General features: G+C 67.9%; 109 protein-coding genes (1 of these 109 only partly in view). 55 read left to right on the top strand and 54 right to left on the bottom strand.

Annotation, left to right across the window (positions count from 1 at the left end; all coding sequences use genetic code 11):
* From lptB to PYV00_RS15535, 8 genes are all read left to right on the top strand, one after another.
* Positions 1–396: the 3' portion of an LPS export ABC transporter ATP-binding protein gene (gene lptB, locus PYV00_RS15570; RefSeq protein ID WP_275229223.1), read on the top strand. The gene continues 405 nt to the left of window position 1, outside the view; 396 of the gene's 801 nt are visible here — the last part of the coding sequence; its start codon lies beyond the left edge, outside the window; its stop codon occupies positions 394–396.
* Between the two features lie 58 nt (positions 397–454).
* On the top strand, positions 455–1,984 hold the full coding sequence (gene rpoN / locus PYV00_RS15565) for an RNA polymerase factor sigma-54 (RefSeq protein WP_275229222.1): 1,530 nt from the start codon (positions 455–457) through the stop codon (positions 1,982–1,984).
* A gap of 159 nt (positions 1,985–2,143) precedes the next feature.
* Positions 2,144–2,824 carry an energy transducer TonB gene (locus PYV00_RS15560; protein WP_275229221.1) on the top strand — a complete coding sequence of 227 codons (681 nt, stop codon included), beginning with the start codon at positions 2,144–2,146 and terminating at the stop codon, positions 2,822–2,824.
* A gap of 77 nt (positions 2,825–2,901) precedes the next feature.
* Complete coding sequence (locus PYV00_RS15555; RefSeq protein WP_275229220.1) at positions 2,902–3,096, top strand: hypothetical protein; 195 nt, start codon at positions 2,902–2,904, stop codon at positions 3,094–3,096.
* Between the two features lie 175 nt (positions 3,097–3,271).
* Complete coding sequence (locus PYV00_RS15550; RefSeq protein ID WP_275229219.1) at positions 3,272–3,982, top strand: CoxG family protein; 711 nt, start codon at positions 3,272–3,274, stop codon at positions 3,980–3,982.
* Positions 3,979–4,848: an FAD binding domain-containing protein gene (locus tag PYV00_RS15545; protein WP_275229218.1), complete on the top strand. Its 870-nt coding sequence runs from the start codon at positions 3,979–3,981 to the stop codon at positions 4,846–4,848. Before PYV00_RS15550 ends, PYV00_RS15545 begins: the two co-directional genes overlap by 4 nt.
* A complete protein-coding gene (locus tag PYV00_RS15540) occupies positions 4,845–5,342 on the top strand; it encodes a (2Fe-2S)-binding protein (protein WP_275229217.1) in 498 nt (165 codons plus the stop codon). The genes PYV00_RS15545 and PYV00_RS15540 overlap by 4 nt, the downstream gene beginning before the upstream one ends.
* Positions 5,339–8,065: a xanthine dehydrogenase family protein molybdopterin-binding subunit gene (locus tag PYV00_RS15535; protein WP_275229216.1), complete on the top strand. Its 2,727-nt coding sequence runs from the start codon at positions 5,339–5,341 to the stop codon at positions 8,063–8,065. The genes PYV00_RS15540 and PYV00_RS15535 overlap by 4 nt, the downstream gene beginning before the upstream one ends.
* 103 nt (positions 8,066–8,168) lie before the next feature.
* Here the strand turns inward: PYV00_RS15535 and PYV00_RS15530 are convergent, their stop codons facing one another.
* From PYV00_RS15530 to PYV00_RS15495, 8 genes are all read right to left on the bottom strand, one after another.
* Positions 8,169–16,127, bottom strand: coding sequence for a tandem-95 repeat protein (locus tag PYV00_RS15530; RefSeq protein WP_275229215.1), 7,959 nt, complete (start codon positions 16,125–16,127; stop codon positions 8,169–8,171).
* Between the two features lie 117 nt (positions 16,128–16,244).
* Entirely contained in the window at positions 16,245–17,234 is a 990-nt protein-coding gene (locus tag PYV00_RS15525) for a zinc-dependent alcohol dehydrogenase family protein (protein ID WP_428981646.1), read from the bottom strand.
* Between the two features lie 131 nt (positions 17,235–17,365).
* Complete coding sequence (locus tag PYV00_RS15520; RefSeq protein ID WP_275229214.1) at positions 17,366–18,175, bottom strand: TorF family putative porin; 810 nt, start codon at positions 18,173–18,175, stop codon at positions 17,366–17,368.
* Between the two features lie 455 nt (positions 18,176–18,630).
* Complete coding sequence (locus PYV00_RS15515) at positions 18,631–20,178, bottom strand: SulP family inorganic anion transporter (protein ID WP_275229213.1); 1,548 nt, start codon at positions 20,176–20,178, stop codon at positions 18,631–18,633.
* Positions 20,175–20,870, bottom strand: a complete 696-nt coding sequence (locus PYV00_RS15510; RefSeq protein ID WP_275229212.1) for a carbonic anhydrase — start codon at positions 20,868–20,870, stop codon at positions 20,175–20,177. The genes PYV00_RS15515 and PYV00_RS15510 overlap by 4 nt, the downstream gene beginning before the upstream one ends.
* Before the next feature lie 131 nt (positions 20,871–21,001).
* Complete coding sequence (locus tag PYV00_RS15505) at positions 21,002–22,312, bottom strand: ATP-binding protein (RefSeq protein WP_275229211.1); 1,311 nt, start codon at positions 22,310–22,312, stop codon at positions 21,002–21,004.
* Positions 22,309–23,049 (bottom strand): response regulator transcription factor, encoded by a 741-nt coding sequence (locus PYV00_RS15500; protein ID WP_275229269.1) that lies wholly within the window; start codon positions 23,047–23,049, stop codon positions 22,309–22,311. The genes PYV00_RS15505 and PYV00_RS15500 overlap by 4 nt, the downstream gene beginning before the upstream one ends.
* A 338-nt stretch (positions 23,050–23,387) precedes the next feature.
* Positions 23,388–23,714, bottom strand: a complete 327-nt coding sequence (locus PYV00_RS15495) for a hypothetical protein (protein WP_275229210.1) — start codon at positions 23,712–23,714, stop codon at positions 23,388–23,390.
* Positions 23,715–24,183: 469 nt separating this feature from the next.
* Here PYV00_RS15495 and PYV00_RS15490 point away from each other — a divergent pair, with 469 nt between their 5' ends.
* The 3 genes from PYV00_RS15490 to PYV00_RS15480 all read left to right on the top strand — a co-directional run bounded on the left by PYV00_RS15490 (position 24,184) and on the right by PYV00_RS15480 (position 26,131).
* Positions 24,184–24,726, top strand: coding sequence for a response regulator transcription factor (locus PYV00_RS15490; RefSeq protein WP_275229209.1), 543 nt, complete (start codon positions 24,184–24,186; stop codon positions 24,724–24,726).
* Between the two features lie 123 nt (positions 24,727–24,849).
* Complete coding sequence (locus tag PYV00_RS15485) at positions 24,850–25,647, top strand: helix-turn-helix transcriptional regulator (protein ID WP_275229208.1); 798 nt, start codon at positions 24,850–24,852, stop codon at positions 25,645–25,647.
* Positions 25,648–25,750: 103 nt separating this feature from the next.
* Positions 25,751–26,131 carry a hypothetical protein gene (locus PYV00_RS15480; RefSeq protein ID WP_275229207.1) on the top strand — a complete coding sequence of 127 codons (381 nt, stop codon included), beginning with the start codon at positions 25,751–25,753 and terminating at the stop codon, positions 26,129–26,131.
* Positions 26,132–26,251: 120 nt separating this feature from the next.
* Here PYV00_RS15480 and PYV00_RS15475 read toward each other — a convergent pair whose 3' ends face one another.
* Positions 26,252–28,651, bottom strand: coding sequence for a TonB-dependent receptor (locus tag PYV00_RS15475; RefSeq protein ID WP_275229206.1), 2,400 nt, complete (start codon positions 28,649–28,651; stop codon positions 26,252–26,254).
* Between the two features lie 179 nt (positions 28,652–28,830).
* Here PYV00_RS15475 and PYV00_RS15470 point away from each other — a divergent pair, with 179 nt between their 5' ends.
* The 3 genes from PYV00_RS15470 (at position 28,831) to PYV00_RS15460 (ending at position 32,331) form a co-directional block, all read left to right on the top strand.
* Entirely contained in the window at positions 28,831–30,366 is a 1,536-nt protein-coding gene (locus tag PYV00_RS15470; RefSeq protein WP_275229205.1) for a tetratricopeptide repeat-containing sulfotransferase family protein, read from the top strand.
* A gap of 193 nt (positions 30,367–30,559) precedes the next feature.
* The gene (locus PYV00_RS15465; protein WP_275229204.1) at positions 30,560–30,889 is read left to right on the top strand and encodes a PilZ domain-containing protein; all 330 of its coding nucleotides are present in this window, start codon (positions 30,560–30,562) and stop codon (positions 30,887–30,889) included.
* Positions 30,890–31,086: 197 nt separating this feature from the next.
* On the top strand, positions 31,087–32,331 hold the full coding sequence (locus PYV00_RS15460) for an MFS transporter (RefSeq protein WP_275229203.1): 1,245 nt from the start codon (positions 31,087–31,089) through the stop codon (positions 32,329–32,331).
* Here the strand turns inward: PYV00_RS15460 and PYV00_RS15455 are convergent.
* Positions 32,318–33,109 carry an NUDIX hydrolase gene (locus tag PYV00_RS15455; RefSeq protein ID WP_275229202.1) on the bottom strand — a complete coding sequence of 264 codons (792 nt, stop codon included), beginning with the start codon at positions 33,107–33,109 and terminating at the stop codon, positions 32,318–32,320. The two genes, PYV00_RS15460 and PYV00_RS15455, sit on opposite strands and share 14 nt — an antisense overlap.
* Before the next feature lie 289 nt (positions 33,110–33,398).
* On the bottom strand, positions 33,399–34,292 hold the full coding sequence (locus PYV00_RS15450; RefSeq protein ID WP_275229201.1) for a LysR family transcriptional regulator: 894 nt from the start codon (positions 34,290–34,292) through the stop codon (positions 33,399–33,401).
* A gap of 116 nt (positions 34,293–34,408) precedes the next feature.
* On the opposite strand from PYV00_RS15450, the gene PYV00_RS15445 reads away from it, so the two are divergent.
* Complete coding sequence (locus tag PYV00_RS15445) at positions 34,409–35,194, top strand: SDR family NAD(P)-dependent oxidoreductase (RefSeq protein ID WP_275229200.1); 786 nt, start codon at positions 34,409–34,411, stop codon at positions 35,192–35,194.
* 86 nt (positions 35,195–35,280) lie between these two features.
* Here PYV00_RS15445 and grxD read toward each other — a convergent pair whose 3' ends face one another.
* The 8 genes from grxD to PYV00_RS15405 form a co-directional block, all read right to left on the bottom strand.
* A complete protein-coding gene (grxD, locus tag PYV00_RS15440) occupies positions 35,281–35,610 on the bottom strand; it encodes a Grx4 family monothiol glutaredoxin (protein WP_275229199.1) in 330 nt (109 codons plus the stop codon).
* A 31-nt stretch (positions 35,611–35,641) separates the two neighbouring features.
* Complete coding sequence (locus PYV00_RS15435) at positions 35,642–35,875, bottom strand: BolA family protein (protein ID WP_275229198.1); 234 nt, start codon at positions 35,873–35,875, stop codon at positions 35,642–35,644.
* A gap of 18 nt (positions 35,876–35,893) precedes the next feature.
* Entirely contained in the window at positions 35,894–36,217 is a 324-nt protein-coding gene (locus PYV00_RS15430) for a DUF1476 domain-containing protein (protein WP_275229197.1), read from the bottom strand.
* An 85-nt stretch (positions 36,218–36,302) separates the two neighbouring features.
* Positions 36,303–36,905, bottom strand: coding sequence for a 3-isopropylmalate dehydratase small subunit (gene leuD / locus PYV00_RS15425; RefSeq protein WP_275229196.1), 603 nt, complete (start codon positions 36,903–36,905; stop codon positions 36,303–36,305).
* Positions 36,905–37,075: a hypothetical protein gene (locus tag PYV00_RS15420; RefSeq protein ID WP_275229195.1), complete on the bottom strand. Its 171-nt coding sequence runs from the start codon at positions 37,073–37,075 to the stop codon at positions 36,905–36,907. The genes leuD and PYV00_RS15420 overlap by 1 nt, the downstream gene beginning before the upstream one ends.
* A gap of 139 nt (positions 37,076–37,214) precedes the next feature.
* Positions 37,215–37,703: a DNA-deoxyinosine glycosylase gene (locus PYV00_RS15415; protein ID WP_275229194.1), complete on the bottom strand. Its 489-nt coding sequence runs from the start codon at positions 37,701–37,703 to the stop codon at positions 37,215–37,217.
* A gap of 13 nt (positions 37,704–37,716) precedes the next feature.
* Positions 37,717–39,150, bottom strand: coding sequence for a 3-isopropylmalate dehydratase large subunit (gene leuC, locus PYV00_RS15410; protein ID WP_275229193.1), 1,434 nt, complete (start codon positions 39,148–39,150; stop codon positions 37,717–37,719).
* Positions 39,151–39,227: 77 nt separating this feature from the next.
* Positions 39,228–39,599 carry a hypothetical protein gene (locus PYV00_RS15405; protein ID WP_275229192.1) on the bottom strand — a complete coding sequence of 124 codons (372 nt, stop codon included), beginning with the start codon at positions 39,597–39,599 and terminating at the stop codon, positions 39,228–39,230.
* Positions 39,600–39,778: 179 nt separating this feature from the next.
* Between PYV00_RS15405 and PYV00_RS15400 the strand changes: the two genes are divergently transcribed.
* On the top strand, positions 39,779–40,297 hold the full coding sequence (locus tag PYV00_RS15400; protein ID WP_275229191.1) for a sterol desaturase family protein: 519 nt from the start codon (positions 39,779–39,781) through the stop codon (positions 40,295–40,297).
* A 113-nt stretch (positions 40,298–40,410) separates the two neighbouring features.
* Entirely contained in the window at positions 40,411–40,710 is a 300-nt protein-coding gene (locus PYV00_RS15395; RefSeq protein ID WP_428981645.1) for a hypothetical protein, read from the top strand.
* A gap of 45 nt (positions 40,711–40,755) precedes the next feature.
* Here PYV00_RS15395 and PYV00_RS15390 read toward each other — a convergent pair whose 3' ends face one another.
* Together PYV00_RS15390 and PYV00_RS15385 are read right to left on the bottom strand one after the other, a co-directional pair.
* Positions 40,756–41,115 (bottom strand): YbaN family protein, encoded by a 360-nt coding sequence (locus PYV00_RS15390; protein ID WP_275229190.1) that lies wholly within the window; start codon positions 41,113–41,115, stop codon positions 40,756–40,758.
* Positions 41,102–41,512, bottom strand: coding sequence for a SufE family protein (locus PYV00_RS15385; RefSeq protein WP_275229189.1), 411 nt, complete (start codon positions 41,510–41,512; stop codon positions 41,102–41,104). The genes PYV00_RS15390 and PYV00_RS15385 overlap by 14 nt, the downstream gene beginning before the upstream one ends.
* A 140-nt stretch (positions 41,513–41,652) precedes the next feature.
* Between PYV00_RS15385 and PYV00_RS15380 the strand changes: the two genes are divergently transcribed.
* Positions 41,653–43,677 (top strand): NAD(+) synthase, encoded by a 2,025-nt coding sequence (locus PYV00_RS15380; protein WP_428981650.1) that lies wholly within the window; start codon positions 41,653–41,655, stop codon positions 43,675–43,677.
* Positions 43,678–43,757: 80 nt separating this feature from the next.
* Here the strand turns inward: PYV00_RS15380 and PYV00_RS15375 are convergent, their stop codons facing one another.
* The 7 genes from PYV00_RS15375 to PYV00_RS15345 form a co-directional block, all read right to left on the bottom strand.
* Positions 43,758–43,994, bottom strand: a complete 237-nt coding sequence (locus PYV00_RS15375) for a hypothetical protein (RefSeq protein WP_275229187.1) — start codon at positions 43,992–43,994, stop codon at positions 43,758–43,760.
* Positions 43,991–44,299 carry a hypothetical protein gene (locus PYV00_RS15370; RefSeq protein ID WP_275229186.1) on the bottom strand — a complete coding sequence of 103 codons (309 nt, stop codon included), beginning with the start codon at positions 44,297–44,299 and terminating at the stop codon, positions 43,991–43,993. The genes PYV00_RS15375 and PYV00_RS15370 overlap by 4 nt, the downstream gene beginning before the upstream one ends.
* 10 nt (positions 44,300–44,309) lie before the next feature.
* Entirely contained in the window at positions 44,310–44,648 is a 339-nt protein-coding gene (locus PYV00_RS15365; protein WP_275229185.1) for a hypothetical protein, read from the bottom strand.
* A 12-nt stretch (positions 44,649–44,660) separates the two neighbouring features.
* On the bottom strand, positions 44,661–44,957 hold the full coding sequence (locus PYV00_RS15360; RefSeq protein WP_275229184.1) for a hypothetical protein: 297 nt from the start codon (positions 44,955–44,957) through the stop codon (positions 44,661–44,663).
* Between the two features lie 31 nt (positions 44,958–44,988).
* Complete coding sequence (locus tag PYV00_RS15355; protein WP_275229183.1) at positions 44,989–45,357, bottom strand: PspC domain-containing protein; 369 nt, start codon at positions 45,355–45,357, stop codon at positions 44,989–44,991.
* 110 nt (positions 45,358–45,467) lie between these two features.
* Positions 45,468–46,349: a phage shock protein PspA gene (gene pspA / locus PYV00_RS15350; RefSeq protein WP_275229182.1), complete on the bottom strand. Its 882-nt coding sequence runs from the start codon at positions 46,347–46,349 to the stop codon at positions 45,468–45,470.
* Positions 46,346–46,525: a hypothetical protein gene (locus PYV00_RS15345; protein ID WP_275229181.1), complete on the bottom strand. Its 180-nt coding sequence runs from the start codon at positions 46,523–46,525 to the stop codon at positions 46,346–46,348. Before PYV00_RS15345 ends, pspA begins: the two co-directional genes overlap by 4 nt.
* A 190-nt stretch (positions 46,526–46,715) precedes the next feature.
* Here PYV00_RS15345 and pspF point away from each other — a divergent pair, with 190 nt between their 5' ends.
* The 10 genes from pspF to rbfA all read left to right on the top strand — a co-directional run bounded on the left by pspF (position 46,716) and on the right by rbfA (position 56,041).
* The gene (gene pspF, locus PYV00_RS15340) at positions 46,716–47,738 is read left to right on the top strand and encodes a phage shock protein operon transcriptional activator (RefSeq protein WP_275229180.1); all 1,023 of its coding nucleotides are present in this window, start codon (positions 46,716–46,718) and stop codon (positions 47,736–47,738) included.
* Between the two features lie 141 nt (positions 47,739–47,879).
* Positions 47,880–48,350 carry a VOC family protein gene (locus tag PYV00_RS15335; RefSeq protein WP_275229179.1) on the top strand — a complete coding sequence of 157 codons (471 nt, stop codon included), beginning with the start codon at positions 47,880–47,882 and terminating at the stop codon, positions 48,348–48,350.
* On the top strand, positions 48,347–48,682 hold the full coding sequence (locus tag PYV00_RS15330; protein ID WP_275229178.1) for an ArsR/SmtB family transcription factor: 336 nt from the start codon (positions 48,347–48,349) through the stop codon (positions 48,680–48,682). The genes PYV00_RS15335 and PYV00_RS15330 overlap by 4 nt, the downstream gene beginning before the upstream one ends.
* Positions 48,679–49,164 (top strand): SRPBCC domain-containing protein, encoded by a 486-nt coding sequence (locus tag PYV00_RS15325; protein ID WP_275229177.1) that lies wholly within the window; start codon positions 48,679–48,681, stop codon positions 49,162–49,164. The genes PYV00_RS15330 and PYV00_RS15325 overlap by 4 nt, the downstream gene beginning before the upstream one ends.
* A gap of 254 nt (positions 49,165–49,418) precedes the next feature.
* Positions 49,419–50,000: a ribosome maturation protein RimP gene (gene rimP, locus PYV00_RS15320; protein ID WP_275229176.1), complete on the top strand. Its 582-nt coding sequence runs from the start codon at positions 49,419–49,421 to the stop codon at positions 49,998–50,000.
* Between the two features lie 3 nt (positions 50,001–50,003).
* Positions 50,004–51,629 carry a transcription termination factor NusA gene (gene nusA / locus PYV00_RS15315; protein WP_275229175.1) on the top strand — a complete coding sequence of 542 codons (1,626 nt, stop codon included), beginning with the start codon at positions 50,004–50,006 and terminating at the stop codon, positions 51,627–51,629.
* A complete protein-coding gene (locus PYV00_RS15310; protein WP_275229174.1) occupies positions 51,610–52,326 on the top strand; it encodes a DUF448 domain-containing protein in 717 nt (238 codons plus the stop codon). Before nusA ends, PYV00_RS15310 begins: the two co-directional genes overlap by 20 nt.
* 22 nt (positions 52,327–52,348) lie before the next feature.
* On the top strand, positions 52,349–54,988 hold the full coding sequence (gene infB / locus PYV00_RS15305) for a translation initiation factor IF-2 (RefSeq protein ID WP_275229173.1): 2,640 nt from the start codon (positions 52,349–52,351) through the stop codon (positions 54,986–54,988).
* Between the two features lie 88 nt (positions 54,989–55,076).
* The gene (locus PYV00_RS15300) at positions 55,077–55,568 is read left to right on the top strand and encodes a hypothetical protein (protein ID WP_275229172.1); all 492 of its coding nucleotides are present in this window, start codon (positions 55,077–55,079) and stop codon (positions 55,566–55,568) included.
* Between the two features lie 80 nt (positions 55,569–55,648).
* Entirely contained in the window at positions 55,649–56,041 is a 393-nt protein-coding gene (gene rbfA, locus PYV00_RS15295) for a 30S ribosome-binding factor RbfA (protein WP_275229171.1), read from the top strand.
* Positions 56,042–56,048: 7 nt separating this feature from the next.
* Here the strand turns inward: rbfA and PYV00_RS15290 are convergent, their stop codons facing one another.
* Positions 56,049–56,666 (bottom strand): YceI family protein, encoded by a 618-nt coding sequence (locus tag PYV00_RS15290; protein ID WP_275229170.1) that lies wholly within the window; start codon positions 56,664–56,666, stop codon positions 56,049–56,051.
* Positions 56,667–56,753: 87 nt separating this feature from the next.
* Here PYV00_RS15290 and PYV00_RS15285 point away from each other — a divergent pair, with 87 nt between their 5' ends.
* The 10 genes from PYV00_RS15285 to PYV00_RS15240 all read left to right on the top strand — a co-directional run bounded on the left by PYV00_RS15285 (position 56,754) and on the right by PYV00_RS15240 (position 67,397).
* Positions 56,754–57,494, top strand: coding sequence for an alpha/beta fold hydrolase (locus PYV00_RS15285; protein WP_275229169.1), 741 nt, complete (start codon positions 56,754–56,756; stop codon positions 57,492–57,494).
* Positions 57,495–57,513: 19 nt separating this feature from the next.
* On the top strand, positions 57,514–58,092 hold the full coding sequence (locus PYV00_RS15280; RefSeq protein ID WP_275229168.1) for a thymidine kinase: 579 nt from the start codon (positions 57,514–57,516) through the stop codon (positions 58,090–58,092).
* 139 nt (positions 58,093–58,231) lie between these two features.
* A complete protein-coding gene (locus tag PYV00_RS15275; protein WP_275229166.1) occupies positions 58,232–59,173 on the top strand; it encodes a hypothetical protein in 942 nt (313 codons plus the stop codon).
* Positions 59,174–59,221: 48 nt separating this feature from the next.
* Entirely contained in the window at positions 59,222–59,908 is a 687-nt protein-coding gene (locus tag PYV00_RS15270; RefSeq protein ID WP_275229165.1) for a site-2 protease family protein, read from the top strand.
* A 133-nt stretch (positions 59,909–60,041) separates the two neighbouring features.
* Positions 60,042–60,431 (top strand): DUF6491 family protein, encoded by a 390-nt coding sequence (locus tag PYV00_RS15265; RefSeq protein WP_275229164.1) that lies wholly within the window; start codon positions 60,042–60,044, stop codon positions 60,429–60,431.
* A 39-nt stretch (positions 60,432–60,470) separates the two neighbouring features.
* Positions 60,471–61,523 (top strand): tRNA pseudouridine(55) synthase TruB, encoded by a 1,053-nt coding sequence (truB, locus tag PYV00_RS15260; RefSeq protein ID WP_275229163.1) that lies wholly within the window; start codon positions 60,471–60,473, stop codon positions 61,521–61,523.
* A gap of 6 nt (positions 61,524–61,529) precedes the next feature.
* The gene (rpsO, locus tag PYV00_RS15255; protein WP_275229162.1) at positions 61,530–61,799 is read left to right on the top strand and encodes a 30S ribosomal protein S15; all 270 of its coding nucleotides are present in this window, start codon (positions 61,530–61,532) and stop codon (positions 61,797–61,799) included.
* Positions 61,800–62,093: 294 nt separating this feature from the next.
* Positions 62,094–64,385, top strand: coding sequence for a polyribonucleotide nucleotidyltransferase (gene pnp, locus PYV00_RS15250; protein WP_275229161.1), 2,292 nt, complete (start codon positions 62,094–62,096; stop codon positions 64,383–64,385).
* A gap of 175 nt (positions 64,386–64,560) precedes the next feature.
* Complete coding sequence (locus tag PYV00_RS15245) at positions 64,561–66,675, top strand: hypothetical protein (protein ID WP_275229160.1); 2,115 nt, start codon at positions 64,561–64,563, stop codon at positions 66,673–66,675.
* Positions 66,669–67,397, top strand: a complete 729-nt coding sequence (locus tag PYV00_RS15240; protein ID WP_275229159.1) for a DUF3142 domain-containing protein — start codon at positions 66,669–66,671, stop codon at positions 67,395–67,397. The genes PYV00_RS15245 and PYV00_RS15240 overlap by 7 nt, the downstream gene beginning before the upstream one ends.
* 34 nt (positions 67,398–67,431) lie before the next feature.
* Here the strand turns inward: PYV00_RS15240 and PYV00_RS15235 are convergent, their stop codons facing one another.
* The 7 genes from PYV00_RS15235 to PYV00_RS15205 all read right to left on the bottom strand — a co-directional run bounded on the left by PYV00_RS15235 (position 67,432) and on the right by PYV00_RS15205 (position 73,418).
* Positions 67,432–67,962: a DUF1993 domain-containing protein gene (locus PYV00_RS15235; RefSeq protein WP_275229157.1), complete on the bottom strand. Its 531-nt coding sequence runs from the start codon at positions 67,960–67,962 to the stop codon at positions 67,432–67,434.
* A gap of 81 nt (positions 67,963–68,043) precedes the next feature.
* Positions 68,044–69,105, bottom strand: a complete 1,062-nt coding sequence (locus PYV00_RS15230; RefSeq protein WP_275229156.1) for a GGDEF domain-containing protein — start codon at positions 69,103–69,105, stop codon at positions 68,044–68,046.
* Positions 69,106–69,445: 340 nt separating this feature from the next.
* Positions 69,446–69,715: a hypothetical protein gene (locus PYV00_RS15225; protein ID WP_275229154.1), complete on the bottom strand. Its 270-nt coding sequence runs from the start codon at positions 69,713–69,715 to the stop codon at positions 69,446–69,448.
* A gap of 88 nt (positions 69,716–69,803) precedes the next feature.
* Positions 69,804–71,276, bottom strand: coding sequence for a radical SAM protein (locus PYV00_RS15220; RefSeq protein WP_275229153.1), 1,473 nt, complete (start codon positions 71,274–71,276; stop codon positions 69,804–69,806).
* A complete protein-coding gene (locus tag PYV00_RS15215) occupies positions 71,224–71,949 on the bottom strand; it encodes a prolipoprotein diacylglyceryl transferase family protein (RefSeq protein WP_275229152.1) in 726 nt (241 codons plus the stop codon). Before PYV00_RS15215 ends, PYV00_RS15220 begins: the two co-directional genes overlap by 53 nt.
* A gap of 11 nt (positions 71,950–71,960) precedes the next feature.
* A complete protein-coding gene (locus PYV00_RS15210) occupies positions 71,961–72,653 on the bottom strand; it encodes a peptidylprolyl isomerase (RefSeq protein ID WP_275229151.1) in 693 nt (230 codons plus the stop codon).
* 54 nt (positions 72,654–72,707) lie between these two features.
* Complete coding sequence (locus PYV00_RS15205) at positions 72,708–73,418, bottom strand: GcrA family cell cycle regulator (protein WP_275229150.1); 711 nt, start codon at positions 73,416–73,418, stop codon at positions 72,708–72,710.
* Between the two features lie 74 nt (positions 73,419–73,492).
* Here PYV00_RS15205 and PYV00_RS15200 point away from each other — a divergent pair, with 74 nt between their 5' ends.
* Together PYV00_RS15200 and PYV00_RS15195 are read left to right on the top strand one after the other, a co-directional pair.
* Positions 73,493–74,371: an ABC transporter permease gene (locus PYV00_RS15200; RefSeq protein WP_275229149.1), complete on the top strand. Its 879-nt coding sequence runs from the start codon at positions 73,493–73,495 to the stop codon at positions 74,369–74,371.
* Between the two features lie 97 nt (positions 74,372–74,468).
* Complete coding sequence (locus PYV00_RS15195; RefSeq protein WP_275229147.1) at positions 74,469–75,815, top strand: TldD/PmbA family protein; 1,347 nt, start codon at positions 74,469–74,471, stop codon at positions 75,813–75,815.
* A gap of 87 nt (positions 75,816–75,902) precedes the next feature.
* Here PYV00_RS15195 and ppa read toward each other — a convergent pair whose 3' ends face one another.
* The gene (ppa, locus tag PYV00_RS15190) at positions 75,903–76,442 is read right to left on the bottom strand and encodes an inorganic diphosphatase (RefSeq protein ID WP_275229146.1); all 540 of its coding nucleotides are present in this window, start codon (positions 76,440–76,442) and stop codon (positions 75,903–75,905) included.
* Between the two features lie 193 nt (positions 76,443–76,635).
* Complete coding sequence (locus PYV00_RS15185) at positions 76,636–78,576, bottom strand: M61 family metallopeptidase (RefSeq protein ID WP_275229145.1); 1,941 nt, start codon at positions 78,574–78,576, stop codon at positions 76,636–76,638.
* A 124-nt stretch (positions 78,577–78,700) separates the two neighbouring features.
* Between PYV00_RS15185 and hisS the strand changes: the two genes are divergently transcribed.
* The 8 genes from hisS (at position 78,701) to PYV00_RS15145 (ending at position 87,564) form a co-directional block, all read left to right on the top strand.
* Complete coding sequence (gene hisS / locus PYV00_RS15180; protein WP_275229144.1) at positions 78,701–79,942, top strand: histidine--tRNA ligase; 1,242 nt, start codon at positions 78,701–78,703, stop codon at positions 79,940–79,942.
* A 139-nt stretch (positions 79,943–80,081) separates the two neighbouring features.
* Positions 80,082–81,152, top strand: coding sequence for a peptide chain release factor 1 (gene prfA / locus PYV00_RS15175; RefSeq protein WP_275229143.1), 1,071 nt, complete (start codon positions 80,082–80,084; stop codon positions 81,150–81,152).
* Complete coding sequence (gene prmC, locus PYV00_RS15170) at positions 81,149–82,000, top strand: peptide chain release factor N(5)-glutamine methyltransferase (RefSeq protein ID WP_275229142.1); 852 nt, start codon at positions 81,149–81,151, stop codon at positions 81,998–82,000. The genes prfA and prmC overlap by 4 nt, the downstream gene beginning before the upstream one ends.
* A gap of 235 nt (positions 82,001–82,235) precedes the next feature.
* Positions 82,236–83,138 (top strand): DUF4167 domain-containing protein, encoded by a 903-nt coding sequence (locus tag PYV00_RS15165; protein ID WP_275229141.1) that lies wholly within the window; start codon positions 82,236–82,238, stop codon positions 83,136–83,138.
* Between the two features lie 67 nt (positions 83,139–83,205).
* Positions 83,206–84,864: an apolipoprotein N-acyltransferase gene (gene lnt, locus PYV00_RS15160; RefSeq protein ID WP_275229140.1), complete on the top strand. Its 1,659-nt coding sequence runs from the start codon at positions 83,206–83,208 to the stop codon at positions 84,862–84,864.
* A 41-nt stretch (positions 84,865–84,905) separates the two neighbouring features.
* Positions 84,906–86,123, top strand: coding sequence for a methionine adenosyltransferase (gene metK / locus PYV00_RS15155; RefSeq protein WP_275229139.1), 1,218 nt, complete (start codon positions 84,906–84,908; stop codon positions 86,121–86,123).
* Positions 86,124–86,224: 101 nt separating this feature from the next.
* The gene (locus tag PYV00_RS15150) at positions 86,225–87,088 is read left to right on the top strand and encodes a threonine/serine exporter family protein (protein WP_275229138.1); all 864 of its coding nucleotides are present in this window, start codon (positions 86,225–86,227) and stop codon (positions 87,086–87,088) included.
* Positions 87,085–87,564, top strand: a complete 480-nt coding sequence (locus PYV00_RS15145; RefSeq protein WP_275229137.1) for a threonine/serine exporter family protein — start codon at positions 87,085–87,087, stop codon at positions 87,562–87,564. The genes PYV00_RS15150 and PYV00_RS15145 overlap by 4 nt, the downstream gene beginning before the upstream one ends.
* Positions 87,565–87,590: 26 nt before the next feature.
* Here the strand turns inward: PYV00_RS15145 and PYV00_RS15140 are convergent, their stop codons facing one another.
* From PYV00_RS15140 to PYV00_RS15125, 4 genes are all read right to left on the bottom strand, one after another.
* A complete protein-coding gene (locus PYV00_RS15140; protein WP_275229136.1) occupies positions 87,591–88,139 on the bottom strand; it encodes a glutathione peroxidase in 549 nt (182 codons plus the stop codon).
* A 97-nt stretch (positions 88,140–88,236) separates the two neighbouring features.
* Positions 88,237–89,193 (bottom strand): NAD-dependent epimerase/dehydratase family protein, encoded by a 957-nt coding sequence (locus PYV00_RS15135; RefSeq protein ID WP_275229135.1) that lies wholly within the window; start codon positions 89,191–89,193, stop codon positions 88,237–88,239.
* 10 nt (positions 89,194–89,203) lie between these two features.
* On the bottom strand, positions 89,204–89,839 hold the full coding sequence (locus PYV00_RS15130) for a CoA transferase subunit B (RefSeq protein ID WP_275229134.1): 636 nt from the start codon (positions 89,837–89,839) through the stop codon (positions 89,204–89,206).
* Positions 89,839–90,546, bottom strand: a complete 708-nt coding sequence (locus tag PYV00_RS15125) for a CoA transferase subunit A (protein ID WP_275229133.1) — start codon at positions 90,544–90,546, stop codon at positions 89,839–89,841. The genes PYV00_RS15130 and PYV00_RS15125 overlap by 1 nt, the downstream gene beginning before the upstream one ends.
* 187 nt (positions 90,547–90,733) lie before the next feature.
* Here PYV00_RS15125 and PYV00_RS15120 point away from each other — a divergent pair, with 187 nt between their 5' ends.
* The 4 genes from PYV00_RS15120 (at position 90,734) to PYV00_RS15105 (ending at position 96,673) form a co-directional block, all read left to right on the top strand.
* Complete coding sequence (locus tag PYV00_RS15120; protein WP_275229132.1) at positions 90,734–91,516, top strand: universal stress protein; 783 nt, start codon at positions 90,734–90,736, stop codon at positions 91,514–91,516.
* A 548-nt stretch (positions 91,517–92,064) separates the two neighbouring features.
* Positions 92,065–94,380, top strand: coding sequence for a CDC48 family AAA ATPase (locus PYV00_RS15115; RefSeq protein ID WP_275229131.1), 2,316 nt, complete (start codon positions 92,065–92,067; stop codon positions 94,378–94,380).
* A gap of 155 nt (positions 94,381–94,535) precedes the next feature.
* Positions 94,536–96,143: an ABC-F family ATP-binding cassette domain-containing protein gene (locus PYV00_RS15110; RefSeq protein WP_275229130.1), complete on the top strand. Its 1,608-nt coding sequence runs from the start codon at positions 94,536–94,538 to the stop codon at positions 96,141–96,143.
* A gap of 32 nt (positions 96,144–96,175) precedes the next feature.
* Positions 96,176–96,673, top strand: coding sequence for a TPM domain-containing protein (locus PYV00_RS15105; protein WP_275229129.1), 498 nt, complete (start codon positions 96,176–96,178; stop codon positions 96,671–96,673).
* A gap of 6 nt (positions 96,674–96,679) precedes the next feature.
* On the opposite strand, the gene PYV00_RS15100 is transcribed toward PYV00_RS15105, so the two are convergent.
* Both PYV00_RS15100 and polA read right to left on the bottom strand, forming a co-directional pair.
* Entirely contained in the window at positions 96,680–97,792 is a 1,113-nt protein-coding gene (locus PYV00_RS15100; protein ID WP_275229128.1) for a mechanosensitive ion channel family protein, read from the bottom strand.
* Positions 97,793–98,003: 211 nt separating this feature from the next.
* Positions 98,004–100,841 (bottom strand): DNA polymerase I, encoded by a 2,838-nt coding sequence (polA, locus tag PYV00_RS15095; RefSeq protein ID WP_275229127.1) that lies wholly within the window; start codon positions 100,839–100,841, stop codon positions 98,004–98,006.
* Between the two features lie 305 nt (positions 100,842–101,146).
* Between polA and PYV00_RS15090 the strand changes: the two genes are divergently transcribed.
* Positions 101,147–101,449, top strand: coding sequence for a hypothetical protein (locus tag PYV00_RS15090; RefSeq protein WP_275229126.1), 303 nt, complete (start codon positions 101,147–101,149; stop codon positions 101,447–101,449).
* Between the two features lie 117 nt (positions 101,450–101,566).
* Here PYV00_RS15090 and PYV00_RS15085 read toward each other — a convergent pair whose 3' ends face one another.
* From PYV00_RS15085 to PYV00_RS15070, 4 genes are all read right to left on the bottom strand, one after another.
* On the bottom strand, positions 101,567–102,511 hold the full coding sequence (locus tag PYV00_RS15085; protein WP_428981649.1) for a serine hydrolase: 945 nt from the start codon (positions 102,509–102,511) through the stop codon (positions 101,567–101,569).
* Positions 102,512–103,215: 704 nt separating this feature from the next.
* On the bottom strand, positions 103,216–104,859 hold the full coding sequence (gene groL / locus PYV00_RS15080) for a chaperonin GroEL (RefSeq protein WP_275229125.1): 1,644 nt from the start codon (positions 104,857–104,859) through the stop codon (positions 103,216–103,218).
* Positions 104,860–104,903: 44 nt separating this feature from the next.
* On the bottom strand, positions 104,904–105,191 hold the full coding sequence (gene groES / locus PYV00_RS15075) for a co-chaperone GroES (RefSeq protein WP_275229124.1): 288 nt from the start codon (positions 105,189–105,191) through the stop codon (positions 104,904–104,906).
* Positions 105,192–105,319: 128 nt separating this feature from the next.
* Positions 105,320–106,726: an MATE family efflux transporter gene (locus tag PYV00_RS15070; RefSeq protein ID WP_275229123.1), complete on the bottom strand. Its 1,407-nt coding sequence runs from the start codon at positions 106,724–106,726 to the stop codon at positions 105,320–105,322.
* Positions 106,727–106,886: 160 nt separating this feature from the next.
* Here PYV00_RS15070 and PYV00_RS15065 point away from each other — a divergent pair, with 160 nt between their 5' ends.
* Both PYV00_RS15065 and PYV00_RS15060 read left to right on the top strand, forming a co-directional pair.
* Positions 106,887–107,342: a c-type cytochrome gene (locus PYV00_RS15065; protein ID WP_275229122.1), complete on the top strand. Its 456-nt coding sequence runs from the start codon at positions 106,887–106,889 to the stop codon at positions 107,340–107,342.
* A complete protein-coding gene (locus PYV00_RS15060; protein WP_275229121.1) occupies positions 107,339–107,767 on the top strand; it encodes a nuclear transport factor 2 family protein in 429 nt (142 codons plus the stop codon). Before PYV00_RS15065 ends, PYV00_RS15060 begins: the two co-directional genes overlap by 4 nt.
* 7 nt (positions 107,768–107,774) lie before the next feature.
* Here the strand turns inward: PYV00_RS15060 and PYV00_RS15055 are convergent, their stop codons facing one another.
* The 6 genes from PYV00_RS15055 to PYV00_RS15030 all read right to left on the bottom strand — a co-directional run bounded on the left by PYV00_RS15055 (position 107,775) and on the right by PYV00_RS15030 (position 112,486).
* The gene (locus tag PYV00_RS15055; RefSeq protein WP_275229120.1) at positions 107,775–108,233 is read right to left on the bottom strand and encodes a CYTH domain-containing protein; all 459 of its coding nucleotides are present in this window, start codon (positions 108,231–108,233) and stop codon (positions 107,775–107,777) included.
* Between the two features lie 3 nt (positions 108,234–108,236).
* Positions 108,237–109,154, bottom strand: a complete 918-nt coding sequence (locus PYV00_RS15050; RefSeq protein WP_275229119.1) for a CHAD domain-containing protein — start codon at positions 109,152–109,154, stop codon at positions 108,237–108,239.
* 174 nt (positions 109,155–109,328) lie between these two features.
* The gene (locus PYV00_RS15045; protein ID WP_275229118.1) at positions 109,329–109,889 is read right to left on the bottom strand and encodes a hypothetical protein; all 561 of its coding nucleotides are present in this window, start codon (positions 109,887–109,889) and stop codon (positions 109,329–109,331) included.
* Positions 109,890–110,067: 178 nt separating this feature from the next.
* Positions 110,068–110,439, bottom strand: a complete 372-nt coding sequence (gene rplL, locus PYV00_RS15040) for a 50S ribosomal protein L7/L12 (RefSeq protein WP_275229117.1) — start codon at positions 110,437–110,439, stop codon at positions 110,068–110,070.
* A gap of 85 nt (positions 110,440–110,524) precedes the next feature.
* A complete protein-coding gene (rplJ, locus tag PYV00_RS15035; protein WP_275229116.1) occupies positions 110,525–111,040 on the bottom strand; it encodes a 50S ribosomal protein L10 in 516 nt (171 codons plus the stop codon).
* A 300-nt stretch (positions 111,041–111,340) separates the two neighbouring features.
* Entirely contained in the window at positions 111,341–112,486 is a 1,146-nt protein-coding gene (locus tag PYV00_RS15030; RefSeq protein ID WP_275229115.1) for a low temperature requirement protein A, read from the bottom strand.
* Positions 112,487–112,536 lie beyond the last annotated feature (50 nt).

The raw sequence follows: 112,536 nt of genomic DNA, 5'->3' as shown, positions 1-112,536 counted from the left end.
AAGGCCGTGCGCGCGCAGGAGCTGGAGCGGCTGCTGGAGGAATTCGGCCTGCTGCGCCTGCGATCGAGCCCGGCCATGGCGCTTTCGGGCGGTGAACGGCGCCGCTGCGAGATCGCGCGGGCGCTGGCCGCCAATCCCTCGATCATGCTGCTGGACGAGCCTTTCGCCGGCATCGACCCGCTTTCCATCTCCGACATCCGCGATCTCGTGCGCGATCTCAAGACCCGCGGCATCGGCGTGCTGATCACCGATCACAACGTGCGCGAGACGCTCGACATCGTTGATCGCGCCATCATCATCTATGGTGGCCAGGTGCTGTTCGCCGGCAGCCCCGAAGCGCTCGTCGCCGACGAGAACGTCCGCCGCCTCTATCTGGGCGAGGGCTTTACGCTGTGATCGCCGGCCCGCGCGTGGCAGGATCGGGGCGGCACAAGGGCATGGCGGGCGGATAACGATGGCGCTCGGCCCTCGCCTCGATCTTCGGCAGACCCAGTCGCTGGTGATGACGCCGCAGTTGCAGCAGGCGATCAAGCTGCTGGCGCTGTCGAACCTGGAGATAGAGACTTTCATCGGCGAGACGCTGGAAGCCAATCCGCTGCTCGACCTGGGCACCGAGGCGCCCGCGCCAGCCGCCGAGACCGTGGCCATGCCCGAGGAGGCCCGGCGGACCACGCTGGAAAGTTCGCCGGTGGACCAGCTCATCGGCGAAGGACGCGGCGAGGAGGATCGCCCGCTCGACGTCGATCGTACGGCGATCGACCATGATCGCGATACCGGCGATGGCCAAGGGGGCGGCGAGACGACGGGCGGCGACCTCGATGCCTCCTGGGGCGGCGAGATCCGCATCGGCGGCGGCGAGGAAGGCCCCGGCATCGACGAGCGCGGCGCGGCCGACGAGACGCTGAGCCAGCACCTGGAAGCGCAAGTCGGCCCGGTCGCGCCCGATCCGCGCATGGCGGCGATCGCGCGCTATATCATCGGCCAGCTTGACGAGGCCGGCTATCTGCCGGTGCCCCTGCGCGATGTGGCGACCGACCTGGGCGTGCCGCTGGCCGAGGCCAAAGCCGGGCTCGCGCTGGTCCAGTCGCTGGAGCCGACCGGCGTCGGCGCGACCTCGCTGGCCGAATGCATCGCCCTTCAGGCCAGGGAAGCCGACCGCTACGATCCGTGCATGGCGCGGCTGATCGACAACCTTGAGCTGGTCGCGCGCGGTGAGTTCGCCCGGCTGAAGCGCATGTGCGGCGTGGACGACGAGGATTTCGCCGACATGCTGGGCGAGCTGCGCGGCTATGATCCCAAGCCGGGGCTGCGCTATGGCGGCGAGGCGAGCGCGGCGGTCACGCCCGATATCCTGTTGACCCCGCGCGCGGACGGCGGCTGGGACGTGCGGCTCAACCAGGCGACGCTGCCCCGGCTGGTGGTCAACCGCAGCTACTATGTCGAGATGAAGCGCAATTGCGACGACAAGGCCTCGCGCGGGTGGCTTTCGGAAAAGCTGGCCGACGCGAACTGGCTGATCAAGGCGCTGGACCAGCGGCAGAAGACGATCCTGAAAGTGGCGGCCGAACTGGTGAAGCAGCAGGACGGCTTTTTCCGCCACGGCGTTTCGCAATTGCGCCCGCTGACGCTGCGCACCGTCGCCGAGGCGATCGGGATGCACGAATCGACCGTCAGCCGCGTGACTTCGAACAAATACTTGCAGTGCCCGCGCGGGACTTTCGAGCTGAAGTATTTCTTCACTTCGGGCGTGGGCGCGTCGGGCGGCGAAGGCGCGGCTTCGGCCGAGGCGGTGAAGGCCGCGATCCGCCAGCTGATCGACGCCGAGGCGCCCAACGCGATCCTTTCGGACGACGCGCTGGTCGATCTGCTCAAGGCGCGCGGCTATGATCTGGCGCGGCGCACGGTGGCCAAATACCGCGAGGCGATCGGCCTGGGCAGTTCGGTCCAGCGGCGCCGGCAGAAGGCGCTTGCCGCAGTGCGGTAAGTAATAAGCCAGGCTATATTAAGCGTGGCCGCTTAGATACTTGTTTTGCTTAGCAAAAAACGATTTGCAAAACCCGGTAATGTGATAGCTTTTCGATGAACCGAGCCTCCATTGCGACTTGTCGCAAAGATAAGAGCGCCGGTCATGGAGAGGATGCCGATGTCTTACGCGGATCGGACTACAACCCATAGTTCAAGCCGGACGATCGTGTTCGCCACGGTCGCCGGCATCCACGCCCTGGTGCTCTACGGGCTGGTGACGGGGCTTGGCGGCGCATATATCGAGCGGGTCGCCACCGTCTTCAGGACCACGAACTATCCGGTCGATCCGCCCTCGCCGCCGCCGACGGCGGAGCCCGAGCAGAAGATGCCCAATCAGGCCGACACCGTCATCACCACGCCGCGCGCGCCGATCCCGCTGCCGGACACCGGGCAGCGTCCCTATTTCGAGCAGCCGCCTTTCGCGCTGCCGCAATCGGGCCCGGGCGATGACGAAGTCGTCGTGCTGCCCGAGCTGAAGCCCACCCCCCTGCCCAGCGGCAAGCCCACTCCGGCGCGGCCGCGCAACGCGCCGGCGAGCTGGGTGACGACGGACGATTATCCGACCCGTGAACTGCGCGATGGCGTGGAGGGCGTGGTCGGCTTTGAACTCACGATTGGAGCTGATGGCAAAGTGGAGGGATGCCGAGTGACCAACTCCAGCGGCTCACCGGGTCTCGACGCCGCGACGTGCAAATACGTCAGGCGCCAGGCCCGGTTCGAGCCCGCGACCGATGCCAACGGAACGAAAGTGCCCGGCACTTATGCCAGCCGGGTCAACTGGGTGATCCCGAAGGATTGACGCGCGCGCGGTGGTTCACCCGGCAAAGCCGGGGAACCCGCGACGTCGGCAAGACCACGAGAGAGGATGCGGAAGAAATGGCACAAGGCAGCAACCGGCCCGTCAATCCCAACGAAGCGGACCGATTTGTCGCAAGCGGGCTTTACGGGTTCGCCCTGTATGGCCTTGCCATGTGCAACTGCAACGAAGGCGTGGTGCGCTTGCTGGACGCGGCGCAAGCGCGTCCGCGGCAGGGCGGCAGCCCCCATCCCCAGGCGGGCCCTGCCGCATAGCTTGCGTTCGGGCAAAGCCCGAGCGCTCGGTTAGCCGGAGCGGTTCGTCCGCGCCTTATCAGGGCCGCTCCGGCTAGCCAGTCCTTTTCCGAGCAGTGGCGCCATGTCGGCCTTGCCCAATTCGCCGGGCAAGTTATTAGTCATGGTGGCTCACATTCCGGGAGAGGCGAAGATCATGCATATGACAGGTGAGCAGCGCGTTGCTGCTCCGCGCGAGCGTGTCTGGGAAGCGCTCAACGACCCGGACGTGCTGCGCCAGTGCATCCCCGGTTGCCAGAGCCTTGAGAAAGAGGGCGAGGATCGGTTCATCGCCGTGGCCGAAGTCAAGATCGGCCCGATCGGCGCGCGCTTTCGCGGCAATGTCCAGCTGTCCGACCTGAGCGCGCCCAACGGCTATACGATCACCGGATCGGGCAACGGCGGCATCGCCGGCAGCGCGAAAGGCGGCGCCAGGGTGCGGTTGTCGGACGATGCCGGCGGCGGCACGCTGGTATCCTATGACGTGGAGGCCGAAGTCGGCGGGCGCATGGCGCAGCTTGGCGGCCCGATCATCGATGCCACCGCGAAGAACCTGGCCGGCAAGTTCTTCAGCCGCTTCGGCGAAGTGGTGAGCGGCGGCGCGGCGGCGGAAGCCCCAACGGCCGCGCCGGCCCCGGTTTCGGCCCCAGTCCCCGCCCCGAGCCCCGCGCCGGTCCCGGCCGCACCGGGCGCGCCCGGCTTCGTCGGCCTGTGGGGCTGGGTCGCGGCGCTGGTCGTGGCGATCCTCGCGGGCTTCGTGCTGGGCAGCAATGCCATTGCCGGCAGCGTGGTCATGGTCGTGATGGTGCTCACCGTGGTCGTCGCCGCCGCCGCGTTCGAGGCCGGGCGGCGCGGAGGCGGCCAGTGAAGCCCGCCCCGTTCGACTATATCGCACCCGCCAGCATTGAAGAGGCGTGCCGCGTGCTTGACGAAGCGGGCGGCGGCGCCACCGTGATCGCCGGCGGGCAGACGCTGATGCCGCTGCTCAACTTGCGCATGAGCCAGCCCTTCATCCTTGTCGACATCAACCGGATCGCGGCGCTCAAGGGCGTGACCGAGGTCGAGGGCGGCATCCGCGTCGGCCCGGCGACACGCCAGGCCGATGCCCTGAAGGACGCGACGCTGGCCAGGCGCCTGCCCGCCTTCATCCGCGCGCTGGGCCATGTCGGCCATTACCAGACGCGCAATCGCGGCACGGTGGGCGGCTCGATCGCGCTGGGCGAGCCGGCGGCCGAAATGCCCGCGACCGCCGTGGCGCTGGGCGCGACGATCGAGATCGCCTCGGTGCGCGGCACCCGCACGGTGCCGGCCAGCGAATTCTACATCGGCCCTTACATGACCGTGCTGGAACCCGACGAGCTGGTGACGGGCATCGTCTATCCAGACTGGCCGGCCGGCCATCTGGTGCTGTTCCGCGAAGTGGCGCAGCGCGCCGGCGATTTCGCGCTGGTCGGCATGGTCGGCGCGCTGGCGCTGGATGGCGGCACGGTGGCGCGCGTCGGGCTGGGCTGGTTCGGCATGGGGCCGACGCCGATCCGGGCGCGGCAGGCCGAAGCCGCGCTGCTGGGCCAGGCATCGGGCGCGATCGACCCCGAAGCCGTGGCCACGCTGGCCGTGGCCGATACCGCGCCCTTCGACGATCACCACGCCAGCGCCGAATACCGCCGCACGGTCGGCCGGCGCATTTTCGCAAGAACGCTGCGCGAGGCTCTCGCGCTGAAGGAGGCGGCATGAGCGAGCCTGCAAGCAAACGCGACATCGAACTGACCGTCAACGGCCATCGCCACCGGGCCAGCGTGGAGGCGCGCACCAGCCTGGGCGAATTCCTGCGCGAAAGCCTGGGCTATACCGGCACGCACCTGGCCTGCGAGCATGGCGTGTGCGGCGCCTGCACCGTGCAGGTCGATGGCGCGGCGATGCGATCATGCCTGATGCTGGCGGTGCAGGCCGATGGCTGCGCGGTGACGACGGTCGAAGGGCTGGCCGCCGCCGACGGCACGCTGCATCCGGTGCAGCAGGCGCTACGCGACAACTTCGGCCTGCAATGCGGCTTCTGCACGCCCGGCGTGGCGATCACGCTGGCGACGCTGGTGGATGGCGGCGCGAAGCTTTCAGCCGAGGAGATGGAGCTGGCCATGTCCGGGCACATCTGCCGCTGCACCGGATACCAGGGCATCCGCCGGGCGATCCGCCAGCTTGTCGGCCAGAACGCGGGAGAAGCGGCATGAACGCGCAGAGCGTCGGCGCCACGCGCTATATCGGGGAGCGCACCCCGCGCAAGGAAGACGCCCGCCTGCTGACCGGGCGCGGCCAGTATACCGACGACGTGCGCCTGCCCGGCATGTTGCACGTCGCCTATGCCCGCTCGGCGGTGGCGCGCGGGACGATCGTGTCGATCGACACGGCGGCGGCGCGCGACCTGCCTGGCGTGCACGCGATCTATCTGCAGCGCGATTTCGCCCCGGTCCCGCTCTACATGATGAACTTCTTCTTCGGGCCGATCGAATCGCCAGTGACATTGCTGGCCGACGGGCGCGTCGCCTGCGTCGGCGACCCGGTGGCGATGGTCATCGCCGACAGCCGCGCCATCGCCGAGGATGCCGCCTCGCTGATCGAGATCGTGATCGACGAGGAACCGCCCGTGGTCACGCTGGCCGATGCGCGCACCGGCCCGTTGGTCCATCCCGGCATGGACAGCAACGTGGCCGCCGAAATGGGCGAGCCGGAGATCGATGAGGACTTGCAGGCCCGGATCGACGGCGCAGCCTACAAGGTAACGCGCACGATCCGCCACCAGCGCATCGCGCAATCGCCGATGGAAGCGCGCGCCTGCGTCGCCTCGCCCGACGGGGCCGAGGAATTGACCATCTATATCTCGTGCCAGAGCCCCAATCTGGTCTGCCGCTATGTCTCGGTCGCGCTCGGGCTGCCGCAGGAGGCGATCCGGGTGATCGCCAAGGACGTGGGCGGCGGCTTCGGCCTGAAGAACATGCCCTGGCGCGAGGAACTGGCGGTGATCGTCGCCGCGCGGCTGTTTGGCCGGCCGCTGAAGTGGATCGAGGACCGCTTCGAATCGCTCACCGCCTCCAGCCACGCGCGCGAGCAGGAAATCACGCTGACCGTCGGCTTCGACCATGACGGCCGGCTTGTCGCCGGGCATTGCGACTACAACTCGAACAACGGCGCATGGCCGATGGGCGAGGACTGCAACGTGGCCGTGCACATGTTCATGTGGCCCGCCCACAAGATGCCCGCCTATGGCTTCATCTCGCGCGGCTGGTATTCGAACACGATGGGCCTTGGCGGCTATCGCGGGCCCTGGGCGATCGAATCGCTGATGCGCGAGACCCTGCTGGAAGCCGCCGCGCGCGAGATCGGCATCGACACCATCGAACTGCGCCGGCGCAACCTGATCTACGCCGCCGACCAGCCGGCCACCTCGACACTGGGCATCGAAGTGACGGATATCACGCCGGGCGAATGCCTGGAAAAGCTGGTCGCGCATCTCGACGTGGCGAAATTCCGGCAGGAGCAGGCCGCGGCGCGCAAGCAGGGGCGCTATCTGGGCCTGGGCTTCGCCACTTATGTCGAGCCGACCGCATCGGCCGGCACGATGGCGCCGATGACGGGCGAGACCGCGAATATCCGCATCGACCCGACCGGCAAGGTCATCGCCAGCCTCACCACCCATTCGCAGGGGCACGGCACCGCCACCACCATGGCGCAAGTCATCGCCGACCGGCTGGGCGTGGCTTACGAGGACGTGACGGTATTCGAAGGCGATTCCGCCTGGGGCGGCTTCAGCCCCGGCGCGGCCGGCAGCCGCCAGGGCGTGATCGGCGGCGGCGCATCGTGGAAAGCGGCGGAAATGCTGGCCGACAAGGTCAAGTCCCTGGCCGCGCACCTGTTCAACGCCAATCCCGAGGCGATCACGATCGAGAACGGCACCGTGCACGTCGCCGGGGCACCGGAAATGTCGCGCTCGCTAAGGGAAATCGCCGAGGTCGCCTATGCCGAGCCCCACCGCCTGCCCGCCGGCCTTGCCACTGGCCTGGAAGCGCAGTTCCGTTACCAGCCGCCGCCGATCACGTTCACCAGCGCGGCGCACGCCTGCATGGTCGAGGTCGATGCCGAGACGGGCTTCGTCAAAATCCTGCGCTGGATCTCCTCGGAAGACTGCGGCACGGTGATCAATCCCGGCGTCGTCGAAGGGCAGATCGCCGGTGGTCTGGCACAGGCGATCGGGCAGGTTCTGCTGGAGGACATGCCGTACGACGCGCGCGGCAATCCGCTGGCCGCGACGTTCAAGGACTATCTCATGCCGGCGATCAGCGACGTGCCGGATTTCGAATATATCCACGCCAACACCCCTTCGCAGACCATTGGCGGGATGCGCGGCGTGGGTGAAGGCGGCGCGATCGTCGGCCCGCCGACGCTGGTCAACGCGATCCAGGATGCGCTGGCGCCGTTCGGCGAAGTGGAGATGAACCTGCCGCTGACCCCGGCGAAGATCCTCGACGTGATCGAGGGGCGCGACATTTCGGGCACCTCGTCGAAATATGCCGCCGAGCGGACGGCGCCCGAGGCTCCGCCCGCGCCGGCCAGCGCGGCGATGGCCGAGCCGGCCGCGCCGCAATCGGCCGCCGCCACACCGGCCACGCCCGACGGTGACTGGGCGGTGACGATGAAACCGCCAATGGGCCCGGCCCAGCAGATGACCGCCCATTTCGAGACCGCTGGCGACGCGCTTTCAGGCTATCTGAAAAGCCCCGAAGGCCAGCAGGGCTTCACCGGCACGGTCGAGGGCAATCGCCTGAAGTTCGACCTGCACGTGGAAAAGCCGATCAAGATCACCCTGAAATACGACCTGGCCATCACCGGCGACACGCTGACCGGCAAGGCCAAGATGGGCATGATGGGATCGGCCAAGGTCTCGGGCGAACGGATCTGATCCCGGCGCGCGCCGTGCCCTCACCCGGCCTGGCTCGCCGCGCCGAAGATCTCTCCGACCCCGCGAGGGGAGCGGCGCAAACCGCACCCCCTCGCGAACCGGCTCAGGCGATGGCGCCCAGTGGAGTGATGGTGGCATCGATCACCTGATCGCCGATCAGGACATGTTCGAGCACCGTATCGTAGATCACCTCGAGCGTGCCGTCGTCGAAGGCCAGGTCCATGCCCTCGGGCCCGACGGGAAGCGCGATGTCATAGCCGTTGCCGGCCAGGATGACGTTCGACCCTTCGACCACGGCGGTGAAGTCGCCGGCGTCTCCCGCGACGACCAGCGTATCGCCGCCCTGGTTGAACGAGGGATCGAGGCTGACCGAACCGAACGTCAGGTGCACCGTTTCCGCGCCGTCGGCCGTGCCGAACAGGTCGATCGCGCCGCCCGCGTGGACTTCGCCATCCTCGGCCATGCGCACGCGCGCGATCGCGGCGTCATCGGGCGAACCGGGCAGGAGCGTGCCGTCGGGATCGGCCGTGATCGGCACCAGCACGGCGCCGAAGCTCTGGTCGCCGATGGCCATGGTGCCGCTTTCGGTATCGAACACCAACGAGCGCACGCCATCGTCGAACACCACCGGCAGGCCGGTGACGCCGACCGGCAGCGTGACCACGGTATCGCCGTCCGACAGCACCGCGCTCGATCCGAAGCGGACGATGTCCCAGTCCGCCGCGTCGCCATGCAGGCGGACGATGTCGTTGCCCGCGTTGAACGAGGGATCGAAGCCGAGATGGCCGGCCACGTCCAGCACGGTGATGTCCTGGAAGCCCTCGGTGCCGAAGACCGTGCCGTTGCCGCCGATCTCGCCCGCCCAGCCATCGGTGGCGATCAGGCGGAATTCCTCGGGCGTATCCAGGCTCATGACCAGGATCGTCGCCTGATAGACCGTGCTGCCGCCCTTGCCGTCCTGCACTGTGACAACGACGGTATCGGTGCCGAGGTAGCCATCATCGGGCGTGTAGACGAAGGCGCCCGCGCCATTGGCGGTGATCGAGCCGTGCGCCGGGTTATTGGGCGCGTAAGTCAGCGGATCGCCATCGGGATCGCTGGCGTGCACCTGGATGGCGGTGGGCGTATCGGCAAAAGTGGTCTGCCCTTCCACCGCCGGTGAGACCACCGGACGATGGTTCGGCGGCTGGGTGACGAAGACGGTGACGGTCGCGGTGTCATCCGCGCCGAAAGGATCGCTCACCCGGTAGGAGAAGCTGGCGGTGCCGGTGAACCCGGCTTCGGGCGTGAACACGACCGTGCTGCCCGAAAGGCTGACCGAGCCGTGGCTGGCGCCGAAGACGGCGGCGATCGTCAGCGGATCGCCATCGAAATCCTGGTCGTTCGCCAGCAGTTGCACCGCACTGAGCGCCAGCGTAGTGTTCTGGATGGTAAGCGCGGTATCGTCGTTGGCCTGCGGCGGGCTGTTCGGCGGCGGATCGAACACCGGCGTGATGGTGAGCGTGAAGACGTCGCTGGTGCTCAGCGATCCGTCGCTGGCCACCACTTTCAGGTCGATCGTGCCGTTGAAGTCCAGCGGCGGCGTGCCGGAGAAGTTGCGGGTCGCCGGATTGAACGTCAGCCAGGAAGGCAGCGGGCTGCCGTTCGCCAGGGTGGCGCTCAGCGTCAGGGAATCGCCGTTGGGATCGCTGAACGTGCCGGCCGGCAGCGTGAAGCTCCAGAACCCGTCCTCGGGCGAGGACTGGTCGGCGATGGGCTGTGCCACGATCGGCGCGGCGTTCTCGTTCACGTCCTTGACCGTGACGGCGATCGCCTGGTCGTCATACAGCGTGCCGTCGCTGGCGCGCACGATCACGTCATAGACATTGTTTGCGCCCACATCGGTCGGGCTTTCGAAGTTCGGCGCCGAAACGAAACGCAGCGCGCCGGTGGCGGCATTGATCGTGAACTTCGCCTGGTCGTCCCCGCCGACGATCGCATAAGTCAGCGTGTCGCCATCGGGATCGGCGGCAACCACCGTGGTCACGGCCGCGACGTTCTCGTTGACGTTGATCGCTGCGGTGGCGCCGCCACCGTTGGACGTGATCGCCGGCGTATCGTTGATCGCCTCGATCTGGATCGTGGCGACGGCCGTATCAGTCATCGCGCCGCCGGGGCCGGTATTGCCCTGATCGTCCACCGTGGCGGTCAGGCTCGCGCTGGCGGGCGGATCATCGGTATGGGCCAGATAGGTGATCGTCGCGCCCAGCGTTCCGTCCAGCAGCGCCTGGATCTGGGCCAGCGTGCCGGTGAGCGTGACACTGTCGCTGCCGCTGCCCGCCAGGGTGACGCCGGTCGTCCCGGGAGCGACATTGAGCACGCCGTAATCGACGGCCAGCGTGACCTCGATCTCGCCGCCGCCCGCGTCCTGATCGCTCACCCTGATCGCGCCGGCCAGGTTCAGCAGCACCTGCTCGGTGGCGACCAGATCGCTGGTGTTGTTGCCAAGCAGGAAGGCCAGGGGGCCATCGGTGGCATCATAGGATGGATTGGTCGGGTCCTCCGCAAAAGCGTGGGGGAAATCGGGATCGGGATCATTCCCCGACGAGATCCAGAAGATCGGCGTATTATCGCCGGGCGAGAGCCAGGCGCCCTCATGGAGCATGATCCAGTAGTCACCGGCTTCCAGCGAGACGCCGCCCAGCGAGATCTTCGCGTCGAACACGTCGGTTCCGTACAGGCTCAGCAGGCCGGTATCGGCCAGCACGGGGCTGGCGTCGCTGCCCGAGAAGAGCAGGGCGCCCGGAGCCCCGGTCCCGCTGTCGGCAGCATAGATCGCCCAGCCGAACGTGCCGCTGAAGCCATCGAAGCTGTCGTTTGGCACAAGGTCGTTGTCTTCGAGCAGCGCTTCGAAAAAATCGAGCGTCGTGGCGGCCGCCAGCGTGAAATTCTCTCCCGCCACGAAGGCCGAGACCGAGTAGGAATCGGTCGTTCCGGGTTCGAGCTGATCCCACAGGATCGCCGTGGCGCCGATCGTCACCACCGGCGCGTCGTTCGCTGCGGTCACGGTTACGGCCAGCGCCTGCTCGTCGAACAGGGAGCCGTCGCTGGCGCGCACGGTCACGTCATAGACATTGTCGCCGCCGCTATCGTCCGGGTTCTCGAAGTCGGGCGTCGCGATGAAGCTGAGCGCGCCGGTCGTTCCGTCGATCGTGAACTTCGCTGCATCCGCGCCGCCGTTGATGGAATAGGTGATCCCGGAAGGATCGGCGTCCATCACCACGCCGCCCGCCTTGCCGCCGGTCGCGATCGCGGGGGACGGCGCGACAGTCAGCACCGGCGGCAAGTCGACATCGGTCGCCACCACCGTGGTGACGAACGCGGTGTTCTCCGCGACATCCACCGTCGCGGTGGCGCCACCGCCGTCGGAGGTGATGACCGGCGCATCGTTGACCGGATCGACCGTGATCGTGACGGTCGCGATATTCCCGTCGCCGGTGCCGTCGTTCACCTTGTAGGTGAAGCTGTCCTCGCCCGAGAAATCGGCGTCCGGCGCATAAGTGAAGCTGCCGTCGGCATTGAGCACGAGCGTGCCGTGCGCGACATCGGTGACGAGGATCGCGGTGAGCGGATCGGCATCGTCATCGCTGTCGTTGGCCAGCACGCCGGCGACGGGCACCGTCAGGTTGCCGTCCTCGCTCACCGAATAGTCGTCGTCCAGCGCGACCGGGAGTTCGTTGAGATCGAGCACGGTAACGGCGATCTCCTGCATGTCGAACAGCGTGCCATCGCTGGCGCGCACGATCACGTCATAGACGTTGTCGGCTCCGGCATCGCCCGGATCCTCGAAATCGGGCGCGGCCAGGAAGCTCAGCGCGCCGGTCGCCGCGTTGATGGTGAACTTCGCCGCGTCGGCGCCGCCGGCAATGCTGTAGGTCAGCGTATCGAGATCGACATCGCTCGCGGCCACGGTGGCGACGGCGGTGGCATTCTCGTCGACGTCGACCGCGGCCGTGGCGCCACCACCGCCCGAGGTGATCACCGGCGCATCGTTGATCGAGGCGACCGTGATCGTGACCGTGGCGGTATTGCCGTTCACCGTGCCGTCGTTCGCCTTATAGGTGAACGTGTCCTCTCCGTGGAAATCGGCGTTCGGCGCATAGGTGAAGCTGCCATCGGCATTGAGCGTGAGCGTGCCATGCGCGGCGCCCGACACCAGCACGGCGGTGAGCGGATCGAGATCCGCGTCGGTATCGTTGGCCAGCACGCCGCTTGCCAGCGCGACGGTGAGCGTGTTGTCCTCGTTGACCGAATAGGCATCGGCGACGGCAACCGGAGGGATATTGCCGCCGGCATCCAGCACCGTGACCGCGATCGCCTGATCGTCATGCAGCGTGCCGTCGCTGGCACGCACGATCACGTCATAGACGTTGTTCGCCCCCGCATCGGTCGGCGCGCCGAAATCGGGCGCGACCAGGAAGCCGAGCGCGCCGGTGGTGCCGTCGATGGTGAACCTGGCCTGGTCCGCGCCGCCCGCGATCGAATAAGTGATCGGGTCCGCGTCCACGTCGGCCGCGACGACGGTCGTGACCGGCGTCGCGCCTTCGCTGACATTGATCGCGGCGGTATCGCCGCTGCCGTCGGACGTGATGACCGGCGCGTCGTTCACCGCGGAAATGGTGATCACCGCCGTGTCGACATCGGTCTTTTCGCCGCCCAGGCCGGTATTGCCGCCATCGGCCGTGTCCATGCCGAAAGCGATGTCGCCGTGGAAATCGGCCGCCGGCGTGAGCGTCAGGCCGTTGGCGGCGGCAAGGGTCGCGTTGATCTGGGCGACTGTCGCGGTCACGACGATCGCGCCGGAAGCGTTGCCCACGATCTGGCCGCTGGTGACGCCGCCAGCGACATCGGTCGCGAGCGTGAGCGTGCCGCTGCCCGGATCGATCACGAAGTTGACCTCGATCGCCCCGCTGCCCGCGTCGGGATCGGCGATCGAGATGCCGGTGAGGACAAGCGGCGTGTCCTCGCTGCCGTTGAAGGTGGCCGGCAGCGTGTTGACCGGCGGCTGGTTCGGCGCGCCGAAGCCGATGTCCACGGCGAGGTTGGTGTCGGCATCGCTGTCGCCGTCACCCGTGGGTTCGGCGCCGTAGGAAAGCGTCACGCTTCCCGAAACGATCGTTCCGCCCGGCCCGGCCGCGCCATTGCTGTCGTTGTTGATGTTGTTGTCGGGATCTCCGGCGTTGGTCGTGGCGATGAGGCCGGCGAGCGCATTGCCGCCAGTGAAATTGCCCGCATCGACGCTGACGATGTAATTGCCCGGCGCCAGGTTCTGGAACAGGTAGGCGCCGCCCCCGGCCGTGGTGGTCGTGGCGATCGCCGCGCCATCGGCCGTGCCGTTGTTGTCGGCATCGGCGAAGAGCGACAGGGTCACGCCGTCGATGCCGCTGTCGCCGCCATCGAACACGCCATTGGCATTCGCGTCGCGGAAGATCAGGTTGCCCAGCGAAAGCGTATCGACCGCCTGGACCGTCAGCGTCTCGACATTGCTGGTGGCGCTGCCGCCGTCATGGTTGGCCACCGCGCTGGACGGGGCGGGATTGACGATCACCTCGTTGGCGAAGCCGACGGTCGAGCTGTAGTAGACTTCCACCGCCTTGCCGGCGGCCAGCGCGCCGATCGTCGCGGTGACGGCGGGGTTGGCATCGGTCACGACGCCGGGCGCATCGGTGCCCGGCGCCGCGTCGGGAACGCCGACGGTGATGTGGACCACCCCGTTGTAGCCCGCGACATTGGCGTGCCCGTCCTCATCGACGATGGTATATTCGAAGCTCGCCGGGCCGGAGTAGCCGATCGTAGGCGTGAACGTGACGGTCTGGGTGCCGGCATCGAACGATACCGTGCCATGCTCGGCATGGAGCACCGATGCGATCGTCAGGTTGGCCTCGGCCCCGTCGGGGTCGATGTCGTTGGCCAGCAGCTCGGCGAAAGTCAGCACGATGGGGCCACTGCCGGCCTTGGTATCGTCGATCGCGATCGGGGTGATTTCCACCGACCCCATGTCGATCGTCGCGCCGTTCATCGGATCGGACAACGTGACATTGGCCGCGTCCGCCAGCCCGTTGTTGACGATGCGCGTGACGGTATGGAGCTGTTCGCCGCTATCGACGCCCCCGTCATTATCGGCATCGATGAAGACGGTCTGGCGCGTCACCGTCAGCGAGACGCCGGCATCGTTGGCCAGCGCGTTCAGCGCGGCCGTCGCCTGGATCAGCCCCGCGCCGGTCGTCAGGTCGAAACCCGCGCCAGTGAGCGTGCCGCCCCAGGTGCTCAGGATATCGAGCGCCGAATCCCTGAGCGCCTGCTCGATCCGCGCGCCCGAGGCACCGGGCACATAGTCCATCATCAGCGCCGCCAGCGCCGCCGCGTTGGGCGCCGCCGCCGAAGTGCCGTAGAAATTGGGGAAGGTATCGGCGTCATAGTCGACGTCGGTGCCGAAGAAGGTGGTGTTGCTGCCATCGGGCGCGGTGAAATCGACCCCGCGCTGCTGCGGCGAGATATAGCGGTTGCCGTCGGTATCGAACAGGATCGGCACGCCGCCTTTCGACGTGAAGTTCTCCGCGAAAGGCGGCGTCTGGCCATAGGCCGGAGTATCGTACCAGTCCGCCGCCGCGACGGCATTGGCCCCGGCCGTGTTGGAATGGCCGAAGCTGGTGCCGCTGGCGGTATTGAATTCGCTGAAAGTCTGGCTGCCGCCGAGGGTCACGTACTTGATCAGGTGCGGCTCGACATTGCCCGGCAGCCCGGTCCTGAAGCCGATCGAGACGTCGAGCGCGCCGCTGCCGCTGAGCTGTTCGAATTCGATCGGATCATCGCCCAGCGTGCTGCTGTCGATCACCGAAATGATGCCGCCGCCCGTATCCCGGAAAATGAAGACCATGTCCGATCGCGCGCCGGTGCCGCCGGATACCGAGAAGAACGGATCGTCCCACTGCAGGATATAGCTGACCGCGCCCGACTGGGTGATGCGCTGCGCGGTGTCGACCCCGACGCCCGGATCGAAATCGTGCAGTGCGTAAGTCACGCCGCCGGAAGTGAAGGTCGTGCCCGAATTGCGGAATTCGCTTTCGTAGGACCGCGCGGCGTAGTTGCCGGCCGAGGAAAAATACATCGCGCCATCGGCGACGACGGTATCGACGGCCTGGGCGATCACGCCATCCTGGAACATCGGCTCGAAGAAATAGCGCACATCGTCGACGATGATGTCGGAGCCCGCGTTGCGCAGGTCGATGATGCCTTGCGCGAAGTCCGCCTCGCCGGCGAAGGCGGTGTGGAAGGCCATCTCGACGCCCGGCGCGATGTCATAGATGAGCTGGGCCATGCCGCGGCCCTCGTCGGTTCCGTTGGCATAGTCGGACAGCACGTTGATGCCGGCGGGCAGATCGCCCGATGCCACGTCCTCCGCATAATGGATCGAAGTGGTGGTGCGCGTGTCGAAGCTGTCCGAAAGGACGCCGACCGTGATGCCCGTGCCATCGACGCCGAACGTCGATCGCGCGGCGGGCGCGTCGATCGCCAGATCGTCCTGCCCGGCCACCGCGCCGGTATCGAGCACCGCATAGGACGGGCGCGCGAACTTGATCGTGGCCAGCGCGGCCAGATCGTCGATCGCGTCGAGCGGCAGCAGGCCGCTGGCGAGCGCGCCGAAGGCAGAGCCCTTGACCAGACCGATCGCCATAAGATCGTCAAGGATCGTGCTGCCATCGCCGTTCGCCGCCGCGACATCGATCGTCACATAGCCGTTGCGGACCGGCGCGATGCTGTTGGCGCTGACGAAATCGGCCAGCGCGCCGGCACGCGCCTGCCCATCGAGCCCCGCGACCGCGATCTGCGATTCCAGGAAGATCCCGGCCAGGCCGAACTGCAGCTTGCCGTTGCTCACCGCGTCGATCACATCGGCGGTCAGCCCCTTCGTGGCCACGCCCGAAGAGACAATCGCCGAAGTGGTCGTGGTCAGCGAAGAAATCGTGCCGTTTTCCGTAGTCGGTTCGAGACCCGACGAAAACTGATTCAGCCGAATGATCATGATGTTCCCCCAGTGCGCGACAGAGCTGCCCATCTCTTGATCGCGCCGGGTAGATCGAACCTGTTTTGCCCCGGAGTCAACGCTGTTTTGATCCCATTCGCACGGGTATCCGGGACTCTACGGAACCAGCACGATCGCGCCTTCCACCTCGCCGCCGCGCAGCCGGTCCAGCGCGGCGTTGGCGCTGGCCAGCGGCATCGGCGTGACATGCGTGCGCACCGGCACTTGCGCCGCCAGTTCCAGGAACTCGGTGCCATCGGCCCGCGTCAGGTTCGCGACCGAAAGGATCGCGCGCTCTTCCCACAAGTCGGCATAGGGGAAGCCGGGGATGTCCGACATGTGGATGCCCGCGCAGACCACGCGCCCGCCCTTCTTCACCGCTTTCAGCGCCAGCGGCACCAGCGCGCCCACCGGCGCGAACAGGATCGCCGCGTCCATCGGCTCGGGCGGCATTGCGGACGAGGCGCCCGCCCAGGCACAGCCCAGGTCACGCGCGAAAGCCTGCCCGGCGCTGTCGCCCTCGCGCGTGAAAGCGAAGACCTTGCGCCCCTGCCACACCGCGATCTGCGCCAGGATATGCGCCGCCGCGCCGAAGCCATAGAGCCCCAGCACCGGCGCATCGCCAGCCATGCGGTAGGACCGATAGCCGATCAGCCCGGCGCACAGCAGCGGCGCGGCGTGGACATCGTCGAACACATCGGGGATCGCGAAGCAATAACGGGCATCGGCCAGGCAATGCGTGGCAAAGCCGCCATCGCGGGTGAAGCCGGTGAACAGCGGCGCGTCGCACAGGTTCTCGCGCCCGCTGGTGCAATAGGCGCAGTGGCCGCAAGTGTGACCCAGCCACGGCACGCCCACGCGCTGGCCCACCCCGAAGCCCGAGACATTGGCGCCGGCCGCCTCGATCCGGCCGACGATCTCGTGCCCCGGCACGATCGGCAACTGGCCGTGGATATCACCATCGGCGACATGCAGGTCGGTGCGGCACAGCCCGCAAGCGGCGATCGCGATGCGCACCTGGTCCGGCCCCGGTACGGGCAGCGGCCGTTCCACCAGGTGCAGCGGCGTACCCGGCGCATCGAGCTGCATGGCGTGCATGGTATCCATCGCGATGGTCCTTTCCGGTCCGAGCCATCGCGCGCGCCATGCCGGCGCGGCGCGATTCGCCGTGCAGCATAGCGCATCGCCCCGCCCGGCGACGATGCCGCCGGGCGGGGAACTTCACAGGGTTCCGGCCGTCAGAACGCGGCGGTCAGCGAGAAGACCACGGTCGATCCGGCGATCGACGAACCGTTCTTGGTCGAGGAGAAGTTCGGCTGGAGATAGGCCGCTTCGGACTTGGTGATGTTGGTATCGACATAGGCGACCCCCAGCGTCACCGGGCCCAGCGCGTAATCGGCGCCCAGCAGCCAGTCGAGGTATTCGCCGGTCGGTGCGACGCTGGTGCCGTTGGGGCCCAGGCCGGGGTTGCCGTTCGAATAGCCGAAGTGCGCCTTCACCGTCAGCGGCGTTTCGGGGATGCCCATGTTGACATCGCCCCACAGGTAGAGGTTGTCCTGCTTCTGACCGCGGCTGCTGGGCGTGTTCGAATAGTTGCCCAGCGCGTCCTGCTTGGGCGCATAGGCGACGCCGGCCAGCACGTTGACCGGGCCCAGCGTGCTGGAAAGCTTGGCATAGCCTTCGGCGAAATCGGTCGTGTCCGCGCCGCCCGGATACATGTACCAGGTCAGGCCCACGTCCAGCGTCGCGCCGCCGATGTCCATGGCATAGCCGCCGAAGATATCCAGCTCGGTGTTGGAGCCGCCGAACGTGCCCCAGCCCGAAAGGTTGGAGGCCCAGGTGCCGACATAGAGTCCGCTTTCGTGCGAAACCGTGACGCCGCCCTGCACGGCCAGTTCCTTGTCGCTCTGCGAGACGCCGCGGAAGCGGTAGTCCGATACGAGCGCGACGCTGCCCGAAACGGAGATCGGCCCGGATTCCTCTTCCTGCGCCAATGCGGGAGTCGAGACGGCCAGGCCCAAAAGGCCCGCGATCAGTAGAGTTCTCATATGCAGTAACGCCCTCATGTTTGATGGTTGTTGTTCGCGTTCCTGCCTGCGGCCGGCGCATCGGGCTGCGCTGCATGGCGAGCCCGTGTTGCCCCGGCACCCAAAGAGCTATCGGGCGCGCCTGTCGCCCCCGTTGCCCGATCGTGACAAAATGTTGCGAGCGCGGGCGCGCAGAACCATTCCCGCCGGCTGTGGCCGGTGTGCACCAGTGTGCTGGCGGCGGCGGCCGGCGGTAGCAGCAAGCGCGACAAAAAGGATGATTGTGCGGATGACCGAATGCACGGCTGGAACCCGATCCGCCCGGCAGAGGGAGGATCTGCCAGTCCGCGCGGGTGGGTCCGCGAACGATACGATCAGCATAAAAAGGCCGGGCGGATCGGGATTGGACGATCCGCCCGGCAGAGGGAGCGGGAAGCGACGTGAGGGTGTCACTTCCCGCATTGCAGCTCGAAAGATCAGGTGCCGATGGGCAGCGGGCGCAGGATCGGCTCCGGCCCGGTCACGGTATCGCTGTGGCCACGCTGGCGGCGGCGTTTGAGCCATTCGCCGATGGTCTCGGCGGTGGTGTGGTCCATCACCCGCAGCTTGCCGAGATCGAGGTGCACCGGCCGGTCCGCCGGCTGCCTTTCCAGGATCGCGTTGATGCGGGTAAGGCCCAGGAACGTGGCCGCGCCGTGCAACTCCACCCGGTTGGCGTGGCCGGCATCGTGCTCATGCACATGCAGCCGCAAGTCGCGCAGGTGCGGCGCCAGTTCGAGCAGCGAAAGCACCAGGCCGACCAGCACGCCGGTCAGCAGGTCGGTCGTCACCACCAGGATGAACGTCACCGCCCAGATCGCCGCGGGCAGCGGGCCGTGGACATTGAACAGGTGCTTGGCATGGGCCACGCTGACCAGGCGCCAGCCGGTGACGACGAGCACGCCGCCCAGCGCCGCCATCGGCACCTCGCGCAGCAGCCAGGGCAGCAGCGCGACGAAGCCCAGGATCCACGCACCGTGCATCACCGTGGAAAGCCGGGTCCGGGCGCCGGCCTGGACGTTGGCCGAGCTGCGCACGATCACGCCGGTCATCGGCAAAGCGCCGAACACGCCGCACAGCAGGTTGCCCACGCCCTGCGCGCGCAGTTCCTTGTTGAATTCGGTGCGCACGCCATCGTGCATCCGATCGACCGCGGCGGCCGACAGCAGCGATTCCGCGCTGGCGATGAAAGCGATGGCAAAGGCGGTGACGATCAGCGCCGGGCTGGCCAGCGGGCTGAACCACGCGGCGCTGGTGGGCAAGGCGAAGGCCGCGCCGATCGAGGCCGGCACGTCGATCCGTGCGACATCGAGGCCAAGGCCCCAGGCGACGATAGTGGCCGCCATCACGCCCAGCAGCGCGCCCGGAACGAGCGCGAGCCTGGCCGGGCGCAGCTTTTCCCACCCCAGCATCACCGCCATGGTCAGGACGCCCAGCATCACCGCCAGCTCGGTGGCGGCCAGGTTGAAAGGCGAAAGGCCAAGGATGCGCGCGGGCATCATGGCGATGTTCTCCAGCCCGCTCGACATAGGCTTTTCGTCGAACAGGATGTGGAACTGGCCAATGACGATCAGCGCGCCGATGCCGGCGAGCATCCCGTGGACCACCGCCGGGCTGATCGAACGGAACAGCCCGCCAAGCCGGAGCGCGCCGGCGACAAGCTGGATCGCGCCGGCCAGCAGCAGCACCGGGCCCAGCGCTTCGAGCCCGTGCTCGCGCACGAATTCGAAGACGATCACGGCCAGGCCCGCCGCCGGGCCGCTCACCTGCAAGGGCGATCCCGCCAGCAGGCCGACGACGACGCCGCCGATGATGCCGGTGACAAGGCCCTTCTCGGGCGGGACGCCCGATGCGATGGCAATGCCCATGCACAGCGGCATCGCCACCAGGAAGACGACGATCGAGGCGGTGAAGTCCCGCGCGAAGAAGCGGAACGGGCCGCCGCCTTCCTCGGCGGCGGCGGCAGTGGCGGGGGCAGTGCTCATTCGGCCGCCTCGGCGTATTCCGCCTCGCGCGCCACGCGCGCGCGCGCCGGCAGCGCGACGGGCAGCGGACAATCCTCGCGCAGCGGCACGAACTGGTCGATCTCGCCGTCAAGGCCCAGCACTTGTCCGGCATGGATATCGACGAACCAGCCATGCAGCGCCATTTCCCCGCGCGCGATCGCGGCCGCGACCGAGGGATGCGTGCGCAAGTGGCTGAGCTGGACGATCACGTTCTCCAGGCTGATCGCGCGCACCCGCTCGCGCTCGGCGAATTCGGGGTGGCAGGTGCTCACCACATGTTCGGCCGCCGCGCCGTGGCGCAGCCAGGCGGCCACGTTCGGCATGGCTTCCAGCCCGGTGGGATCGCTCAGCGCCTTCATCGCGCCGCAGTCCGAATGGCCGCACACGATGATGTCGCGCACGCCCAGCGCGACCACGGCATATTCGACCGTGGAGGAGACGCCGCCGTTCATCGTCCCGAAGGTCGGCACGATGTTGCCCGCGTTGCGGCAGACGAACAGCTCGCCCGGCTCGGCCTGCATGATCTGCTCGGGCACGATGCGCGAATCCGCGCAGGAGATCATCAGCGCCTTGGGCGCCTGGCCATGCGTGGCCAGCTTGCCGAAAAGCTCGCTGCTGTTGGGGAAGATAGTCTTCTCGAAATGGAAGACGCGTCCGATCAGCTCGTTCACGCTAGTCACCTTTCCTTGGACTCATGCTGCACCGCGGCGCGGAGCCGCGAGCCATGATGCCAAGTTAGGTCATGCGATTGTCCCTGGTTCGTCGCGTTCGTGACGAAGTTTTGCTGCGTTGCGGCAAGTGATCAGCCGGGCGCCAGCGGCAGCCGGATCGTCGCGCGCAGGCCGCCGCCCGGCCGGTTGCGCAGATCGAGCGTGCCGCCTTCCATCCGCACCGCCTTCTGCACGATCGGCAGGCCCAGCCCCATGCCGGCGGTATCGCGCGCCCGCGCGCTGTCGAGCCGGACGAAGGGCTGGAGCGCGCTGCCGATGGAATCCTCGGGAATGCCGGGCCCATCGTCTTCCACCACGATTTCCGCGCCCTGCCCATCGCGCCGCACCGAAACCCGCGCGTTGCCGCCATAATGCAGCGCGTTCTCGATCAGGTTGGCCAGCGCCCGGCGGATCGAGATGGGCCGGGCGATGATCTCCAGGCTGCGTTCGCCCGAATAAGTGGCATCCGCGCCGTAATCGGCGGCGGTATCGACCAGGGTTTCGGCCATGACCGCAAGGTCGATGCGCTCGGCCGGGATATCGGCGCCGCCGGTATCGACATAGGCCTGGATCGATTCGAGCAGCAGGCGCATCTCTTCGATGTCATGCTTGATGCCGTCGCGCACGCCCGGCGCGACATCGCCATCGTCAAGCCGCAGGCGCATCCGCGCGAGCGGGGTCTTCAGGTCATGCCCGATCGCCAGGATGGTCTGCGTGCGATCGACCATCGACTGGTGGATGCGCTCCTGCATGTCGTTGAGCGCGCGGATCAGCTCGCGCAGCTCGTCCGGCCCGCGCTCGGGCACCGGGCGCGGCGGCCCCGCGCCGAGATGCCGGGTCGCGCGGATCAGCGCGCGCAGCGGGTTGAGCGTCGCGCGCAGCAGGACCCAGGTGAGCGTGATCAGCAGCAGCGTGGGCAGGACGAAGCTGATGATGTGCCCCGCCGTCAGCTTCCAGGCCGCGCGCACGTGCGAGCGGAAATCGAGCACGCTGCCATCGTCCAGCCGGATCGACCCGCCGACATTGCCGCGCGCCGGCAACCCTTCGAGATGCAGTTCCAGGTCGGCGTGCGCCAGCTCGGGCTCGAACTCGACGACTTGCGTGCGCAAGTTGGCCAGCCCCACCGATCCGCGCTGGCGCTGCGAGGCGGGCGACCATTCGAGCGCGAAGCGGCTGGTGCTGAGCGCGGCAGCCACCGCCGGCCGATCGGCGATCGGGCTGCGCTCCACCGCGCGGCTGGCCAGCACCAGGCTCTCGGCGATGCGTTCGGCATCGTCGCGGCCCAGCTCGAACGAGTTGGCCCGTTCGAACAGCAGCGTGTTGGCGGCGAAATCGACGACGACGACGAGCAGCAGGACCGCCAGGAGCCGTTCCGGCAGGCCGAAGCGCCGGAACAGCCTCAAGCGCGCGTCACTTCCGCCTTGAACATATAGCCTACGCCGCGAACCGTGATGATCGGCGATTCGCCGCCCGCCGCCTGCAGCTTGCGCCGCAGCCGGCTGACCAGCACGTCGACGCTGCGATCGGAACTGTCGCCCAGCCGCGACCGCGACAGCTCGATCAGCCGCTCACGCCCGAGCACGCGCTGTGGATAGCCCAGGAACGTGGCCAGCAGATCGAATTCGGCTCCGGTCAGGTCCACCATCGCCCCGGAGGGCGAGCGCAATTCGCGCCGCGCCATGGACACGGTCCAGCCATCGAACGCGATGGTATCGACCGGGCGGCCGCCGGCATAGGCATCGGTCGCGGGATCGACGCCGCTGGCCGCGGCGCCACCGCCCCGGCGCAGCACGGCGCTGACCCGGGCGGCCAGCTCGCGCGTGCTGAACGGCTTGGCCAGGTAATCGTCGGCCCCCAGCTCGAGGCCGAGTACCCGGTCCTCCTCGCTGCCGCGCGCGCTGATGAAGATGATCGGCACCTCGCTTTCGCGGCGCAGGCGGCGGAACAGCTCGAACCCGTTGGTGCCGGGCAGCATGATGTCGAGCACCACCAGGCTGACCGGGCCTTCCTGCAGCGTCACCCACATTTCCGCGCCGGTCGCGGCGGTCACGACATTGAAGCCGCTTTGCCGCAGGGCGCGCGCGGTCAGGGTGCGCAAGGGGCCGTCATCCTCGACAAGCAGGATCGTGGGCGTTGGCATCATGCTTTCGCGGGGGAGGCGGGAATTGGTGGCGATCGTCATGGTCTCGGGCATGTAGCTGAAAATCTAGGAAGTTCGATGCCGCTTGGCAAACCGGCATCGCTTCACGCAACGCAATCCGGCCGGGCCGGTGGCACGCCGCCGCCCGGCAAGGCCCGCTTTCGCGAATAGCGCGGCAGCCTCGCTCCGAAAATACGGGCGAGGCTGCTCTGGCCGGTCAGGCGAAAACGGGCATGGCGGACATCGCCGCGAGCGGATCGCCACCAGGGGCGATCCGCCTTGCGAACCGGGCCGGCCTCACGCCGGCGAGGCGGATATCGGCGCCGGCCGCGCCGCGATCATCGCGCCCGGTCTTGCAGCGCCAGCGCCGTGCCGTCTTGCGCGCCGCTTTCCAGCTGCAGGTTGTGGTGGCGGCAGGCGCGGCCCTTGCCCGGATCGGGATGGCAGGTGGCCGCTTCGGCACGGGCGACCTTGCGCGCCTGATCGCGATGACCGGCGACCGCGCCCTTGCCTTGCGCGACGATCATCGGCGAGGCGCCGCAAGCCGGCGCCTGCTGCCCGGCGACCACGCGACAGCCATAGGCCGCGACAGCCTGCGTCGGGGCCGCCGCCGGAGCGAGCGGCGTCACGGCAAACGACAGGGCGAGAAGCGAGAGGGAGATCATGCAAGGCTCCAAAATGATTTGTTGCGACAGCGACAATCTTGGACGCCCTACGTGTCCCGGTTCGTGCGACGGTGTGACGAATTGTTTCTGCCGCGATCGGGCGGATTCGGCCGGCCCGGCGGGCCCATGGCGCGGCTTGCGGGCAGGGCGAGGCGGGTGATTCGCGGCCCGCCTGTCATCCAGCGCCTGACAAGCCGGGGGCCGCGCACGGTTGCCGCCGTACGAACGCAAAGGCCCGCGCGCCGGAAACGGCCGATCGCCATGCCTAGGATTGCGTCCACTCTCCTTACGGACGTTTCCCTAGAGAACCAGTGTGCATCCATCAGTTTTTGCCGCTTAAGTATTCACCCATCGAAACAAGTAGAAAAGCGTCATCATAACAGACGCTTGGAGAGCCGGAATGTCGCAGGGTCTGCATCTTTTCATTATTGACGGGAATTCCTCGCGCCGGGCGCAATTGTGCCGGGCAATGGCTGAACATCGGGTCTATTCGGTTCCCTTCGAGACGCGGGCGGAGCTGCTCGATCACTGGCCGCGGGAAGGCGTGCTGCTGGTGGAGGACCGCGAGGACAACATCGCCGGCCTGATCGCCGAAATGGTGCGGCGCGGGGACTGGCTGCCGATCATCGCCTTCAGCGACCAGGCCGGGGCGCGGCGCGTGGTGCAGGCGATTTCCGAAGGCGCGATCGACTATCTGGAATTTCCCGCCAGCGCGCTGGAGATCATCGAGGCGGCGCTGCAGGTCGAAGGCGATTCGGGCGTGCGCAGCGCCCGGCTGCGCGAAGCGCAGGCGCGCAGCCGCATGAACCGGCTGACCCCGCGCGAGAAGGACGTGCTGCTCGGCGTGGTCGATGGCCAGACCAACCGCCTGATCGGCGAGCGGCTGGCGATCAGCCCGCGCACGGTCGAGATCCACCGCGCGAACATGCTGCGCAAGCTGGATGCCAGCCATTCGGGCGAAGCGATCCGCATCGCCATCGAAGCCTCGATGAACTGCCCGGCGGTGCACTGACCGCCGCGCGCCGCAAGTCCCGCTCTCGCGGGACACAGGTTGTCGCCATCACCGCATTCCGATAGGTTTCCCCCTTCGCCTCGCTTGCGAGCGGGCGCGAGGGGAGAAAGCCGTGCGCGCGTCATGAACGTCCACGTGGAACTGGCGGCGATCGCGGCCTCCCGGGGCGTGGTGGCGCTGCGCGACCACACGATGGCCGCTTATGCCGCCATCGGCTTTGGCGGTGCCTATTTCCTCACGCCGGTCACGACCGACCGGCGCTTCGGGCGGATCATCGCGGGCATCGGCATACCCGAAGGCTGGATCGCCGAATACCAGCAGGGCCTGCGCGAAAGCGATCCGATGCCGGACCTGGCGCTGCGGATCGGCCGCCCTTTCCGCTGGAGCGAGGCGGCGGCGCTGACCGCGCTGACGCGGACGGAACAGGCCTTCATGGCGCGCGCGGCGGCCTTCGGGATGCATGACGGGATCGCCTGCGTCACCCATGGCCCGTCCGGGCGGATCGGCTTTGTCGGCATCACCTTTCCGGCCGGCGACGCCGCCTTCGCACGGGAGACCGTCGCGCTGGGCCACGCCATCTCGGAAATGTCGTTCCTGCGCTATTGCGAGCTGCTCAACCAGCCGCTGGTGGCCGACGTGCGCCTGTCAGGGCGCGAGCGCGATGTCCTGCGGTGGATGGCCCGGGGCAAGAGCAATTCGGTGATCGCCGATATCCTGGGCATCTCGGCCGAGACGGTGGACAGCTATGTCCGGCGCGTCTTCGCCAAGCTCGACGTCGCCGATCGCACCTCGGCGGTGCTGCGCGCGGTGCTGGGCGGGCACCTGTTCATCGGCGACTATCGCGAAAGCGCGGAAGCCGACGGCAAGGCTCATGCGGACGGCAAGGCTCAAGCGGACGACGAGGCCGAGCGCGGCGAATAGCGCGTGTCCCCCAAACGCGGGACTTATTCGCGCGGCCAGGCGCTCTATGAGGCCGCACGCAAGCGTGCCCCCCGCACCAGCCCCGATTCAGAAAGTTTCGTCCATGGATACCCGCTCCGCCACTGGCGATGCGCAGATCGACTGGCTGGCCCGTCGCTTCGCGCGTGACCGGCGCGCCCGTTACGCTTTCTTCCGCGAAAGCGACATCTTCGGCGAGCCGATGTGGGACATGCTGCTCGAACTGTTCATCGCCGCGCGCGATGGCCGCGAAGTGAGCGTGACTTCCGCCTGCATCGCCACGCGCCGGCCACATGCCGAGGCGCTGGCCTGCCTCGACCGGCTGATCGGCCACGCGCTGGTGCGGCGCGATACCGACATCGCCAATCCCGCGCACGACGTGGTCGCGCTGACCGGGCGCGGCGTTTCGACCATGGCCGACTATTTCGGATCGCTGCTGCCGGACTATCCGCGCCGCGCCGCCTGACCTTGCCCTTCCGGGTCGCACCAGCAAGGGTCCGATGGGGCCGGCACGCCTTCGGGCACGCCGGCCCCATCGGTTAGAACCCGGATCGGATGGGCGGAAACGGCGCCGGCCCGCGCCCCCTCAGAACGACAGGGTCGAGCGCAGGCCGATCACGCGCGGCGCGATCGGATAAGTGCCGTAGCTGCGCACATAGACCGGATCGCCGTTTTCATTGAACACCACTTGTGCGGAATCGGGCGTGCCACGAACGCCGACCTCCGCGAACTTGTCGAAGATGTTGTCGACATAGCCCTGCACGCTCAGGCCCTTGTAGTTCAGCGTGATCGCCGCGCCGTGGATGCTGAAGCCCGGCAACGTGACGCCGCCGCCGCGTCCGCCCGTGCGCGTGAGCACGTTCGACTGGGCCGACAGCTTGTAGGAAAAGCCCAGCTCGGTATCCGGGGCGACTTCGCGCTTGTAATCGATGAACAGGCTGCCCGAATGCCGGGGGCTGCCGGGCAGGCGATCGCCCTTCAGGCCATCTTCGTACAGGCTGGGAAAGCCGGGGCCGACCGAATAGCGGATGAGGTTGGGCGTATCGGCGGTCAGCTTGGGATCGGTGTAGGAATAATTGCCGCGGATGCTGAACGCGCGCGTCGCCTGGAACGCGAAGGACAGCTCGAAACCTTTCGATTCCGCGCCGCCGCCATTGATGATGATCGGCAGGTTGCCCGCCTGCGTGGCGGAGGAAAGCTGCGGGTTGGACCAATCGATGTAATAGGCCGCGCCGTTGATCGTCAGCCGGCGGTTGAGCCACTGCGTCTTGAAGCCGATCTCGTAATTGGTCGTCTCGTCCGGCCCGTACTGGAACTCGTGCGGCAGCGCGCAGAGCGTCTGGCCATTGCTGGGATCGGTGGGATCGAAATCGGGCGGGCAGGCGGCGATGCCGTTGGAATTGCCGATGCGGTAGCCCTTGCTGACCGTGGCATAGACCATCGCGTCGGGCGTGACATCGTATGACGTGTTGAGCTTCCACAGGAAGCCCTTGTCCTTCTGCCCGCCCTTCTCGAAATCGAGCACGTAAGTGCCCGGCTCGCGGCCATTGAAGGCGACTTCGAACAGCGGCAGGTCGAAAGCGGATTCGGTGACGAAATCATACCAGTAATAGCGCCCGCCGGCGGTGACTTGCCATTGCGGCGTGATCTTGTAGCTCAGCTCGCCATAGACAGCCTTTTCCTCAAGCTTGCCCTTGCTCACCTGATAGTATTCGAGGTTCTCCGGGTAGACCGTGCCGTAATAGGTATCGAGGAAGGGCGTGAATTCCTTCGAGAAGCTGTTGGACTTCTGGTGGTTGTAAAAGCCGCCCAGAATCCAGCTCAGCGGCCCCGGCGTCTTGCTGACCAGGCGCAGCTCCTGCGTGAAGGTCTCTTCCTTGCCCTGCTCCAGCGTGCGCGAAGTGAAGTTGGGGAAGGCTTCATAGCTGTATTCCAGCGTGATCAGCAGGTCGGTCTGGTCGCGGTTGCCCTTGTCGTCGAAGCGCGAATAGCCGGTTGCCGACGTGAGGTCGGCGAAATCGAGATCGGCCACCATTTCCAGCGCGACAAGCTGGTTCTTGCGCTGGTTGGGCTCCAGCACGCGCAGCGGGCTGTCGTACTTGCCGATCGGCACCGGGAACGACTGGTAATCGCCATTGCTGTCCAGCAGCGGCGTCTGGCCCAGCCGGTAGCCCGAGATCTGGCGCCCGCCCGTGCGCTGGTCCTGATAATAGTACGTCAGGTTGACATCGAGCGCGTCGATCGGCTTCCAGCGCAGCGCCGCGCGGCCCGAGACGGTATCGACCCAGTTGACGTCCTTGAAGCGCTTGAGATTGCCCGAGCCGGCAAAGTCGTTGGGATTGACCTGGCCGATCGCGGTGACGACGAAGGGATAATCGATGAAGCCCTGATCGTTGAGGTAATCGAGCGAGGCCCGGAAGGCGAGATTGCTGGCGATCGGGAAATTGATCGTCATGCCGGTGTCGGTGCTGATCCCGTCGCCGTGGTTGTAGGCATAAAGATCGGTGCGCACTTCGCCGCTGACCGCATCGAACTGCGGCCGCTTGGGAATATAGCGGATCGCGCCGCCCAGCGTGCCCGCGCCATACAGCGTGCCTTGCGGGCCGATCAGGAATTCGACGCGTTCCAGGTCGTTGGCGCGCAGATCGACATAGAGCGGGATTTCGCCAAGGTAGATGGCCACCGTGCCGCCGCCCGAATTGTCACCATCGTTGGAACCCAGCGGATCGGCGTTGAGGCCGCGAAACACGATGTTGTTGCCTTGCCGCTGGCCGGCATCGACGATGTAGACGCCCGGCACTGTTCGCGCGATCTCGCCCAGGTCCTGCGTGCGCTGCTCCTCAAGCTGGCTGGCCGTCACCGCGCTGATATTGATCGGGACATCCTGCACCGTGCTGGCTCGCCGCGTTGCGGTGACGACGATGGCCTCGTCATCATAGCCGGCGTCGGCGGCATCTTGCGCATGGGCCATCACTGGTGCCAGCATGGAGCCGGCAAGCAAGGAAACGCGCAGCATTCGCGGAAAGTGCATGGATAGAACCCCTGTGCTGTTAGTGTGGTCCCAATCGAAGAAGTGCCGTTGTGCGGCGCAACATGCCATATCGGATCGGCTTTGAAAGGCGCACCCATGCGGGATTTGCTGAATTGACCGCCGCTGTCGCAATTTTGCAACTTTTCGCCGGCCATTACCGCGAGGCTTTCGCCAGCGCGCAAGCGGGGCTGCGCGCCGCGCGCCAGCCCGATGCGCGATTGCTGCTGGTCCTGGCCGCCATCGCGCTGGAGCATGACAATCTGGTCAGGGCGCGCGAGCTGGCCGATCTGGCCGGGCAAGTCGGCGGCGCCGAGGGCTGGCGGCAGGTCATCGCCGGCCGGCTCGCGCTCAAGGCCAGCGACACGGCGGCGGCGCGAAGCGCGGCGCGCGCGGCCGCGCTGGCCGGCGTCGATCACCCGGCGATCGCGGGGGAGCTGGGCGTCCTGTTCGCGCGCACCGGCCTTCATGCCGAGGCGGTGCCGTTCTTCGAGCGCGCTGCCGCCGCCGCGCCGGATGACGCGCAGACCTGCTACAACCTGGCCATCGCGCGCCAGTTCTCCGGCGATCTGGCCGCCGCGCGCGCGGGCTTCGCCGCGCTTGTCGCCGCGCATCCCGATCACGCGCAGGGCTGGCTGGCGCTGGTCCAGCTTGACCGGCAGGGGGACGACGCGCTCCTGCCCGGCCTGGCGGAACGCTTCGAACGGGCGATGCAGCCCGAGGCGCGGCTCGCCTTCGGCCACGCCATTGCCAAGCTGCTGGAGGACCTGGGCCGCTGGGACGAAGCGCTGGACTGGCTCGAACGGGCCAAAGCCGCGCGGCGCGGGGCCGTGCATTATGATCGCGCGCAGAGCGATCGCCTGTTCCGCACGGCCGAGGCCAGCTTGCGCGCGCCCATCCCGGCGGCCGATGGCGATCCCGCGCCGCTGTTCATCGTCGGCCTGCCGCGCACCGGCACCACGCTGGTCGAACGCATCCTCTCGGCCCATCCGGCCGTGCGTTCGGCGGGCGAGCTTTCGGACTTCGCCGTGCTGCTCAAGCGCCGGCTGGGCACGCCGGGGCCTTATGTGCTCGATCCCGCGACGATCGCCGCCGGCGCGGCGGCGGCCGATCTGACGGGGATCGAGGGCGAATACCTCGCCCGTGCCCGCTCGATCGCCGGGGAGGACTGCGCCCGCGTGATCGACAAGATGCCGTTCAACCTGTTCTTCGCGCCGCTGATCCTGCGCGCGCTGCCCGGCGCGAAAGTGATCTGCCTGCGCCGCTCGCCATTCGACGCGCTGTTCAGCAATTTCCGCCAGCTCTTCGCCACCGGCTTCAGCTATTACGGCTATGCCTGCGATTTCGAGGATTGCGCCCACTTCGTCGCGGGGTTCGAGCGGCTGGCCGATGCCTGCGCGCGCACGCTTCCGGCCGATCGCTTCCGCTGCCAGCGCTATGAGGATATCGTCGCCGACCTGGAAGGCGAGGCGCGCGCGCTGGTCGCTTTCGCCGGGCTGGAGTGGGACGCGGCCTGCCTCGATTTCCACCGCAACGCCGCGCCCGTGGCCACGGCCAGCTCGGTGCAGGTGCGGCGCCCGATCTATGCCAGTTCGATCGGCCGCTGGCGGCGCTACGAAGCCGGCGCGCGACGCGCGATCGCCGCGCTGGCCGCCTATGGCATCGCGCCCTGACGCCGCCAGCGAGTTTGCTGGGAAATGCGCGGAAGAGCGCATTTCCTGGCGGCACCAGCCCGCTCCCCCACCCGGCCTCCCAGAGCGTATCATTCCGATGGGAGGCCGGGTGGGGGAGCGGGCTGGTGCCGCAACGCACCGATAGGCGCGTTTCAAAAACAACAAATTAACTGTTTTTGGCGATACTCCCGCCATGTCTCGCGAAATCCGTCCCCGCCGCGCGGAGCGCAAGCCGGTCGTCCTGGCCGCGCAATGCCGCACCCAGAGCGGGCTGCGCGATTCGGGCGAGATATCCGACATCTCGCGCGAAGGCTGCTGCATCGCGACCCGCGCGCTGCTGCTGCGGGTCGGCGCGCGGGTGGTGATCCGCCCCACCGGGCTTGAGGGGCTGACCGGCGTGGTGCGCTGGATCTCGGGCGACCGGGCCGGCATCGAGTTCGACCAGCCGCTTTACGAGCCCATCGTCGATCACATCGCCCTGCGCCATTCGGCGGGGGAGCCGGTGGACATCGCCCGGCGCTGACCGAAAAACAAGCCTGTCTCGTTTCCGGGCCGGCCCGCGCGGCGCGGTGATCCTGCGGCCAGGGAAACGGCGGCGGTTCCCGCCCGCCGGCAACCGGTCGCATCGCGCAAAAAAGTGCTGGCCAAGTCCCGGCCGGTGAGTATCACTCACCGGGCAATGTATACGGCCGCCTGAACGGTCGAGGGAGAGAGAAAGCCTTGGCAGCACCAATCGCAAGTTCCGCGGGCGACGCCCCCAACCACCCGCTTTCGGTGCGGATGGGCGTCATCGCCTTCCTGGCCCACAACGTGATCGTCGGCTCCATCTTCGGCACCACCGGCGTCCTGCTGAAGCCGATGATGGAACGGCTCAACGTCAGCCTGGAACTGGCCTCGATCGGCGCGCCGATGGTGATCGTCGGCTCGGCCGTGCTGGCTTCGGTCGCGGGTGTGCTGGCCGCGCGCTATTCGCTCAAGGTGCTGCTGCTCGGCGCGGCGATCGCGCTGGCCGCCGGCTGGCTGATCATGGGCCTCACCGCGAGCTTTCCGCTCTACCTGATCGCCTATGGCCTGTTCCTCGGCCCGTCGATGGCGATCGGCGGCTCGGTGCTGCCGCCCACGCTGATCACGCGCTGGTTCAACCGCAATCGCGGCCTTGTCATCGGCATCGCGCACATGTCGGTGGTGATCGCGATCATGCCGGTCGCGGCCAACTGGCTGATCGAGCACTACGGCCTGCAGATGACCTTCTTCGCGCTGGCTGCCTTCGCCGCGATCATCCTGATCCCGGCGGCGCTGCTGATCGTGGAATACCCGCCGAACTACGTGGACCAGCCCGCCGCCGAGGACCAGCCCAAGGTGCCGGTCGGCGGCATGAGCGTGGGCCAGCTGGTCATGAGCAGCCGGTTCTGGATGCTTGCGCTGGCGGTGGCCGCGCCGAACACCAGCTCGGTTCTGCTGGGCGTGCACCTGGTCTCGATGGCCGAAAGCTGGGGCTTCAGCCGGGGCGACGGCGCCTTGCTGGCATCGATCATGTCCTTCGTCGGCATCGCCGGCTTCGTCCTGTTCGGCTGGGTTTCCGACCGGATCGGCGGCGTGCTGACGATCGCGCTGATCGCGTTCGATGGCGCCGTGCTCTGGGCCATGTTCCTGCTGGGGCTGCCTTATCCGGGCCTTGTCGTGCTGATCGGGCTGATCGGCCTGCACGGTGCCGGCACGGTTCCCGCGCTGAGCAAGGCCGTGGCCGATTGCTTCGGCCAGGCCAGCTTCAGCCGCGCGTTCGGCCTGGCCGCCACCGCCTCGCTGCCGGTGATGATCGTCGGCGTGATCGGCACCGGCACGGCGGTGCGCCTGCATGGCGACTATGTCGTGCCGATCCTCGCCATGATCTCGTTCCTGGGCCTTGCGGTCGTGCTCGCGCTGCTTGCCGCCCGGCGGACGCCGGAAGTGCTCAGCCCCGCCTGACCGTGCGCATCGGCTGCCCGAGCACCGGGTAGCCGTGCCCATCGGGGATCATCAGCCAGTCCTCGCCATCACGGGGCTCGGGATTGGCGTGGATGCGCCGCACCGGATGGCGGGCGATCTGCGCCAGCGCCTCGTCGAAGCTGCCGAACAGCGCCAGCCGGTCGAGATTGCGGCGCGTCGGGAAGATCACGCTGATCTCGCCCGCGTCCGCCAGTTCGAGCGCGCGCGCGGCACTGGCCCAGAACAGCCGCGTGTTTTCCGTGGCATCGATCGTGACGTCGACCGCGCCGGTGCCCAGGTCCGTGACGAAGAAGCGCGTGTCGAACGCCTTGTCGTGCGGCGGGCACCAATGCGCGAACAGTACCAGCCGCCGGGGATCGAGATCCCAGCCGAAGCGATCCAGCACCGGGGCCAGCGCGCCCACTTCCAGCAGCATGGCTCGCGCCGCCGCCGCGTCTTGCGCGGAAACCGGCGCGGACGTGGCGATCATCAGCCCGGTTTCCTCAAGCGTCTCGCGAATCCCGGCAATGCGCGCGGCGGCCACTTCGGGGTCTTCATCGGGCAGTATCCGCGCCGCCAGTTCACGGTCGGCCGGATCGACCCGGCCGCCGGGAAACACCGCCGCGCCGCCGGCAAAGCGCATTTCCTCGGCGCGCTGCACCATCAGCAGTTCGGGCGGCCCGCCATCACGGCTCCGGCGGAAGATGACGACAGTCGCGGCCGGAACCACTTTCGGCCCATCGGCGGGCATCGGGCCGTGGGGGGGATAATCGCTCATGCGGCTGTGTCGCGCGCGGCCTGGCCGCAGGCAAGGGAAAAACCATAGGCATGATCCGTCGGAGGATGTCGGTGCGCTTTACACCGGGGCGGCCAGAGCACGGACGGCGGAGATGGAAATCCACGTAATTCAGAGGCTTTGTTGCATATGGCACGGGACATGCTTATCTCTGGTCGTACCCCCAAGTAGTCTCGACAGAGGCGGGGCCGAACCAGTCTCCCGGCCCCGCCTCCCCGAGAATCTCCCCCCAAAATCGCCGGTGCGAAGCAGGCGGGCGGCCCAGCCGCCTTCACGGCAGGTGCAGATTGCCGTCGAGAAAATCGAGGAAGGCGCGCACGCGCGCGGCCAGCCGGTCCTGCGGCGAATAGAGCGCGTGGATGTTCTCGCCATCGCCAGGATTGCAATCGGCCAGGATCTCGACCAGCGCGCCGGCCGCGAGATCGGCGGCGACATGGATGCGCGCCAGCCGCGCGATGCCGCCGCCCGCCAGCGCCATAAGGCGCACCACTTCGCCCGAATTGCCCAGGAACGGCCCCGCGACCGGGCGATGAACAATCGCGGCGCCTTCGCGGAACGGCCAGTTGTCGATCGCCCGGCGGAAGCTGAAGCGCAGGCAATCGTGCCGGTCCAGTTCGGCGGGAAGGCGCGGCGTGCCCCGCGCGGCCAGATAGGCCGGGCTGGCCACCACGACCATGGCGCTGTGCCCCAGCTTCTTGGCCCGCAAGCGCGTGTCGCGCAGCGGGCCGATGCGGATGGCGATATCGGCCCGTTCCTCGATCACGTCGATCACCGTGTCGGACAAGGTCAATTCCAGCGTCACGTCGGGATAACGGGCCGTGAAGCGCGGCAGGATCGGCAGCAGGAAATGCGTTCCGAACGGGACCGAGGCATTGATCCGCAACCGCCCGCGCGGCCCTTCGCGGTCGGCGCCCAGCCCCGCCTCGACGTCCTCGACATCGGCCAGCAGCGCCGACATGCGCTCACGATAGACCTCGCCCTCGGCGGTCAGCGCCAGCGCGCGCGTCGTGCGGCGCAGCAGCACCACGCCCAGCCGGCGTTCCAGCCGCCCGATGGCGCGGCTGACCGCCGAGGGCGTGAGCCGCAACGCCTTGGCGGCGGCGGCGAAGCTGCCCGCGCGCGCGACCGACAGGAAAATCTCGATATCGCCGAAGCGGTTGTCCATGCCCGCCTATCCATGATTTTCATGCACTTCTGAAATTCAGACACGCATTCTAATCAACAATGCCGCATCCGCCTATCTGCGCAATCATCGTTTTCGCATTGGAAGGAAGCATTCGCATGGACCTGAAGCTTGCAGGAAAGACCGCGCTCGTCACCGGATCGACCGCCGGGATCGGCCTGGCCATCGCCCGGACGCTGGCGCGCGAAGGCGTCGATGTCGCCATCGCCGGGCGCAGCCGGGACAAGCTGGACGCCGCCGCCGCCGAAGTCGCCTTGCTGGGCACGGTGCGCCCGGTGCTGGCCGATCCCGCCACGGCCGAAGGCGCCGACGCGCTGATCGCCGCCGTTCCCCAGGTCGATATCCTGGTCAACAACCTGGGCATCTATGAAGCCAAGCCCTTCGCCGAGATCACTGATGCCGACTGGCTGCGCTTTTTCGAAGTGAACGTGCTCAGCGGCATTCGCCTGTCGCGCCACTATTTCCCGCAGATGCTGGCGCGCGACTGGGGCCGGGTAATCTTCATCTCCAGCGAGAGCGGCCTGCTGACGCCAGGCGAGATGGTGCATTACGGCATGACCAAGACGGCACAGCTCGCCGTGGCGCGCGGCATGGCGGACCAGACGCGCGGCACCGGGGTCACGGTCAATTCGGTGCTGCCGGGGCCGACGCGTTCCGAAGGGATCGTCGATTTCATCCGATCGGTGGTGGACAACAAGGACGCGCCCGAGGCCGAGCGCGAGCGCGAATTCTTCACCAGGATGCGCCCGCTCTCGCTGATCCGCCGGCTGATCGAGGCGGACGAGATCGCGACGATGGTGGCTTATCTGGCCAGCCCGCTGGCCGCCGTGACCAATGGCGCCGCGATCCGCGCCGAAGGCGGCATCCTGCCGACGATCGCCTGAACCGATCGCCCGAATGCAGGCGACCCGGGCAGGTGAGCCTGCCCGGGTCGCGTAATTGCCCAGTCCCGAAGGGTAGCCTTCGCGGCTCAGCTCGCCCTGGCGACGCCGGCCTCGGCCATGAGCTGGGCCAGCTCGCCAGCCTCGAACATCTCCATCATGATGTCGCTGCCGCCCACGAACTCACCCTTGACGTAGAGCTGCGGGATCGTCGGCCATTCGGAAAAAGCCTTGATGCCTTGCCGGATCTCCATGTCCTGCAGCACGTCTACGCTTTCGTAGGCGACGCCCAGATGATCCAGGATCGCGACCGCGCGGCTGGAAAAGCCGCATTGCGGGAACAACGGCGTGCCCTTCATGAACAGGACGATGTCGTTGGAATTTACAATCTCGCCGATGCGGTGGCTGACGTCGGACATGGCGCGGAAAACCTCTTGAACGTTCAGTGGCTCAGTTGGGAACCGCGGTGGTCAGTTGCAAGGCGTGAAGCTCTCCGCCCATGCGGCCGCCCAGCGCCTCATAAACCAGCTTGTGCTGCGCGACGCGGCTTTTCCCCCGGAATTCCGCCGAAATCACGTGCGCGGCATAATGATCACCGTCGCCGGCAAGATCGGTGATCGTCACGGCCGCATCGGGCAGCGCGGCGCGGATGAGCGTCTCGATCTCGGCGGCGGGCATGGCCATGGCGCGTTCCCCCGCCGCTCAGACTTCGCCGAGCAGCGCGCGGCGGGCTTCGATCTGCTTGGCGTCCAGCGCGCCGCGCACTTCGGCCTCGTCGATATCCACGCCGGCCGAGATAAGATCGCCCAGCAGCTTGCGGATCACGTCCTCGTCGCCAGCTTCCTCGAAATCGGCCTGGACCACCGCCTTGGCATAGGCTTCGGCTTCGGCCGGGGAGAGCGCCATGCGCCGCGCCGCCCATTCGCCCAGCAGACGGTTGCGGCGGGCCTGGATGCGGAACTGCATCTCGGCGTCAAATGCGAACTTGGCCTCTTCGGCCCGCTCGCGGTCTTCGAAACTGGTCATCGGTCTCCCCCGAGGTGGACATCAGCGCACCGCGATAGGGCGATGGGACCGCGCGTACAACACCGTATTTGGCGATTTTTCGCGCTCAATCGACAGTCGCGGGCGTTCGGGCCAGAAACGGCAATTCGCTGCGTGCCCTCGCCTCGTGCGCGCCGATCGCGTCGGCCTGCGCCAGCGTCAGCCCGACTTCGTCGAGCCCGTTGAGCAGGCAGTGCTTGCGGAACGGGTCGATCTCGAAAGCGAAACGGTCCTGGAACGGCGTCGTCACCATCTGGGTATCAAGGTCGATATCGATGGGATCGGTCCTGGCCACGTCCAGCAGCCGGTCGACCTGCTCCTGCGGCAGCGCGACGGTGAGGATGCCGTTCTTGAACGCATTGCCCGAGAAGATATCGGAAAAGCTGGGCGCGATCACGCACGTCACGCCCATGTCGAGCAAGGCCCAGGCCGCGTGCTCGCGACTGGAACCGCAGCCGAAATTGTCTCCGGCGATAAGGATCGGCGCCCCGGCGTATTGCGGATCGGCAAAGACGTTGCCCGGCTCCTGCTTCACCGCCTCGAACGCGCCGCGCCCCAGTCCTTCGCGCGTCACCGTCTTCAGCCAGTGCGCGGGAATGACGACATCGGTATCGACATTCTTGCGGCCGAACGGAATGGCGCGGCCGGCGACATGGCTGATCGGCACCATCAATCGGTCTCGGGCGCGTCTTGCGGATGCGGCGGCGGCGCGTCGGGCGTCTTGTCCCGGCGGCGCTTCACCCAGAGCACCGCGGCGGCGATTGCGGCAGAGCCGATCGCGGCACCAGCGGCCATGGCGACCTTTCCGGCGATGCCGGAGTTTTCGGATTCGTCTGACATGCGATTCCTATGTCCATGGAGCGGCGGGGTTGCAAGAGGCACACAGTGGAATAGCCCCCGGCAAAGGCAGTCTTCGCGGCCTGGGTTGGAGAAGAATGCATTCGTCACGATCGGGCAATATTGGCCCGGTGCACGCCGGTCAGTTCAGGAAATCCCTGATCCTGAGCCATTGCTCCAGCTTTTGCGCGAAGCTGACGGCGCAATAGGCGGCGCTGCTTGACGGAAGATCGAGCAGAAAGAGTGCATCGCCGTGGGCAAGCTGGCGACGGCCGATCGCCGCCGCCTTGGCGCCGTTGAACGCCAGCGCCCGCAAGCTGTCCAGTCCGGCCGCGAAGGACTGGAGATCGCGCGCGGTGTGATCGCGAATGGCGCTGTCGCTGCTGCCGGTTCGCCGGGCCGTGCCGATCACGTCCCACAAGCCGATGCCCGCCGCGCGCAAGGCGGCCAGCCGGCGCTCGTAATCGAGCGCCACCAGATCGCGTTCGATCACGCCGCCGATCAGGCGCCAGAACTGGTTGGTGGGCCTGGCGTAATATTGCTGGCGCGCCAGCGACGCTTCTCCGGGCAGGCTGCCGAGGATGACGATCCGGGTGCGGCCGTCGACGATCGCATCGAACGACGCCTTCAACCCGGAGTCCACGCTATCCCACCAGTTCGCGCACGTCCGTGAGCCGGCCGGTCACGGCGGCGGCGGCCGCCATCGCCGGGGACATCAGGTGGGTGCGGCTTCCGGGGCCCTGCCGTCCGGTGAAATTGCGGTTGCTGGTCGAGGCGCAGCGCTCGCCCGCCGGAACCTTGTCGGGGTTCATGGCGAGGCAGGCCGAGCAACCCGGCTCGCGCCATTCGAGCCCGGCATCGACGATGATCCGGTCCAGCCCCTCGGCCTCGGCCTGCTGCTTGACCAGACCCGATCCGGGCACGACGATCGCCCACTTGACGTTGTCCGCCTTCCTGCGGCCCTTCAGCACCTCGGCGGCGGCGCGGATATCCTCGATCCGGCTGTTGGTGCACGATCCGATGAAGACGTTCTGCACTTCCACGTCGGTCAGCCGGGTGCCCGGCGTGAGGCCCATGTAATCGAGGCTGACTTTCACCGCGTCGCGCTTGGACGCGTCGGCGAAATCCTCGGGCGCGGGGACCACGCCGCCAATCGCCGAGGTATCCTCGGGGCTGGTGCCCCAGGTCACGGTCGGCTGGATATCCTCGGCGCGGATCGCGACCGACTTGTCGAACGTGGCGCCGGGATCGGTCGCCAGGCTCTTCCACCAGGCGACGGCCTTGTCCCAGTCCTCGCCGGTGGGGGTGTAGGGCCGGCCCTTGAGGTAGGCGAAAGTCTTCTCGTCCGCCGCGACCAGGCCGGCGCGCGCGCCGCCTTCGATCGACATGTTGCAGACGGTCAGGCGCCCTTCGACCGACATCTCCTCGAACACGTTGCCGCGATATTCGATGACGTGGCCAGTGCCGCCGGCCGTGCCGATCACGCCGATCACATGGAGGATCACGTCCTTGGCCGTCACGCCCGCGCCGAGCTTGCCCTCGACCCGCACTTCCATCGTCTTCGATTGCTTGAGCAGTAGCGTCTGCGTCGCCAGCACATGCTCGACCTCGGTGGTGCCGATGCCGAAGGCCAGCGCGCCCACGCCACCATGGCAGGCGGTGTGGCTATCGCCGCACACGATCGTCGCGCCGGGCAGCGAGAAGCCCTGCTCGGGCCCGACGACATGGACGATGCCCTGCTCGGCATCGGTCGCGTCGATATAGCGGATGCCGAAGGCGGGCGCGTTGGCCTTGAGCGTGGCGAGCTGGTTGGCGCTTTCCGGGTCGGCGATGGGCAGCGGATGGCCCTGGGCATCGCGGCGCGCGGTGGTGGGCAGGTTGTGATCGGGCACGGCCAGCGTCAGATCGGGCCGGCGCACCTTGCGGCCGGCGGCGCGCAGCCCCTCGAACGCCTGCGGGCTGGTCACTTCGTGGACGAGGTGACGGTCGATATAGACAAGGCAGGTTCCATCGTCGCGCCTGTCGACAACATGGGCATCCCAGATCTTCTGGTAGAGCGTGCGCGCGGTCGTGGTCATGCAGGCGCGATTAGGCGCGCGGGCGCCGCATTTCAAGCGGCACCCGCGCGCCCGTGGGCGGGATCACGCCAGCGCGATCAGCCGCGGTGGCCGTCACGATCCCGGCGTTCGGCGCGCAGCGCGATGTGGATGCGATCCACCCGGGCCTGCAACGTGCGGGTTTCGGCGACGGTCAGGCCATTGCGCGAATACTGGCCATAGAGGTAGCGCACCTGGCTGGCGTCGCGCTTCAGGCTGGCGGCCTCGCGGGCGGAAATCGTGCGGCGCGCGGCAGCCCGGTCGATATCGCGGTTGAGGTCGTTGATGTCGGTGCGGATCGCGGCGTTGCGCACCGGCGTGTGACGGTCGGCGGCGAAAGCGGTGGCGGGCATGGCCGCGCCAAGGCCCAGCGCGGCGACAAGCGCGGGAGCGACGATCCGGGTGAGCGATTTCACGGTGAACTGGGGCATTGGGGGGTATCCTTGGTTCTGATCGCGGGGGTCTGTCCGCGCCCCCAGAACTAGGCCTGCGCAGATGAACGCCCGAAAAATGAGGCGTCGCACGATCGTGTGCAATTGTAAGAGAGTGTCGCGGGATCGCCCGCGCCATGGCCGCTGACATTTCGCTTCGGGGGGAGTAGACAGGCGCCATGTCCGCGCTTTCCGCCACGCTGATCGTGCTCGCCACCGTTGCCGCGATGGAATTCGTCGCCTGGAGCAGCCACAAGTACGTGATGCACGGCTTCGGCTGGGGCTGGCACCGCGATCATCACGAGCCGCACGACAAGCTGCTGGAGAAGAACGACCGCTATGCGCTGGTCGGCGCGGCGATGAGCATCGCGATGTTCGCGCTTGGATCGCCGCTGGTGATGGGCGCGCGGGCGTGGGAGCCGGGCACGTGGATCGGGCTGGGCGTGCTGGTCTATGGCGTGATCTATACGCTGATCCACGATGGCCTGGTGCACCAGCGCTATTTCTGCTGGGTGCCCCGGCGCGGCTATGCCCGGCGGCTGGTGCAGGCGCACAAGCTGCACCATGCGACGATCGGCAAGGAAGGGGGCGTCAGCTTCGGCTTCGTGATCGCGCGCGACCCGGCCGTGCTGAAGCGCGAGCTGCGCCGACAGCGCAAGACCGGCATCGCGGTGCTGCGCGAGGCGGTGGAGGACTGAACCGCCGCCGCTTCCGGCAAACTGCGGATAGGGCCACGCGGCGGAGTCTTTACCGGACCGGCGGCACAAGCCGTCCCACCCCGCAAGGAGACCACCGCCCATGCGCCTGTCTCATGACGATGCCGCGAAAGGGCGCGACGCTGTTCGCGCTGGCGCTGGCAGTGCTGGCGGCACTTTACCTGCTGACCCGCGTGAACCGCGTGTTCCTGTTCTGGAGCGCGTTCATCCTCACGCGGCCGCTGGGCGCGACCGTGGGTGACTTCCTCGACAAGCCGCTGGCCGATGGCGGCCTTTCGCTCAGCCGGCCGCTGGCGTCGGCCGCGCTTCTGGCCGCGATCGGGCTGCTGATGCTGTTCCTGCCCCAGCGCGCGGAAGGGGAAGCGGAAGGGGCCCGCATCCGCTCGCTGCATTGAGCTTGGCCGGTTGCCGGCGGCGAGCCGCCGCCTGACGGGCGCGGATCACTCCGCGCGCGTCCAGATCCAGGGGCCGAGGATCGCCAGCACGCCGATCGGGATCAGCACCCAGGGCCAGCCCAGGGTCAGCCCGGTGAACGGGACGCTGGCGCTCATCGCCAGCACGGCCGAGACCTTGCCCTTGCGGCTGATCGCCCGCCGATCGCGCCAGGCGACAAGGTGCGGGCCATAGCGCGGATGCGCGTGCAGCCGGTCGGCCCATTCGGGATGGCTGCGCGAAAAGCACCAGGCGGCGATCAGGTAGAACACCACGGTGGGCATCACCGGCAGGAAGATGCCGATAGTGCCCAGGGCGAAGGCCAGGATGCCCGCGCCAAGCCAGACCGGGCGGCTAATCCGCCGCATAGCGCGCGGCCGTTTCCCGTATCAGCGCGATCATGTTGGGCACGCCTTGCGTGCGGTTCGAGGAGAGCTGGTTCTTCAGGTCGAACGGGGCGAGCGCGGCAGCGATATCGGTGGCGGCCACTTCGCCGGCCGGCCTGTCCTGCACCGCCGCCAGCACCAGCGCGACGATGCCCTTGGTGATCGCCGCGTTGCTGTCGGCCAGGAAATGCAGCGTGCCATCGTCCGCCGTGGTGGGATAGACCCAGACGCTGGCCGAGCAGCCGCGCACTTTGGTGGCGTCGGTCTTGAGCGCGTCGGGCATGGGATCAAGCTCACGCCCCAGCTCGATCAGCAGGCGATAGCGTTCATCGCCATCGAGGAATTCGTACTCTTCACGGATATCGTCGAGGTCTCGCATGAGGTGGCATTTAGGGGCGGGGCGACGGAAACGGAAGATCACCGTAGATTGTCTCCGCGCCGCGTTCCTGTAGGGGCGGCGCAACAGCGGCAAAGGAACCCACTGCGTTGAGCGACAACCCGGCCCATCCCTTCCATGCCATGCATGGCCACGGCTTCGTGCGCGTCGCCACCTCGACGCCCAAGGTCCGCACCGCCGATGTCGCGTTCAATCGCGACGCGGTGCTGGAAGAAGCGCGGCGCGCGCATGAGCGGCACGTCGATCTGCTGGTCTATCCCGAGCTGTGCCTGTCCTCCTATGCGATCGACGACCTGCACCTGCAAGGCGCGATGATCGCGGCGGTGGAAGCGGCGGTGGCGGATATCGTCACGGCCAGCGCCGGTCTTTCGCCGGTGCTGCTGGTCGGCGCGGCGCTGCGCCGCAAGGGGCGGCTCTATAACTGCGCGCTGGCGATCGCGGGCGGCAAGCTGCTGGGCGTCGTGCCCAAGAGCTACTTGCCCAATTACCGCGAGTTCTACGAAAAGCGCTGGTTCGCGCCGGGCAAGAACCTGCGCGGCCTGACGATCCGGGTGAACGGCCAGGACGTGCCGTTCGGCACCGATCTGGTCTTCGCGTCGGACAGGCTGGAGCACTTCCGCTTCTTCGTCGAGCTGTGCGAGGATTTCTGGGCCGCGACACCGCCTTCCTCGCTGGGCGCCCTCGCCGGGGCGACGATCCTGTGCAACCTTTCGGCCTCCAACATCGTCATCGGCAAGTCGGACGAGCGGCACATGCTGTGCCGGGCGCAATCGGCGCGGGCGGCGGCGGCCTATGTCTATTCGGCCGCCGGCCACGGCGAAAGCACCACCGACCTTGCCTGGGACGGGCAGGGCGTGATCTACGAACTGGGCGACCTGCTTGCCGAATCGGAGCGGTTCTCGCTCCACCCCGAGCTGTGCATCGCCGACATCGATTGCGAGCGGATCGTCGCCGAACGGATGCGCCTGCCCACCTTCGCCGACGCGGCCGAAGCCGCCGACCGTCCCGAGGATAGCTTCCGCACCATCGCCTTCGTCCACGATCCGGCGCCGGGCGACATCGGCCTGATCCGCCCGGTCGGCCGCTTCCCCTTCGTGCCCGATCGCGCCTGGAAGCTCGATGCCGATTGCTACGAGGCGTTCAACATCCAGGTCGACGGGCTGATGCGCCGGCTTGAATCGACCGGCGCCCGGTGCATGGTGATCGGCGTGTCGGGCGGCCTCGATTCGACGCACGCGCTGATCGTCGCGGCCAAGTGCTGCGACCGGCTCGGCCTGCCGCGATCGACCATCCGCGGCTATACCATGCCCGGCTTCGGCACCAGCGAGGGCACCAGGTCGAACGCCTGGAAGCTGATGCGGGCGCTGGGCATCACCGCCGGCGAGATCGACATCCGCCCCGCCTCCACCCGGATGCTGGAGGATATCGGCCATCCCTTCGCCGGGGGCGAGCCGGTCTATGACACCACGTTCGAGAATGTGCAGGCGGGATTGCGCACCGATTACCTGTTCCGCCTCGCCAGCCAGCACGGCGGCTTCGTGATCGGCACGGGCGACTTGTCCGAGCTGGCGCTGGGCTGGTGCACCTATGGCGTGGGCGACCAGATGAGCCACTACGCGGTCAATTCGGGCGTGCCCAAGACGCTGATCCAGTACCTGATCCGCTGGTGCACCACGACCGACCAGTTCGACGCGCATACCGACGACGTGCTGCTGGCGATCCTCGATACCGAGATCTCGCCCGAGCTGGTGCCGGCGGGCGCGGACGGCGAGATCCAGAGCACCGAAAGCAAGATCGGCCCTTACGAGCTGAACGACTTCTTCCTGCACCATGTGATGCGCTTCGGACAGAAGCCTTCGAAAGTGGCCTTCCTCGCGCTTCATGCCTGGGGCGATGCGGCGCGCGGGGCATGGCCCGCCGGCTTTCCCGAAGCGCGCAAGAACGCCTATGACCTGCCGGTCATCGCATCCTGGCTGGAGAAGTTCCTGCAGCGCTTCTTCGCCTTCAGCCAGTTCAAGCGCTCGGCCATCCCCAACGGGCCCAAGGTTTCGACCGGCGGCGCGCTCAGCCCGCGGGGCGACTGGCGCGCGCCGTCCGATGCCTCGGCGGCGGTGTGGCTGGACGAGCTGCGCTCAAGGCTGCCCTGAACCGGCCAGACCGCCCTTGCGGGCGGCGGGAATGGGGGGTTCCCGCCGCCCGGCCGGAAGCAGCGCGGCGCGTCCCTGGATCAGTCGCGCAGGGCCTCGATCTGGCGGGCCAGATCGGCTTCCTTCTTCTCGTCGGTGGCGATGCGTTCCAGCACCGCGACGCGCTTGCGCAGTTCCTGCACCTCGCGTTCCAGCTCCGCGTCGCCCGACAGGAACGCGGGTTCGATTCGATCGCCCTTGGCGCGATACTTCTGAGCGCGCAGCCAGGTGATGCTGCCGATCAGGAAAAGAAGGACGACTGCGCTCCAGAAACTCATTGCCTGATAACCTCGTTGCGGGGCTCGCGCAGCGCTTCGATCTGGTGGGCGACGTCGAAACCCCTGTCGGTGATGATCGCCTCCAGCGTGGCAGCGCGGCTTTCCAGCGCGGCCAGCCGCTGCTTCAGCAGATCGCTTTCGCGGCGCAGCTCGGCCGTGGCGGCCACGTCGGCCCGCTCGGTCTTGCCGCCCCACTCGTCTTCCAGCGCATAGCCGTGCCGCGCCCTGATCCAGTTGTTGATCAGCCAGCCGGCCGTGCAGGTGACGATGATGGCGATGATGAACGCCGGCCCGCCCCAATCCATGCGCTGCTCCTCAGTTTGTCTTGCCGTCGCGCCCCGAGACGCGCAGCGCCTCGATCTGGCGGGCGACATCAAAGCCCTGGTCGGTCACGATCCGCTCCACCACGGCAAGGCGATCCTTGACCGAGCCCATCTCGGCGCGAAGCTGCGCGTTCTCCTGGGTCAGAAGCTGGATGCGGCCCTGCGCCTCGTCATCGCGCTTGGGATAGATCGCCTTGCCCCACGAATTCTCCAGCGGATAGCCGTGGCGCATCCGCATCCAGTTGTTGAGAATCCATCCGCAGACGCCGATCGCCGACACCATGACGATGACCGGGGCGAGCAGATCCACGGTGGTGTAATCCAGTGACATCGCCCGTCTTCCTCAGTTGACCGCCGCGTCGCGCGCGGCGGCGCGCTCGCTCGCGCGCTGCGCCTCGACCTGGCGCGCGTCGCGCAGCGCCTCGATCTGCAGCGCGGTGTCGAAGCCGCCATCGGTGATGATCCGTTCCAGCACGCGCAGGCGCTCTTCCAGCTCGGCGTTGCTGGTGGCGTATTGCGCCGCCTTTTCCGCCGTCACCTTGAGCTGGATCTCCGCCATGCTGCGCTGGTGGCGCGTCCAGATCACCAGGATCGGGATCGACAGCGCGAGGATCGGGATGAGCAAGGCAAAATCGAACATCGGTCTGTCCCCTAGAAGTGCCGCCCGTCGCTCAGCGCAGGCTGTCGATCTCCGCCGCGAGGCGCGAGTTGCTGGTCGAATAGTGCCGTTCGATATCGGCGATCCGCCGGTCGATGTCGGACAGGTCCGAATGGACCCGGCCCGAGCGCGCGGCGCGCCGGCGCATCTTGCGCAGCAGGCGTTCTTCCTCGGCATCGCTGTAGAGGTAGGTGGGCTTGCTGTCGGCGATGATGGCGGTGGCGATGTAGATCGGGATCGTGATGAACGAGACGAACAGCGTCAGGAGCACGGCCGTGACTCTGACCCAGATCGCATCGACGCCGGTATAGTCGGCGATTCCCGAGCAGACCCCGAACATCTTGGCATTGGCCTTGTCGAGATAGAATTGTCCGCGTGACACTGGTTTTCCCTTCCCTTGGTTCGCGTGGGGGCGTGTTCTGTCCCGGCTTATACCGCATTTCGCGGGCCGGCGCACCGGGACGGTGACGCCGGCATCGCGGGCGGGATCGCCTAGTCGGCGGCGCCTTCACCGTCGCCGGCTTTCGCGGCGGGCTGCTGGCCGGACATCGCCTGCTTCATGCGGGCAAGCTCGGCTTCGATCTTGTCGCCATCGGCCAGCGCGGCGATCTCTTCCGACAGTGTCGGCTGGCGGCGATCGTCGCCCAGGCTCAGCGCGTCGGCACGGCCCTCGGCGTAATCGACCCGGCGTTCGAGCTGGTCGAAGCGCACCATCGCCTCGTCCACCCGCTCGCTGGACAGCAGCGTGCGCAGCTTGACGCGGTTCTCGGCGCTTTGCAGGCGCGCGGCGATCGACGACTGGCGGGCGCGGGCTTCGCGCAGGCGGCTCTGCAGCTTCTCGATATCCTGCTCGTAAGCGCGCAGCGCATCGTCGAGCACGGCGATCTCGGCGGAAAGCTGCCCGGCCATGTCGGCCGCCTTCTTCTTTTCCACCAGCGCGGCGCGGGCCAGATCCTCGCGGTCCTTGCTGAGCGCGAGTTGGGCCTTTTCGCCCCAGTCGGCCTGCAGCTTGTCGAGCTTGGCGACATGGCGGCGCATTTCCTTCTGGTCGGCGATCGTGCGCGCGCTGCTGGTGCGCACTTCGACCAGCGTCTCTTCCATTTCCAGGATGATGAGCCGGATCATCTTGGCCGGGTCTTCGGCCTTGTCGAGCATATCGTTGAAATTGGCGGCGATGATGTCGCGCGTCCGTGAAAAGATACCCATCCTGCTGGTTCCTTTTATGTAGGCGGGGGCAATGAGGCGGGGGCTGACGTGGGCGGGGCCGGCATAGTTCGAACGCGCGCGGGAAGTCGTCCGGGCCGGGCCTTCGCCCGCGAAAGCGGGGGCGGGATCATGCTGAAGGATTTCGATCTCCGCGTCGAGCCTGCTCATGCCAGCTTCACCCCGCAGGCCGGCGCGGCGGCATGGGCCTTGGTCGCGCCAAGCTGGTCGGTCATGACCAGAAGGTTCAGCGTCCCCATCGCCAGAACGCTGGCGAGGATCGCGCAATCCAGCTTGCTGCGGACGAACTTGCTGCGAACGGTGCTGCGGATGTCGCGGGTAGGCATGTCATCGGTTCCCTTGCGTGGTCTGCTTCAATCGAATGGCTGCGTTCAGCGTTCGTGGTTGCGTTCATCGTACAGCAAGCGGCGTGCCAAACCGCGCGAGTGGCGGAACTACGATGTTTCGCAAGGTAGCGGATTATCCCAGGTGCAATTTCGATTGCCAATAATCGGGCAATTTCGCTAATTCTTGGGAATGGATCGGGATGTGCAATTCGTCGGCCAGTCGATGGCCTTCCTCGACGCGGTCGAGCGGGCCAGCCGCGCCGCGCCGATGCGCCGCCCGGTGCTGGTGATCGGTGAGCGCGGCACCGGCAAGGAACTGATCGCCCAGCGCCTGCACCACCTGTCGCCGCGCTGGGGCGAGCCGCTGGTCACGCTCAATTGCGCGGCCCTGCCCGAAACGCTGATCGAGGCCGAGCTGTTCGGGCATGAGGCCGGCGCCTTCACCGGCGCGACCCGCGCGCGGGCCGGGCGGTTCGAGGAAGCCGATCGCGGCACGCTGTTCCTCGATGAGCTAGGCACGCTGTCGATGGCGGCGCAGGAGCGGCTGCTGCGCGCGGTCGAATATGGCGAGGTCACGCGGATCGGCGCCTCGCGCCCGGTGACTGTGGACGTGCGCATCGTCGCGGCGACCAACGCCGATCTGCCGCGCCTGGCCGCAGAAGGCAGGTTCCGCGCCGACCTGCTCGATCGGCTGAGCTTCGAAGTCATCACCCTGCCGCCGCTGCGCGCGCGCGAAGGCGATGTGTTCGAACTGGCCGACTACTACGGCCGGCGCATGTCCAGCGAGATCGGCTGGGATACCTGGCCCGGCTTCGCGCGCGAGGCGATCGACGCGCTGGAGACTTACCCCTGGCCCGGCAACGTGCGCGAACTGCGCAATGTCGTGGAGCGCGCGGTCTATCGCTGGGACTATCCCGAAAAGCCCATCGCGCGGATCGTGTTCGATCCGTTCGAAAGCCCGTGGAAGCCGGCCGGTGAACCGGCCCCGGCACCCCCGCCGGCAACCGCCCTCCCGCGCCCCGCCGCGCCGCCGGCGCCAGAGACCGTGGTCGATTTGCGCGCGCTGGTCGACGCACATGAGCGGTCGCTCATCGCCGATGCGCTGGAGCGGCATCGCTGGAACCAGCGCCGCGCCGCGCTCGCGCTGGGGCTGACTTACGACCAGTTGCGCCATTGCCTGAAGAAGCACGGGCTGAGGGAGCACGCCGGGTGAAGGAGCGGGCTGGCGCGGCCTCGAAATGCGCTCTTCCGCGCGTTCCCCGACAAACCCTCGATATTATTTTCATAAATTGACAAATATTTTCGAATGCGTGAACATTCTCCTCGCGAGTCGTCATTCGTACAGGAGAATGCCATGTCCGAAACCAGCCGCCCCAAAGGGCTGTCGAGCGCCGTCTGTTACCGCGATGCCAAGGCCGCGTTCCGCTGGCTTGAACGCGCTTTCGGCTTCGAGCCGATCTTCGTGCTGCTCGATGCCGACGGCAATCTGGGCCATTCGGAAATGGGCCATGGCGATTCGGTGGTCATGATCGGCAACGAATGGAGCGAGGATCACAAGAGCCCGCTGTCGATCGGCGGCAAGAACACGCAGACCGTCCATGTCCAGCTCGCGCCGGGCGAGGATATCGACGCCCATTGCGAACGGGCGCGGCAGGCCGGCGCGGTGATCGTCATGGCGCCCGAGACGCAGTTCTATGGCGACCGGACCTATCGCGCCAAAGACCCCGAAGGGCACATCTGGACCTTTGGCGTGACCGTGGAGGCCAAGACCGCCGCCGAATGGGATGCCGAAGGCGGCTTCACCACCGTGTCGCGGCTCGATTGAGCGCCGCGCGCGACATCGACCTGACGCTGGCCGCGCTGGCCGATCCGCACCGGCGCCGCGCGATCGAATTGCTGGGCGAGCGGCCGCGCCGCGCGGGTGAGCTGGCCGAAGCGCTGGGCCTGGCCGCGCCGGCGATGAGCCGGCACTTGCGCGTCCTGAAGCAAGGCGGGCTGGTCGCCGAAAGCCACCCGGCCAGCGACGCGCGCGTCAGGGTCTATGCCTTGCGGCACGAGGCGATGGACGAGCTGAAGCGCTGGCTGGAAGCCGCCGAGGCGATGTGGAGCGCGCAGCTTGCCGCCTTCAAGGCGCATGTCGAGCGCGATCCCGAATGACCTCGGCCGTCATCATCTCGATCCGCGTGCGCGCGACGCCGCATCGCGCGTTCGAGGCGTTCACGCGCGATATCGGCGCATGGTGGCGCGCCAATCCGCTGTTCCCCCTGACCGCGCGCGGCGACGGATGCCTGCGATTCGAGCCGGGCGAAGGCGGCCGGCTGGTGACGCGGCTGGCCGACGGCGCGGACATCGAGATCGGCCGCGTCACCATCTGGCAGCCGGGCGAGCGGCTGGCGCTGAGCTGGCGGCAGGCCGCTTTCGGCCCGGACGAGGCCACCGAGGTCGATGTCCGGTTCGAGGCCCTGGGCGACGAGACGCGGATCACCGTCGCGCATCGCGGCTGGGATCGCTTTGCGCCCAGCCACGCGGCCCGGCACGGCATGGCGCTCATGCTGTTCCAGCACCGGCTGGCCGCGCACTGGCGCGCGCGGCTCGGCGCGCTGCGATCGCGCCTTTCGCCGGGCGAGGCGGCAGGATGACGGCCACCGCCGGAGCCCACGGGTCGCGCTGGACGATCGCTTTCCGCCCGGCCGCGCGTGGCCGCCCGGGAAATTCGCCGAAAAATTCGCATAATGGCACAATCGCGCCATGCGCCGGTCGCTTTTGCTTGCGTTTTTCACTGGACAGACATATCTAGCGCTCCATCCCGACATTGTCGCAACAAGGTCTGGTGCTGGCGCCCGGTGGGGCCGGCCCGAAACCGCGTTGCCGCATGGTCGTTTCTGGAGCCCGCATGGTCGATATCGCGCGCATTATCGAGGTCGTCGAGCCCGAGGTCAAAGCCCTCGGCTTCGCACTCGTGCGCGTGAAGCTGCTGGGCCGCAGCGAAGTGGGCGACGATGAGCTGGCGCTGCAGATCATGGCCGAACGGCCCGAGACCGGGCAGCTCCTGCTCGACGATTGCGTCGCGCTGTCGCACCGCGTGTCCGACCGGATCGACGCGCTGGAGGAACAGGGCGAAGTGCTGATCGCCGATGCCTATCGCCTGGAGGTCAGCTCGCCGGGGATCGACCGCCCGCTGACCCGTCCTGGCGATTTCGCGCAGTGGGCCGGGCACGAGGCCAAGATCAACCTGATCAATCCCGTCGACGGCAACCGCAAGGCGCTGCATGGCGATCTTGCCGGGCTCGAAGGTGAGACGGTACTGTTCGATGATCGCAAGTCGGGCCGGGTCACGTTCCCGCTCGACGATATCCATTCCGCCAGGCTGGTCCTGACCGACCGCCTGATCGCCGCCACCCGCCCGCTCGACGCTTCCGGCGCAGACGAAGTGGTCGACGGCGCGGACGACATTCTTGAGGAACAGGAAGACTAAGCCATGGCCAGTGCGATTTCCGCCAACCGTGCAGAACTGCTCGCGATCGCGAACTCCGTCGCGACGGAGAAGATGATCGACAAGTCGATCGTCATCGAGGCGATGGAAGAGGCGATCCAGAAGTCGGCCCGCAACCGCTACGGCGCGGAGAACGACATTCGCGCCAAGCTCGATCCGCGCACCGGCGACTTGCGCCTGTGGCGCGTGGTCGAAGTGGTGGAAGAGGTCGAGGACTACTTCAAGCAGGTCGATCTCAAGCAGGCCGAAAAGCTGCAGCCGGGCGCCAAGATCGGCGACTTCATCGTCGATCCGCTGCCGCCGGTCGATCTCGGCCGCATCGACGCGCAGTCGGCCAAGCAAGTGATCTTCCAGAAGGTCCGCGATGCCGAGCGTGAGCGCCAGTACGAGGAATTCAAGGACCGCGCCGGCGAAGTGATCACCGGCGTGATCAAGTCGGTCGAGTTCGGCCACGTCATCGTCAACCTCGGCCGTGCCGAGGGCGTGATCCGCCGCGACCAGCAGATCCCGCGCGAGGCCGCCCGCGTGGGCGAGCGTATCCGCGCGATCATCCTGAAGGTGGAGCGGCAGAATCGCGGCCCGCAGATCTTCCTCAGCCGCGCGCACCCCGAGTTCATGAAGAAGCTGTTCGCGCAGGAAGTGCCTGAGATCTACGACGGCATCATCGAGATCAAGGCCGCCGCGCGCGATCCGGGCAGCCGCGCCAAGATCGGCGTGATCAGCCACGACCATTCGATCGACCCGGTCGGCGCCTGCGTCGGCATGAAGGGCAGCCGCGTCCAGGCGGTGGTGCAGGAACTGCAGGGCGAGAAGATCGACATCATCCCCTGGAGCGAGGACACCGCGACGTTCGTGGTCAACGCGCTCCAGCCCGCGACCGTCAGCCGCGTCGTCATCGACGAGGAAGAGAGCCGCATCGAAGTGGTCGTGCCCGACGACCAGCTTTCGCTCGCCATCGGCCGGCGCGGCCAGAACGTGCGTCTCGCCAGCCAGCTCACCGGCTCGCAGATCGACATCATGACCGAGCAGGAATCCTCGGAGAAGCGCCAGCGCGAATTCACCGAGCGTTCGAAGATGTTCGAGGAAGAGCTGGACGTCGACGAGACGCTGTCGCAGCTGCTTGTCGCCGAGGGCTTCAGCGAGCTGGAGGAAGTCGCCTATATCGAGCTGGGCGAACTCGCCGCGATCGAGGGCTTCGACGAGGAACTGGCCGAGGAACTCCAGAGCCGCGCCCACGAAGCGCTGGAACGGCGCGAGGAAGCGAGCCGGCAGGAACGCCGCGCGCTGGGCGTCGAGGACGATCTGGCCGAGCTGCCGCACCTGACCGAAGCCATGCTGGTCACGCTCGGCAAGGCGGGGATCAAGACGCTCGACGATCTGGCCGACCTTGCCACCGACGAGCTGATCGCCAAGAAGCGCACCGAGCAGCGCCGCCGCGACGGCACGGTCAATCGCCGCGCCCGCGACGAGGACAAGGGCGGCGTGCTGGGCGAATACGGCCTGAGCGAAGAGCAGGGCAACGAGATCATCATGGCCGCGCGCGCGCACTGGTTCGACGATGAACCGGCGGCCGAACCTGAGGAGGCCGCCGATGCGGAATCCTCGCAATGACCAAGTAGGCTCCGACAGTTCCGGGTCCGAACCGGAAAGGACTTGCGTCCTTTCCGGGGAAGCCGCCGCGCGGGACAGCCTCGTGCGCCTGGCGATCTCGCCGGATGGCGAGGTGCTGCCCGACGTCCACGCGCGTGCCCCGGGGCGCGGCGCGTGGATCGGCGTTTCGCGCGACACTCTTGAAAAAGCGCTGGCGAAGGGCAAACTGAAGGGTGCGCTGGCGCGCGCGTTCAAGGGTGCGCCGCTGGCCATCCCCGATGACCTTGCCGACCGCATCGAACGCGCGCTTGTCCGCGCCCTGACCGACCGGCTGGGCCTTGAGCTGAAGGCCGGGTTCCTGCTGCTGGGTTCGGACCGGATCGCCGAACATGCCCGTTCGGGCCGTGTCACCTGGCTGGCCCATGCCGCCGATGCCGGCGAAGACGGAGCAAGGAAGCTGGATCAGGCCTGGCGCGTGGGCGAGGAAGCCGAAGGCACCGGCCTTCGCGGCCTTGCCTTGCCACTGGACCGGGCGACGCTGTCTGTGGCATTGGGCCGCGACAACGTCGTTCACCTCGCGCTGACCGATCGCGGGGCGGCCCAAAGGATTGCCGCGCCGCTCCAGCGCCTGCTGCGATTCCAGGGGCGGGCCGAAGCGGCCGGTTTGGAAATTGATAACGGGCCGGCGCCAGCCGCCGCGCCCGCGACGACGAATTGAGATTGAAGGGCGTAACGAGAATATGAGCGAGACCGACAACAAACCGACGCTGGGCCGCAAGCCGCTTGGGCTGAAGCGCTCCGTCGAAGCGGGAGAGGTCAAGCAGACCTTCAGCCACGGCCGCACCAACAAGGTCGTGGTCGAGGTGAAGCGGCGCAAGCTGATCGGCAAGCCCGGCGCGGGCGAGGTGGTCGAAACCGCCAAGCCCGCCGCCGAGGAAGCCCGGCCCGCGCCGGCGCCCGCCCCCGCTGCCGCCGCGCCGAAGCAGGCCGCGCCGCCGCCGCGCAAGGCCCCGGTCATCCCCGCCGGCGAAACCCGCCAGGAAATGCAGACCCGCCTGCTGCGCGAGGCCGAGGAAGCGCGTCTGACCGCGCTTGAGGAAGCCAATCGCCGCGAGCAGGAAGAAAAGCTCAAGGCGATGGAGGACGAAAAGCGCCGCGCCGAAGAGAACCGCCGGGCCGAGCTGGAAGCCCAGGCCCAGGCAGCGGCGGCCGAAGCCGGCACGGCCGCGCCGGCCGAAGCGCCCGCCCCCGCCGCGCCCGAGATGGCCGCCCCTGCCCCCCAGCCGGCCGCGCAGCCCGAGGAAGCGCCCGCCGCTGCCGGGGAAGCGCCCACGCCTGCCCCGGCCGCGCGCCGCTTCACGCCTGTCGAACGCCCCGACGCGGCGGCGAAGAAGCCCGAGACCTCGGCCGCGCCCGCCGCCAAGAAGCCCGATGCCAAGAAGGCCGCGCCCTCCACGCGCGATCGCAAGGGTACCGATCGCCGCCAGTCGGGCAAGCTGACGGTCGCGCGCGCGCTCAACGATGACGAGGGCGCGCGCGCGCGCAGCCTCGCCGCGCTCAAGCGCGCGCGCGAGAAGGAACGCCGCGCGCAGTTCGGCGGCATGTCGCAGCCGCGCGAGAAGCAGGTGCGCGATGTCCAGGTGCCCGAGGCGATCACCGTGCAGGAACTGGCCAACCGCATGGCCGAAAAGGGCGCGGACCTGGTGAAGGCGCTGTTCAACATGGGCATGATGGTCACCGTCAACCAGACGATCGACCAGGACACGGCCGAGCTGCTGGTCAACGATTTCGGCCACAACGTGAAGCGCGTGTCCGAAAGCGACGTCGACCTCGATACTTCGGGCGATATCGACGCGGAAGAAACCATGGTGCCGCGTCCGCCGGTCGTGACCATCATGGGCCACGTCGATCACGGCAAGACCAGCCTGCTCGACGCGCTGCGCGGTACCGACGTGGTGCGCGGCGAAGCGGGCGGCATCACCCAGCACATGGGCGCCTACCAGATCAGGACCAAGGGCGGCGATCTCATCACCTTCCTCGATACGCCGGGCCACGCCGCCTTCACCCAGATGCGGATGCGCGGCGCCAACGTGACCGACATCGTCGTGCTGGTGGTGGCCGCCGATGACGGCATCATGCCCCAGACGATCGAGGCGATCAATCACACCAAGGCCGCCGGCGTGCCGATGATCGTGGCGATCAACAAGTGCGACAAGCCCGAGGCCAACCCCAAGAAGGTGCGTGAGCGCCTGCTGGAACACGAGATCGTGGTCGAGGAAATGTCGGGCGACGTGCAGGACGTGGAAGTCTCGGCCAAGACCGGCAAGGGGCTGGACGAACTGATCGAGAAGATCCTGCTCCAGGCCGAGCTGCTGGAACTCAAGGCCAATCCCGAACGCGACGCCGAGGCGACCGTGATCGAGGCGAAGCTGGACAAGGGCAAGGGCCCGCTCGCGACCGTGCTGGTCAATCGCGGCACGCTGCGGCGCGGCGATATCTTCGTCGTCGGCACCGAAAGCGGCCGCGTGCGCGCGATGATCGACGACAAGGGCCGCCAGGTGAACGAGGCGGGGCCGGCCATGCCGGTCGAAGTGCTGGGCCTGGGCGGCGTGCCGATGGCCGGCGATACGCTGACCGTGGTGGAAAGCGAGCAGCGCGCCCGCGAAGTCTCGGCCTATCGCCAGGAACAGGCGACCGCCAAGCGCACCGCGATGGCGCCCGCCAGCCTCGATACGATGTTCTCCGCGCTGCAGGCCAAGCAGAACGTCATCGAGTTCCCGATCGTCATCAAGGCCGACGTGCAGGGTTCGGTGGAAGCGATCAACAACGCGCTCCACAACCTGTCGAACGACGAGATCAAGGTGCGCATCCTGCATTCGGGCGTGGGTGCGATCACCGAGACCGACGTGACGCTGGCCAGCGCCAGCGGCGCGCCGATCGTCGGCTTCAACGTGCGTCCCAACGCCAAGGCGCGCGAGCAGATCGAGCAGACCAAGACGCCGATGATGTATTACGACGTCATCTACGAGCTGACCGCCGAGATCGCCAAGCAGATGGCCGGCCAGTGGGGCCCCGAACGGATCGAGACGGTCGTCGGCCGCGCCGAGGTCAAGCAGGTCTTCCCGGCGGGCAAGAAGGACAAGGCGGCGGGTCTGCTGGTGCTCGAAGGCATCATCCGCAAGGGCCTTCATGCGCGTCTCACGCGGCACGACGTCATCGTTTCGGCCACCACGATCGCTTCGCTGCGGCGCTTCAAGGACGACGTGGACGAAGTCCGCGCCGGCCTGGAATGCGGCGTGGTGCTGGCCGATACCAACGACATCAAGCCGGGCGACAACCTGGAAGTGTTCGAGGTGACGGAGCGCGAACGCACGCTCTGACGCGCGATGGCCATGCCTTTCCCGACCGGCACCGGCGCGCTGCGGCTTGCCGTGGCCGGCCGGGCGGTGGCATGATCGCGAACCTTGTATGCAGAGCCTGCGCACCACGCCCGCCCTTGTCGCCGTCGGCCTGTTCGTCGTCTTGCTGGCGGCGGGGATCGTCTGGTGGTCGCAGGCCTGGACGCGCAAGGCCGCGGCCGACAGCGCCGTGCATGCCTGTCTGGCCGACCTCGCCCGGCGCGATCCGCAGCGCGACGCGCGCGCCGACCTCACGCGCGGCGAGGATCGGTTTTATTTCGTGACGCACGACGGCGTGGCGCTGCGGATGACGGCCGACGGCGTCATCGCCGCGACGGGCGAATGCCGCGAAGGCGGCGATTTCGCCGATACCCGGCCCTATCCGTTCGACCCGCGGCCGGCGGGCGGCGATCCCGCGCCGGCCTGTTGCAACCGCGATCCCGCGCCCGATGCCTGCGGCAAGGCGCAAGCCGCCTATATCCGCGCCTACAACGCCGAGATCGCGCGCCGCAACCCGCGCTCGATCGCCAAGTACTGCAAGTCGTCGCAAGCGCGCCCGTAACGCGCCATGGTGGGCCGGACAGGTCCATGGGCACAGCCGGCCATTGCAAATTCACGCCGTTTCGCCACATGAAGGTCGCCATGGCACGCCAGCAATTCACCCCCGAACAGCACTCGGTCCGCCTGCTCAAGGTGGGGGAGCGGGTGCGCCATGTGCTTTCCGAAGTGCTCACGCGCCAACAAGTGCACGACGACACGCTGAGCGCGCATTCGGTTTCGGTCACCGAAGTGCGCATGACGCCGGACTTGCGGCAGGCAACGGTCTTCGTGAAGCCGCTGCTGGGCGCGAACGAGGACGAAGTGTTGACCGCGCTGCGGCAGAACACCGCCTATCTCCAGCGCGAGGTTGCCAGCCGGCTGGGCCTCAAGTTCGCGGCCAAGCTCCGCTTCCGCGCCGATGACAGCTTCGAGGAGGCGGACCGCATCGAACGGCTGCTGTCCGACCCGCGCGTCAAGCGCGACCTTGACGACTGAAGGCTGATCAGCCGGGCACGAGCCGGGCAGTGATGGTGATCGCCGCCGTCTTGCCCACGATCAGCGGCAGCGCGGTCATGCCATAGGCGCGGCGGTCTATCTGCATCCGGCCGGCCAGGCCCAGCGGCGCGCGCCCGTCGATCCCCGACAAGTCGCGATCGAAAGTGACATGGAGCACTTCGGCGTGCGTGACGCCGCGAATGGTCAGGTCGCCAGTGATGTCGCCGGTGCGCGGCCCGGTCACGCGCATGGCGCGCCCGGTAAAGGCGATCGCGGGATAGCGCGAGACATCCAGGAAATCCGCGCCTTTCAGCCTCGCCAACATGCTCTTGTCGTCCGAGGCCAGCGATCGCGCGTCAAGCCGGACGTCCAGCCGCGTTGCCGTGGCCGGCTCGGGCGCGAGCGCGATCCGGCCCGAAATCGTGCCGAACCGCGCCGTCCTGGAGGCGAGCCCGAGCACGCCGACCTTGATTTCCACGCGGCTGGCCGGGCCATCGAGCTGGAACGCCTGCGGCATCCCGGCGCCCGCCGACGTCGCCGCCAGCCCGGCGAGCACCGGCAGGACGGCGCGGCGCCATCGCACGACGGCGCGGCGCGGCGACAGGGACGGTTCTTCACCAGGCATGGCGGTACGATAGCCCAGGGTGGATGAACTTGGCCTGTCAAGATGCGGGCCAAATCCCTAGACTGCAGCAAAACCGGGAGAGCCATGATGACGAATCCAATCGTGTTCCTGCACGGCGGGGGACAAGGCGGCTGGGTGTGGGATGAGGCCATCGCCGCCATCGGCCGGCAATCGCATGGCCAGGCGCGCTGCCTGGCGCTCGACGTGCCGGGCTGCGGCGCCAAGCGCGGCCGCAAGACCGACGGCATCGCTTTCGAGGATATCGCCCGCGAACTCATCGCCGATATCGAGGCGGCCGGGCTGGGCGATGTCGTGCTGGTCGGCCACTCGCAGGCCGGCACCGTCCTGCCCGTGATCGCGGCGCTGCGGCCGGACCTGCTGCGCAAGCTCGTCTTCGTCACTTGCATCGCGCCCGATCCGGGGCTGACCATCATCGAAATGACCACGGCGCGAATGCGCGAGCACGACCAGACCGCCGCCACGCGCGCGCTGACCGACACCACCCTGCCCGAACGCGAGCGCTATCGCATCATGTTCTGCAACGACATGGCACAGACCGAAGCCGACGCCTTCCTCGACAAGCTGGGCGGCGACCGCTGGCCGCGTAGCGCCTATGAAGCGGCCGACTGGGCTTACGACCATCTTGCCGCGATCCCGGTCAGCTATGTCCTGTGCCTGCGCGACGCGATCCTGCCGCTGGCCTGGCAGGAACACTTCGCCACGCGGATGCGCGCCCGGGCCACGCCGCGCATCGATGCCGGCCACCAGGTGATGAACACCCGCCCGCAAGAACTGGCCCAAGTGCTGCTTGCCGAAGCGGCAAGCTGACGGCACAAGCGCGGCCGCCATGGCCAAGCTCTATTTCTACTACGCCAGCATGAACGCGGGCAAATCGACCACGCTGCTGCAGGCCGATTTCAATTACCGCGAGCGCGGCATGACGACCATGCTGTGGACCGCCGCGATCGACGGGCGCGGCGCGGGCCATGCGATCGAAAGCCGCATCGGCCTGGGCGCCGCCGCCGCGCGCTTCGATGGTTCCACCGACCTGTGGGCGCGCGTCATGGACCGGCACGCGGCCGGGCCGCTCGCCTGCGTGCTGATCGACGAGGCGCAGTTCCTCACGCCCGATCAGGTGTGGCAATGCGCGCGGCTGGCGGACGAGGCGAACATCCCGGTGCTCTGCTATGGCCTGCGCACCGATTTCCAGGGGGCGCTGTTTCCCGGATCGGCCGTCCTGCTGGGCATCGCCGATGCGCTGGTCGAGCTGAAGGCGGTGTGCCATTGCGGTCGCAAGGCGACGATGAACCTGCGCGTCGATGCAACGGGAACGGCCGTGCGCGAAGGCGCGCAGACCGAGATTGGCGGCAACGAGCGCTACCTCGCGCTGTGCCGCAAGCACTTTCGCGAGGCACTCGCCTCATAAACCGCTCCGGCTGTCGAATGTTACAATTCTTCGATTGTCGCCCGAAGCGGTTTCGATCAGTCCAGATGCCGGGAGTGTCCAGCAACCCTCGCGGCGTATCGAACGATCTGAACGCCGCGCTCGTGGAGACCAGCGGCCTATGCAAGTCGAGCGTCCGAACCGCCCGGCGGCAATCGTCCATATCGGCTATCACAAGACCGCGACGACCTGGCTGCAGGACGAGGTCTTCCCCAAGGCGGCAAGCCATCGTTTCGTGCCGCGCAAGACGGTGCAGCAGGCGTTCCTGCACCCTTGCGGCCTGCATTTCGAAACCGATCGGGCACGGGCCGTGCTCGGCCTGGACGAAGACGACACGCCCCTGCTGCTGAGCGAGGAGAACCTTTCGGGCTATCTGCACAACGGCGGCCTGCACGGCTTCCTCGCGCCGGAGATCGCGCGCCGCATCCAGGCGGTGCTGCCCGATGCGCGGATCGTGATCTTCATCCGCAACCAGTTCGAGATCTGCCGGGCCAGCTATGCGCAATATGTCTCGGGCGGGGGCACCTGGTCGCCACGCCGCTATTTCGAAACCTCGCGCTATGTGCGCGGCGCGCTGACCCGGCCGTGGAAGGCCCCGGCCTTCGAGTTCGAGCATTTCGAGTTCGACCGGCTCATCGCGCATTACGACCGGCTGCTGGGGGCCGAGCGCGTGCACGTCTATGCCTATGAATGGCTCGCGCGGCCCGATGCCCTGCTCGACCGGATGGAGCGCGATCTGGGCCTGCGGCTGGAGACGCGGCCCGCCGCCGGCGCGCGCGCGAACCCCTCGCTGGGGGCGATGGGGCAAAGGACGCTGCGCTTCGTCAATCTCTTCACGCGCCAGTCGGTGGTCAACAAGCGCTGCATCGTCGATGTCCCGGGCGGGCAGGGCCTGCGCCACGCGGCCAAGTTCGCGGCGCGCAGGCTGCCGCGCTTCGTCGAGCGGACGGCCGGGCTGCCCGTGCCCGTGCGCGAGCGCATCGCCAGCCATTTCCCGGAAAGCAACCGCCGGCTGATGGCGATGCGCGACCTGCCGCTGGAGGAACTGGGCTATCCCCTGTAGTTGCGGGGCGCGGTTGCGGTCCCTGGCCCGGCACCCCAGATAGCGGCGATGAACCAGACCCTGCTGCAAGTCGCGGCGCTCATCATTCCCCTCGTCACCGCCATCGTCTTCCACGAAGTCGCGCATGGCTGGGTGGCGCGCCTGCTGGGCGATCCCACGGCGCACGAGCGGCGGCGGCTCAGCCTCAACCCGCTGCGCCATGTCGATCCGATCGGCACGGTGGTGTTGCCCGGCTTCCTCGCGCTGGTGCACGCGCCGGTGTTCGGCTGGGCCAAGCCGGTGCCGGTCAACAAGTACCGTCTCAACAACCCGCGCTACGGCATGATGGCGGTGGCGGCGGCGGGCCCGGCGACCAACCTGGTGCTGGCGGGGCTGGGCGCGGTGCTGCTTGGCCTGCTGGCGCGCACGCTGGGGGACAGCGACAGCGCGCTCACGGGGTTCGTGGCGATGAACCTCGACAATTTCATCCTCATCAACGTGTTCCTCGCGCTGTTCAACCTGCTGCCGATCCCCCCGTTCGACGGTTCGCACATCGTCGAGGGGCTGCTGCCGCCAAGCGCGGCGCGCGGTTACGCGAAGCTGCGGCCCTATGGCCTGGGCCTGCTGTTCCTGCTGCTGCTGGTGATCCCCTCGATCTGGCCCGATCTCGGCATCGTCCAGCGCTTCGTGCTGCCGCCGGTCGAATGGGCGGGCGGCCATTACTATGCGCTGGCCCGGCTGGTCGCCGGGGTGTGAAGGGCGGCGGCGGTTTGTAATTGGCGGTTTGTAATTGAGTGTCGCGATGGCTTGAAATGCGCGCGCTGAGGCATGACCTCGCAATCAGCGGGGCGGGCAGCGGGGCGGGTTCCGATGTGAAAGGACACGAGCCATGAAACTTGCAGCGATCCTCCTGCCGCTGGCCGCGATGGGGCTGGCCGCGTCTCCGGCGCTGGCCGCCGACAGCCAGCCGGGCGCGCGGGCGGCGATCCCCTTCGTCAATCATGACGGCGTGCGCGACTGGCGCGCCGAGAACGACCGGACGGTCTATTTCGAGGACAGCCACCGGCAATGGTACAAGGCGCAACTGGTCGCGCCGGCTTTCGATCTGCCCTATGCCGAGCACATCGCCATCGATTCCGGCCCGAACGGCACGCTCGACCAATGGGGCGCGATCCTGGTGCACGGCCAGCGCTATCCCTTCCTCTCGTTCGAGAAAGTCGCCGGCCCGCCGCCGAGCCGGCACGCGAAGGCGGCCAAGCCCGCCAAGGCCGCATCGTGAAACCCTGACAGGCGGGCAAGGCGCGGCTATGGCCGGGCGATGACGCACGTAACGCCCGGCCTGCATGGCTGGATCATTCTCGACAAGCCCGTCGGGCTCGGCTCGACCCAGGCGGTGGCAGCGGTCAAGCGCAACTTGCGCGAGGCTGGCATTCTCGGTGGAAGGGGGGGCAAGAAAGCGAAAGTCGGCCACGGCGGCACGCTCGACCCGTTGGCGAGCGGCGTGCTGCCGATCGCGCTGGGCGAGGCGACCAAGCTGACCGGACGGATGCTGGATGCCAGCAAGACTTACGAATTCGCCGTGCGCTTCGGCGCGGAGACCGACACGCTCGATGCCGAAGGCCAGGTGATCGCGACGAGCGAGGTTCGCCCGACGCTCGCGCAGGCCCAGGCCGTGCTGGCGCGCTTCACCGGCCCGATCGCGCAAGTGCCGCCGGCCTACTCGGCGCTCAAGATCGACGGCCAGCGCGCCTATGACCTGGCCCGCGCGGGCCAGGCGGTGGACATGAAATCCCGCGCCGTGACCATCCACGACCTCCAGATCCTCCCCGGCACGGGGAGGAGGGCCAACCGCAAGCTGATGGAGGGGGCCAGCGACGCGGAGCGGAGCTTGGGGGAAACCCCCTCCACCATCGCCTGCGGCGACGATCCCCCTCCCCGTGCCGGGGAGGATCTGGCGGAACTCACGCTGCTCGCAAATGTGTCCAAGGGTACCTATATCCGCAGCCTGGCGCGCGACATCGCGCAGGCGCTGGGTACTTGTGGCACCGTCACCATGCTGCGCCGGGTGAAGGCCGGTCCGTTCGGTTTGTCCCAGGCGATTTCGCTGGACAAATTGAACGAAATCGGTAAGGGCGCGCCGATTGAACTGATACTCTTGCCGCTGGAGGCGGGGCTGGACGACATCCCGGCCCTCGATCTCGATCCGGAGCAGGCAAGGGCGGCCCGCCAGGGCCGCGTTCTCACCGGGCTGGCCTTTCAGGACGGGCTTTACTGCGCAAGGCACGGATCGGTTCCGGTCGCGCTGGTGGAGCTTTCGGGCGGTGACGCCCGTGTCGTCAGGGGCTTCAACCTCAACGATGTCGCGGAGTGAACGAACATGTCGGTGACTGCCGAAAAGAAGCAGGAAATCATCCAGGACAACGCCCGTGTCTCGGGCGATACGGGTTCGCCCGAAGTGCAGGTCGCGATCCTGACCGAACGGATCAACAACCTGACCCAGCACTTCAAGGCGCACCACAAGGACAATCACTCGCGCCGCGGCCTGCTGGCCATGGTCAACAAGCGCCGCAGCCTGCTCGACTACCTCAAGAAAAAGGATGTCGAGCGTTACAATTCGCTGATCCAGAAACTGGGTCTGCGCAAGTGACGTGAAGCTTCGGCCCGCCCCTGGCGGGCCGTTTGCGTTTTGCGTCATCATCGCGTCCCTTGATCCGTTCAGGAACGCGCGATCACGGGCAGCCCGTTCCCCCTTGGGAGCAGCGCCCACCACCAGCCCCCGCCCCGGCGGGGGCGACAACACGTTACAAGGGCCAGGGAACTGCAATTCGGCATTCCCGGCTCTGGGGCCAGAGAAAACGGCCCCGCACCGGACCGGGACGGCATACCCGGCAGTAAACCCCGCCCGTGCAATAGGGCCTGGCGGGTCTGAGGAAAAATCCCAATGTTCGACGTGAAAACCGTATCGCTGGAGTGGGGCGGAAAAACCCTCACTCTGGAAACCGGCCGTATTGCCCGTCAAGCCGACGGCGCGGTGCTGGCCACTTATGGCGAAACCGTGGTGCTCTGCGCCGTGACCGCCGCCAAATCCGTGAAGGAAGGGCAGGATTTCTTCCCGCTCACCGTTCACTACCAGGAAAAGTTCTCCGCCGCCGGCCGTATCCCGGGTGGCTTCTTCAAGCGCGAACGCGGCGCGACCGAGAAGGAAACGCTGACCAGCCGTCTGATCGACCGGCCGGTGCGCCCGCTGTTCCCCGAGGGCTTCTACAACGAGATCAACGTCATCGCCCAGGTGCTGAGCTATGACGGCGAGACCGAGCCCGATATCGTCGCGCTGATCGCCGCCTCGGCCGCGCTCACCATTTCGGGCGTGCCCTTCATGGGCCCGATCGGCGCCGCGCGCGTCGGCTTCAAGGATGGCGAGTACCAGCTCAATCCCAGCCTTTCCGAATGCAAGGAAGGCCGCCTCGACCTCGTCGTCGCCGCCACCGACACCGCCGTGATGATGGTGGAATCCGAAGCCAAGGAACTGACCGAGGACGAGATGCTCGGCGCGGTCATGTTCGCCCATGAGGAAAGCCGCAAGGTTGTCGCCGCGATCATCCAGCTGGCCGAAAAGGCCGCCAAGGACCCGTGGGAAATCGACCTGTCGGACAATACCGCCGACATCAAGGCGAAGCTCAAGAGCATCGTCGGCGCCGATATCGCCGCCGCCTACAAGCTGACGGACAAGTCGGAACGCTCGAACGCGCTCAACGCCGCGCGGGCCAAGGCGAAGGAAGCCTTCGCCGACGAGACGCCGCAGACCCAGATGGTCGCGATCAAGACGATGAAGAAGGTCGAGGCGGACATCGTGCGCGGCGCCATCATCAAGGACGGTTCGCGCATCGACGGGCGCAAGCTCGATCAGGTCCGCCCGATCGAGGCGATCGTCGGCTTCCTGCCGCGCACGCACGGTTCCTCGCTGTTCACCCGCGGTGAGACGCAGACGATCTGCACCACCACGCTGGGCACCAAGGACGCCGAGCAGATGATCGACGGGCTTGAGGGCCTGTCGTACCAGCGCTTCATGCTGCACTACAACTTCCCGCCCTATTCGGTCGGCGAAGTGGGCCGCTTCGGCGCGCCGGGCCGCCGCGAAGTGGGCCACGGCAAGCTGGCGTGGCGCGCGCTGCACCCGGTGCTGCCGAGCCATGACGAGTTTCCCTATACCATCCGCGTGCTTTCGGACGTGACCGAATCGAACGGTTCGTCCTCGATGGCGACCGTCTGCGGCGGCTGCCTTTCGATGATGGACGCGGGCGTGCCGATCGAACGGCCGGTTTCGGGCATCGCCATGGGCCTGATCCTGGAAGGCGACGAGTTCGCCGTCCTGTCGGACATCCTGGGCGACGAGGATCACCTCGGCGACATGGACTTCAAGGTCGCGGGCACCGAGGCGGGCATCACCTCGCTGCAGATGGACATCAAGATCGCGGGCATCACCCGTGAGATCATGGCCCAGGCGCTCAAGCAGGCCAGCGCCGGCCGCGCGCACATCCTGAGCGAGATGACCAAGGCCCTGGGCTCGGCCCGCAGCGAGCTTTCGGCCCATGCGCCGCGCATCGAGACGATCCAGATCGACAAGTCGAAGATCCGCGACGTCATCGGCACCGGCGGCAAGGTGATCCGCGAGATCGTTGCCGAGACCGGCGCCAAGGTCGACATCGACGACGAGGGCGTGATCAAGATCTCGTCTTCGGACATCGCGCAGATCGAGGCGGCGAAGAACTGGATCCTGGGCATCGTCGAGGAGCCGGAAGTCGGCAAGGTCTATGCCGGCAAGGTCGTCAACATCGTCGATTTCGGCGCCTTCGTGAACTTCATGGGCGGCAAGGACGGCCTCGTCCACGTCTCCGAGATGCGCAACGAGCGCGTCGAGAAGCCGACCGACGTCGTGTCGGAAGGCCAGGAAGTGAAGGTCAAGGTCCTCGAGATCGACAATCGCGGCAAGGTCCGCCTGTCGATGCGCGTGGTCGATCAGGAAACCGGCGAAGAGCTGGAAGACACCCGTCCGGCCCGCGAACCGCGCGAACCGCGCGGTGACCGGGGTGATCGCGGCGACCGTGGCGGCGATCGCCGTGGCCCGCGTCGCGGTCCCGGCGGTGGCGGCGGCGGTCGCGAACGCGGCCCGCGTCGGGAGCGTTCCGAAGGCGGTGACCCGGATCACATGCCGGCCTTCCTCAAGGAAGACTGATCGGTCCGGCCATCGGCCAACGATAAAAGCGGCCGCGCGAGGGATGCCTCGCGCGGCCGTTTGCCTGTGGCGCGCGCGGGGGCAATCGGCCCCCGCCACCCTTTCCGCTTGTTTCCGCCGGCGCGCTGTAGAATCCTTGCCGCCATGGCCCACGGGCAAGGCGAAGGGGATGGATATGAAGCGGATGGTCGGTGCGGCGGCGCTGGCGGTGGCCTTGTTCGCCGCGCCCGAGGCGGTGCGCGCCAGCGGGGACTTCGGCTGCTATCCGCAATGGCGTCTCGCCAACCCGGACTATGCCTGCTCCAATCGCGCGGTGCTTTCGCCGGGCAACGACACGCGCGTCAACCTGCTTTACCTGCTGCGCGACCGGGCCGGTCTCGCCACCGGGCCGGGCCGCTATCCGGCGGCGGGCTATGACGCGGCAGGCTTCGGCCACGTCTTCCTCGACTGGGACCAGCTCAAGAGCGCCTATTACCGCCAGCCGGACGAGGCGGAGGATGCCGGATCGGGCGGCAGCCGGTGCGATTCGCGCGGAGGCGGCGGCGATGCCTTCGGCGCGGCGCTGGCGGCGAACCGCGCGGTGCCCGAAAGCGAGCGTGCCCGCCTGACGGCGGCACGCGCCTTGACCGGGCAAGCCTGCGCGGGTGGCGACAGCGCCGCGCCCGCCTGGCCCGAAGGGATCGCCAGCACGGCGGGCCGCGATTTCCTGACCTACCTCAAGGCCGCCGACGCGTTCTATGCCGGCCGCTTCGACGAGGCGCGCGCAAGCTTCGGTGCGCTGCGCAAGGCGCAAGACCCGTGGCTTGCCGAAACCTCGGCCTACATGGTGGCGCGCAACGAACTGGTCGCGGCGCAGGCCCCCGCCTTTGATGAATGGGGCGACTATGCCGGCGCGGGCAAGGTGGACAAGGCGGCGGTGAAGCGCGGACAGGATGCGCTGGCCGCCTATCTCAAGGCCTGGCCCAGCGGCCGCTATGCCGATTCGGCGCGCGGGCTGGTGCGCCGGGCCTATTGGCTGGCGGGTGATGCCGCCGGGCTTTCGCGCGCCTACGCGGCGATGCTCGACGCGCTCGATCCGGCCGGCGCGGCGGCGCCCGATCTGGTGCAGGAAATCGACAACAAGCTGCTGTTCGCGCGCGGGCTGGAAGGCGGCTTCGACGCGCCGCTGCTGCTGGCCACCTGGGATCTGATGCGGATGCGCATCGAGGAAGTGCCCGAAGGCGAGCAGTCCTATGGCGATCCGCCGCTGTCCGCGCAGGAACTGGCCGCACAGCAGCCGATGTTCGCCGGGCGGCCCGATCTCTATGGCTTCGTCCAGGCAAGCCATGCCTATTACGTCGCGCGCGACTACCGCCGCGTGATCGCGCTGATCCCCGATGACGCGCGCCAGCCGGGCTACGCGCCGCTGGCCTTCAGCCGGCAAGTGCTGCGCGGCATGGCGCTGGAAGCGGTGAACGATCGCAACGCCGCCGGGTTCTGGCAGGACCTTCTGGGCGGAGCGAAGGATCTTTACCAGCGGCCGATCGTCGAGATGGCGCTGGCGCTGAACTGGGAACGGCACGGCAAGCTGGCCGATGTCTTCGCCAGGGGATCGCCGATCGGCGAGGCGCCGGTGCGCGAGATCCTGTTGCAGCAGTCGGCCGGGCCTGAGCTGCTGCGCGCCGTCGCCGCGCGCGCGGACTTGCCCGTGCATGAGCGCGATGTCGCCACTTATGCCCTGCTCTACAAGCAGTTGAGCCGGGGCCGCTATGCCGAGTTCAACCGCGATCTGGCGCTGGTGCGCAAGAACGCGGGCAAGGATGGCGGCACGTACGACTGGAGCCTGCAGGATCTGGAAACCGTGCCGGTGGGCCTGTTCACGCGCGGCGGCTGGTCGGACGGCTATGCCTGCCCGGCGCTGGCCAGGACCACCGCGACGCTGGCGGCCGAGCCGGGCAACGTGAAGGCGAACTTGTGCCTGGGCGAATTCTATCGCCTCAATGGCTTCGACGATCTGGCGAGCAACGGCGATCGCCCGGCCGCCGACGAACTGGGCGGGGCGGTGAACGGCTTTCCCCAGCCGCAAAGGATGCGCGCGGCGATCTATGACGCGGTGATCGCCGATCCCGCCGCCACGCCGGACGACAAGGCCTATGCGCTCTATCGCGCGGTCTGGTGCTATGGCCCCAGCGGCAACAACAGTTGCGGCGGCGCGGACGCGCCCGAGGCGCGGCGCAAGGCGTGGTTCCAGCAGCTCAAGCGCGATTACCCCGGCAGCCGCTGGGCCAGGGAGCTGAAATACTATTGGTAACGCGCCGCGCGCTGCTGGCGGGCCTGCTGGGCACGGCCGCGCTGGCCGCGTGCCGGCGGCGCCAGCCCGCGGCGCGGGCCACGCGCGTCGATCCGCGCGATCACGCGGCGTTCTTCCTCTGGGCAGGCGTGCGCGCGCCGGACTGGCTGGGCGCTGCCCGCACGGTCTATCTGCTGGCGGGCGAAGTGCCGCACCGCGATCCGCCGCGCTTCGTGCCGCTGCGCGCGGTGCCGCGGGTGCGCGGGCCGCAGGTGTGGCTGACGGTGCGGGTGGAGCGGCTGGACTGGCCCGAAGCCGTGACGCAGACCGTGCTGCAGGCGCTGGCCCGCTGGGAAATGGCGGGCAATCGTCTGGTCGGCCTGCAAGTGGATTTCGACGCGGCGACGCGCGGACTGGCGGGCTATGCCGCTTTCCTTGCCCGCCTGCGCGCGCGGCTGCCCCAACGCTGGCGGCTTTCGATCACCGGGCTGCTCGACTGGAGCGCGGGTGGCGATCCGGCCGCGCTGGCCCGGCTGGCCGGCGTGGTCGACGAGATCGTCGTCCAGACCTATCAGGGCCGGCGGACCATCCCCGGCTATGAAGCCTATTTGCGCGGCTTGCGCACCCTGCCGATCCCGTTTCGCGTCGCGCTGGTGGAAGGCGGGGCGTGGCGCGAGCCGCCCGGCCTTGCCGCCCAGCCGAATTTTCGCGGCTATGTGGTGTTCCTGCTGCCGCCGCGCTGAAACGCACGGGGGGTGGGAGAGGGGCGCGCCGGCATCACACCCGCGCCGTCACCGTCCGCGTCTTGCCCAGGTAATCGCGCTTGCCCAGCGCAAGCCCCCGGGCGCGCAGGATCGCGTAAGCCGTGGTCGCGTGGAAATAGAAGTTCGGCAGCGAAAAGCTCAGCAGGAAATCGGCGACCGTGTATTCCTGCCGGAAATCGCGGAAACGGAACAGCATCTCACGCCCCGCGATGGCGTCCAGCTCGTCAGGCGCGACGGCCGAGACGATGCGCAGCGCCTCCGCGACCTCACCACGCAGCGCGGCGAAATCGGACGGGACGGGATCAAGCTCGGGATTGAATTCGCCGGCGCGCACGCCCGCGATGGCGCGCGCCGAATGGTGGCCGCATTCGAACACCTGCTTGGCGAACGGCCACATGTCCTCAGCCAGCCGCGCCTCGGTGAGCGTGGTGGCATCAAGGCCGTGCTCGGTGCAATGCGCTTCGGCCTTGTCAACCAGATGGCCGACGCGTTCCAGACCCTGCAAATAGCCTTTCACGACCGCGTCGTGCAGCGAAACCGCCATTGCCTCCCCCCTTTTTGGCTTGTCTGCTGGCAGGCTAGTGCCGCCGCGCGGGCGATGCAATCACGGCGAGACGGGGCCGGCTCAAATATCGTCGGGCGGCAGGTCGCGCGCCTTGAGCACGCAGTTGCGCCCGGCGTTCTTGGCGGCATAGAGCGCATCGTCGGCCGCCTTGAGCGCCTCGCGCGGGTTGTCATAGGCATGGACATCGGCAATGCCGGCCGAGAAGGTGATGCGGCCAAAGGGAATGTCGGTCGCGCGGTTGACCAGCTTGCGCGCGGCCATCGCCTCGCGCGCGTCGTCCAGCACGTTCCAGGTCTCCTCCACGTCGCGCCCGCGCAGCAGCACGACGAATTCCTCGCCGCCGTGGCGCGCCACATGGCACTTGTCGCCCGAGATCTTGGCCAGCGCCTTGGCCACGGTGCGCAGCACCCGGTCGCCCGCCTCATGCCCATGCGTGTCGTTGATCCGCTTGAAATGGTCGATGTCGCAGAAGGCGACGCAAAGCGGCTCGCCGCTTTCCCGCGTGGAGGCGAATTCGGCCTCGTAGGTCGATTCGAAGGCGCGGCGGTTGGGCAGGCCGGTAAGGTGATCCATCTCGGCCTCGCGCCGCGCTTCGGCGAGCGACTTTTGCAGCGTGCGGGTTTCTTCCTCGCTGCGCGTCAGCTCGATCTCGATCTCGCGAGTGCGCGACAGCATGTCGCGCGCGATCACGGCCAGCTCGTTGATCATCGCGCCCGCTTCGGTGACCTGGCGCAGATCGCCGACATGCGCTTCCAGCGCGGTGCTGTATTCGCTGGTCGCGGTGCGCGCGGCCGTGGCGGTCTGAGCGAATTCGGCGATGGTCGTTTCGAGCTGGCCCATCATCGTGGTCAGCGCCGCGGCGCCATCGTTGCGGCCGCTGTTGCGCGCGGCTTCCTCCAGCCATTCCAGCGTGATCGGCATCCGCGCCTCCACGCGCCGCTCGATCAGCCAGGCCAGCTTCGGGTTGCAGCCGGTCATCACGTCATGCGCGATGGTGAGGGTATAGCCGCTCAATTCCAGCCGGTGCGTCAGCAGGAAGCTGGAAATGTCGCTGAGCAACTGCCGGCGGCGGCGCTCGCGCAAGTCTTCGGGCGGCGGCGGCGCGGGCGCATCCTCGACCATGGACAGGCTCTGGGCCGGGGGCGCTTCAAAGCCGCTCCCCAGGCCGAGCCAACGCAGGATACCTCCCCCACGGGGCAAACTGGTGTCGTAAGCTGTCATGCCCATGGTTAACGGTCGGCGAGCCAAAGAATTAAGGCCACCCTCGCCCTTTTTTCTCGACAATCGCTCGCAGGCGCGCGTTTCCGCCGATCGCGCGGCGTCCCGCGGGTTAAGCCAGGCCCCTGCAATTCCCCGTGAAGATAGGGGAATCCGCTGCGTGGAACGACCGTGCCGATCGCCGCGCCGCGCGGCGCGGCGATCGGCGCCAGACAGCGCGCATCGTGCTTAACGCCGCGCCGGTTCAGTCGAACACATCGGCCTCGGGCTCTTTCACCGCCGCCTTGTCGGCGCTGCGGATCAGGCTGCGGCCCAGGAAGAACATGCCGAGCCCGATCAGGAAGGGCACCCCGCCGATCAGCAGCACCGCCGGCAGGAGGCTGAAGAACTCGCGCGCATCGGCCGTGCTCCGGTCGATCAGCGATCCGCCCGCGATCAGCAGGGTGCACAGCCCCGACAGCGCGGCGATCAGCAACCCGCAGCCCAGCAGGGCCGCGCCGAAGAAACTGCGCATCAGCAAGCCTCCCGATCATTGCGGAGCAAGGGGCGGAGCAAGGGACGGAGCAAGGGGCGGCGCCAGGGGATGAAGCGGTGGCCGATCCTCATGCCCGGCGCCCCGCCGCCAGCGCGCGATGGCGCGCGACCACGCCGGCCCCCTCGGCGTCTTCGCGGTAAAAGGTGTTGTAGGTATCGAAGGGAATGATCTGGCCATCGCCCGTGACGAAGTGGACGCAGCTTCGCTTCACCGTGGCGAGATCGAAATTGTAGCGATCGAGGAATTGCAGGATCACCACGCGGAACGAATTGGCATAAGTCAGTTCGGCCGGCACCATCGCCTGCGGCAGGCAGCACAGCACGCCGGCCAGCTTTTCCCCGGTGTTGCACTGGGTGGTGGCAAGCGAGAGCAGGTCCAGGATCGCGCCGCGCAATTGCGGATGCGCTTCATAGCTGATCGTGTTGGGCCCTTGCAGCACCATCTCGCGCGGCAGCAGCGACGTGATCGGCGTCACCGCGCGGCCCTGGCGCAGGCCATAGCCGATGCAGATCTGGTCCGGGTTGCAGGGCAGGGGAATCATGTCTTCCAGCGTGAAGACGCCGGCCCTGGCCACTTCGCGGCGAATCTCGGTCAGCACGACGCGATTGGCATCGCCATCGAAGCCTTCGTTGCGCCCCGCGTCCTGCACCGGCTGGAAGGTGACGCCGCGCACGCAGGCCCATTCCAGCGCATGGCGGACGATCGCGGCAACCTCGCGATCGTTCACGCCGCGCTTGATCACGGCGACCAGCGTGGTGGAAAGCCCCACCCGCTCCAGTTCCTCCAGCGCTTGCCGGCGGATGCGCGAAAGCCGCGCGCCGCGCAGATCCATCAGCGCATCGTCATCCAGGCTGTCGAACTGGAGATAGACTTCCAGCCTGGGCGCATAGCTTGCCAGGCGTTCGACGAAAGCGCGGTCCTGCGCGATGCGCACGCCGTTGGTGTTGATCATGACATGGCGGATCGGCCGCGCCTTCACCGCGTCGAGAATGGCGAAGAATTCGGGATGAATGGTGGGCTCGCCGCCCGAAAGCTGCACCAGATCGGGCTCACCCTCGCTGGCGACCAGCGCATCGAGCATCGCCTCGATCTCGGCCAGCGGGCGATGGCTGCCGTGGATGTCGGCGGCACTGGCGAAGCAGACCGGACAGGCAAGGTTGCACGCCTGGTTGACCTCGACAATCGCCAGGCACGAATGCTGCTCATGATCGGGGCACAGGCCGCAATCGAACGGACAGCCCGCCTCGGTGCGGGTCTGCGCCCGCAAGGGGCGGTCGCCCGGCTTGATCCACAGCTTCTGCTGGCGCCAGTAATCGAGATCGTCGGAAATCAGGGTTTTCTGCACGCCATGGTCAAGGCAGCGCTTGAGGTAGAAGACCTTGCCGTCCTCGATGATGATCTTGGCGGCGACCGGCTCAAGGCAGGTTTCGCACAGGGATGTCGTCTGGCCATGGAAGATATAGGGCGCGGCCTTGCGCGCGGGCGCTTCAGCCGCCAGGCGCGCGCTTTCCAGAACCGCGCCGCCACCAGATGATTCCATATGCAGCCAGCCCCAGCATGAGCAGGTGGAAGAGGTTCAGCGGCCCCGCCACCGGCGGGTAAGGCTTCACGAACTCCCACGCGAAACGCTGCGCAGCATATACAAGCACGAAAGCATGGAAAGCGTGTTCGTGCGCCCACCTCGCGCCCGCCAGCCGCGCGCGGATCAGCACCAGGGCGAACAGCGCCATCGCCAGGCTCTCGTAAAGCTGCACCGGGTGCCGGCCCGTCCCGTCGCCCAGATCGACGGCCCAGGGGACAGCGGCGGGCGCGCCATACGTGAAATCGGCAAGGCCCGAAAAGAAGCAGCCCAGCCGCCCCACCGCGATCCCCACCGCCAGCGGCAGCGCGAAGGCGACTCCGGTGGATCGGCGCACGCCGTGGCGCCATTTCCATACTTCCACCGCCGCGATTCCGCCCGCCAGCGCGCCAGCGATGCTGTGCGACGGCGCCGCGACGATCGCCCGCAGCGAATTGGCCGATCCCAGCAGCCAGGCCCCCGCCACCGCGCCAAGCGCCAGGCTGACGAAATAGGAAGGCCCGGCGATCCCGGCCAGCGTGCGCGCCTCGTCCGGCCAGCGCCGGTATTGCCAGCGCGCGGCCAGCGTGGCGCTGACCCAGGCGGCTAGATCGAAGACATAGTGCGCCCACCAGGCGGTCGGCGGGTGGAGCATGGGCGGCCAGCCTAGCGCGACGTGGCGGCGGGCGAAGGAGTGGCCGAGGGTTCGGGCGCGGGTGTGGCGACGGGCGCGGGCACCCGGCGCACCGAGAGGATCTTGACCGGCGCCTCGATCATCTGGCCTTTCATCACGCCTTCGCCCTTGGTGGGCGATCGCGGCGCGTCCCAGATCGCGCGGACCACGTCCATGCCCGAGACGACGTGGCCGAACGCGGCGAAGCCGGCTTTCGCCTCGGGATCGGGCGAATCGGGATTGGCATCGAGCCCGGGCATGTCGGACAGCAGGATCGAGAAATCCGCCGTCGCCGTGCCCGGCGCATAGCGCGCCATCGAGATCGCGCCGGCCTTGTGCAGCACGCCGGTCTGGCTGGTCGGCTCATGCGCCACGGGCTTGAGCGCCAGCGCCGGATTGGCGCCGATCCCGCCTTGCACCAGCCCATTGGGCTGATCGCCCCAGTCAAGGTGCATCGAACGGTAGAAAGCGGTGTTGTCGAGCCGCCTCTGATCGACATAGCGCAGGAAATTCGCCGTCGTCAGCGGCGCGTGCGCGGCATCGAGATCGAGCGTGATCGTGCCCATGCTGGTGCGCACCGCGACATAGGCGTCGGCCGCCGGGGCAGGCGCGGGTGCGGGCGCCGGGGCGGCCCCGGTCAGGATCATAAGCAGCGGCGCGGCGAAAAGGGCGAATCGGCTGGTCATGGCGCGACCATGGCCCAAGTCACCCGCTTCGCGCCATATCCGGCTTGCCTGGCTTCAGCGCACGCGCGGGCCGCCGAACGGCAGCGGCGGAGGGGGCCGGCGCGCGCCGCGCGGCAGCTGCGCCTGATAGGCGCGGCCGCAATGCTCGACGCAATAGGGGAAGCCGGGGTTCACCTTCTCGCCGCAGAAATGGAAGTCCGGCTCGCCCGGATGGCCCATCGGCCAGCGGCAGATGCGATCGTTAAGGTCAAGCAGGCTGGTCTTGCCAGCCACTTCGGGGCTGGGCTTGGCCGGCACCAGCCGGCGCGGCGGCGCGGGCGGGATCGGCTGCTGCTGATCACCGGGGCCCTGGCGCAGGAAGCCGCCGGGGCCGACCGAGACGATGCGCGGCTGATCGACCGGCGGCGCGGCGGGCGGCGGCACGGGCTCGGCCGAAGGCGCGGCGCGGACCGGGGTGGGATCGTCGAACGATTCCTCCTCCTCGATCCGCGGCTCTTCCGGCTCGGGATCGGGCGCGGCCGGGCGCGCCTCGACCACGGGCTTGGGCTTCTTCGGCGTCGGCGCGGCGGCGGCAGCGGCGGGCCGCACGGCGGGCTTCTCGTTCGCTTTCACTGGCGAGGGGCGCGCCTTCAGGCCCAAGCGATGCGCCTTGCCGATCACCGCGTTGCGGCTGACGCCGCCAAGCTCGTCCGCGATCTGGCTGGCGGTCGCGCCGCCTTCCCACATCTTGGTCAGCTTCTCGATCCGCTCGTCAGTCCAGCTCATTCGCAATCCAATCCTTCAACACAAGACCCGCTGGAAGCTTGCCTCCGAAGCGGGCAGCCGATAGTCGGCGCACCATGGCCGATCAACCGAATTCGAGCGCGACGCTCGCCTCCAGTGCCGCCCCTCACCTCCGCAGGTTTCCGGCCAAGGGAGAGCCCGTGATCCACCAGGTGAACTGGGTGGGGCTCAAAACCCTGTATATGAAGGAGGTGCGCCGGTTCTTCAAGGTTCAGACCCAGACGATCTGGGCCCCCGCGATCACCACCCTGCTGTTCCTGGTGATCTTCACCGTCGCGTTGGGGCGCGGCGGGCGCGAAGTGCTCGGCGTCAACTTCGCCACCTTCGTCGCGCCCGGTCTCATCGTCATGGGCATGATGCAGAACGCTTTCGCCAATGCCAGCTTCTCATTCCTCTCGGGCAAGATCCAGGGGACGATCATCGATTTCCTGATGCCCCCGCTGACCGAGGGCGAGCTGATGCTGGCGATGATCGCCGCGGCGGTGACTCGCGCCATCCTGGTCGGTCTCGCGCTCGTCGCGGCGATGCTGCTGTGGCCGGGCGTCAGCCTGGCGGTGGCGCATCCCTGGGCCGTCGCGTGGTTCGGGCTGATGGGCTCGATCTTTCTGTCATTGCTGGGGCTGCTCTCCTCGATCTGGGCGGAGAAGTTCGATCACAACGCGGCGATCACCAATTTCGTCATCGCGCCGCTCTCGCTGCTTTCGGGCACGTTTTATGTGATCGACAACCTGGCCCCGGCGTTCCAGACGATCAGCCGCCTCAATCCCTTCTTCTACGTCATCTCCGGCTTCCGCTTCGGCTTCCTGGGGCAGAGCGACATCGGCGATACCAACATGGCGGTGCTGCACAGCGCGATCGGGCTGGGCCTGCTCAACGTGGCGCTGGCGGGCGTGACGTACGCGGTGCTGCGTTCGGGCTGGAAGCTGAAGAGCTGAGGGTGGGGCAAGGCATCCGGCGCGTGACAGCTTCGCGTTTGCCCCCTAGGGCTGCCCGGCCCGCGCCACCCCACGCGCCAAGGAGAGACGATCCGCAATGCTGAGCCCCGAAGCCGCCAAGGACCGCGCCGAGGATCTCATCGCCCGCGCGCGCCGCGCCGGGGCCGAGGCCGCCGACGCCGTCTACATCGCCAATGCCTCGGAAAGCGTGCAGGTGCGGCTCGGCAAGCTTGAGGATGTCGAGCGTTCGGAAGGCGAGCACATGCTGCTGCGCGTCTTCGTCGGGCGGGGTTCGGCCTCGATCGGCTCGTCCGACCTCGCATCGGCCGCGCTCGACGAGCTGGCCGGTCGCGCCGTCGCCATGGCGCGCGCCGCGCCCGACGATGCCTTCGCCGGGCTGGCCCCGGCCGAGCTGCTGACGCACCCGCCATTCCCCGAACTCGATCTTGACGATCCGGCCGAGCCCAGCCCGCAATCGCTGCGCGCCGATGCCGAGGCGGCCGAGGATGCCGCGCGCGCCGTGCCCGGCGTGACCAATTCCGAAGGCGCGGGGGCGAGCGCGGGCCTGTCCAGCTTCGCGCTCGTCACCAGCCACGGCTTTGCCGGCGCCTATCGCTCGACCAGCCGCAGCCTCAGCGCCACCGTGCTTGGCGGCGAAGGCGCCGGCAAGCAGCGCGACCATGCCTGGCGGCAGGCGCGCCACGGCGCGGATCTGCCCAGCCCGGAAACGATCGGCGATCTGGCCGGCCGGCGCGTCGTCGCGCGCCTCGATCCGGGCCGGCTGAAAAGCGGGACGATGCCCGTGGTGTTCGATCCGCGCATCGGCGGCACGATCATCAGCCATCTGATCAACGCCATGGCCGGCAGCGCGATTGCCCGCCGGTCCAGCTTCCTGCTCGATCATGGCGAGGCGCAGCTGTTCGATCCCGCGATCGTCATCGCCGAAGACCCGCACCGCCCGCGCGGCCTGCGCTCGCGCCCCTTCGATGGCGAGGGGCTGGCGACCGCGGCGCGCGATCTGGTTTCGGGCGGGCGCATCACCGGCTGGCTGCTGGAAAGCGCCTCTGCCCGCCAGCTCGGCCTGACTCCGACCGGCCATGCCTCGCGCGGGGGCGGCGGAGCGCCGGGCGTCGCGGTGGGCAACCTGCACCTGGCGCCGGGCGCGCTTTCGCCGGCCGAGCTGATGGCCGACATCGCCGAGGGTGTCTATATCACCGAGCTGTTCGGCCAGGGGGTGAACGGTGTCACCGGCGACTACAGCCGGGGCGCCTCGGGCTTTCGCATCATCGATGGCGAGATCGCCGGGCCCGTGGCCGAATTCACCATCGCCAGCAACCTGCTGAAGATGTTCGCCGCGCTGACGCCGGCGAACGACCTGGAATGGTTCCGGCCGATCAACGTGCCGACATTCCGCATCGACGGCCTGACCATCGCCGGCGACTGATCGCGAGGCGCCGGCGATCCACCCGGCTTCCCGACAGCATGGCTGCGGGAGGCCGGGCGCGGACTGGTGCCGCGAGGAAGGCGAAGCTCAGGCGGTCTTGTGCGCCTTGGCCCGCTCGATGGCTTCCAGCGTGATGGCGCGCGCGGCGGCCGAATCGCCCCAGGTGCCGACGCGGACCCACTTTTCGGTTTCCAGATCCTTGTAGTGGGTGAAGAAGTGCTCGATCTGCTGGAACACGATGTCCGGCAGGTCTTCCTTCTCGCTCACGTCCGAATAGTACGGGAACGTCTTGTCGTCGGGCACGCAAAGCAGCTTCTCGTCGCCGCCATGCTCGTCTTCCAGGTTCAGCACCGCGATCGGCCGGGCGCGCACCACGCAGCCGGGCACGAAGGGCGAGCGGGCGACGACCAGCGCGTCCAGCGGATCGCCATCGGGCGAAAGCGTGTGCGGCACGAAGCCGTAATTGGCGGGATAGCGCATTGGCGTGTGCAGGATCCGGTCGATGAAGAGCGCGCCCGAAGCCTTGTCGAACTCATACTTCACGGGCTCGCCACCCAGCGGAACCTCGATGACGACATTGAGGCTTTCGGGCGGGTTGTCGCCGGTGGGAATCATATCGATGCGCATGGTCAGCCTTTGGTTTAGGGGACAACGGGAGGTCGGCGTCGGGCGATGTGCGACCGCGCGCCGCTTAGCGCCGCGCATGGTGCGCCGCAACACCGGATTGGCGTGAAAAGGCGTTAAGGATCTGGCGGAACAGGCGTTCAGCGCGTTTCCGGTGCGGCCGGCCAGCCCCACTTTCCAGCCCCTGACCCGCCCCCTAACCCCGGCGCGGCGCCAGCAGCCGGTCCAGCGGCGCTTCGGGGCCGGGCGCGGCGCGTTGCAGCCAGGGCCAGCGCAAGCCGCCGTGATAATCGATCGGCACGGGCAGGAAGCGATCGCCGCGCCGGACCAGCAGTTCCAGCGGCGCCTTGCGGCTCTTCGCATCGGTGATCATCCGCCGCATCGTCTCGGCATCGTAAGCCAGGGAATCGACCGCGACGATCCGCGCGCCCGAAACGATCCCGGCGCGAAACGCCGGGCCATCCCAGCGCACATCGGCGACGGTGCCGTCCTGCTCGATCTCCATGCCCAGCGAATGCCACAGTTCCAGCCGGCGCGAATCGTCCATCCGCGCCTTGTCGAAGGCATTGGGCTCCTCGCGCCAGACCAGCCGATAGCCCGCCTTCTCGATCCCCGCGAGCGGCGCGGGCAGCCCGGCCTGATCGATCCGGCTCTGGAGAAAGGCCGCCCAGTCATAGGGATAGACCGCATCGAGCGCCGCCACGACATCACCGAAGCCGTAGCGTGAGACGCGGCCCGTCCCCTCGGCATGGGAGAAGAAGCCCGCCGCGAAATCGTCAAGCCCCTTGCGCCCGCCGGTCCCTTCGCGAATCACCTGGTCGGCCTCCAGCCAGACCAGCGCGCCTTCCCAGTAATAGTCCTCGCCGCGCGAGAGCGAGGCATAAGGCTTGGGCTTGCGCCCGGCGAAGACCGGATCGAAAGTGGTGTCCTCGACCGAGCGCCAGCCGCGCCCCGGCGCCTCGGCCAGCGATCCGGCCGCGCGGGCCATCGCGCCCAGCACCACGTCCTTGCCCTGCACGCCCGATCGCGCCGCCAGCACCAGCCCCCAGAACTGCGTCTGCCCTTCATAGACCCACAGCAGGTTGTCGCGCATCGGCGTGCGGTAATCGGGCGTCCACAGTTGGTCGGGGCGGCGATACTTGCCGTTCCAGCTATGCGCGAATTCGTGCGGCAGCACGTTGCGGTCCCAGTCGAAGCTGTCCCACGCCGCGAAATTGCGCGGTTCGAGCTGGTCCTCGCTGGATCGCAGGTGTTCCAGCCCGATGCCACCGATCCGGTTGCTCAGCGCCACGAGGAACTCGTAATGGTCGAACGCCGGCTTGCCGAACACCAGCAGCGTCTCGTCCACCATGGCGGTCAGCTTGGCGAGGTCGGCGGGGCGCAGCGTCAGCAGTTCGGGCGCGTCGGCCACCGCGCTCAGCCGCACCGCATGGCCCAGGTCCCAGCTGCGGAAATAGGCCCCGGCGAAGATCGGCGAGTCGACCAGCGTCTCGTAATCGGTCTCGTCCCAGGCGAACCGGCTGCCGCTGCGCGTCATGCCGTCGAGCGCGGCGGCCGGCGTCCAGTCCGCCGGCAAGGTCACGCTCGGCCGCACGCGGATGCGGCTGACGTAGTGCCCGGCGGGATAGAGGCTCATCTTCTCCCATTGCAGGTTGAGCATTTCCTGCGTCATGGTGATGCGCCCTTCGTCCCTTTGCAGCGGCGAGGTGTGGATGAACCGGGCCGTGACTTCGCGCGTGCCGGCGGGCAGATCGAGCCGGAAAGCATAGACGTCCACCGGATCGCGCTTCCACGCGATCGGCTTGCCATCGGCGAAGAACCGCAAGTCGACCAGCTCGGCCAGCGGCCCGCGCGGCGCGTGGTTGCCCGGCAGCCATTGCGGGAAAAGCAGCGTCAGATCGCGCGTGCCGGGCGCCACCGGGATCGTCTCGACCACGCGGAAGAGGCCGCGCCGCGTGTCGCTGGCATCGATGTCCAGCCGGATCGCGCCGCCGGGCCAGGGGCTGTCCACCGCATCGGGCACGGGCGGCGATGGCGCCGCGGCGGCGGGTGGTTCGCCCTGGCTCAAAGCGGGGGCGGCGGATACGGCAAGGCAAACGGCGGCGCAGATGCCGGCAGCGGCGAGGGCGGATCTCATGCCGGCCCTCATGGCGCCGGCGCGCCGATCCCGCAACCGTGCGCCTTACGTACCACGCCGGGACGACGCTCTTGCGACAGGCCGGACTTTTCCCGGCGCGCCAATGCGGCTAAGCGCGCAACCCATGGAAACACCGCAGGCCATCAGGGGCACTCAGGACATCTTCGGCGCCGATGCCGAGGCTTTCGCGCATGTCGTCGAAACCTTCGAGCGGGTGCGCAAGCTCTACCGCTTCCGCCGGGTCGAGATGCCGGTCTTCGAGAAGACCACCGTGTTCTCGCGCTCGCTGGGCGAAACCACTGACGTCGTCTCCAAGGAGATGTATTCGTTCGACGATCGCGGCGGCGAATCGCTGACGCTGCGCCCCGAATTCACCGCCGGCATCGCGCGCGCCTATCTGACCAACGGCTGGCAGCAGTACGCCCCGCTGAAAGTGGCGACGCACGGGCCGCTGTTCCGCTACGAGCGGCCGCAGAAGGGCCGCTATCGCCAGTTTCACCAGCTCGACGCCGAAATCCTGGGCGCCGCCGAGCCGCAGGCCGATGTCGAACTGCTGGTCATGGCCGACCAGTTGCTCAAGGAACTGGGCATCGCGGACGGGGTGACGCTGCAACTGAACACGCTGGGCGATGCCCCCAGCCGCGAAGCGTGGCGCGCCGCGCTGGTCGCATACTTCCGCGATCACCGCGCCATCCTGTCGGAAGATTCGCAGGACCGGCTGGAGCGCAACCCCTTGCGCATCCTCGATTCCAAGGACCCGCGCGACAAGCCCTTCACCGCCGATGCGCCGCGGATCGACGATTTCCTGTCCGACGAGGCGCGCGGCTTCTTCGGCAAGGTCACGGGCGGCCTCGACGCGGCGGGCGTCGCCTGGACGCGCGCGCCTTCGCTGGTGCGCGGGCTCGATTACTATCGCCACACCGCGTTCGAATTCGTCACCGACCGGCTGGGCGCGCAAGGCACCGTGCTGGGCGGCGGCCGCTATGACGGCCTGCTCGAAGCGCTGGGCGGCCCGCACACTCCGGCGGTCGGCTGGGCGGCGGGGATCGAGCGGCTGGCGATGCTGGTGGCGGATGCCGGGGGAATCGCCGAGGATGCGCTCACCGCGATCCTCGCGGTCGAGCACGACGAGGCGCTGGCCTATGCGCAAAAGGCGATCGCCGCCTTGCGCCGTGGCGGGATCGATGCGGAAATGATCGCCACCGGATCGCCGCGCAAGCGCTTCGACAAGGCGGTGAAAGCCGGCGCCGGGGTGCTCGTCTCGTTCACCATGCGCGACGGGGCGCCGGTCGCCAACATGCGCGCGGCGGAACGCACCCAAGCTTATATCGCGGTCGAAAGCGTGATCCAGTCGCTCCGGTCATGAAAACTCCCGACGCTTCCACGCTCCGTCACCCTGAACTTGTTTCAGGGTCCATTTCGCCGGCCGGACCGTCGGCCGCGATCGCGCGATGGGTACCACACCAAACACGGCATGACGGCCCGGGCGGGAGCGCGAGACGCTGATGTCCGTCTCCGACGCCCGCCTTGCCCAGATCGCCAACCGCTTCGCCGAGCTGGAAGCGCGGCTCGCCTCGGGCACGCTCGAAGGCGACGAATTCGTGTCCGCCAGCCGCGACTATGCCGAGCTGGAACCCGTGGCGCGAGTCGCCTCCGAAGTCGTGACCATGCGCGGCGAGCTGGCCAGCCTGTCGCGGCTCGACGATCCCGATCCCGACATGCGCGCGCTCGCCGAGGAGGAGATCGCGCGGATCAAGGCCGAGCTGCCCGAGGCCGAGCATCGCCTCGCCTTGTCGATGCTGCCGCGCGATTCCGCCGATCAGCGCCCGGCGATGCTCGAAATCCGCGCCGGCACCGGCGGCGACGAAGCCGCCCTGTTCGCCGCCGACCTCTATCGCATGTACGAGCGCTATGCCGCCGAGCAGGGCTGGCGGGTCGAGATGATCTCGGCCAACGCCAGCGACATCGGCGGCTTCAAGGAAGTGGTGGCCAACATCACCGGCCAGGGCGTTTTCGCCAAGCTGAAGTTCGAAAGCGGCGTCCACCGGGTGCAGCGCGTGCCCGTGACCGAAAGCGGCGGGCGCATCCACACGTCGGCGGCGACGGTGGCGGTGCTGCCCGAGCCGAGCGAAGTCGATGTGCAGATCGAGGACAAGGATCTCAAGATCGACATCTACCGCGCGTCCGGCGCGGGCGGGCAGCACGTCAACACCACCGATTCGGCCGTGCGCATCACCCACTTGCCCTCAGGCATCGTCGTCATCCAGCAGGACGAGCGCAGCCAGCACAAGAACAAGGCCAAGGCGATGCAGGTGCTGCGCGCCCGCCTCTATGAGAAGATGCGCGAGGAAGCCCACGGCGTCGAGGCCGAGGCGCGCAAGGCGATGGTGGGATCGGGCGACCGTTCCGAACGCATCCGCACCTACAACTTCCCGCAAGGGCGCGTGACCGACCACCGCATCAACCTGACGCTGCACCGCCTGCCGGAAATCCTGGAAGGGCCCGGCCTTGGCGAGCTGATCGACGCGCTGATCGCCGAGGACGAGGCCAAGCGGCTGGCGGCGATGGATACATGAGCGTGGCGACGGTCGCCGCGCGGTTGCGCGCGGCGACCGTGGCGCTGGGCGAGGCGCCGGAAGGCGCGGCCGCGCGGCTCGATGCCGAGCTGCTGATGGCCTTCGCGCTGGGCGTCGACCGTTCGGACCTGCTGCTGCGGCACATGGGCGATCCCGCGCCCGATGCGTTCGAAGCGCTGCTGCGCCGCCGGCTGGCGCACGAGCCGGTGGCCTATATCCTGGGCACCGCGTCGTTCCACGGCCTGGACCTGGCGGTGACGCCCGATGTCCTGATCCCGCGCGGCGATTCCGAAACTCTGATCGAGGCCGCGCGCCAGGCGCTGGCCGCTCGCCCGCCCGCCCGCGTGCTCGATTGCGGCACGGGCTCGGGCGCGCTGCTGCTGGCCGCGCTGGCGATCTTCCCGCAGGCGCAAGGCCTGGGCATCGACCGTTCGCCGGCCGCGCTGGCGGTGGCGAAAGGCAACGCGGCGCGCACCGGCCTGGCCGATCGCGCGCGCTGGCTGGAACGCGATTGGGACGTGGCGGGCTGGCACGCCGATCTCGGCCGTTTCGACCTCATCCTGGCCAATCCGCCTTATGTCGAGGACGAGGCCGTACTGGACGCCTCGGTGCGCGATCATGAACCGCATGGCGCGCTGTTCGCCGGGCCGGAAGGGCTGGATGCCTATCGCGCGCTGGTTCCCCAATTGCCCGCCCTGCTGGCCCCGCAAGGCATCGCGCTGGTCGAGATCGGCTTTCGGCAGGCCGGGGCGGTCAGCGCGATCGCCGGGGAAACGGGGCTGGCGGCCATTCTTCATCGAGATCTTGCCGGCCGGCCGCGCGCTATCGAATTATCGGTGATTAAGTAAGTTTTCGCTTGGAATTGGCCAGCACAGAGCCTAAGTAGCAGTCCGAACCGGCCGATGGACGAAAGCTTCCCATGCACGGTTCAACTCCAGCATTTGCATCCGGTCGTGGCAGGAGAGCCTCACCAAGGCAAGTGAAGGGATCACGGCTCTCGCGATGCGATCCGTGATGGCGCGACAGGCAGCATACCGGCCCGGACGACGGGTGGATGCCAGGGGCTTTTGAGGAACTTTATCCTTGAACAATAATCGTGGTAACAACAACCGCAGGCGTGGCCGCGGTAACAATCGCCAGCAAGGCAACCAGCAAACCAACCGGATCGACAGCAGGGCCCGCGGCAACGCGCCCCAGTTGCTCGAAAAGTACCGCAAGCTGGCCCATGACGCGCATCTTAACGGTGATCGGGTAACAGAGGAATATTACCTCCAGTTCGCCGACCATTACTTTCGCGTGATGGCCGATCAGCGCCAGCGCCTGGACGAAACGCGCCCGCCGCGCCGTGATGATCGCATGTCGGACTATGGCGACGATTACGGCAACGACGACGACGAGATGGAGCGTTCCGCCGACCGTGGTGGCCCGGCCGCCAGCCGGGACAATGGCCCCTATGGCGAAAGCAGCCGGGGCGAAGGCAATCGCAGCGAAAATGGCCGCAGCGAAAACGGGCGCGGCGAAAATGGCCGCAGCGAGAATAGCCGTGGCGAAAACAGCCGGGGTGACAGCCGTGGCGAGGGCGACCGCATCGAGGCATCCGACGAACGCGCGGCCGGCAACGATGGCGTGCCCGCCGGCGAGGGCGAGCGTTCGGTCTACGAGCCGACGGAAAATCCCTTCGTGCGCGACAGCCGCGCCGCGCGTGGCACCGCCAAGCCGCGCAAGCCGCGTCGCCCGGCCCAGAACGCCGAGGCCCAGAATACCGGGGAAAACCGGACCGAAGACCAGCAGGCCGATACCGGCGAACGCCCGAACGTGACTGCCGGCCTCGATCCCGCCACTTTGCCGCCGTCGATCTCGGCGCAAGGCGAAAAGGCCGCCACCAAGGACGAAGGTGAGGAAAAGCCCGCCAAGCCGCGCCGCCGCACCCGCCGCACGGCCCCTCCGTCCGACGACGCGGGCGAGGCGCTCGAAGCCGTGAACTGAGCCACTGGTCGCGCAGGCGGCGCAAGCGCGCTTGCCTCGCGGCCGGGCCCGTTCCATGGCGGCGCGCATGGATTCGATCCGAGACGCGCTTTCAGCCTGCCTGCGCTTTGAGCGCACGGGCGCGCTGTTCGCAGGGGCGCTGGCCGCCTGCGGGTTCCAACCCCTGTCGCTCTGGCCGCTGACGATCGTCGCGCTCGCCTGGCTGATCGAACTGCTGGCGCGGGCGCGCAGCGCGCGCGGTGCTTTCCTGATCGGCTGGTGCTTCGGGCTGGGCCACTTCACGGTCGGCGACAACTGGATCGCGACCGCCTTTACCTATCAGGCGCAGATGCCGACCTGGCTGGGCGCGATCGCGGTGGTACTGCTTTCGCTTTACCTGGCGATCTTCCCCGCGCTGGCGATACTGGCAAGCTGGCTGTTCGTGCGACGCCTGAGCGCGCAGCGCGATTCCGCCCCGGACGGGCCGCCACCGCCGCCGGAGCGCCTGCGCTTCGTCGGCCTCGTCTTGCCGGCCTGCTGGATCATCACCGAATGGATGCGCGCCTGGGTGTTCACCGGCTTTGCCTGGAACCCGCTCGGCGTCGCGCTGCTGGGGCAGTACGAGACGCAAGGGCTGGCCCTGCTCACGCCCTGGATCGGCACATACGGGCTGTCCGGCCTGCTGGTGGGTATCGCCGCGCTGGTGCGCCTGCTGCTGTGCCGGGCCGCGCGCGCGGCGGGCGGGCCGCGGATCGGCTGGGCCGCCGGGTTGGCGGCGCTCAGCGTCGCGCTCGGCACGGTGATGATCGCCCCGGCGGCTTATCTCGCGCGCGAGGAAGGCGCGATCCACTACACCCTGATCCAGCCCGACTTGCGGCAGGAGACGCTGGGCGATCCGCGCCTGTTCGAAGCCCATTTCCTCAAGATGGCGCGCCTCACCCTGCCGCGATCGCGCGGCGAGCGGCGCGTGGTGTTCTGGCCCGAATCCGGCCTCGCCGACTATCTGCGCGACGGCTATCCGCCCTGGCTCTACCGGCAGATGACCTATGCCGCCGATCCCGATCTGGCGCGCGACCGGATCGGCACGGTCATCGGCCCTTATGGCCTGCTGCTGACCGGCGCGGTCGATCTGGTGATAGAGGATGGCGATGAAGTCGCCGCGCGCAATTCGGTGACGGCGATCGACGGCGGCGGCCACATCCTGGCCGGCTATTCCAAGGCCCATCTGGTGCCGTTCGGTGAATATCTCGCGCTGCGCTGGCTGCTCGAACCGCTGGGCGCGACGCGGCTGGTGGCCGGCACGCTGGACTTCTGGCCGGGGCCGGGCCCGCGCAGCTTCGATTTCGGCGACTGGGGCAAGGCGGGCGTGCAGATCTGCTATGAGATCGTCTTTTCCGGCGAAGTGGTCGATCGCGCCGACCGGCCGGACTATATCTTCAACCCGTCCAATGATGGCTGGTTCGGCAGTTGGGGCCCGCCCCAGCATCTCGCGCAGGCGCGGTTGCGCGCGATCGAGGAAGGGCTGCCGGTGCTGCGTTCCACCACCACCGGGATCAGCGCGGTGATCGACGCGGACGGGATCGTGCGCGGCCATATCCGCCGCCACACCGCCGGGCGGCTGGACGGCGCGATTCCCCCCGCGCACGAACCCACGCCGTTCGCCCGGTTCGGCAACGCGCTGCCGCTGGCCTATGCCATTCTCCTGCTGGGCGTTTCTGTGGTTGCCTTGCGCCGTTCGAGGGAATAGAGATCATCGGACATAAAGAATTCTTTATATCACGGTGAGCAATGCGCAGCGACTACGTCTTCACCTCCGAAAGCGTCTCGGAAGGCCACCCCGACAAGGTTTCCGACCAGATTTCCGATGCGATCGTCGATCTGTTCCTGTCGAAAGACCCCGAAGCCCGCGTCGCTTGCGAGACCCTGACGACGACGCAGCTCGTGGTGCTGGCCGGCGAAGTGCGCGGCAAGGGCATGATCGACACCGAGGGCAACTGGGAAGACGGCGCACAGGAAGAGATCCAGCACGTCGTGCGCGAGACGGTGCGGCGCATCGGCTATGAGCAGAAGGGCTTCCACTGGCAGAACCTGACGTTCGAGAACCACCTGCACCCGCAAAGCGCCGACATCGCCCAGGGCGTCGATTCGAGCGGCAACAAGGACGAGGGCGCGGGCGACCAGGGCATCATGTTCGGCTATGCCTGCGACGAGACGCCCGACCTGATGCCGGCGACGCTCTATTACAGCCACCGCATCCTTCACCGCATGGCTGCCGACCGCAAGTCCGGCGCCGCGCCGTTCCTCGAACCCGATGCCAAGAGCCAGGTCACGCTGCGCTTCCAGAACGGCAAGCCGGTCGCCGCCACCGCCATCGTCGTCTCCACCCAGCACAGCCCCGGCTATCACGAGGGTGAGCAGGACGCGCGGCTCAAGGCCTATGTGAAGCAGGTCGTGGCCGATATCCTGCCGGCCGAACTGCTTTCGGACGAGACCGTCTATCACATCAATCCCACCGGCAAGTTCGAGATCGGCGGGCCGGATGGCGACGCGGGGCTGACCGGCCGCAAGATCATCGTCGATACCTATGGCGGCGCCAGCCCGCACGGCGGCGGCGCGTTCTCGGGCAAGGACCCGACCAAGGTCGATCGCTCGGCCGCCTATGTCACGCGCTATCTGGCCAAGAACGTGGTCGCGGCCGGGCTGGCCAAGCGCTGCACCATCCAGGTTTCCTATGCGATCGGCGTGTCCGAGCCGCTGTCGCTCTATGTCGATACCCACGGCACCGGCACGGCCGATGACGAGCGGCTGGAAGCGGCGATCGCGGCGGTGGCGAAAGAGCGGCTGGGCGGGCTGACGCCGCGCGGCATCCGCGTCGGCCTCGGCCTCAACAAGCCGATCTACCAGCCGACGGCGGCTTACGGCCATTTTGGTCGCGATGCTGATGGCGACTTCTTCCCGTGGGAACGCACCGACCTGACCGAAGCGCTCAAGGCCGCGCTGGCCTGAGGCTGCGCCGGCACGGCGCACGGGAGCGCTGCCCGGCTGCCGGTTGCGGCGGTTGCGAAAAGGCTTGATACGCCGGCCCCCCGGGATAGATTCGCGGCCGAATGTCAGGGGAATCGATCAGGGGAAGCGAACAGGACGATCCGGCGGGCGCCGCCGGGCCGGTTGCCGTCGTCACGCCCTTTCCCGGCGCCTCCGAAGACCTCTATCACGATCTTGAGAAGATCACCGACACCGCCATCGCCTTCGGCCGGGTGCTGATGGAAAGCGGCGCCAGCGTGAAAGTGATCGAGGAAGGCGCCACGCTGGTCGCGCGCGGGCTGGGCGCCCGCCCGATCGGGCTGCGCACCGGCTATGCCTCGCTCACCTTCACGGTTTCGGGCGGCGGCCACCGCGTCACGCGGATGCGCCCGGTGGGCCGGCATGTCGTCAACCACCGGCTTGATCGCGCGGTGCGCCAGCTCGCGCTCGAAGTCGCCGAGCAGGGCGGCGATCATGCCAGCGTGCGCGCCCGGCTGGACAAGCTGGTGGAGCAGACCCCGCGCTATTCGCCCTGGCTGGTGGCCGTGGGCACCGGCGCGGCCTGCGCCGCCTTTGGCCAGTTGCTCGGCATGGACTGGCTGGCGATCGCGCCGGTGCTCGCCGGCGGCACGATCGGGCAATATGCCCGCCACCAGCTCCTGCATCGCGGCATCAACGTCTATGTCATGGCCGCGATCGTCGCGTTCCTTTCGGCGACGCTGGGCGGGTTGGGCGCGCTGGCGGTCGGCTCGTCCACGGTCACGCTGGCGACTGTCGCCTCGACCCTGCTGCTGGTCCCCGGCGTGCCGGCAACCAACGCGCAGACCGATATCATGGACGGCTTTCCCACGGTGGGCAGCGCCCGCGCGGTGGGCGTGGCCATGCTGATGGTGTTCACCGCCTGCGGCATCTGGTTCGCCGAGACGCTGATACGGAGCCTGTCGTGATCGCCGGGCTGATCGCGGCCGCGCCCCACGTGGCGCATCAGGCCCTGTTCGGCGCGATCGCGGCGGTGGGCTTCGGCGTGCTGTTCAACATCGGGCCGGGCAACCTGGTGCGCTGCGCGCTGCTGGGCGCGGTGGCGCTGAGCGTGCGGACCATGGGCCAGAACGCGGGCTGGAGCCTGGAGGCCGCCACGTTCGTGGCCGCGCTGACCACGGCCTGCGCGGTCTATCTGGGCGGGCCGCAGCGCGGGCAGGCGCCCAACGCGCTGTCGATCGCCGGCTGCATCGCCATGGTGCCGGGCGCCTTCTTCATCAACGCGCTGCTCGGCTTCCTGTCGCTCACTTCGCTGCCGCCCGAGGAAGCGAGCCTGACCATCGCGACATCGCTGACCGCGCTGCTGCGCGTGATCTTCACGCTGGGCGCGATGGGCGCCGGCCTGACCATCCCGGCCCAACTGGCGCGCCATCGCGGCTTCTGAGGTGGGGCTTCAAAGGCCGGACTGGCCTATTTCGCCAGCTCGGCCTCGATCGCGCCGATCAGCTCGGGCGCGCCCGGTTCCATGGCGGGGGCGAAGCGCGCCGCGACCGTGCCATCGCGGGCGATGAGGAACTTCTCGAAGTTCCACAGCACTTCGGGATCGTCGTTGGGCGTCATGCCATAGCCGCGGAAGCGTTCCTTCATGCCTTCGACATCGCCCTGCTTGGTCGGCACCGCCCCGGTCAGCGCGGCATAGAGCGGCTGCTTGGCCTCGCCCGTCACATCGGCCTTGGCGAAAAGCGGGAAGGAGACGCCGTAGTTGACCGAGCAGAACTCGACGATCTCCTCGTGCGTGCCCGGCTCCTGCGCGCCGAAGTCGTTGGCCGGAAAGCCCAGCACTTCGAAGCCCTTGTCCTGGTAGTCGCGGTAAAGCTTTTCCAGCCCTTCGTACTGCGGCGTCAGGCCGCATTTCGAGGCGACGTTCACCACCAGCAGCACCTTGCCCGCGTGATTGGCGAGGCTATCGGTGCTGCCGTCGATGCGGGTGAGCGGAATCGCGGCGATATCGGTGCTCATTGTGACTTCTCCCATGGGCTAACTTCGCCGCTGCTTATGCGGCGCGCCGATGCCCCCCGCAAGGCCGGGCGTGCCGGCCCGGCGGATGGGAGGCGGATCAGGGCGCGCCAAGCGTGACGGGCGAGATCCAGTCGGGATCGTGCGCAAAGGGCAGTTCCGCGTTCTCGCGCAAGGCGGCCAGCACCGCCGCGAAATCGGTGTGCGCTCGCCAGCCGAGCAGGCGCTCGGCCTTGGCCGGATCGTAGACCCGCTCGATCGTTTCGGGCAGCACCCAGCCCCGGCTCTGGTAAAGCGCGGCCGCATCGGGAAAATGCCGGGCGATGACGGCGCGCGCATCCGTGGCCAGTTGGCACGCCTCCTCGCGCGCGAACGGCGGCGGGGCGGAGATCACGAACGTCTCGCACCCTTCGATCCGCGCCAGCGCGGCCAGATGCGCGCGCGCCGCATCGGTCGCGGTGAGGCGCCGGTTGAGGAATTCGTTGGCTTTCAGGTTGGGCCCGGACGGGACCGCCAGGGTATCGTCATCCTCGGGAAAGAACCGGCCGGTGCGCAGGATCGCCACGGCCATGCAGCTATCGCCCGCGACCACGCGGCACAAGTGCTCGGCCGCAAGCTTGCTGACGCCATAGATGTTGCGCGGGGCGAGCGGGCCGAAACCCTCGTCCATCCACCACGCGCCCGCCGTGCCCGCGCCTTGGCGCACATCGGCGCGGACCATCAGCGAGGTGGTGGAAGTGAAGACGAAGCGGCGATGCCCGGCCCCGGCCGCCGCTTCCAGCAGGTTGAGCGTGCCGGTGACGTTGGTGTCGATAAAAGCCTGCCGGGGATAGCGCGCGATATCGGGCTTGTGCAGCGCGCCGGCGTGCACGATCGCCTCGATCCCGTGGCGCCGCACCGTAGCGAACACCAGATCGCGGTCCGCCACCGAACCCATGATCGTGGTGGCCACGCCCGGCGCCACGTCCAGCCCGGTCACGCCGTGCCCCTCGGCCGCGAGCAGCGGCGCGAGGTGCCGGCCGAGCCAGCCCGACGAGCCGGTCAGCAGAACGCGCATGGCGCCGGTCTCAGCTCTGGTAATGCCCCGTGGTCTTGGCGGCCACTTCCTCGGCGGTGACGCCCGGCGCCAGTTCGACCAGCCGGAACGGAGAGGAATGGTCCGGCCGCTGGAACACGGCGAGGTCGGTGACGATCATGTCGACCACGTTCCTGCCGGTGAGCGGCAAGGTGCAGACCGGGATGAACTTGGGATCGCCGTTCTTGCTGGTATGCTCCATCACCACGATGATCTTCTTCACGCCGGCGACCAGGTCCATCGCCCCGCCCATGCCCTTGATCATCTTGCCGGGGATCATCCAGTTGGCGATGTCGCCATTCTCGGCCACTTCCATCGCGCCCAGCACGGCAAGATCGATATGTCCGCCCCGGATCATGGCAAAGCTGGTCGCGCTGTCGAAATAGGCCGAATGCGGCAATTCGCTGACGGTCTGCTTGCCCGCGTTGATCAGGTCGGGATCGACTTCGTCGGGATAGGGGAACGGGCCGATGCCCAGCATTCCGTTTTCCGACTGGAGCGTCACGGTCATGCCCTCGGGCACGTGGTTCGCCACCAGCGTGGGGATGCCGATACCCAGATTGACATAGAACCCGTCGCGCAGCTCGCGCGCGGCGCGGGCGGCCATTTCATCGCGTGTCCAGGGCATCAGGCGGCCTCCCTTTCGCGGGTCGTGACGAATTCGATCTTCTTGTCGTAAGGCGCGCCCACGATCAGGCGCTGGACGAAAACGCCCGGCAAGTGGATGCAATCGGCATCCAGGCTGCCGGTGGGGACGATCTCCTCCACTTCCACCACGCAGACCTTGCCGCAAGTGGCGGCCGGCACGTTGAAATTGCGCGCGGTCTTGCGGAACACGACATTGCCCGTCTCGTCCGCCTTCCACGCCTTGACCAGCGAGAGATCGGCGAAGATGCCGCGTTCGAGGATGAATTCCTCGCCATCGAAGACTTTCACTTCCTTGCCCTCGGCCACTTGCGTGCCCACGCCGGTGCGGGTGTAGAAGCCGGGAATGCCCGCACCACCCGCGCGCATCCGCTCCGCCAGCGTGCCTTGCGGGCAGAATTCCACTTCCAGCTCGCCCGAAAGGTATTGCCGCTCGAACTCCTTGTTCTCGCCGACATAGGAGGAGATCATCTTTTTGACCTGCCGCGTGCGCAGCAGCTTGCCGATGCCCTCGTTATCGATGCCGGCGTTGTTCGAGGCGAAAGTCAGGTTCTTGACCCCGCTGTCGCGCACCGCGTCAAGCAGGCGCTCGGGAATGCCGCACAGGCCGAAGCCACCGGCCGCGATCAGCAGGCCGTCCCGCAGCAGGCCGTCGAGCGCCGCGGCGGCATCGGGATATAATTTGTTCATTGACGGGTCCTTCGTTCGGGTTGCCGGGGCAGGCTCGGTTCCCATTGCACTGCAACGACAGGCGGAGCGATAGCCCAAGGCAGGCCTTGTGGTCCAGTTGGGTTACTCATTTGCGAATTGATCGCGATCATGGCAGGCCCGCCCGAAGAGAATACGGTACCCCCCAACGCTGAAGAGGAGGCTGAAGATGCGCTCGATACTGGTCAATGCCGACAACCACCCGGAACTGGACACGCGGATCGATACCGCGCTGGCACTGGCACGGAGCGTCGGCGGGCATGTCACCGTGCTGATCGACACGCCGATCTCGCGCTATATCGCCATGGACCCGATGGGCGGCAGCTATGTCGTGTCCGAGGCGCTGGAGCAGGCCTGCGCCGAGGATGACGCGCGCGCCGCCGAAGTCGAAGCGCGGCTGGCGCGCGACGACGTGCCGTTCGACGTGATTCGCAGCGAGGCCGAGCCGGTCGAGGCGCTGGCCCGCGCGGCGCGGCTGGCCGATCTGGTCGTGATCTCGCGGTCGAGCGGGATCGCCGGCGAACTGGCGCTGTCCACCCGCACCCCGGTGCTGGCGCTGACCGACGGCAAGCCGCTTGCGGTTCCGCCGCGCAGTGTCTGCATCGGCTGGGACGGCGGCGACGAATCCGCCCTGGCACTGCGCAGCGCGGTGCCGTTGCTGGCCAGCGCCAGTGCGGTGCGGCTGCTGACCGTGGCGGAAAAGGCCGGCGGCTTCCCGGCGACCGAGGCGTTGCGCTATCTCTCGCGCCACGGCATCCATGCCGAGCTGGAAGAGCTGCAACGGCGCGGATCGACCGAGGAAACCTTGGCCGTCGCCGTCACCAGGCACGATGCCGACCTGTTGGTGATGGGCGCTTACGGCAAGAGCCGCGTGCGCGAATTCCTGTTCGGCGGCGTCACCGCCTATTTCACCGCCGAAAAGGGCGGGCCGGCACTGCTGCTGGCACACTGATTCGACGCGCGGACCCATCCCGGACCGGCAAAATGCCGCCCGCCGGGACGGGTCCGCGCCGATCGGCCTCCGCGCCGCGCGGGCCTTATCCCAAACCGTTGAGGCCACTGGCATTTGTCGCAACGCAGCAAGGCTGCGCCGCGATGATTGCGCATTTCGGCAATCGGCCGGCTCGTGATTTTCGCCGGGGCGATGTTACAGAAGATTTCACATTATTTTCAATGCGATAAACCTGAACGCATATTCAATTGCATAGTTTGCAACCGTAAATAGTCATTTCGCACTTGCACAAAACCGGGATCAGGGTCATACAGAAACTGCCTTTCAGGCATCCTCTCCCAAAACTTCCAGGGCCCGGTCGTTCGCGATCGGGCCTTTTTTCTTGGTTTTCCGGGAACATCGTTCCCGTCGCCGGAACGCGCCCTGGCCCCGTGCCATGCCCGGCGCATGATTCGAAACCGCCCGGTTTGAAAACCACCGTCCCAGTCCCTAGCTCTCCCATGCACCAACGGAACTCGCGATGGGGCCGTAAGACGGGAAGGACGCGCATGGCGGACGCTGCAATCGAAGTGGAAGACCGGACAATCAAGCTGCAGGTCGCGGCCGCCCGGCAGGAAGAAAGCGGCCACGGCATCGCGCGCCTTGCCAGGGCCTCGCTCTCGGCGATCGGGGCGATGGAAGGCGATGTGCTGGAAATCACCGGCAAGCGCCCGACCGTGGCCCGCGCCATGCTGGCTTACCCGGAAGACGAGGAGTTGCAGGTGATCCGGCTGGATGGCCTGCAGCGCGGCAACGCCGAGACCGGATCGGGCGAGCATGTGAAGGTGCGCAAGGCCGAATCGCGCCCCGCGCAGCGCGTGGTCTTCGCCCCGGCGCATCGCGAGATGCGCCTGCAAGGCCCGGCGATCGCGCTGAAGCGCAACTTCTTCGGCCGGCCGATGGTGCAGGGCGATCTCGTCGCCACCACCGGCCAGCAGCAGGTCGCGGACTTGCCGCCGCAGCTGCGGCGCATGTTCAACGCGCCGGCCTATGCGCTCACCCAGATCCGGCTCAACGTGGTCTCGACCACGCCCAAGGGCATCGTCCATATCGACGAGCATACCGAGATCGAACTGCGCGAGGTCTTCGAGGAAGCGCACGCGACGCGCGGCGACGTCAACTATGACGATGTCGGCGGCATGGGCGATACCATCCGCCAATTGCGCGAGATGGTCGAACTGCCGCTGCGCTATCCCGAGCTGTTCACCCGCCTGGGCGTCGATCCCCCCAAGGGCGTGCTGCTGCACGGCCCGCCGGGCACCGGCAAGACGCGGCTGGCGCAAGCGGTCGCCACCGAAAGCGACGCCAACTTCTTCACCATCAATGGCCCCGAGATCATGGGATCGGGCTATGGCGATAGCGAGAAGGCACTGCGCGAGGTGTTCGACGAGGCGGCCAAGGCCGCGCCTTCGATCATCTTCATCGACGAGATCGATTCGATCGCGCCCAAGCGCACGCAAGTCCACGGCGAGGCGGAAAAGCGCCTTGTCGCCCAGTTGCTGACGCTGATGGACGGGCTGAACGCGCGCGCCAACGTCGTCGTCATCGCCGCCACCAATCGCCCCGACGCGATCGACGAGGCGCTGCGCCGCCCCGGCCGCTTCGACCGCGAGATCGTGATCGGCGTGCCCGACGAGACGGGCCGGCGCGAGATCCTGGCGATCCACACGCGCGGAATGCCGCTGGCCGAAGGCGTCGACCTGAAGGAACTCGCCCGCACCACGCATGGCTTCGTCGGCGCCGACATTGCCGCGCTGACGCGCGAGGCGGCGATCGAGGCAGTGCGCCGGATCATGCCCAGGCTCGATCTGGAAGCGCGCACTATCCCGGTCGAAGTGCTTGAGACGCTCTCGGTCGAACGTGAGGACTTCGTCGCCGCGCTCAAGCGCGTGCAGCCTTCGGCGATGCGCGAAGTCATGGTGCAGGTGCCGAACATCGGCTGGGACGACATCGGCGGGCTCGACGATGCCGCACTCAAGCTCAAGGAAGGCATCGAGCTGCCGCTGAAGAACCCGGAGAGCTTCCACCGGCTCGGCATCCGGCCGGCCAAGGGCTTCCTGCTCTACGGTCCGCCGGGCACCGGCAAGACGCTGCTGGCCAAGGCGGTGGCCAAGGAGGCGGAGGCGAACTTCATCTCGATCAAGTCGTCCGACCTGCTGTCGAAATGGTACGGCGAGAGCGAGCAGCAGATCGCCCGGCTCTTCGCCCGCGCCCGTCAGGTCGCGCCATGCGTGATCTTCATCGACGAGATCGACAGCCTGGTGCCCGCGCGCGGCACTGGCGGATCGGTGGGCGAACCGCAAGTGACGGCACGCGTGGTCAACACCATCCTGGCCGAGATGGACGGCATGGAGGAACTGCAATCGGTGGTGCTGATCGGCGCGACCAATCGCCCCGCGCTGGTCGATCCCGCGCTGCTGCGCCCCGGCCGCTTCGACGAGCTGGTCTATGTCGGCACGCCCGATCAGACCGGCCGCGAGCACATCCTGGGCATCCACACCGCGAAAATGCCGCTGGCCGAGGACGTCTCGCTTGCCGATATCGCCGCGCGCACCGAGCGCTTCACCGGCGCCGATCTGGAAGACGTGGTCCGCCGCGCCGGCCTGATCGCGATCCGCAAGCAAGGTGCCGGAGTCGATGTGGTCCGCCGCGAGGACTTCGAGGATGCGCTGGAGGATTCGCGCGCGACCGTGACCGAGGAAATGGAGACCGAATACGCCAAGATGAAAGGCGAGCTGAAAAAGCGCGCCATGGAAGTGGCGCCGATCGGCTTCATCGTCCCCGGCATGTTGGAACCCACGCGCGAACGCAAGCACGGGGAATAGCCGGCCAGCCCTTCGGCGTTCCGACCCGAAAATCGCCGCCCCCTTGCCAGCCGAGGGGGCGGCGCCTACGTTACGGCTTCCCGAGCGAAGGACTGGAACCGTGAACATCTAAGCACATAGCACAGTTTCGTTTCCGCTATCTGCCCGGTGTTCCCATGACATTCCTGACGCTTGACGGCGTGGCCTGCGCGGCCCCCGATGGTTCTCCGCTTTTTTCCGGCCTCACCTTTTCGCTGGGCCGCGAGGCCGTCGGCCTGGTCGGCCGCAACGGCGCGGGCAAATCGACGCTGCTGCGCGCCATCGCCGGCGAAGTGCCGGTATCCGCCGGCACGATCGCGCGCACCGGCTCGGTCGGTATGCTGGCCCAGCTTCCGCCCGGCGAGCAGGCCACCATCGCTGACGCGCTGGCGATTGCCGAACCGCTCGCGCGGCTTGATCGCATCACCGCCGGAAACGCGGGTGAGGAGGACTTCGCCCTCGCCGACTGGTCGCTGCCCGCCCGGCTGGAACAGGCGGCGGCGGGCGCGGGGCTATCGCTGGCCGATCCCGGCCGCCCCATCGCCTCGCTCAGCGGCGGCGAGCGCACCCGGCTGATGCTGGCCGCGCTGCTGCTGGGCGAACCCGATGTCCTGCTGCTGGACGAGCCGACCAACAATCTGGACCGCGCGGGCCGCGAGGCGGTGGCCCAATTGCTGGCCGGCTGGAACGGCGGCGCGATCGTCGCCAGCCATGACCGCGCGCTGCTTGGCGGAATGGACGCGATCATCGAGCTGACCGGTGCCGGCGTCCACATGGTCGGCGGCGGGTGGGATCTGTTCGAGCGGCACCGCGCGGCCGAACGCGCGCGGGCGCACGAAGCGCTGGCGCGCGGCGAAACCGCGCTGCGGCAAGCCAGGCGCGAACGCCAGCACGAGGCGGAAAAGCAGGCGCGGCGCGACAGCCGGGGCCGCAGGCAGGCCGCGGGCGGCAGCGAGCCGCGCATCGTCCTGGGCGCGCGCGAACGGCGCGCGCAGGAAACCGCCGCGCGCCTCGCCAAGACCGGCGGCGAACGGATCGAGCAGGCCAATGAGGCGTTCGAAGCGGCGCGACGGCACGTCGAAGTGCTGGCACCGATCCGCATCGCGCTGCCTTCGTGCGGCCTGCCTTCGGGCCATGGGCTGGTGGAGGCTACCGGGCTTGTCGCCGAGGCAGGGGGAAAGCGCCTGTTCGGCCCGCTGGACCTGACGATCCGGGGCCCGCGCCGCATCGCGCTGACCGGCCCCAACGGTTCGGGCAAGACCAGCCTGATCCGCATCCTGACGGGCGAGCGCGAACCCGCCCGGGGCACGATCCGGCGCGATGCCGCGCGGATCGCCCTGCTCGACCAGGAGAGCGCGCTGATCGGCCGCACGGGCACGCTGATCGAGGCGATGCGCCGGCTCAATCCGGGAATGGCCGAGCAGGCGGCCCATGCCGCGCTGGCCGCCTTCGGCTTTCGCAACGCGTGGGCCGCGCGCGAAGTGGCGACGCTATCGGGCGGCGAGCGCGTGCGGCTGGCGCTGGCCTGCCTGTTCAGCCGCGCGCAACCGCCGCAACTGCTGATCCTGGACGAGCCGACCAACCACCTCGACATCGCCTCGGTGGAAATGCTGGAAACCGCGCTGCGATCCTATGACGGCGCCCTGCTCTGCGTCAGCCACGACGCCGCGTTTCGCGAGGCGCTGGGCCTGACGAGCACGATCCGGCTGGGCGATCCGCCGGGCAAGGCAGCCGGCGGGGATTGACGGGGGCCGCACCTCGGCCCAGCCTTCACGCCATGAAGCGATCGGCGGCCATCCTCGCCCTTGGCCTGCTGGCCTGCGTGCCAGCGCTGGGCGGCTGCAAGCAGGCGCGCGAGGAGCCTCGACCCGCTATCGCGCTGGCGGGCCGCGTGACCGACGCGGCCGATCTCCTCACGCCGACGCAGGAAAGCCAGCTATCGCAAACTCTCGCCGCGTTCGAGGAGCGGACCCGGCACCAGATGGTCGTCGTGACGGTCAGGAGCCTGGGTGGACAGGACATTGCGGTGTTCACCCGCGATCTCGCCAATGCCTGGGGCATCGGCCGTCGCGATGACGATGACGGAATCGTCGTGCTGGTCGCCCCCGGCGAGCGCAAGGCGCGGATCGCGGTCGGCTATGGGCTGGAACAGGCCCTGCCCCATGCGTCGTGCCAGCAGATCCTGGATAACGACATGATCCCCCGCTTCCGCCAGCAGGACTATTTCGGCGGGATCGAGGCGGGAACGCACGCGTTGATCGCACGCTTTCCATGAACCCGGTCAGCCGGGACCCACGGCACTTGGGTTCACGCCCCCAGCCGCTTCCACCGGCGTGATCGCCTGGGTGCGACGACGCGTCAGCGCCTCGGGCTGGTTGCGCCTGATCCAGTCGAGCATCGATTCGCGAATCTCGCAGCGCAAGTCGAACAGCGTCGGGCCATCCTTGGCGCTCATCAGCAGGCGCACCTCGATCGAATCGTCGCTCGTATCGGTCACTTGCAGCGTCTGCGCGCGCTGGTCCCAGAGCCGGTGAGCCGTGATCTGGCGGGTATATTCGGCGCGGATCGGCGCGATGTCGGTGGCATGGTCGAGATAAAGCATCACCGTGCCGAGCAGTTGCGAGGTGGTCTTGGTCCAGTTCTGGAAGGTGTCCTCCAGAAAGCGATTGGACGGCACCACCAGCCGGCGTTCATCCCACAGGCGCACCACCACGTAGGTCGTGCGGATATCCTCGATCCGGCCCCACTCGCCATCGAGGATCACCACGTCGTCGATCGAGATCGGCTCGGTCAGCGCCATCTGGAAGCCGGCGATCAGCGCCTTGAGCGCGGGCTGCGCCGCCGCGCCGACCGCCAGCGCGGCAAGGCCGGCCGATGCCATCAGCGTCACGCCGATCTCGCGCACGCCGGGGATCGAGAACAGCATCAGCGCGATCGTCAGGAAAACGATCACGAAGGTGCCGATCCGGCTGAAGATCGCCAGCCGCGTGCGCCGCCGCCGCGCGTTGCGGTTGTCGGCCACGGTAATGTCGTTCTTCAGCACCATCGCCTCGACGAAGGCGTGCAGCACCGCGATCGCGATCCAGCCGGCCAGCAGCGGCATGACGAAGCCCGCGACGCGCTCCCACGCCAGCGCCAGCGCCGGGGTCTCGCGCGCGGCCAGCACCACGCCGAGCGCGACGAAGGCATAGCGCGAAGGCCGGACCAGCCGCTTGACAATGATGTCGTCGGTCTCGCTCCGGCTCGACCGGGCGATGCGCTGGAGCACGCGGAACAGCACGGCGTGGACGGCAAGAGCCAGCACCATGCCGACGCCCGCGGCGATCAGCGCGACGAGGAGTTGCCCGGCCCAGAACGGAAGATCGGCAGTCAGCGGCTCGATAAGGTCGATCATCGGTTCAAGGTATGCTGCGGCGCGGCAGAATCAACCGCGCGGATACCGCGTTCGTCCCGGCAAGTGCCCGGACGCCCACTTTCGCGGGATTGTGGCACCGGGCCACGCCTCCACCCGGCCTTCCGGGCAGTATGCTTGATGGGAGGTCGGGTGGGGGCGTGGGCCGGTGCCGCAACAAAATGCGCTCTTTCGCGCATTTCGCGACCAGCTCTCAGTGCGCCGCGCCCCAGCTCAGGCCCGAGCCGATCTCGACGCCGAGGGGCACGTCGAGCCGGACCGCCGGCAGCGCCGCTTCGGCCATGATGCGCTCGATCACCGGGGACGCGGCGGCGACATCGCCTTCGGGCAGTTCGAACACCAGTTCGTCGTGCACTTGCAGCAGCATCCGCACATGGCCGAGCCCGGCCTCGGCCAGCGCCGGGTCCATGCGCGCCATCGCCCGCTTGATGATATCGGCGCTGGTGCCCTGGATCGGCGCGTTGATCGCGGCGCGTTCGGAGCCCTGCCGTTCGTGCTGGGTCTTCGAATGGATGCGCGGAAACCACGTCTTGCGGCCGAACAGCGTTTCGGAATAGCCGCGCTCACGCACGGTTTCGAGCGTCGAGACGATATAGCGCTGGATGCCGGGGAAGCGATCGAAATAGCGGTCGATCATCGCCTGCGCCTCGTCTGCTTCCACCCCCAGCCGGCCCGCCAGGCCCCAGCGCGAAATGCCGTAGAGGATGGCGAAGTTGATCGTCTTGGCCCGCCCGCGCGTGTCGCGATCGACATGACCGAACATCTCCATCGCGGTGCGCGCGTGGATATCCTCGCCATTGGCGAAAGCCTGCTTCAGCGGGGGGACGTCGGCCATGTGCGCGGCCAGCCGCAGCTCGATCTGGCTATAGTCGGCCGAAAGCAGGACATGGCCCGGCTCGGCGACGAAGCAGTCGCGGATCTGGCGGCCGATCTCGGTGCGGATCGGGATGTTCTGCAGGTTGGGATCGGTGGAGGACAAGCGCCCGGTCTGCGCGCCGACCAGCGAATAGCTGGTGTGGACACGCCCGGTCAGCGGGTTGATCGCGGCCTGCAACGCCTCGGTATAGGTGGAGCGCAGCTTGGTGAGCTGGCGCCATTCGAGCACTTTGGTGGCGACTTCGGCGCCTTGCGCGGCCAGTCCTTCGAGGATGGCCTGATCGGTCGAATACTGGCCGCTCTTGCCCTTGCGTCCGCCCTTGTAGCCCAGCTTGTCGAACAGAATGTCGCCCAGCTGCTTGGGGCTGCCGATGGTGAATTCCTGCCCGGCCATGGCGTGGATCTCGCTTTCCAGCGCGGCCATCGCCTCGGCGAACTGACCGGAAAGATGCGCCAGCCGATCGCGATCGACCTTGATGCCGTTGCGCTCCATCCGCGCGACCACCGGGATCAGCGGCCGGTCGACCCTTTCATAGATGCGCGTGCCGCCTTCGTCCGGCAGGCGCGGGCGCAGCAGCGCGTGGAGCCGCCAGGTGACGTCCGCATCCTCGGCGGCATAGCGCGTCGCGCGGTCGAGCGGGACTTCGCCGAAGGGAATCGCCTTCTTGCCAGTGCCGCAGATATCCTTGAACGCCAGCGGCTTGTGCTCAAGGTGACGCTCCGACAGTTCGTCCATGCCATGGCCGCCGCCAATCCCGTCGACCGAGCGGCCGGCATCGAGGCAGAACGAGACGATCATCGTGTCGTCGACCGGCGCCACCGCGATGCCGTGGCGCGCGAGCACGTTGATGTCATACTTGATGTTCTGCCCCACCTTGAGCACGGCATCGCTTTCCAGCAGCGGCTTCAGCCGCGCCAGCGCATCGGCCAGCGGCACCTGCTCGGGCTTTTCGGCGAACATGTCCGATCCGCCGTGGCCCAGCGGGATATAGCAGGCCTGGTTGGGGCCCAACGCCAGGCTCACCCCGCACAGGTCCGCCCGCATCGCGTCGAGCGCCGAAGTCTCGGTATCGACCGCGACCAGCCGCGCGGTGAAAGCGCGCTCGATCCAGCGATCGAGCGCGTCGAGAGTCTGCACGCATTCGTACGCCTCGTAATCGAGCGCGGGCATTTCGGGCAGCGGCTGGCGAGCGGCCCCTTCGGCGGGGCCGGCACCGGCCGTCACCGGCCTGGCCGGATGCAGCCGGGTCGCCGCCGCCGGGCTGCCCGCGCCGATATCGAGGCGCTTGAGCAGGCTGGTGAAGCCGTGCCGGGCCAGGAACGCGGCCAGCGGATCGGGCGGGATCGCGCCCAGCCTGAAATCGTCGATCGGGATCGGCAGCGCGCAATCTTCCTTGAGCGTGACCAGCACTTTCGACAGCCGCGCCATGTCGGCCTGCTCGATCAGCCGTTCCTGCAGCTTGGATTTCTTCATTTCCGGCGCGGCCGCCAGCGCCGATTCGAGATCGCCATAGTCCTGGATCAGCTTCGATGCGGTCTTGGGCCCGACGCCAAACACGCCCGGCACATTGTCCACCGAATCGCCCATCAGCGCGAGCACGTCGCCCACCTTTTCGGGCGGCACGCCGAATTTCTCGATCACGTCGGGAACATGGAGGCGCTGGTTCTTCATCGTATCCAGCATGTCGATCTCGCCCTCGCCGGGGGTCTGGCCGACAAGCTGCATCAGATCCTTGTCCGACGAGACGATCGTCACGTCCCAGCCGCGCGCGGCGGCGGCGCGGGCATAGGATGCGATCAGGTCATCCGCCTCGAACCCCTCCTCCTCGATACAGGGGAGCGAGAAGGCGCGGGTGGCATCGCGAATCAGCGGGAATTGCGGCACCAGGTCTTCGGGCGGCGGCGGGCGATTGGCCTTGTAGTGCTCGTAGATCGCGTTGCGGAACGAGATCGCGCCCTTGTCGAGAATCACCGCCAGATGGGTGGGCCCGTCGGCCTTGTTGAGATCCTCGGCCAGTTTCCACAGCATCGTCGTATAGCCATAGACCGCGCCGACCGGCGTGCCTTCCGGGTCGGTCAGCGGCGGCAGGCGATGATAGGCGCGGAAGATATAGGCCGAACCATCGACCAGGTAGAGATGCTGCTTGGGCTCCATATGCCTGCCGTAGCAGTGCCCGCGCGGGCCGTCAGCCCGCAAGTGAGGCGCGCGCGGTGCGCCTCGCGGCGGCGCACAGAAGGAAAAATGTCATCGATGGCGGGGTCGGACATATCTTTGCCACAGTTTGGCTCTAATTGCTTCCCAGAAGCCCGGATTTTGGCTTTATTGGCCTTGCAGTGCGACAAGCGCTTGCATCAATGCGACAAGGCGACTATTTCCTGCGGCGAAGTCTATCCAGGAGGTAGGCTTTTGGTCCGGCTTGTGCCGTACCTGGTTAAACGCTGTTCAAGGATTGCCAAAACATGCGCAAGATCGTTCTCGCCGCCGCCGTCGCCGTTGGTGCACTGTCGCTCGGCGCTTGCTCGAAGGCCGACGATTCGGCCGAAATCACCGACGCTGCCTCGGACGCGGTTGACGCCGCCACCGACGCCGCCGCCGATGCTTCGGAAGCCGCTGGCGATGCCGCCGATGCCGCCAAGGCCGCCGGCGCGGAAGCCGCCGACGCCGCTGCCGGCGCCGCGAGCGATGCCGCCGACGCTGCTGGCGACGCTGCCGACGCCGCCAAGAGCGCCGCGAAGGAAGCCGAAGCTGCCCTCAAGCAGTAATTCGCAGCTTCAGCACAAGAATTCAGAAAGGGCGCGTCCGGGCAACCGGCGCGCCCTTTTCGTTGGGCGGGCCGGGTTTCGCGCCGCCCGAACCGATGGGCGACGGCAAACAGCGCCTCAGCGCGAGGCGGTGCGGCGCAGGCTCGATCCCTCGACCTGATAGCCATCGTAGATGGCGCGGGCGATGCTGGCGATGCGCGCTTCGCGATTGACCCGCGTGCCTTGCCCGGTGACGTAGATCGCCACGGCATAGGCATGGCCATCGGGCGTCTCGATGATGCCGACATCGCTGGAGGTGTTGTAGAGCGAGCCCGTCTTGTGCGCGACTTGCGCGGTTTCGGGCAGCATCGCCGGGATGCGGCGCTTGCCGGTGACGCAGCGGCTCATCGCCCCCATCAGCACCGAACGGCTCTGCGGGCTCAGCCACTTGCCCTGGTAGATGCCGGTGAGCAGCTGGACCATGGCGTAAGGCGTCGCGCTGTCGCGCGTATCGACCACCGAAGCGGGATCAATCGCGCCGTCATCGCGCACCAGGGTGGCGATGTCGCGGTCGATCTGCCAATCGGAAATGCCGGCGCGGCGCACCCATTCGTTCACCGCGCGCGGCCCGCCGACCACCTTGAGCAAGGCATCGGTGGCGTAGTTGTTGCTGCGCGTCAGCATCAGTTCGATCAGGTCGGTCGCGCTCAGGTACTGGCCTTCACGCACCGGGGCGACCGCCGTCGAGAACGGGGCGGACTTGACCGGGATCATCAGCGGGAATTCGCTGGTCAGGCTCCAGCGGCCCTTGTCGACGCCTTCGAGGAATGTCGCGGCGATGGCGATCTTGCTGGTGCTGGCCATGGGGAAACGCTGGTCGCCCAGCACGTCGATCGAGCGGCCGCTGGCCAGATCGACCGCGGCCACGCCGATGCGTCCTTTCGAGGCTTCCGCCAGGCTCGCCAGCCGCGCCTCGAACGGCGAGGCATAGACTCGCGGTCCGCGCGTATCGGTGCCGAACGTCTGGTCGAACGCGCTTTCGAAATTGGCCGCGCTATCCGCGAGGGCGGGCGCCATCGGCATGAGCGTGGCCGCGCCGGCCGCCGCGAGGCCGAAGATACGATTCCAGACGTGCCATTTGCCTGCGAGTGCCATGCAGGTACCACCCTAATTTAATCCACCTTGAGCAATGCTTAACCGCGCCGCGCGTCCTGACCAGTCCCGGCTCGACGAAACGGCGCTGAATTGCGGCGATTGCCACAGGCGGGACACAATTTCATCCAGGGAAATATCCTACGGGGCACTCCTTAACCAAACCATAGCGGACGAGGCGGCGCGCCCGGCCTTCCGTGAGCCGCGTGGGGCGCGAAACAGGCGATCCTGTCGGAAGCGCGATCGAGCGAGCGCGCGCGGTTCGCGCGGCGCCATGGATGCTGAAACAGGTTCGGCATGATGAGGTGGAACGACGGCCAGGCGGCTCATCGGGAGGTTTTGCTTACTACGCTCACCAACCATACGGGTGCCGATGGGAAGAGCGCGGTATCGCTTGCAAGCAAAATGGCGAGTGCAGACGGGAGCCAGATCCTCCCCTGGTAGGGGAGGTGGCAGCGCGTATGTTCCCGCTGGCGTTGATACCCCTCCACCACCGCTGCGCGGCGGTTCCCCGCCCCCTGCCGGGGGAGGATACTGCGGCCCGCGTGGCCGGGCTAGCCAGCGACAGATCGCCAAAGGAAAAGGGCCGGAGGAATGCTCCCCCGGCCCCTGATTTTCCCTGCGTGGACGAGGACTTAGAAGCCCATGTCGCCCATGCCACCCATCCCGCCGGGCATGGCCGGCATGGCGGGCTTGTCGTCGGGCTTCTCGCTGATCGCCGCTTCGGTGGTGATCAGCAGGCCGGCGACCGAAGCCGCGTCCTGCAGCGCCGTGCGCACAACCTTGGTCGGGTCGATGACACCGGCCGCGACGAGGTTCTCGTACACGTCGGTGGCGGCGTTGAAGCCCATCGTCTCGTCGTTCTCGCGCAGCAGGTTGCCCGAGACCACCGCGCCGTCATGGCCCGCGTTCTGAGCGATCTGGCGCACCGGGGCCTGGATCGCCTTGCGGACGATGTCGATGCCACGGGTCTGGTCGTCGTTGGCACCCTTGAAGCCTTCCAGCACCTTGGTGGCATAGAGCAGCGCGGTGCCGCCGCCGGGGACGATGCCTTCCTCGACCGCGGCGCGAGTCGCATGCAGCGCGTCGTCGACGCGATCCTTGCGCTCCTTGACTTCGACTTCCGAAGCGCCGCCGACCTTGATGACCGCAACGCCGCCAGCCAGCTTGGCCAAACGTTCCTGCAGCTTCTCGCGGTCATAGTCCGAAGTGGTGACTTCGATCTGCGAACGGATCTGCTCGACCCGCGCCTTGATATCCTCGGCCGAACCCGCGCCATCGACGATGGTGGTGTTGTCCTTGTCGATGGTGACGCGCTTGGCCTGGCCGAGCATCCCGATGGTGACGTTCTCGAGCTTGATGCCGAGGTCTTCCGAGATCATCTCGCCAGCGGTCAGCGTGGCGATGTCGCCCAGCATGGCCTTGCGGCGATCGCCGAAGCCCGGCGCCTTGACGGCCGCGACCTTCAGGCCGCCGCGCAGCTTGTTGACGACGAGCGTGGCCAGAGCCTCACCCTCGATATCCTCGGCGATGATGAGGAGCGGACGGCCCGACTGCACCACGGCCTCAAGGATCGGCAGCATCGACTGCAGGTTCGAGAGCTTCTTTTCGTGGATCAGGATGTAGGGGCTGTCGAGCTCGACCGTCATCTTGTCAGGATTGGTGACGAAGTAGGGCGAGAGATAACCGCGATCGAACTGCATGCCCTCGACCACGTCGAGTTCGAATTCGAGGCCCTTGGCCTCCTCGACGGTGATGACGCCTTCCTTGCCGACCTTTTCCATGGCCTCGGCGATCTTCTCGCCGACTTCACGGTCACCATTGGCCGAGATGATGCCGACCTGGGCGATTTCCTGCGAACCCGAAACCGGCTTCGAGCGCGCCTTGAGATCCTCGACCACCTTGGTCACGGCCAGATCGATGCCGCGCTTCAGGTCCATCGGGTTCATGCCGGCGGCGACCGAGGTCATGCCTTCGCGCACGATGGCCTGGGCCAGCACGGTGGCGGTGGTGGTGCCGTCACCGGCCAGGTCGTTGGTCTTCGAGGCCACTTCGCGCAGCATCTGCGCACCCATGTTCTCGAACTTGTCCTTGAGCTCGATCTCCTTGGCGACGGTGACGCCGTCCTTGGTGATGCGCGGGGCGCCGAAGCTCTTGTCGATCACGACGTTGCGGCCCTTGGGGCCGAGCGTGACCTTCACCGCGTTGGCCAGCGTATCGACACCGGCGAGAATGCGCTCACGCGCGTCGCGCGAAAAGCGTACGTCCTTGGCTGCCATTGGTAATTCCTCTCAGATAACGGGGTTGGTGAAAACGACCAGGCTCAGGCGATGACGCCGAGGATGTCGCTTTCCTTCATAATGAGCAGGTCTTCGCCATCGACCTTGACTTCAGTGCCGGACCACTTGCCGAACAGCACGCGATCACCCACCTTCACGTCGAGCGGCGTCACCTTGCCGTCGTCGGCGCGGGCGCCATTGCCGGCAGCGACGATTTCACCCTCGGCGGGCTTTTCCTTGGCGCTGTCGGGGATAATGATGCCGCCGGCCGTCTTCTCTTCGGCTTCGACGCGGCGCACGAGAACACGATCGTGCAGCGGACGGAAACTCATGGGATACTCCCTCATCCAATGAACATAACTGCTTTGGCACTCCCTGCATGAGAGTGCCAGCGAGCCGCCATATGGTTCGCCCTTGAGGGGTCGTCAAGCGCTGTTAAGGGAAAAAACCGCCAGCCGGCTCAGGATCGGGACGCTCCGAAACGGACCTGCGGGGCCGGCAGCAGACCGAACCGCTCCCGCCAGTGCCAGCGCAGCAGCAGCAGCACCGCCGCGACCGAAAGCCCCACGGCCAGCCCGATCCACACGCCCACGCCCGCCAGCGGCGTGACAAGGCCGAGCGCGGCGGCGGTGGCGAAACCCGCCAGCCAGTAGCTGACCACGGCGATGACCATCGGCACGCGCGTATCCTGCACGCCGCGCAGCACGCCGGCGGCCACCGCCTGCGTGCCGTCCACCAGCTGGAACGCGGCGGCCACCGCCAGGTACTGGAGCGCGAAGCCCATCATCACCGCGTTGGTCGCCGCGTGCACATCGACATAGGCGGACAGGATCAGCCGGGGCCACAGCACCATGGCGCTGGCCGAAACGCAGGCGAAGGCGAAGCCGAAAACCAGCGCGGCCCAGCCGGCCCGGCCGATCGCGCCGCCATCGCCCGCGCCATAGTGATAGCCCACGCGGATCGTCGCGGCCTGGCCGATGCCGAACGGCACCTGGAAGAACAGCGCGGCCACCTGCAACGCGATAGTATGCGCGGCAAGCTGCGCCTCGCCGATCAGGCCCATGAGGAACGCGGCGCCGCTGAACAGCCCACCCTCGGCGATCAGCGTCAGCGCTATCGGCAGGCCGATGCCCAGGATCTGGCGCAGGCGCGACCATTCGGGCCGCCACCAGCGCCCGAAGATGCGGTAGCGCCGCAAGCGCCGGTCGGCCCCGATCGCCAGCACATAGGCCGCGACCATCGAGCAGGTGGTGATCAGGCTAGAAATCGCCGATCCGGCAAGGCCCAGCGCCGGCGCGCCGAGATTGCCGAAGACGAAGGCGTAATTGCCCGTGGCATTGACCAGGATCGCCATGGCGGTGATCGCGGTGGCGAAGACCGGCCGGCCCAGCGCAGACACGAACGTGCGCAGGACATTGGCGACGATCATCGGAATCAGGCTGAGCGAAAGCACCGCCAGGAAGCCCCCGGCCAGCCGGGCAAGATCCGCCTCCTGCCCGGTCGCCAGCATGATCGGCTCGCCGAACAGGCACAGGCCGATGCCCGCGCCGCCCAGCAGCACCGCCAGCCACAGCGCCATGCGCACCGACCGGCGCACCTCGCGCACCGCATTCCACCGCCGCCCCACTTCGGCCGCGATCAGCGGGGCGACCGCGCCGGTGATGCCGTTGCAGCCCATGATCAGCAGCGCGAACAGCGCGACCGCCAGGCTGGCGGCGGCCAGCGCGTGCTGCCCCAGCCGCGCGACGAACATCACGTCCACCGCGAAGACCGCCATCTGCAGGATATTGGCAAGCGCCAGCGGCGCCGCCAGCCGGGCGGTCTCGCCGAGTTCGGCGCGGAAGGTCAGGGTCGGACGATGGGCCATGTCGCCGGCGGCGGTATGCGCTCGCCGCGCGGAGCGAAAGCCCTTTTGATTCCGCCCGCTTCCGCCGTCCCGGCGATTTGCCGCCGTCACGCGCCCGGCACATGCCGGCTTGACCCGCGCCGCGCGTTGCATATCGCTGGCGCCGATCAAGGAGAGCTTCATGACCGTCAGCCGATTCCTCGCCGCCGCCACCCCGCTTGCCTTGCTGTGCGCCTGCAGCGGCAATGCCGGCGAGAGCCCGGCGGCGGCCGCCAGCGAAAGCGCCGATCCCGTCCCCGGCCCCGCGCCCGCGGCCGGCGAAGCGACGGCGGCACCGTCGCAAGCCGCCGGCCCGCCGGCCGCGTTCTTCCAGTGCGCCTCGTGCCACTCGGTCGAGCCCGGCCGCAACGGCATCGGCCCGACGCTGTTCGGCATCGTCGGCAGCAAGGCGGGCGAAGTGCCCGGCTATGCCTTCAGCGAACCGCTCGCCAGGTCCGGCATCGTCTGGGACCGCGCGACGCTCGACCAGTGGCTGCAAGGGCCGATGAAGATGGTGCCCGGCACCAAGATGGTGATCTCGGTGCCCAATCCCGAAGCGCGCAAGGCGGTGATCGACTATCTTGAGACGCTGAAATGACCGATGCCCAGGTTCGCGCGCTCGCCGTGATCGAGCAGCGCCTGGCCGCCTGCACGCAGGCCGGCGACGCGCGCAAGGCCGATGCCTATGCCGAATGCTTCACCGAAGACGGCGTGCTCCAGCTCGACGCGGCGATCGCCGGGCGCGAGGCGATCCGCGCCTGGATGCGGGGGCCATCGGTGATCCCCCAGCCGGGCGGCGGCGTGCCCGGCTTCATCAGCCATCACCTTACCACCTGCCGCGTCGAATTCACGGGCGAGGACAGCGCGAGCGCGCGCACCTACTGGCTGGTGACAAGCGCGGCCGGGCTCGATCACAACGGCTATTACGTCGATGCCCTGCGCCGGGTGGGCGATGCATGGCTGATCGCGCATCGCCGCCCCCGAACCTTGTGGATCAGCACGGCAAGCGTGCTCCGCCGCTGAAGCGCGGCTATGCCGTGCGCGCGAGCGTGGCGTTGTAATAGCGCGGATCGCCCGTCACTTCCGCGCCCAGCCAATCGGGCATGGCGAATGCCTGGTCCGGGCTGGCCAGCTCGATCTCGGCCAGGCACAGGCCCTGGTGCGTGCCTGCGAACACGTCGATCTCCCAGCGCAGGCCCGCGTCCGCCGGGATGGTGAAGCGCCGCTTTTCCAGGCAGCCGCCCGTGCGCAGGGCGATCAGTTCCTCCGCGTCGGCCAGCGGGATGGGATATTCGAATTCGGCGCGCGAAAGGCCCGGCGCGGCGGACTTGATCGTTAGCACCGCCCGCGCGCCATCGCAGATGCGCACGCGGATCTCGGCGGGGCCGCCGCTGGCGAGATAGGCCTGGCGGATGCGCTGGCCTTCGCCCGCCGCGCGCCGCCATGCATCCCCGGCGACGAGAAACTTGCGCTCGATCTCGCGGGCCATGGCTCAGGCCGCCTCGGCGGGGGCCCTGGCGGCGGACCGCCAGACCTTCCACAGCGCGCCGAAATGATCGCCAAGCTGCTCGGGCGACTGGGCGAGCAGGCGGCCGGCCAGAGGCCACGCCTTCGCCTCAAGCTCGGCTTGCCGCCGGCGCGCCAGGCCGATCGCGGCCACAACATCGCCGGGGCGGCCATAAGCCAGCGGGTCCGTGTCCAGCCTGTGCGCGAACACCGACAAGTCGTGGTGATCGCCCAGCAGTTCCGAAAGCGATAGCGCCGCATCCTGGCGCACCACCAGCATCGGCCGCCACAGCCCTTCCAGCAGCAGGCAGTGGCTCCAGTGGTATTTCACATGCTTGCGCAATTCGTGAAACGCCTCGTCATGCGGGTTCGCGCGCGCGGCGGCGGCGGCCTTGCGGGCCTGGCGATAGGTCTTTTCCAGCCCGCCCGACACCGCCGCCCAGCCATCATCGTCCAGCCGCCAGGCCGCCGCCCGCTCACGCGCCTCCAGCAGCCGCGCCCGCACTTGCGGCAAGGCCCGCTCCGAGCCATCATCCGCCAGCTCGCCCTTGCGTTGCAAGGTGAACCGGCGCCGGATCGAGCCGAGCGCCCGGCGATCGACCTCCGCGTGGAAATGCTCCACCAGCGCGTCATAGGTATCCTGCATCACCCTGGCGTCGCGCGCGGCCGAAATCAGCCCGGCGATATCGCGGAAAGCCGCGTTTTCGCGAGCGTAGCCGGGAAAGGAGGGGCGCACCAGACGCACCAGCCCCCGCAACTTCTTGCAGCGCTTGCGCACATCGTGAACCACATCGCCATCATCCTGCCCGTCGACCGCCGCCAGCGCCGCATCGATCTGCTCGCACGCGATGCGGCGCACGGCCGATTGCACGGTGCCGTCCTTGCCCTTGACCCGAAATGCCATGCGCCGGTCCTAGCTGCCCCAACGGCCGTGGCCAGCATCATGGCACGGATGTCATTAAAGTGTAATATTTGTCGGAGGAGGATACCGCAGCCCGCGTGACCGGGCTTGCAATCGCCACGAAAAAGGGGCGGCCCCAACGTGGGACCGCCCCCTCATTCTGCGCGGGGATGCGCGTCAGGTCTTCTGGCCAGACATGGCCCGTACCGAGCCAGAAGCTTCAACTTTGGCGGGGATCGCGGCCCCGCCGGGATTTGCCGCGTCGCAACCGTCCGATGCCGCCTGGGTCATCTTCGGCGCCGCGCCCGAGCCATCGGAATTGTAGGACACGGTGCGCGTGCAGCCGCTAGCGTCGGTAGTGGTCGAAACGTAGCTGAAATGCGCGCCCTGGGGCAAGTTGCCGGCCATGACGAGGCCCGGCGCGGCGGCACCGCCAGCCGCGGCCTGCTGGAGCATCGCCTGCGCCTGCTGGTCCATCATCGCGGCAAACTGCTGCATCCGGGCGAAAGCGGCGGGCATCGGCATGAACAGCGGATCGAAATCGGCCAGCGTCATCGCGTCGGCCGGCAGCACCGCGACTTTCGGGGCGATATCGCCGGTGTAACGGACTTGCGCCACCGCGCCGTCGGGCAAGGCGACCTGCGTGGTGTGGCAGCCGGCGGTGGCTGCCTGGGCAACGCCAGCGCCGAGCAGCGCCACGCCAGCGGCGGCCAGCAGATACCTGGAGGAATTTCGCATTGGGGTAACTCCCGTGACTCGGCCCTTTGCAAGTCGAAGGTTACTCCCCGAAGCTGAACCGGAGATTACAGGACGGGGAAAGTTGCCCCTCGCGGCCGTCTCCACCCGGAACGAAAAAAGGGCGGCCCCGCAGGACCGCCCCTTTCCCGTGTTCGTCCGGCAAGAACCGGAAAGAAGATTACTTGAGCTCGACGGTGCCGCCGGCTTCCTCGATCTTCTTCTTGATCTCTTCGGCTTCCGCCTTGTTGATGCCTTCCTTGACGGCCTTCGGGGCACCTTCGACGAGAGCCTTGGCTTCGGCGAGGCCCAGGCCGGTGATGGCGCGGACTTCCTTGATGACCTGGATCTTCTTGCCGCCGTCACCCGTCAGGATGACGTCGAATTCGGTCTTCTCTTCCACCGCGGCGGCGGCTTCGGCCGGGGCGGCGGCCACGGCGACGGCAGCGGCGGCGGAAACGCCCCACGCTTCTTCCAGCGCCTTGGCAAGGTCGGCCGCCTCAAGGACGGTCAGCTGCGACAGTTCTTCAACAAGCTTGGCGATATCGGCCATGATACTTCACTCCTGATCTGTGGTCCCCGCGTCCGCGAACCGGATCGCCGGGGATAAATCGTTTCGAAACGTCTTGGGCTTGCGCTTACGCGGCATCCTTTTCGGCATAGGCGGCAAAGACGCGCGCCAGCTTGGCCGCCGGAGCGGTCGAAAGCTGGGCGATCTTGGTCGCCGGAGCCTGGACGAGGCCGATGAGCTTGGCGCGCAGTTCGTCAAGCGAGGGCATCGAGGCGAGCGCCTTGACACCTTCCGCGTTCAGCACCTGCGTGCCCATCGCGCCGCCGACGATCTCGATCTTGTCGGTCGTCTTGGCGAAGTCGACGACAGCCTTGGCAGCGGCGACGGGGTCGACCGAAGTCGCGATGGCCGTCGGGCCGGTCAGGAAGTCGCCGATACCGGCATAGTCGGTATCCACGATGGCAAGCTTGGCAAGACGGTTCTTCGCAACCTTGTAGGTCGCGCCCGCATCCCGCATCTTCGTGCGCAGGACGGTGGACTGGGCCACCGACATGCCGAGGTTGCGGGTGATGACCACCGCGCCCGCCTCGTTGAAAGTTGCGTTGAGCTGGGCGACCGATTCGGCTTTCTGCGAACGATCCATGCCTTACTCCTTCACATGTGACCGCCGGAGTGCCCAAGGCGCCCCGGACGGCCGGCTACGTTGTCCCATGCCGCGATCACGGCACGGGGCGAGTCCGTCGAAGGGGAAGGAGCCGCGTTCAAGAAACGCGAAAAAGGCACCGCGCAGTTGGGAATGCGTGGGCCGTTGGAATTCCTGTTCCCCGTCTAGGCCGGAAATTAAGCCCCGGCAGATCCCTGGGCACCGACTGTCTCGGACGGATGATCGGCAAGGCGAGCCCTGCCGGTCGGGGCGGGCCAATGGCCGAAACCGGCCGAAGAGTCAAGCGCTCTGGCAGCGTACGTGGCCGCGCACCGGCACCGCCAGCGCGCAGAGCAGGGCCATGGCCGGCAGCGCCGCCTGGCCCAGCCAGGTTCCGGCCGCGAGCACGGCGACCGCGAAAGGCAGCAGCACGTGGCGCCCCGTCCCGATCAGCACCGCGCGATCGCGCACCAGCCAGATCCCGCCGAGATAGGCGGCCAGCGGCACCGCCACCGCCAGATTGCCCAGTTGCTGGCTTGCCGCCGCATGGCCGCGCAGGACATCGACCAGCACGAGGAAGCCCGCACCCACCGCCGCGCCGGCGGCATAGATCACCGAATGCAGGTAGCCCCAGCGGATGGCGCTGCCCAGATCGTCGCTTTCCAACGGCCCTTCCTGCGAGAAATAGAGCCACCACATCGCGAAAGTGATGGTCAGCGCCGAAACCGCCAGCAGCACCAGCCGGGGGAGATCGCCATGCCCCTCGCCGCCCAGCTCGAACGCGGTCGCGCCCGAAAGCAGCACTTCGCCCAGCACGATGATGATGAACAGGCCGTGGCGCTCGATCATGTGCTCGCGGTGCCAGGGGGTGATGCCCTGGCGCTCGGCCACGGCGGGGACCGAAAGCTCCAGCGCCACGCCGATCAGGAACAGCGCGACGACCGCGCCCTGCCCCTCCGGGCGCAGCAGCAGCAAGGCCACGGTCCAGTAGACCTGCGCCAGCGCGATGCCAGCCGCATAGGCCATCGCGGTCTTGCGGTGGGGCGGATCGCTCCTGGCGGTGATCAGCCAGAAGGCCACCATGCCGATGCGCATGACGATATAGCCGATGATCACCAGCGACAGGTCGATCCCTTCGAACATCGCCGGGATGCCGGCGGCCAGCACCAGCGCGCCGCCCATGATCCAGCAGGTGATCAGGCGATAGACCGGCCCGTCGTTGTCATAGGCCGAGGCGAACCAGGTGAAGTTCACCCAGGCCCACCAGGTGGCGAAGAAGGCCAGCGCGAACGTCAGGACGCCCTGGCCCGCGTGGTTGCCGGCAACGGCATGGTGCAGCCCGGCGGCGGCCGAGGCGATGGCGATGACGATGACCAGATCGAACAGCAGCTCCAGCGGGGTGGAGGCGCGGTGCTCCTCATGCGGATCGCGCGTGCGCGGCGACAACTACGATGGCCGGTTGAGCGGCGACTATGATGGCCGGTAGGATCGGTTGT

This window comes from Novosphingobium album (ex Liu et al. 2023) (assembly GCF_029076845.1).
Classification (GTDB): Bacteria; Pseudomonadota; Alphaproteobacteria; order Sphingomonadales; family Sphingomonadaceae; genus Novosphingobium.
The sequence above is the reverse complement of the archived record's forward strand: the minus strand, read 5'-3'. Positions and strand labels throughout refer to the sequence as shown.

Bases quoted from the DNA above. Each gene is read 5' to 3' on its own strand.
- rpoN (WP_275229222.1), top strand. From the start codon at position 455: ATGGCGCTCGGCCCTCGCCTCGATCTTCGGCAGACCCAGTCGCTGGTG.
- PYV00_RS15560 (WP_275229221.1), top strand. From the start codon at position 2,144: ATGTCTTACGCGGATCGGACTACAACCCATAGTTCAAGCCGGACGATC.
- PYV00_RS15555 (WP_275229220.1), top strand. From the start codon at position 2,902: ATGGCACAAGGCAGCAACCGGCCCGTCAATCCCAACGAAGCGGACCGA.
- PYV00_RS15550 (WP_275229219.1), top strand. From the start codon at position 3,272: ATGCATATGACAGGTGAGCAGCGCGTTGCTGCTCCGCGCGAGCGTGTC.
- PYV00_RS15540 (WP_275229217.1), top strand. From the start codon at position 4,845: ATGAGCGAGCCTGCAAGCAAACGCGACATCGAACTGACCGTCAACGGC.
- PYV00_RS15535 (WP_275229216.1), top strand. From the start codon at position 5,339: ATGAACGCGCAGAGCGTCGGCGCCACGCGCTATATCGGGGAGCGCACC.
- PYV00_RS15530 (WP_275229215.1), bottom strand. From the start codon at position 16,127: ATGATCATTCGGCTGAATCAGTTTTCGTCGGGTCTCGAACCGACTACG.
- PYV00_RS15525 (WP_428981646.1), bottom strand. From the start codon at position 17,234: ATGGATACCATGCACGCCATGCAGCTCGATGCGCCGGGTACGCCGCTG.
- PYV00_RS15520 (WP_275229214.1), bottom strand. From the start codon at position 18,175: ATGAGAACTCTACTGATCGCGGGCCTTTTGGGCCTGGCCGTCTCGACT.
- PYV00_RS15515 (WP_275229213.1), bottom strand. From the start codon at position 20,178: ATGAGCACTGCCCCCGCCACTGCCGCCGCCGCCGAGGAAGGCGGCGGC.
- PYV00_RS15500 (WP_275229269.1), bottom strand. From the start codon at position 23,049: ATGCCAACGCCCACGATCCTGCTTGTCGAGGATGACGGCCCCTTGCGC.
- PYV00_RS15495 (WP_275229210.1), bottom strand. From the start codon at position 23,714: ATGATCTCCCTCTCGCTTCTCGCCCTGTCGTTTGCCGTGACGCCGCTC.
- PYV00_RS15490 (WP_275229209.1), top strand. From the start codon at position 24,184: ATGGCTGAACATCGGGTCTATTCGGTTCCCTTCGAGACGCGGGCGGAG.
- PYV00_RS15485 (WP_275229208.1), top strand. From the start codon at position 24,850: ATGAACGTCCACGTGGAACTGGCGGCGATCGCGGCCTCCCGGGGCGTG.
- PYV00_RS15480 (WP_275229207.1), top strand. From the start codon at position 25,751: ATGGATACCCGCTCCGCCACTGGCGATGCGCAGATCGACTGGCTGGCC.
- PYV00_RS15475 (WP_275229206.1), bottom strand. From the start codon at position 28,651: ATGCTGGCACCAGTGATGGCCCATGCGCAAGATGCCGCCGACGCCGGC.
- PYV00_RS15465 (WP_275229204.1), top strand. From the start codon at position 30,560: ATGTCTCGCGAAATCCGTCCCCGCCGCGCGGAGCGCAAGCCGGTCGTC.
- PYV00_RS15455 (WP_275229202.1), bottom strand. From the start codon at position 33,109: ATGAGCGATTATCCCCCCCACGGCCCGATGCCCGCCGATGGGCCGAAA.
- PYV00_RS15450 (WP_275229201.1), bottom strand. From the start codon at position 34,292: ATGGACAACCGCTTCGGCGATATCGAGATTTTCCTGTCGGTCGCGCGC.
- PYV00_RS15445 (WP_275229200.1), top strand. From the start codon at position 34,409: ATGGACCTGAAGCTTGCAGGAAAGACCGCGCTCGTCACCGGATCGACC.
- grxD (WP_275229199.1), bottom strand. From the start codon at position 35,610: ATGTCCGACGTCAGCCACCGCATCGGCGAGATTGTAAATTCCAACGAC.
- PYV00_RS15435 (WP_275229198.1), bottom strand. From the start codon at position 35,875: ATGGCCATGCCCGCCGCCGAGATCGAGACGCTCATCCGCGCCGCGCTG.
- PYV00_RS15430 (WP_275229197.1), bottom strand. From the start codon at position 36,217: ATGACCAGTTTCGAAGACCGCGAGCGGGCCGAAGAGGCCAAGTTCGCA.
- leuD (WP_275229196.1), bottom strand. From the start codon at position 36,905: ATGGTGCCGATCAGCCATGTCGCCGGCCGCGCCATTCCGTTCGGCCGC.
- PYV00_RS15420 (WP_275229195.1), bottom strand. From the start codon at position 37,075: ATGTCAGACGAATCCGAAAACTCCGGCATCGCCGGAAAGGTCGCCATG.
- leuC (WP_275229193.1), bottom strand. From the start codon at position 39,150: ATGACCACGACCGCGCGCACGCTCTACCAGAAGATCTGGGATGCCCAT.
- PYV00_RS15405 (WP_275229192.1), bottom strand. From the start codon at position 39,599: ATGCCCCAGTTCACCGTGAAATCGCTCACCCGGATCGTCGCTCCCGCG.
- PYV00_RS15400 (WP_275229191.1), top strand. From the start codon at position 39,779: ATGTCCGCGCTTTCCGCCACGCTGATCGTGCTCGCCACCGTTGCCGCG.
- PYV00_RS15395 (WP_428981645.1), top strand. From the start codon at position 40,411: ATGACGATGCCGCGAAAGGGCGCGACGCTGTTCGCGCTGGCGCTGGCA.
- PYV00_RS15390 (WP_275229190.1), bottom strand. From the start codon at position 41,115: ATGCGGCGGATTAGCCGCCCGGTCTGGCTTGGCGCGGGCATCCTGGCC.
- PYV00_RS15385 (WP_275229189.1), bottom strand. From the start codon at position 41,512: ATGCGAGACCTCGACGATATCCGTGAAGAGTACGAATTCCTCGATGGC.
- PYV00_RS15380 (WP_428981650.1), top strand. From the start codon at position 41,653: ATGCATGGCCACGGCTTCGTGCGCGTCGCCACCTCGACGCCCAAGGTC.
- PYV00_RS15375 (WP_275229187.1), bottom strand. From the start codon at position 43,994: ATGAGTTTCTGGAGCGCAGTCGTCCTTCTTTTCCTGATCGGCAGCATC.
- PYV00_RS15370 (WP_275229186.1), bottom strand. From the start codon at position 44,299: ATGGATTGGGGCGGGCCGGCGTTCATCATCGCCATCATCGTCACCTGC.
- PYV00_RS15365 (WP_275229185.1), bottom strand. From the start codon at position 44,648: ATGTCACTGGATTACACCACCGTGGATCTGCTCGCCCCGGTCATCGTC.
- PYV00_RS15360 (WP_275229184.1), bottom strand. From the start codon at position 44,957: ATGTTCGATTTTGCCTTGCTCATCCCGATCCTCGCGCTGTCGATCCCG.
- pspA (WP_275229182.1), bottom strand. From the start codon at position 46,349: ATGAGCAGGCTCGACGCGGAGATCGAAATCCTTCAGCATGATCCCGCC.
- PYV00_RS15345 (WP_275229181.1), bottom strand. From the start codon at position 46,525: ATGCCTACCCGCGACATCCGCAGCACCGTTCGCAGCAAGTTCGTCCGC.
- pspF (WP_275229180.1), top strand. From the start codon at position 46,716: ATGGATCGGGATGTGCAATTCGTCGGCCAGTCGATGGCCTTCCTCGAC.
- PYV00_RS15335 (WP_275229179.1), top strand. From the start codon at position 47,880: ATGTCCGAAACCAGCCGCCCCAAAGGGCTGTCGAGCGCCGTCTGTTAC.
- PYV00_RS15325 (WP_275229177.1), top strand. From the start codon at position 48,679: ATGACCTCGGCCGTCATCATCTCGATCCGCGTGCGCGCGACGCCGCAT.
- rimP (WP_275229176.1), top strand. From the start codon at position 49,419: ATGGTCGATATCGCGCGCATTATCGAGGTCGTCGAGCCCGAGGTCAAA.
- nusA (WP_275229175.1), top strand. From the start codon at position 50,004: ATGGCCAGTGCGATTTCCGCCAACCGTGCAGAACTGCTCGCGATCGCG.
- PYV00_RS15310 (WP_275229174.1), top strand. From the start codon at position 51,610: ATGCGGAATCCTCGCAATGACCAAGTAGGCTCCGACAGTTCCGGGTCC.
- infB (WP_275229173.1), top strand. From the start codon at position 52,349: ATGAGCGAGACCGACAACAAACCGACGCTGGGCCGCAAGCCGCTTGGG.
- PYV00_RS15300 (WP_275229172.1), top strand. From the start codon at position 55,077: ATGCAGAGCCTGCGCACCACGCCCGCCCTTGTCGCCGTCGGCCTGTTC.
- rbfA (WP_275229171.1), top strand. From the start codon at position 55,649: ATGGCACGCCAGCAATTCACCCCCGAACAGCACTCGGTCCGCCTGCTC.
- PYV00_RS15290 (WP_275229170.1), bottom strand. From the start codon at position 56,666: ATGCCTGGTGAAGAACCGTCCCTGTCGCCGCGCCGCGCCGTCGTGCGA.
- PYV00_RS15285 (WP_275229169.1), top strand. From the start codon at position 56,754: ATGACGAATCCAATCGTGTTCCTGCACGGCGGGGGACAAGGCGGCTGG.
- PYV00_RS15280 (WP_275229168.1), top strand. From the start codon at position 57,514: ATGGCCAAGCTCTATTTCTACTACGCCAGCATGAACGCGGGCAAATCG.
- PYV00_RS15275 (WP_275229166.1), top strand. From the start codon at position 58,232: ATGCAAGTCGAGCGTCCGAACCGCCCGGCGGCAATCGTCCATATCGGC.
- PYV00_RS15270 (WP_275229165.1), top strand. From the start codon at position 59,222: ATGAACCAGACCCTGCTGCAAGTCGCGGCGCTCATCATTCCCCTCGTC.
- PYV00_RS15265 (WP_275229164.1), top strand. From the start codon at position 60,042: ATGAAACTTGCAGCGATCCTCCTGCCGCTGGCCGCGATGGGGCTGGCC.
- truB (WP_275229163.1), top strand. From the start codon at position 60,471: ATGACGCACGTAACGCCCGGCCTGCATGGCTGGATCATTCTCGACAAG.
- rpsO (WP_275229162.1), top strand. From the start codon at position 61,530: ATGTCGGTGACTGCCGAAAAGAAGCAGGAAATCATCCAGGACAACGCC.
- pnp (WP_275229161.1), top strand. From the start codon at position 62,094: ATGTTCGACGTGAAAACCGTATCGCTGGAGTGGGGCGGAAAAACCCTC.
- PYV00_RS15245 (WP_275229160.1), top strand. From the start codon at position 64,561: ATGAAGCGGATGGTCGGTGCGGCGGCGCTGGCGGTGGCCTTGTTCGCC.
- PYV00_RS15235 (WP_275229157.1), bottom strand. From the start codon at position 67,962: ATGGCGGTTTCGCTGCACGACGCGGTCGTGAAAGGCTATTTGCAGGGT.
- PYV00_RS15230 (WP_275229156.1), bottom strand. From the start codon at position 69,105: ATGGTCGAGGATGCGCCCGCGCCGCCGCCGCCCGAAGACTTGCGCGAG.
- PYV00_RS15225 (WP_275229154.1), bottom strand. From the start codon at position 69,715: ATGCGCAGTTTCTTCGGCGCGGCCCTGCTGGGCTGCGGGTTGCTGATC.
- PYV00_RS15220 (WP_275229153.1), bottom strand. From the start codon at position 71,276: ATGGAATCATCTGGTGGCGGCGCGGTTCTGGAAAGCGCGCGCCTGGCG.
- PYV00_RS15215 (WP_275229152.1), bottom strand. From the start codon at position 71,949: ATGCTCCACCCGCCGACCGCCTGGTGGGCGCACTATGTCTTCGATCTA.
- PYV00_RS15210 (WP_275229151.1), bottom strand. From the start codon at position 72,653: ATGACCAGCCGATTCGCCCTTTTCGCCGCGCCGCTGCTTATGATCCTG.
- PYV00_RS15205 (WP_275229150.1), bottom strand. From the start codon at position 73,418: ATGAGCTGGACTGACGAGCGGATCGAGAAGCTGACCAAGATGTGGGAA.
- PYV00_RS15200 (WP_275229149.1), top strand. From the start codon at position 73,493: ATGGCCGATCAACCGAATTCGAGCGCGACGCTCGCCTCCAGTGCCGCC.
- PYV00_RS15195 (WP_275229147.1), top strand. From the start codon at position 74,469: ATGCTGAGCCCCGAAGCCGCCAAGGACCGCGCCGAGGATCTCATCGCC.
- ppa (WP_275229146.1), bottom strand. From the start codon at position 76,442: ATGCGCATCGATATGATTCCCACCGGCGACAACCCGCCCGAAAGCCTC.
- PYV00_RS15185 (WP_275229145.1), bottom strand. From the start codon at position 78,576: ATGAGATCCGCCCTCGCCGCTGCCGGCATCTGCGCCGCCGTTTGCCTT.
- hisS (WP_275229144.1), top strand. From the start codon at position 78,701: ATGGAAACACCGCAGGCCATCAGGGGCACTCAGGACATCTTCGGCGCC.
- prfA (WP_275229143.1), top strand. From the start codon at position 80,082: ATGTCCGTCTCCGACGCCCGCCTTGCCCAGATCGCCAACCGCTTCGCC.
- prmC (WP_275229142.1), top strand. From the start codon at position 81,149: ATGAGCGTGGCGACGGTCGCCGCGCGGTTGCGCGCGGCGACCGTGGCG.
- lnt (WP_275229140.1), top strand. From the start codon at position 83,206: ATGGATTCGATCCGAGACGCGCTTTCAGCCTGCCTGCGCTTTGAGCGC.
- metK (WP_275229139.1), top strand. From the start codon at position 84,906: ATGCGCAGCGACTACGTCTTCACCTCCGAAAGCGTCTCGGAAGGCCAC.
- PYV00_RS15150 (WP_275229138.1), top strand. From the start codon at position 86,225: ATGTCAGGGGAATCGATCAGGGGAAGCGAACAGGACGATCCGGCGGGC.
- PYV00_RS15140 (WP_275229136.1), bottom strand. From the start codon at position 88,139: ATGAGCACCGATATCGCCGCGATTCCGCTCACCCGCATCGACGGCAGC.
- PYV00_RS15135 (WP_275229135.1), bottom strand. From the start codon at position 89,193: ATGCGCGTTCTGCTGACCGGCTCGTCGGGCTGGCTCGGCCGGCACCTC.
- PYV00_RS15130 (WP_275229134.1), bottom strand. From the start codon at position 89,839: ATGCCCTGGACACGCGATGAAATGGCCGCCCGCGCCGCGCGCGAGCTG.
- PYV00_RS15125 (WP_275229133.1), bottom strand. From the start codon at position 90,546: ATGAACAAATTATATCCCGATGCCGCCGCGGCGCTCGACGGCCTGCTG.
- PYV00_RS15120 (WP_275229132.1), top strand. From the start codon at position 90,734: ATGCGCTCGATACTGGTCAATGCCGACAACCACCCGGAACTGGACACG.
- PYV00_RS15115 (WP_275229131.1), top strand. From the start codon at position 92,065: ATGGCGGACGCTGCAATCGAAGTGGAAGACCGGACAATCAAGCTGCAG.
- PYV00_RS15110 (WP_275229130.1), top strand. From the start codon at position 94,536: ATGACATTCCTGACGCTTGACGGCGTGGCCTGCGCGGCCCCCGATGGT.
- PYV00_RS15105 (WP_275229129.1), top strand. From the start codon at position 96,176: ATGAAGCGATCGGCGGCCATCCTCGCCCTTGGCCTGCTGGCCTGCGTG.
- PYV00_RS15100 (WP_275229128.1), bottom strand. From the start codon at position 97,792: ATGATCGACCTTATCGAGCCGCTGACTGCCGATCTTCCGTTCTGGGCC.
- polA (WP_275229127.1), bottom strand. From the start codon at position 100,841: ATGGAGCCCAAGCAGCATCTCTACCTGGTCGATGGTTCGGCCTATATC.
- PYV00_RS15090 (WP_275229126.1), top strand. From the start codon at position 101,147: ATGCGCAAGATCGTTCTCGCCGCCGCCGTCGCCGTTGGTGCACTGTCG.
- PYV00_RS15085 (WP_428981649.1), bottom strand. From the start codon at position 102,511: ATGCCGATGGCGCCCGCCCTCGCGGATAGCGCGGCCAATTTCGAAAGC.
- groL (WP_275229125.1), bottom strand. From the start codon at position 104,859: ATGGCAGCCAAGGACGTACGCTTTTCGCGCGACGCGCGTGAGCGCATT.
- groES (WP_275229124.1), bottom strand. From the start codon at position 105,191: ATGAGTTTCCGTCCGCTGCACGATCGTGTTCTCGTGCGCCGCGTCGAA.
- PYV00_RS15070 (WP_275229123.1), bottom strand. From the start codon at position 106,726: ATGGCCCATCGTCCGACCCTGACCTTCCGCGCCGAACTCGGCGAGACC.
- PYV00_RS15065 (WP_275229122.1), top strand. From the start codon at position 106,887: ATGACCGTCAGCCGATTCCTCGCCGCCGCCACCCCGCTTGCCTTGCTG.
- PYV00_RS15060 (WP_275229121.1), top strand. From the start codon at position 107,339: ATGACCGATGCCCAGGTTCGCGCGCTCGCCGTGATCGAGCAGCGCCTG.
- PYV00_RS15055 (WP_275229120.1), bottom strand. From the start codon at position 108,233: ATGGCCCGCGAGATCGAGCGCAAGTTTCTCGTCGCCGGGGATGCATGG.
- PYV00_RS15050 (WP_275229119.1), bottom strand. From the start codon at position 109,154: ATGGCATTTCGGGTCAAGGGCAAGGACGGCACCGTGCAATCGGCCGTG.
- PYV00_RS15045 (WP_275229118.1), bottom strand. From the start codon at position 109,889: ATGCGAAATTCCTCCAGGTATCTGCTGGCCGCCGCTGGCGTGGCGCTG.
- rplL (WP_275229117.1), bottom strand. From the start codon at position 110,439: ATGGCCGATATCGCCAAGCTTGTTGAAGAACTGTCGCAGCTGACCGTC.
- rplJ (WP_275229116.1), bottom strand. From the start codon at position 111,040: ATGGATCGTTCGCAGAAAGCCGAATCGGTCGCCCAGCTCAACGCAACT.